Annotated in this window: 92 protein-coding genes and 3 tRNA genes; 66 read left to right on the top strand and 29 right to left on the bottom strand. The window is 49.0% G+C overall.

The features are described 5' to 3' along the window. The 3 genes from BUB94_RS10550 to BUB94_RS10540 all read left to right on the top strand — a co-directional run. On the top strand, positions 1–417 hold a 417-nt coding region (locus BUB94_RS10550; RefSeq protein ID WP_217653125.1), incomplete at its 5' end, for a fibrobacter succinogenes major paralogous domain-containing protein. 60 nt (positions 418–477) lie between these two features. Then, positions 478–576, top strand: a complete 99-nt coding sequence (locus BUB94_RS16225) for an LEPR-XLL domain-containing protein (RefSeq protein WP_175549720.1) — start codon at positions 478–480, stop codon at positions 574–576. Between the two features lie 612 nt (positions 577–1,188). Then, on the top strand, positions 1,189–2,349 hold the full coding sequence (locus tag BUB94_RS10540; protein ID WP_083538227.1) for an FISUMP domain-containing protein: 1,161 nt from the start codon (positions 1,189–1,191) through the stop codon (positions 2,347–2,349). Positions 2,350–2,755: 406 nt separating this feature from the next. On the opposite strand, the gene thrH is transcribed toward BUB94_RS10540, so the two are convergent. The 4 genes from thrH to sufB all read right to left on the bottom strand — a co-directional run bounded on the left by thrH (position 2,756) and on the right by sufB (position 6,801). After that, positions 2,756–3,373 (bottom strand): bifunctional phosphoserine phosphatase/homoserine phosphotransferase ThrH, encoded by a 618-nt coding sequence (thrH, locus tag BUB94_RS10535; protein ID WP_073159879.1) that lies wholly within the window; start codon positions 3,371–3,373, stop codon positions 2,756–2,758. 20 nt (positions 3,374–3,393) lie between these two features. Next, positions 3,394–4,275, bottom strand: coding sequence for an Hsp33 family molecular chaperone HslO (locus BUB94_RS10530; protein WP_073159882.1), 882 nt, complete (start codon positions 4,273–4,275; stop codon positions 3,394–3,396). A gap of 101 nt (positions 4,276–4,376) precedes the next feature. Next, the gene (locus tag BUB94_RS10525; RefSeq protein ID WP_073236826.1) at positions 4,377–4,940 is read right to left on the bottom strand and encodes a DJ-1 family glyoxalase III; all 564 of its coding nucleotides are present in this window, start codon (positions 4,938–4,940) and stop codon (positions 4,377–4,379) included. Positions 4,941–5,385: 445 nt separating this feature from the next. Beyond that, entirely contained in the window at positions 5,386–6,801 is a 1,416-nt protein-coding gene (sufB, locus tag BUB94_RS10520; RefSeq protein ID WP_073160045.1) for a Fe-S cluster assembly protein SufB, read from the bottom strand. 98 nt (positions 6,802–6,899) lie between these two features. On the opposite strand from sufB, the gene BUB94_RS10515 reads away from it, so the two are divergent. The 3 genes from BUB94_RS10515 (at position 6,900) to BUB94_RS16845 (ending at position 9,691) form a co-directional block, all read left to right on the top strand. Next, positions 6,900–7,940 carry a histidine phosphatase family protein gene (locus tag BUB94_RS10515; RefSeq protein ID WP_139258384.1) on the top strand — a complete coding sequence of 347 codons (1,041 nt, stop codon included), beginning with the start codon at positions 6,900–6,902 and terminating at the stop codon, positions 7,938–7,940. Between the two features lie 21 nt (positions 7,941–7,961). After that, complete coding sequence (locus tag BUB94_RS10510; protein WP_073236810.1) at positions 7,962–9,371, top strand: sodium-dependent transporter; 1,410 nt, start codon at positions 7,962–7,964, stop codon at positions 9,369–9,371. Positions 9,372–9,523: 152 nt separating this feature from the next. Next, positions 9,524–9,691: a hypothetical protein gene (locus BUB94_RS16845; protein WP_158535448.1), complete on the top strand. Its 168-nt coding sequence runs from the start codon at positions 9,524–9,526 to the stop codon at positions 9,689–9,691. Positions 9,692–9,697: 6 nt separating this feature from the next. Here BUB94_RS16845 and BUB94_RS10505 read toward each other — a convergent pair whose 3' ends face one another. Both BUB94_RS10505 and BUB94_RS10500 read right to left on the bottom strand, forming a co-directional pair. After that, positions 9,698–12,757, bottom strand: a complete 3,060-nt coding sequence (locus BUB94_RS10505; protein WP_073236807.1) for a type IA DNA topoisomerase — start codon at positions 12,755–12,757, stop codon at positions 9,698–9,700. A 33-nt stretch (positions 12,758–12,790) separates the two neighbouring features. Next, positions 12,791–13,255, bottom strand: a complete 465-nt coding sequence (locus BUB94_RS10500; RefSeq protein ID WP_073236804.1) for a hypothetical protein — start codon at positions 13,253–13,255, stop codon at positions 12,791–12,793. Positions 13,256–13,994: 739 nt separating this feature from the next. On the opposite strand from BUB94_RS10500, the gene leuA2 reads away from it, so the two are divergent. The 4 genes from leuA2 to BUB94_RS10480 all read left to right on the top strand — a co-directional run bounded on the left by leuA2 (position 13,995) and on the right by BUB94_RS10480 (position 19,073). After that, positions 13,995–15,566 (top strand): 2-isopropylmalate synthase LeuA2, encoded by a 1,572-nt coding sequence (leuA2, locus tag BUB94_RS10495; protein WP_249269331.1) that lies wholly within the window; start codon positions 13,995–13,997, stop codon positions 15,564–15,566. A gap of 66 nt (positions 15,567–15,632) precedes the next feature. Beyond that, positions 15,633–16,010, top strand: a complete 378-nt coding sequence (locus tag BUB94_RS10490; RefSeq protein WP_073159892.1) for a hypothetical protein — start codon at positions 15,633–15,635, stop codon at positions 16,008–16,010. Positions 16,011–16,022: 12 nt separating this feature from the next. Continuing rightward, entirely contained in the window at positions 16,023–17,696 is a 1,674-nt protein-coding gene (locus tag BUB94_RS10485; RefSeq protein ID WP_073236800.1) for an alpha-glucosidase, read from the top strand. A gap of 3 nt (positions 17,697–17,699) precedes the next feature. Further along, on the top strand, positions 17,700–19,073 hold the full coding sequence (locus BUB94_RS10480) for a pyridoxal phosphate-dependent aminotransferase (protein WP_073236797.1): 1,374 nt from the start codon (positions 17,700–17,702) through the stop codon (positions 19,071–19,073). Here the strand turns inward: BUB94_RS10480 and mqnE are convergent. The 8 genes from mqnE to BUB94_RS10440 form a co-directional block, all read right to left on the bottom strand. Beyond that, on the bottom strand, positions 19,070–20,110 hold the full coding sequence (mqnE, locus tag BUB94_RS10475) for an aminofutalosine synthase MqnE (RefSeq protein WP_073159896.1): 1,041 nt from the start codon (positions 20,108–20,110) through the stop codon (positions 19,070–19,072). The two genes, BUB94_RS10480 and mqnE, sit on opposite strands and share 4 nt — an antisense overlap. Beyond that, positions 20,098–21,849, bottom strand: coding sequence for an ATP-binding protein (locus BUB94_RS10470; RefSeq protein ID WP_073159898.1), 1,752 nt, complete (start codon positions 21,847–21,849; stop codon positions 20,098–20,100). The genes mqnE and BUB94_RS10470 overlap by 13 nt, the downstream gene beginning before the upstream one ends. Before the next feature lie 142 nt (positions 21,850–21,991). After that, positions 21,992–22,065: transfer RNA gene (locus BUB94_RS10465), tRNA-Met, on the bottom strand. Positions 22,066–22,165: 100 nt separating this feature from the next. Continuing rightward, positions 22,166–23,341 (bottom strand): CDP-diacylglycerol--glycerol-3-phosphate 3-phosphatidyltransferase, encoded by a 1,176-nt coding sequence (pgsA, locus tag BUB94_RS10460; RefSeq protein ID WP_073159900.1) that lies wholly within the window; start codon positions 23,339–23,341, stop codon positions 22,166–22,168. A gap of 31 nt (positions 23,342–23,372) precedes the next feature. Continuing rightward, the gene (gene recN / locus BUB94_RS10455) at positions 23,373–25,025 is read right to left on the bottom strand and encodes a DNA repair protein RecN (protein ID WP_073159902.1); all 1,653 of its coding nucleotides are present in this window, start codon (positions 25,023–25,025) and stop codon (positions 23,373–23,375) included. Between the two features lie 58 nt (positions 25,026–25,083). Further along, positions 25,084–25,845, bottom strand: coding sequence for a tRNA (guanosine(46)-N7)-methyltransferase TrmB (gene trmB, locus BUB94_RS10450; RefSeq protein ID WP_073160049.1), 762 nt, complete (start codon positions 25,843–25,845; stop codon positions 25,084–25,086). Between the two features lie 35 nt (positions 25,846–25,880). Beyond that, entirely contained in the window at positions 25,881–26,771 is an 891-nt protein-coding gene (locus tag BUB94_RS10445) for an MBL fold metallo-hydrolase (protein WP_073159904.1), read from the bottom strand. Between the two features lie 44 nt (positions 26,772–26,815). Further along, entirely contained in the window at positions 26,816–27,409 is a 594-nt protein-coding gene (locus tag BUB94_RS10440) for a hypothetical protein (RefSeq protein WP_073159906.1), read from the bottom strand. A gap of 229 nt (positions 27,410–27,638) precedes the next feature. On the opposite strand from BUB94_RS10440, the gene BUB94_RS10435 reads away from it, so the two are divergent. Beyond that, positions 27,639–28,445, top strand: coding sequence for an exodeoxyribonuclease III (locus BUB94_RS10435; protein ID WP_073159908.1), 807 nt, complete (start codon positions 27,639–27,641; stop codon positions 28,443–28,445). A gap of 2 nt (positions 28,446–28,447) precedes the next feature. Here the strand turns inward: BUB94_RS10435 and BUB94_RS10430 are convergent, their stop codons facing one another. Next, positions 28,448–29,515, bottom strand: coding sequence for a polyamine ABC transporter substrate-binding protein (locus BUB94_RS10430; RefSeq protein ID WP_073236794.1), 1,068 nt, complete (start codon positions 29,513–29,515; stop codon positions 28,448–28,450). Positions 29,516–29,775: 260 nt separating this feature from the next. Here BUB94_RS10430 and BUB94_RS10425 point away from each other — a divergent pair, with 260 nt between their 5' ends. The 6 genes from BUB94_RS10425 to BUB94_RS10400 all read left to right on the top strand — a co-directional run bounded on the left by BUB94_RS10425 (position 29,776) and on the right by BUB94_RS10400 (position 45,611). After that, a complete protein-coding gene (locus BUB94_RS10425; protein WP_073236791.1) occupies positions 29,776–37,671 on the top strand; it encodes a cadherin repeat domain-containing protein in 7,896 nt (2,631 codons plus the stop codon). A 104-nt stretch (positions 37,672–37,775) separates the two neighbouring features. Then, positions 37,776–38,102, top strand: a complete 327-nt coding sequence (locus BUB94_RS10420; RefSeq protein WP_073159914.1) for an SUI1 family translation initiation factor — start codon at positions 37,776–37,778, stop codon at positions 38,100–38,102. A gap of 118 nt (positions 38,103–38,220) precedes the next feature. Beyond that, positions 38,221–39,855 (top strand): FecR family protein, encoded by a 1,635-nt coding sequence (locus BUB94_RS10415; RefSeq protein WP_073236788.1) that lies wholly within the window; start codon positions 38,221–38,223, stop codon positions 39,853–39,855. Next, positions 39,855–42,956: a right-handed parallel beta-helix repeat-containing protein gene (locus BUB94_RS10410; protein WP_073236785.1), complete on the top strand. Its 3,102-nt coding sequence runs from the start codon at positions 39,855–39,857 to the stop codon at positions 42,954–42,956. Before BUB94_RS10415 ends, BUB94_RS10410 begins: the two co-directional genes overlap by 1 nt. A gap of 2 nt (positions 42,957–42,958) precedes the next feature. Continuing rightward, positions 42,959–43,792 carry a deoxyribonuclease IV gene (locus BUB94_RS10405; protein WP_073159920.1) on the top strand — a complete coding sequence of 278 codons (834 nt, stop codon included), beginning with the start codon at positions 42,959–42,961 and terminating at the stop codon, positions 43,790–43,792. A gap of 58 nt (positions 43,793–43,850) precedes the next feature. Beyond that, the gene (locus BUB94_RS10400; protein WP_073236782.1) at positions 43,851–45,611 is read left to right on the top strand and encodes a glycoside hydrolase family 9 protein; all 1,761 of its coding nucleotides are present in this window, start codon (positions 43,851–43,853) and stop codon (positions 45,609–45,611) included. On the opposite strand, the gene BUB94_RS10395 is transcribed toward BUB94_RS10400, so the two are convergent. The 4 genes from BUB94_RS10395 to BUB94_RS10380 form a co-directional block, all read right to left on the bottom strand. Further along, the gene (locus BUB94_RS10395) at positions 45,591–46,412 is read right to left on the bottom strand and encodes an ElyC/SanA/YdcF family protein (RefSeq protein WP_073159924.1); all 822 of its coding nucleotides are present in this window, start codon (positions 46,410–46,412) and stop codon (positions 45,591–45,593) included. The genes BUB94_RS10400 and BUB94_RS10395 overlap by 21 nt on opposite strands. Positions 46,413–46,428: 16 nt before the next feature. Beyond that, on the bottom strand, positions 46,429–46,872 hold the full coding sequence (gene rimI / locus BUB94_RS10390) for a ribosomal protein S18-alanine N-acetyltransferase (protein WP_073159926.1): 444 nt from the start codon (positions 46,870–46,872) through the stop codon (positions 46,429–46,431). 18 nt (positions 46,873–46,890) lie between these two features. Further along, positions 46,891–47,538, bottom strand: a complete 648-nt coding sequence (gene tsaB / locus BUB94_RS10385) for a tRNA (adenosine(37)-N6)-threonylcarbamoyltransferase complex dimerization subunit type 1 TsaB (RefSeq protein WP_073236779.1) — start codon at positions 47,536–47,538, stop codon at positions 46,891–46,893. Positions 47,539–47,706: 168 nt separating this feature from the next. Beyond that, complete coding sequence (locus BUB94_RS10380) at positions 47,707–48,741, bottom strand: D-alanine--D-alanine ligase family protein (RefSeq protein ID WP_073159930.1); 1,035 nt, start codon at positions 48,739–48,741, stop codon at positions 47,707–47,709. A 264-nt stretch (positions 48,742–49,005) separates the two neighbouring features. Here BUB94_RS10380 and BUB94_RS10375 point away from each other — a divergent pair, with 264 nt between their 5' ends. Continuing rightward, positions 49,006–49,926 (top strand): NAD-dependent epimerase/dehydratase family protein, encoded by a 921-nt coding sequence (locus tag BUB94_RS10375; protein WP_073236776.1) that lies wholly within the window; start codon positions 49,006–49,008, stop codon positions 49,924–49,926. A gap of 117 nt (positions 49,927–50,043) precedes the next feature. Here BUB94_RS10375 and purF read toward each other — a convergent pair whose 3' ends face one another. Continuing rightward, positions 50,044–51,429: an amidophosphoribosyltransferase gene (gene purF / locus BUB94_RS10370; protein ID WP_073236773.1), complete on the bottom strand. Its 1,386-nt coding sequence runs from the start codon at positions 51,427–51,429 to the stop codon at positions 50,044–50,046. 244 nt (positions 51,430–51,673) lie between these two features. Continuing rightward, positions 51,674–52,582, bottom strand: a complete 909-nt coding sequence (locus tag BUB94_RS10365) for a geranylgeranylglycerol-phosphate geranylgeranyltransferase (protein ID WP_254793718.1) — start codon at positions 52,580–52,582, stop codon at positions 51,674–51,676. 107 nt (positions 52,583–52,689) lie between these two features. Between BUB94_RS10365 and BUB94_RS10360 the strand changes: the two genes are divergently transcribed. The 12 genes from BUB94_RS10360 (at position 52,690) to BUB94_RS10305 (ending at position 64,565) form a co-directional block, all read left to right on the top strand. Next, positions 52,690–53,067 (top strand): desulfoferrodoxin family protein, encoded by a 378-nt coding sequence (locus BUB94_RS10360; RefSeq protein ID WP_073236767.1) that lies wholly within the window; start codon positions 52,690–52,692, stop codon positions 53,065–53,067. 93 nt (positions 53,068–53,160) lie between these two features. Continuing rightward, complete coding sequence (locus tag BUB94_RS10355; protein WP_073159940.1) at positions 53,161–53,490, top strand: hypothetical protein; 330 nt, start codon at positions 53,161–53,163, stop codon at positions 53,488–53,490. Then, positions 53,480–54,745, top strand: a complete 1,266-nt coding sequence (gene rsgA, locus BUB94_RS10350) for a ribosome small subunit-dependent GTPase A (RefSeq protein WP_073236765.1) — start codon at positions 53,480–53,482, stop codon at positions 54,743–54,745. The genes BUB94_RS10355 and rsgA overlap by 11 nt, the downstream gene beginning before the upstream one ends. A 1-nt stretch (position 54,746) precedes the next feature. Beyond that, positions 54,747–55,154 carry a hypothetical protein gene (locus BUB94_RS10345; RefSeq protein WP_073236762.1) on the top strand — a complete coding sequence of 136 codons (408 nt, stop codon included), beginning with the start codon at positions 54,747–54,749 and terminating at the stop codon, positions 55,152–55,154. Further along, positions 55,151–55,780 (top strand): hypothetical protein, encoded by a 630-nt coding sequence (locus BUB94_RS10340; RefSeq protein ID WP_073159946.1) that lies wholly within the window; start codon positions 55,151–55,153, stop codon positions 55,778–55,780. Before BUB94_RS10345 ends, BUB94_RS10340 begins: the two co-directional genes overlap by 4 nt. Next, a complete protein-coding gene (locus tag BUB94_RS10335; RefSeq protein ID WP_073159948.1) occupies positions 55,770–56,411 on the top strand; it encodes a nicotinate-nicotinamide nucleotide adenylyltransferase in 642 nt (213 codons plus the stop codon). Before BUB94_RS10340 ends, BUB94_RS10335 begins: the two co-directional genes overlap by 11 nt. 211 nt (positions 56,412–56,622) lie before the next feature. Beyond that, positions 56,623–57,615, top strand: coding sequence for an RluA family pseudouridine synthase (locus BUB94_RS10330; protein ID WP_073236759.1), 993 nt, complete (start codon positions 56,623–56,625; stop codon positions 57,613–57,615). A 91-nt stretch (positions 57,616–57,706) separates the two neighbouring features. Beyond that, positions 57,707–57,779 (top strand) — tRNA-Asn (locus tag BUB94_RS10325). A gap of 84 nt (positions 57,780–57,863) precedes the next feature. Further along, positions 57,864–58,262: a hypothetical protein gene (locus BUB94_RS10320; RefSeq protein ID WP_073159952.1), complete on the top strand. Its 399-nt coding sequence runs from the start codon at positions 57,864–57,866 to the stop codon at positions 58,260–58,262. A 32-nt stretch (positions 58,263–58,294) separates the two neighbouring features. Then, on the top strand, positions 58,295–59,713 hold the full coding sequence (locus BUB94_RS10315; RefSeq protein WP_073236755.1) for an MBOAT family O-acyltransferase: 1,419 nt from the start codon (positions 58,295–58,297) through the stop codon (positions 59,711–59,713). Positions 59,714–59,771: 58 nt separating this feature from the next. Next, the gene (locus tag BUB94_RS10310) at positions 59,772–62,867 is read left to right on the top strand and encodes a hybrid sensor histidine kinase/response regulator (RefSeq protein WP_139259146.1); all 3,096 of its coding nucleotides are present in this window, start codon (positions 59,772–59,774) and stop codon (positions 62,865–62,867) included. After that, positions 62,868–64,565, top strand: a complete 1,698-nt coding sequence (locus BUB94_RS10305; RefSeq protein WP_073159958.1) for a Na+/H+ antiporter NhaC family protein — start codon at positions 62,868–62,870, stop codon at positions 64,563–64,565. Positions 64,566–64,652: 87 nt separating this feature from the next. Here the strand turns inward: BUB94_RS10305 and metK are convergent, their stop codons facing one another. Then, on the bottom strand, positions 64,653–65,849 hold the full coding sequence (gene metK / locus BUB94_RS10300; RefSeq protein ID WP_073236749.1) for a methionine adenosyltransferase: 1,197 nt from the start codon (positions 65,847–65,849) through the stop codon (positions 64,653–64,655). Between the two features lie 201 nt (positions 65,850–66,050). After that, a tRNA-Asn gene (locus BUB94_RS10295) sits at positions 66,051–66,123 on the bottom strand. 396 nt (positions 66,124–66,519) lie between these two features. Between BUB94_RS10295 and BUB94_RS10290 the strand changes: the two genes are divergently transcribed. From BUB94_RS10290 to ribD, 7 genes are all read left to right on the top strand, one after another. Beyond that, entirely contained in the window at positions 66,520–67,281 is a 762-nt protein-coding gene (locus BUB94_RS10290) for a Nif3-like dinuclear metal center hexameric protein (protein WP_073236746.1), read from the top strand. A gap of 267 nt (positions 67,282–67,548) precedes the next feature. Beyond that, positions 67,549–68,469, top strand: a complete 921-nt coding sequence (locus BUB94_RS10285; protein WP_073160051.1) for a M23 family metallopeptidase — start codon at positions 67,549–67,551, stop codon at positions 68,467–68,469. A gap of 84 nt (positions 68,470–68,553) precedes the next feature. Continuing rightward, positions 68,554–69,993: a hypothetical protein gene (locus BUB94_RS10280; protein ID WP_073236743.1), complete on the top strand. Its 1,440-nt coding sequence runs from the start codon at positions 68,554–68,556 to the stop codon at positions 69,991–69,993. 8 nt (positions 69,994–70,001) lie between these two features. Continuing rightward, the gene (locus tag BUB94_RS10275) at positions 70,002–70,715 is read left to right on the top strand and encodes a hypothetical protein (RefSeq protein WP_073236740.1); all 714 of its coding nucleotides are present in this window, start codon (positions 70,002–70,004) and stop codon (positions 70,713–70,715) included. Positions 70,716–70,736: 21 nt separating this feature from the next. Beyond that, positions 70,737–71,975 (top strand): PAS domain-containing protein, encoded by a 1,239-nt coding sequence (locus BUB94_RS10270; protein ID WP_073159967.1) that lies wholly within the window; start codon positions 70,737–70,739, stop codon positions 71,973–71,975. A gap of 13 nt (positions 71,976–71,988) precedes the next feature. Beyond that, entirely contained in the window at positions 71,989–72,432 is a 444-nt protein-coding gene (locus BUB94_RS10265) for a rhodanese-like domain-containing protein (RefSeq protein WP_073159969.1), read from the top strand. 43 nt (positions 72,433–72,475) lie between these two features. After that, entirely contained in the window at positions 72,476–73,843 is a 1,368-nt protein-coding gene (ribD, locus tag BUB94_RS10260) for a bifunctional diaminohydroxyphosphoribosylaminopyrimidine deaminase/5-amino-6-(5-phosphoribosylamino)uracil reductase RibD (RefSeq protein WP_073236737.1), read from the top strand. A gap of 26 nt (positions 73,844–73,869) precedes the next feature. Here ribD and BUB94_RS10255 read toward each other — a convergent pair whose 3' ends face one another. Both BUB94_RS10255 and BUB94_RS17505 read right to left on the bottom strand, forming a co-directional pair. Beyond that, on the bottom strand, positions 73,870–74,313 hold the full coding sequence (locus BUB94_RS10255; RefSeq protein WP_254793717.1) for an FISUMP domain-containing protein: 444 nt from the start codon (positions 74,311–74,313) through the stop codon (positions 73,870–73,872). A 247-nt stretch (positions 74,314–74,560) separates the two neighbouring features. After that, positions 74,561–74,761 carry an FISUMP domain-containing protein gene (locus BUB94_RS17505; RefSeq protein ID WP_073236731.1) on the bottom strand — a complete coding sequence of 67 codons (201 nt, stop codon included), beginning with the start codon at positions 74,759–74,761 and terminating at the stop codon, positions 74,561–74,563. A gap of 387 nt (positions 74,762–75,148) precedes the next feature. Between BUB94_RS17505 and BUB94_RS10245 the strand changes: the two genes are divergently transcribed. The 11 genes from BUB94_RS10245 to BUB94_RS10195 all read left to right on the top strand — a co-directional run bounded on the left by BUB94_RS10245 (position 75,149) and on the right by BUB94_RS10195 (position 88,679). Continuing rightward, on the top strand, positions 75,149–75,748 hold the full coding sequence (locus BUB94_RS10245) for a riboflavin synthase (RefSeq protein ID WP_073159982.1): 600 nt from the start codon (positions 75,149–75,151) through the stop codon (positions 75,746–75,748). Continuing rightward, positions 75,735–76,946 carry a bifunctional 3,4-dihydroxy-2-butanone-4-phosphate synthase/GTP cyclohydrolase II gene (locus BUB94_RS10240; protein WP_073159984.1) on the top strand — a complete coding sequence of 404 codons (1,212 nt, stop codon included), beginning with the start codon at positions 75,735–75,737 and terminating at the stop codon, positions 76,944–76,946. The genes BUB94_RS10245 and BUB94_RS10240 overlap by 14 nt, the downstream gene beginning before the upstream one ends. Positions 76,947–76,955: 9 nt before the next feature. Next, positions 76,956–77,417, top strand: a complete 462-nt coding sequence (ribH, locus tag BUB94_RS10235; protein ID WP_073159986.1) for a 6,7-dimethyl-8-ribityllumazine synthase — start codon at positions 76,956–76,958, stop codon at positions 77,415–77,417. A 47-nt stretch (positions 77,418–77,464) separates the two neighbouring features. Then, the gene (gene nusB / locus BUB94_RS10230) at positions 77,465–77,902 is read left to right on the top strand and encodes a transcription antitermination factor NusB (protein WP_073159988.1); all 438 of its coding nucleotides are present in this window, start codon (positions 77,465–77,467) and stop codon (positions 77,900–77,902) included. A 1-nt stretch (position 77,903) separates the two neighbouring features. Next, on the top strand, positions 77,904–80,990 hold the full coding sequence (locus BUB94_RS10225) for a glycosyltransferase family 117 protein (protein WP_139260199.1): 3,087 nt from the start codon (positions 77,904–77,906) through the stop codon (positions 80,988–80,990). Between the two features lie 36 nt (positions 80,991–81,026). Continuing rightward, the gene (locus tag BUB94_RS10220) at positions 81,027–81,950 is read left to right on the top strand and encodes a glycosyltransferase family 2 protein (protein WP_073159990.1); all 924 of its coding nucleotides are present in this window, start codon (positions 81,027–81,029) and stop codon (positions 81,948–81,950) included. Between the two features lie 55 nt (positions 81,951–82,005). Further along, positions 82,006–82,722, top strand: a complete 717-nt coding sequence (locus tag BUB94_RS10215; protein WP_073159991.1) for a polyprenol monophosphomannose synthase — start codon at positions 82,006–82,008, stop codon at positions 82,720–82,722. Positions 82,723–82,740: 18 nt separating this feature from the next. Beyond that, entirely contained in the window at positions 82,741–84,348 is a 1,608-nt protein-coding gene (locus tag BUB94_RS10210; protein WP_073159993.1) for a glycosyltransferase family 2 protein, read from the top strand. A 61-nt stretch (positions 84,349–84,409) separates the two neighbouring features. After that, on the top strand, positions 84,410–84,655 hold the full coding sequence (locus BUB94_RS10205; protein ID WP_073159995.1) for a Trm112 family protein: 246 nt from the start codon (positions 84,410–84,412) through the stop codon (positions 84,653–84,655). Positions 84,656–84,669: 14 nt separating this feature from the next. Beyond that, entirely contained in the window at positions 84,670–87,570 is a 2,901-nt protein-coding gene (locus BUB94_RS10200; protein ID WP_073236728.1) for a tetratricopeptide repeat protein, read from the top strand. After that, entirely contained in the window at positions 87,570–88,679 is a 1,110-nt protein-coding gene (locus BUB94_RS10195) for a type IV pilus twitching motility protein PilT (RefSeq protein ID WP_073159999.1), read from the top strand. Before BUB94_RS10200 ends, BUB94_RS10195 begins: the two co-directional genes overlap by 1 nt. 186 nt (positions 88,680–88,865) lie before the next feature. Here the strand turns inward: BUB94_RS10195 and BUB94_RS10190 are convergent, their stop codons facing one another. Beyond that, positions 88,866–91,025 carry a carbohydrate-binding domain-containing protein gene (locus BUB94_RS10190; RefSeq protein ID WP_083538224.1) on the bottom strand — a complete coding sequence of 720 codons (2,160 nt, stop codon included), beginning with the start codon at positions 91,023–91,025 and terminating at the stop codon, positions 88,866–88,868. A gap of 362 nt (positions 91,026–91,387) precedes the next feature. Between BUB94_RS10190 and BUB94_RS10185 the strand changes: the two genes are divergently transcribed. The 6 genes from BUB94_RS10185 to BUB94_RS10160 all read left to right on the top strand — a co-directional run bounded on the left by BUB94_RS10185 (position 91,388) and on the right by BUB94_RS10160 (position 98,505). Next, complete coding sequence (locus BUB94_RS10185; RefSeq protein ID WP_073236725.1) at positions 91,388–92,797, top strand: hypothetical protein; 1,410 nt, start codon at positions 91,388–91,390, stop codon at positions 92,795–92,797. A gap of 6 nt (positions 92,798–92,803) precedes the next feature. Beyond that, entirely contained in the window at positions 92,804–94,114 is a 1,311-nt protein-coding gene (locus BUB94_RS10180; RefSeq protein ID WP_073160004.1) for a U32 family peptidase, read from the top strand. Between the two features lie 22 nt (positions 94,115–94,136). After that, the gene (locus BUB94_RS10175) at positions 94,137–94,577 is read left to right on the top strand and encodes a hypothetical protein (RefSeq protein WP_073236721.1); all 441 of its coding nucleotides are present in this window, start codon (positions 94,137–94,139) and stop codon (positions 94,575–94,577) included. Positions 94,578–94,951: 374 nt separating this feature from the next. Beyond that, positions 94,952–96,418: a DnaA ATPase domain-containing protein gene (locus BUB94_RS10170; protein WP_073160008.1), complete on the top strand. Its 1,467-nt coding sequence runs from the start codon at positions 94,952–94,954 to the stop codon at positions 96,416–96,418. Between the two features lie 2 nt (positions 96,419–96,420). Then, entirely contained in the window at positions 96,421–97,299 is an 879-nt protein-coding gene (locus BUB94_RS10165) for an NAD-dependent epimerase/dehydratase family protein (RefSeq protein ID WP_073160010.1), read from the top strand. A gap of 51 nt (positions 97,300–97,350) precedes the next feature. Then, positions 97,351–98,505: a hypothetical protein gene (locus tag BUB94_RS10160; protein ID WP_073236718.1), complete on the top strand. Its 1,155-nt coding sequence runs from the start codon at positions 97,351–97,353 to the stop codon at positions 98,503–98,505. Between the two features lies 1 nt (position 98,506). On the opposite strand, the gene BUB94_RS10155 is transcribed toward BUB94_RS10160, so the two are convergent. Both BUB94_RS10155 and BUB94_RS10150 read right to left on the bottom strand, forming a co-directional pair. Further along, positions 98,507–100,819, bottom strand: coding sequence for a LysM peptidoglycan-binding domain-containing protein (locus BUB94_RS10155; protein WP_073236715.1), 2,313 nt, complete (start codon positions 100,817–100,819; stop codon positions 98,507–98,509). A gap of 5 nt (positions 100,820–100,824) precedes the next feature. Continuing rightward, positions 100,825–101,010, bottom strand: coding sequence for a hypothetical protein (locus BUB94_RS10150; RefSeq protein ID WP_139259148.1), 186 nt, complete (start codon positions 101,008–101,010; stop codon positions 100,825–100,827). Between the two features lie 75 nt (positions 101,011–101,085). Between BUB94_RS10150 and BUB94_RS10145 the strand changes: the two genes are divergently transcribed. Continuing rightward, positions 101,086–103,212: a thrombospondin type 3 repeat-containing protein gene (locus tag BUB94_RS10145; RefSeq protein ID WP_073236711.1), complete on the top strand. Its 2,127-nt coding sequence runs from the start codon at positions 101,086–101,088 to the stop codon at positions 103,210–103,212. A gap of 78 nt (positions 103,213–103,290) precedes the next feature. Beyond that, positions 103,291–103,890 (top strand): peptidylprolyl isomerase, encoded by a 600-nt coding sequence (gene slyD / locus BUB94_RS10140; RefSeq protein ID WP_073160026.1) that lies wholly within the window; start codon positions 103,291–103,293, stop codon positions 103,888–103,890. A gap of 74 nt (positions 103,891–103,964) precedes the next feature. Here the strand turns inward: slyD and BUB94_RS10135 are convergent, their stop codons facing one another. Further along, positions 103,965–104,741: a hypothetical protein gene (locus tag BUB94_RS10135; RefSeq protein WP_073236708.1), complete on the bottom strand. Its 777-nt coding sequence runs from the start codon at positions 104,739–104,741 to the stop codon at positions 103,965–103,967. A 114-nt stretch (positions 104,742–104,855) separates the two neighbouring features. Between BUB94_RS10135 and BUB94_RS10130 the strand changes: the two genes are divergently transcribed. From BUB94_RS10130 to BUB94_RS10090, 10 genes are all read left to right on the top strand, one after another. After that, positions 104,856–105,599, top strand: coding sequence for an ankyrin repeat domain-containing protein (locus tag BUB94_RS10130; protein WP_073160030.1), 744 nt, complete (start codon positions 104,856–104,858; stop codon positions 105,597–105,599). A gap of 198 nt (positions 105,600–105,797) precedes the next feature. Then, positions 105,798–106,592, top strand: a complete 795-nt coding sequence (locus tag BUB94_RS10125; RefSeq protein WP_073160032.1) for a DUF3450 family protein — start codon at positions 105,798–105,800, stop codon at positions 106,590–106,592. After that, complete coding sequence (locus BUB94_RS10120; protein WP_083538223.1) at positions 106,592–108,097, top strand: MotA/TolQ/ExbB proton channel family protein; 1,506 nt, start codon at positions 106,592–106,594, stop codon at positions 108,095–108,097. The genes BUB94_RS10125 and BUB94_RS10120 overlap by 1 nt, the downstream gene beginning before the upstream one ends. Positions 108,098–108,109: 12 nt before the next feature. Beyond that, positions 108,110–108,868, top strand: coding sequence for a MotA/TolQ/ExbB proton channel family protein (locus BUB94_RS10115; RefSeq protein WP_083538222.1), 759 nt, complete (start codon positions 108,110–108,112; stop codon positions 108,866–108,868). 2 nt (positions 108,869–108,870) lie between these two features. Beyond that, a complete protein-coding gene (locus BUB94_RS10110) occupies positions 108,871–109,275 on the top strand; it encodes an ExbD/TolR family protein (RefSeq protein ID WP_073160035.1) in 405 nt (134 codons plus the stop codon). 212 nt (positions 109,276–109,487) lie between these two features. Further along, complete coding sequence (locus BUB94_RS10105; protein WP_088658719.1) at positions 109,488–110,117, top strand: energy transducer TonB; 630 nt, start codon at positions 109,488–109,490, stop codon at positions 110,115–110,117. A 28-nt stretch (positions 110,118–110,145) separates the two neighbouring features. Then, entirely contained in the window at positions 110,146–111,117 is a 972-nt protein-coding gene (locus BUB94_RS10100; RefSeq protein ID WP_254793716.1) for a tetratricopeptide repeat protein, read from the top strand. Positions 111,118–111,249: 132 nt separating this feature from the next. Next, positions 111,250–112,413, top strand: coding sequence for a hypothetical protein (locus tag BUB94_RS10095; protein WP_073236704.1), 1,164 nt, complete (start codon positions 111,250–111,252; stop codon positions 112,411–112,413). Positions 112,414–112,424: 11 nt separating this feature from the next. Beyond that, entirely contained in the window at positions 112,425–112,586 is a 162-nt protein-coding gene (locus BUB94_RS16840) for a hypothetical protein (RefSeq protein WP_170932284.1), read from the top strand. Positions 112,587–113,083: 497 nt separating this feature from the next. Beyond that, on the top strand, positions 113,084–113,640 hold a 557-nt coding region (locus BUB94_RS10090; RefSeq protein ID WP_139260198.1), incomplete at its 3' end, for an Rpn family recombination-promoting nuclease/putative transposase.

The raw sequence follows: 113,640 nt of genomic DNA, 5'->3' as shown, positions 1-113,640 counted from the left end.
GCTTCGGAAAAATGTCCTAATAAGTTTGACTATAGCAATAAGAATGAAAAACTCGACGGATATATCAATTTTCTCCAGCATCAAGGCATTTGCCCAGACGGGTGGCATGTGATGAACGAGGATGTATGGACGCTTCTGTCTGAAATGAGCGGTAGTGATGTTGCCTATTACATGGGCTCAATGGTTACCGGATTCGGTAGCAAGAATTCTTACGGGTTATCGATACTGCCAGCCGGGTATTGGCAAGAAGAAAAATTCGAACACATTACTGAGTCTGTGGGCTATTATCTGCCGCAACAACATAAAAGTCAAGAGGATGTTGCTCAAGCGGCCTATGTTAACAAAAATTCTTTTAGTCGGAGTGGAGGGGCGCTTAAGACAAATGCTCTTTCCATCCGCTGTGTAAAAAACTACTAATTATAACAAGAATTTAAATAAATTAACGAAGCCTTTCCTTTGAAAGGCTATAGGGGTTATGTGTCTAAACTCAACAAGAAGAACAAAAAGTCCAAGAAAAACCGTAACAATTACAAGATCGAGTCTCTTGAACCGAGACTCTTGATGGACGCTGCGTAAAAATGATGCTCACATATAAATTTTTTAAAAAGCCGAAGAAGGCCTATTTTTTTTTGAAAACGTGGAATTTGCGGCAACCTTACGGGATGCCGCATTTTTTATGTCGTAATGTTGTAAGTTGTTTGTAATTTTGTGGTGTAAGATTTTTGTATTAAGTAATTTTTTTTGTTTCAATATAAAGTAAAGTTTTGGGATGATTTTGTATGACATCCGGCTTATTATTTACTAATTTTTGGGATGTATGTTTTTTGCCTATGAAGTTGTTTCACCTTTGAAAAAATTATGAGTTATGAGTTGTGAGCTATGAGTTGTGAGTTACGCGGCTTCGCTGCAGGAGAAGGCGATTGTGGGCATCGAGAGTCCCCTCAAGACTTAAGGTTCCTCAAGTTTTTTTCGCTTACACGGTTTTCCGCCGCTGATACGTTGTTCCGCAGCGAACCTCTAAACCCGCGGCGAAGCCGCCAAATTTCCTCTTATAATTCATAGTTCATAATTAAAACCCCGCGCCAACGGCGCCAAATTTTAACCTCGAAGCGAGCCCCGCGAGCGCGCTCATACCTCGAACCTCGTGCCTCATCAACAATTTCTATTTTCTTTCTTTGGAGTAAAAAAATGAATCGACTGTTACCTTTTGCCCTTGCCCTTGTTGCCGCTACCATGTGCTTTACCGCCTGCGGTGACGACGACAGCAGCAGCTTCGTTGAACCGGAAAAGGAATCCTCCGACAGCGGCGCTACCCTGAGTGGCGACAGCCATGAAGGCTCTAGCCCCTCGTCTTGCAGCAGCAAAGATGACAAATCCAGCAGCAGCGTTTCGTCTTCGACTACGAACAGCTCTTCCTCTGCGAAATCCAGCTCGTCCACGGACTCCATGAGCAGTTCTTCAAGTGATGATATGTTTTTGTTTAGTTCAAGTTCCTTTCCTAAAGAGTTGATGTGTTTTGTTGAGTGTACGGAAGATTGTGAAGGAGTGACCTATCATCATAAAGATGGTTTCCAGATGATTTGCCGTAGTGGACAATGGCTTAATCTTGATTCCATGGAAAATGCGAATACGTCTAGCAGTAGTTACTTTGATATGACAAACCAGTTCAACGAGAAGGTGTCTTACGGCGAGTTCACCGACCCTCGCGACGGACAGAAGTATCGGACGGTTAGCCTGAAGGATGGCATCTATTATACGGACACGCTTGTGTATTTCGCGGAAAATCTCAATTTTGGAAAGATGATTGCGGGCGGCACGCTACAGGGCGACTCGACCAAGTACTGCTACGATGACGACCCGTGGTACTGCGAGAACGGCTGGGGCGGACTCTATACCTGGAGCAACGCCATGAACCTTCCTTCGGTCTGTGATTCTGTCTCGCTGGGGTCAGAACAATGCAATTATTCTTTTGCTCGAGACAAAGATGGAAAATTGATTGACGGTGAAATCATTCACCAGGGGCTTTGCCCGGATGGCTGGCATATAGCGAATGATGGCGAATGGGCGAATCTTCAGACAAAAAGCAGCAACAGCGTCGCGTACTACATGGGCTCGAAGGTCGCCGGCTTCGGTAGCAACAACTACGGCCTGTCGATACTGCCTGCGGGGTATTGGCAGTTGGGAAAATTTGACCAAATTAAGTTGTCTGCAGGTTTTTATCTTCCTCAACAGCATAATAGTAATGAAATTGCTGGTCGTGCAGTATATGTGGAAAAGAATTTTTTTGAACGATCGGGGGGAGCTAGTAAGATTCACGCTCTTTCCATCCGCTGTGTAAAAAACTACTAACTATAACAAGATTTTAAACAAATTAACAAAGCCTTTCCTTTGAAAGGCTATAGGGGTTATGTGTCTAAACTCAACAAGAAGAACAAAAAGTCCAAGAAAAACCGTAACAATTACAAGATCGAGTCTCTCGAACCGAGGCTCTTGATGTGCTCGCTGCGTAAAAATGATGCTCACATATAAATTTTTTATTTTTGGCTATGTTCTTTCAAAGTGTAGACCTAATATAACTAAGTAAAATATCACACCCTTTTACTTACTGAGATTTACCTACCTAAAAACTGTATCTTAGATACTTGGTCTAACCTAATTTTTGTTGAGTTAGACCATTTTTTTTATTTAAAAGTATGCGGAAACAAAAATAAACGCCGCTTTGGAGCGGCGTTTATTAGCAGTAAAGCCCTAATAATTAAAGGGTGTCCTGGAACTTATGGAACTTTTCGAGGAGCTCTGCGTAAGTCTTGGTGGCTTCCAGCTGGGGGAACTGAGCGACGATGGAATCCGGGGCGCAGAAGAAGCAACCCTTGTCTGCCTGCTTCAGCATGCCTGTATCGTTGAAGGAGTCTCCGCTAGCAAATACCTTGAAGTTCAGGTCTTGCAGGGACTTGACCACCTTGGTCTTCTGGTCGTTCAGGCGCAGGTGGTAACCCTTGATCATGTCATTTTCTACAACAAGGTTGTGGCAGAAAATGCTGGGCATGCCCAGGTTCTTCATGATGGGATAGGCGAATTCCTGGAAGGTGTCGCTGAGGATGATCACCTGGGCTTCGTCGCGGAGTGTGTCCATGAAATCGCGGGCGCCTTCCAGCAGGCCCAGGTTGGCGATTACATTCTGGATGTCGCTGAGCTTGATGCCTTCGCGTTCCAAAATCTTGATACGGCCCTTCATCAGAACGTCGTAGTCGGGAATGTCGCGGGTGGTCAGGCGCAGGTCGGCGATGCCGGTCTTTTCTGCAACGGCAATCCAGATTTCCGGAGCGAGAACGCCTTCAAGGTCCAGGGTGACGACACATTGTTTGGTAAACATATTAATCCTTCGGATTGACGTTAATTCTTTTTACGGCTGGCGATGATTTCGCGCAGGTCGTTCAGGGTGATCTTATACTTGTTGCGGCAGAAGTCGCAGGTGACGTCCAGGTCTTCGCCGTCTTTTTCCAGATCTTCCAGGTCATTGAGGGGGAGGGTCGCTACGGTACCCACCATGCGTTCCTGGCTGCAGGGGCAGTAGGCCTTGGGTTCAATTTCCTTGACGATGTCGATTTCGTAGGGGCCGCGGAGCTGGTCCAGCAGTTCATCCAGGTCAAAGCCTTCGGCCTTGGTCATGTCCTTGAAGGTGGGCAGGTTCTGGATGATCACTTCAATCAGGTTGATGTCCTTGTCTTCAAGATCCGGAAAGGCTTCGATGTAGAAACCGGCGGCGTAGTCCAGTTTGCTGGGGTCTTCTTTATTGAAATTGGCTTCGATACCCACAGCGGAACGTACCTGTTCGGACTGCAAGAGGTAGCTGGCCAGATTCTGACCCATAGAAACGGAGGGGGCCTCGATAATGCTTTCGTGAACGCGCTTGCCCTGTTCGTTCAGCTTGACCACCTTGACGGTCTGGGGAACGAGTGCGGGTTCGTTGCCGCCGATGGCCTGCAGTTCGCTCTGCGGAATCATGGCGCGGATCAAACCCTGGGGAGTGGAGTCTGACTGGATGCAGGTGATCTCGCCACCAAAGCTGGTGGTGAAACTTACGGTGCCGGGGAACTTGAGGCCTGCGCTCAAAAAGAGGCTGGCGATGGAGTTCTCGGCCATGAGCTTGAGGGCGTAACCCTTGGCGTCATGCTGCTTGCCGATGGTGTTCATGGTCTTGGTCAGGTCAACCACAATCAGGCGGAAGGGAGTCTTCTTGCCTGTGGCGCGGATAATGCGATCTTGAAAATTCATAGGGCCAAATTTAGTAAAAAAGCCCCAAGGTTTCACCTTGGAGCTGTCGCAAACTGAGCCGTTTCAAAGGCCTGCGCTTCGGTGGAGCGCGCCCCGAAGTTTTAGCGGGCTACCACCTGCTTGCGGATCTTTTCGGAGGTTTCGCGGTTGGCTGCCTGGGCCAGGCATTCAAAGGCGAATTCTTCGGCGGTACCGGCGCCGCGGCTGGTAATGATGTTGCCATCGACGACTACGCGGTCGGTAAGGAACTGCTTGCAGTCCAGTTCCACTTCGCAGCCCGGGAAGCAAGTACACTTGCGGGTCTTGAGGAGACCTGCCTTGGAAAGAACCAGCGGGGCGGCGCAGATGGCGAAAATCCACTTGCCTTTGGAATCAAAGTCGCGCAGGACGTCGGCAACGGCTGGGTCAGCCTTCAGGTTCTGAACGCCGGGGCCGCCACCGGGGAGGCAGACTGCATCGAAGTCGGCGAGGCTAGCTGCGGCTCCTGCCATCACGTCTTTCAAGAGAACGTTTGCCTTGATGGCCAGACCATGGGCGCCTACAACTTCCAGGCTATCGCTGATGGAAGCCAAAGTCACATTCAGACCGCCACGCTGCCAGTAGTCAAAAGGAGTAACGAATTCGGTTTCTTCAAAACCGTTAGCCATCAAGAAAAGAACGTTCATAAATACCTCGTTGTTTGCGGGTTCCATCTAGAGGGGGCCGAAGACCATGCGTTTCTTAGGTTTGTAGGAGTGGAATCCAATTTTTTCACAATATAACAAGAAATGAATCTAATCGGAGTGAAAGTGATGCCTTTTCGGCAAAATGGGTTACTAAATATGTTTGAAGATGTGTTTTAGTAACCCCTTTTTTGAATAAATTAAACAAAAAGTGCTGGTGAAAGGAGCTTTTCCTGTGTGAGGCTCTTATTGTGGGTTACTAAAATTGATGTGTAAAGGACTTTAGTAACCTTTTAAAGAGAAAATGTTGTAGATAAACTAAATATTGGGTTACCAAAACGTTGAAATTGGTTTGTTTAGTAACCCCTTTTGTAAAAATACGCTCAAAGATGGGGGGCGGTTGTGTTTTCCGGTGACACGCGGAGGGGCGCTCAGGATGACACGCGAGTTACCCCACGCTGTGTTCCAGCTTCAATGTCAGAAGCTGGCGGGCTTCGGTGGCGAATTCGCCGGGGAGTTCCTTGAACACGTCCTTACAGAAACCGCCTACCATGGCCTGAATGGCGTCTTCGCGCTTGATGCCGCGACTCTCGAAATAGAACAGCTGGTCTTCGCTGATGCGGCTGGTGGTGGCTTCGTGTTCCGTCTGTGCGGTGGGGTTTGCCACCGTGATATACGGGAACGTATGGGCGGCGCTCTTGTCACCAACCAGCATGCTGTCGCACTGGGTGTAGTTGCGGGCGCCTGCGGCTCCCTTACGGATAGAAACCTCGCCGCGGTAGGCGTTGCTGGAGCAGTCGGCACTGATACCCTTAGAAATAATGGTGCTCCTGGTGTTCTTACCGATGTGGATCATCTTGGTGCCGGTATCGGCCTGCATGTGTCCGTTGGTAAGGGCAACGCTGTAGAATTCGCCTACGGAGTTGTCGCCAACCAGAACGCAGCTGGGGTACTTCCAGGTGATGGCGGAACCGGTCTCTACCTGGGTCCAGCTGATGCGGCTGTTCTTGCCGGCGCACTTGCCGCGCTTGGTCACGAAGTTGTAGACGCCACCTGCGCCAGTTTCGCGGTCGCCGGCGTACCAGTTCTGCACGGTGCTGTACTTAATCTTGGCGTTCTCGTTGGCTACCAGTTCTACGATAGCGGAATGGAGCTGCTTGCTAGAGAATTCAGGAGCGGTGCAGCCTTCCAGGTAGCTGACTTCGGCATTGTCGTCGGCGATAATCAGGGTGCGTTCGAACTGGCCTGCTTCCTTGTTGTTGATGCGGAAGTAGGTGGACAGGTCCATGGGGCACTTGACGCCTGCGGGAATGTAGACGAAACTTCCGTCGCCAAAGACGGCGCTGTTCAGGGCGGCAAAGTAGTTGTCGCCTGCAGGAACCACGCTACCCAGGTACTGTTCAATCAGTTCCGGATATTCCTTGATGGCGTCGGAAATACTGCAGAAGATAATGCCCATTTCCATGAGTTTCTTCTTGTGGCTTGTATAAATGCTGACGGAGTCGAACACGGCGTCCACGGCTACGTTGGCCAGGCGCTTCTGTTCGTCCAGGGGAATTCCCAGCTTTTCGAAGGTGGCCAGAAGTTCCGGGTCCACGTCTTCGATTTTTTCGTGGGATTTCTTGTTCTTGGGAGCGGAATAATAGACGATGTCCTGCAAATCTACAGGTTCAAAATTCAGTTCGCCCCACTTGGGCTGCTCCATGGTCAAGAGCTTTTCGTAGGCCTTCAGGCGGAAGTCCAGCATGAACTGAGGTTCGCCACGGAGAGCGCTGGCACGGCGGATGACATCTTCGTTAAGACCCTTTTCAAAAGCCTCGTTCTCGATATCAGTCACAAAACCATACTTGTAATTTTCGCTCATGATCAACCTACGTTCTTTATAAAATTAGCGGCTCAAATATACAAAAATTAAAAAAGTGGAAAATCTTGAAAAAGATCATCTTACTATATTGGAACATTATGATGAAGAAATTTTTATTGCCCATTTCTATAGCCGCCATGCTCTTTAGTGCATGTGGTAGTGATAGTTCCAATGATTCTGGTGTGGCCGTCAATCCGCCTGCCGATGATCCGCAGACTCCTCCCATAGAAACCCCGGTTAATCCGGCCAGCTCTGCCACGGTTGGTGATGATCCCAACTCGCAGCCCATCGAATCTTCTGCTTCGCTGGAAATTTCTTCTGCATCCGAGATGCCTCTGGACACTTCCTTTGTGCCCGAGGGCGATACCTCTTCTATCAGCGGCATTACCGGTAACGATATGCCCTTCGAAATCCTGACTGAAGAAATCGAAAAGGACCGTCAGTATGTCGCTGCTTCGGCCATTACCGATTACGAAACGGTTCAGTCTGTTTATGAAAGCCTGGAAGAGGGCGACAAGGTTGCCTTTGTCATTCGTCATGGACGTCGCGAAAGTGGTGTCGGTGTTGAATCCAAGCTGACCGAGGCCGGTATCGAACAGTCTCAGCGCCTGGGCGGTTTTTTGGCCAGTTCCGAAGCTTTCTCTTACGGTCATACCGATTTCGTGCGTACTCGCAGTACCGCAATCAACATTGCCTACGGTCGTGGTGAAGATACGACCAGCTTCCAGTCTGTCATTACCAATCGCCTGGTGGCCAGCACCTACATCAAGGACATGGAACTTTTTGAACAGTACAAGAAGGATTCTACCGCCAGTATTAATGAAGGTGAAGTATACTCCCAGTGGGCCTTCGATGGTTTGCTGACCTCTGCCTTCTATGACCTGGAAGCCCGTGCCGTTCAGACGATTGTGCAGGGAATCATTCCCAACATGTCTGAAACCAACCGTGTGAATATCTTTATTAGCCACGATATGTTCCTGATGCCCTTGATGATTTACGTCTCTGACCGTAAGATTGATCGTTTGCGCTACCATGTTTCCAAAAAGGGTGTGTACTACCTAGATGGCGTGGCCGTAGTTATCAAGGCTAACGGAGAACGTCGCTACCACGTTGTGAACGGCATTGAATTTGGAACCTAAGAAATCTGCGGGTTATTGAAAATGAATCAAAGAGAAAATTTTAAATCTCGTCTTGGCTTTATTTTGATTGCGGCGGGTTGCGCCATTGGTATCGGTAATGTTTGGCGTTTCCCCTTCATTACGGGCCAGTACGGTGGTGCCGCATTCATCCTGATCTACTTGTTCTTCCTGGTGATCTTGGGCTTGCCCGCCCTCATTGCCGAATTTGCTGTCGGTCGTGCCAGTAAGCGCGGTATCGGCCGATCTTTCGAAGAACTGGAACCTGCCGGTTCCAAGTGGCATATTGCCAAGTATCCCATGATCGTCGGTGACTACCTGCTGATGATGTTCTACACCACGGTGAGCGGCTGGATGATGTACTACTTCTACCACATGGCGGTGGAAGGGGATATTCATGGCCTGTCTCCTGAACAGGTGGGTGAACGATTCGGCACCATGTTGGGGAATCCCAGCGTGCAGGTGGGCTGGATGGCTATTGCTACCATTCTCGGTCTGGGAATCGTTTCTCTGGGCTTGCAGAAGGGCGTGGAACGTGTAACCAAGAGCATGATGTCTATGCTTTTCGTGATCATGATTATTCTTGCCATCCGCGCTGTGACCTTGCCCGGTGCTGAAGAAGGCCTCAAGTTCTACTTGCTCCCGGACTTTGCCCGTCTGCAGCAGCAGGGCGTTACCGAAGTAATCTTTGCCGCCATGGGACAGGCTTTCTTTACCTTGAGTATCGGTATCGGTTCCATGTCCATCTTCGGAAGCTACATCGGCAAGAAGCATACCCTAGCCAAGGAAGCGGTGAATATCTGCGTCCTGGATACGGTGGTGGCCTTGCTTGCCGGTTTGATCATTATTCCCAGCTGCTTCGCTTTCAATGTGGAACCGGGTGCTGGTCCTGGCCTTGTGTTCGTGACTCTGCCCAACATCTTTAGCCAGATGCCTGCGGGTCGCTGGTGCGGTGTGGCCTTCTTCCTGTTCATGAGCTTTGCCGCCCTGAGTACCTTGGTGGCCGTGTTCGAAAACATCATCTCTTTCTGGATGGACCTGAAGGGTTACGACCGCAAGAAGGTGGTGAAGTGGAACATTCTGGCGATTATCGTTCTTTCCTTGCCTTGTGCTTTGGGCTTTAACGTGCTTTCTGGCATTCAGCCCTTTGGTGCTGGCAGTGGCGTTCTCGACCTGGAAGACTTTATTGTTTCTAACACCTTGCTGCCTCTCGGTAGCTTGTTCTTCGTGGTGTTCTGCAACTTCCGTTACGGCTGGGGCCAGAAGAATTTCTACGATGAAGTCAATACCGGTAGCGGTATGAAGCTTCCCGTAAACGGGATTGTCCGTTTTTACATCAAGTGGATTCTGCCCTTGATCGTGCTGGTCATTTTCATTATGGGTTACATCCAGAAGTTCGCTCCGGATTTCTACAACCAGATTCTTGGTAAGTAGTTTTGCAGGCTGTTAAAGTCTAACTGATAAATGATCGACAAATAAGTCCGGCGGGTAAAACCGTCGGTCTTTTTTTTGCATATAAAATTGTCAGAAATTGACGCGAATGTAAACCTATATTTGTACACGTAAAAAAGAAAAAAGGATTAACTATGCACAATATTCTGAACATCCAGCGCAACAACACTCTCTTCGGTCTTCTTCTGGCAGCAGCTCCCGCCGTTTTCTGTGCAATGCTGGTGGGGGCCGGCAGTGTCGTGGCTGCAGCCGCTGTTACCGTAGCTTACCTGAGCGTTCTTGTGGGCGAACGGATCGATTAAGGTTTGCTATTTCTGCTTGATGACTTCAACAGTCAACTTGTTAAAGCCCAGCTTTCCGCCTTCGCGGATTTCTAGGGCGGCACGGAAGGTGGTGACGTCCTTCTTGAACGGTTCTAGCACCGGCGAGAACTTGTTCTTCAGCAGATTTTCCACTTCTTCGTCAGAGAATTTGCGCTGGTAGAACACTTGCGGAATGCCGTAACCGCATTGCATGCACTGGTAGCCGCCATCTACCTTGCGTAGGAAACCTCCGCAACCGGGGCAGGGGTATTCGCGACGGAGGAACTCAAATTCTACGCGGCCTACGGGGCTCATTTTCAGGAAGGCGTCAAAGTTTTCGCCCTTCTTGTTCTTGAATCCGCTAATCAGTTCCGTTTTTTCGCCGTTGAGCAAGGCCTTGATGTCGGCGGCACGGAGTTTCTTGCCGGCGACTGTTTTGAACAGTGTGAACTTGCAATCACAGGGATTGCCTTGTTCATCGCGGTCGGAACCTTTACCTGTGCAGAAGATGGCGTTCTTGTTTTCTTCTAGGGTGTGTTTGCAGATGGGGCACTTAAACTTGGTTTCGGTACCGTGGAAGTGTCCGTCATTTTCGAAGGCGAAGGTGGCCTTGTGATCGCTATCCCAGACCACCTTGGCGCTAAAGGCCTGGCCCTTCTTAGTGATAAAGTCGGTGATGACGTCGGTGGTGCCGTTGCTGAACAGCTCCGCCATTTCTTCGTCGCTCATGACGTGGCCGGCGATAGTCTTATAGAAAACGAAATCGCAAGGCTCTTCGCAAATGAGACGGTTGCCTAAACTTTTTAGTTTCTTTTGGCACTTGGGGCAGGTATAGTCTGTGGGGGCTGCGTCCTGGGGTTCGTCGCTAAATTCAAATCCGATGTTGCCGTCTTCGCCAAGAACCAGGTTGGCGCTGAAGGTGGTTCCCTTCTTGCTCTTGAAGCCGCTGAGCAAGTCAGATTTGCCGGTGGCCAGAAGCTTGCCCATTTCGGCGTGGCTAAGGGTGCGGCCTGCAATGGTGTGGCCTGCCTTGAAACCGCATTCGCCATTCTTGCAGACGTATCCCCAGGGGGCGATTTCCATGGGCTGGCTGCACTTGGGGCAGGGGAGAGCTTCTGTTACGGTTTCTCGTTCAAACTGGCTGCCGTATTTTTCGTGAAGCTGAACAAAAAGTTCCTTCACATATTCCACGATGCCGTCGCGGAATTCCTTGGGATCCAGGTTGCCCTTTTCTACTTGGGAAAGCTTGTATTCCCATTCGCCGGTCATTTCGGGGGACTTGACTTTTTCGTCCATGAGGGCGATGACTTCGCGGCCGCGGGCGGTACTGACCAGATTGTTTTTCTGGGCTTCGATGAATCCGCGCTTTTTCAAGGTCTCGATGATGCCTGCCTGAGTGGCTGGAGTTCCAAGACCGCGGTCCTTCATGGCTTCGGCCAGTTCTTCGTTGTCGATCTGCTTGCCTGCAGTCTTCATGGCGGCAAGGAGGGTGGCTTCGGTATAATACTTGGGCTTGGACTTCTTTTTCTTCTGAAGTTCCAGGGCGTCGAAGGGGGCCTTGTCGCCGATTTTCCAGTCGGGAAAGGATTCTACGATATTGGTGATGTCGTCAGAATTGCCGCTGTCGTCGCCGGATTTTCCGTCGGCTGCGGCGGAGTCGGCGCCTGCGTCGCCCTTCTTCTTGGATTTGGCCTTCTTCTCTTCTTTGACCAATGCGCGGAAACCTAAGTCCTCGTTCTGCTTCAGCTTAAGGCGGAAGGTTTCTGCGTCACTGCCCGCAGGGGCGGTCAGTGTCACTTCCATTTCATTCCAAACATAGGGTTTCAGCCATGCCTGGACAAAACGTTCCTTGGCCAGATTGTAGATGTTCTCTTCCATTTCAGGGAGACCGTTGGGCAGTTCCCCTGTAGGAATGATGGCAAAGTGGTCCGTGACCTTGCTGGAATTGATGAAGACGAAATTTTCCGATTCCGGACGCATGATCCCTTGCTGCTGGGGCGTTGCCAGGCGTTGTGCCAGGGCGTAAGCTTCCTGCTTCATGGTGTCGGGCAGGTAGGCGGAGTCGGTACGGGGATAGGTAAGCAACTTCTTTTCGTAAAGATTCTGGGCGCAATCCAGCACTTGCTGGGCGCTGTACTTAAAACGCTTGTTGCCTTCTTTCTGCAGTTCCGTCAGGTCGAAAGGTTTTTGGGGGAACTGCTTTTTCTGCTGGACGTCAATGCCTGCGATGACCGCATCTTCGGGCGGGGCGCATTTGTCCACTACGGCCTGGGCCGGTTCCTCTTTTTCAAAGACCGCCACTTTCAGGGCAGGGCCTTCTGCGCTGTCCTTGCCAGAATCCTTGGCGTCGCGGTCGGGGCGCAGCAACTGTGCCTGGAATCCTTTCCAGGTTCCCACTACGCTGTAGTAATACAGTTCCTTGAACTGTTCCACCAGGGCGTCTCGTTCTACAATCAAGTTTAAAGTGGGTGTCTGCACGCGGCCCACAGAAATCATCTTGCCGCGGCCAGCCGTAAGCGTATAGGCTCGAGTGGCGTTAAGGCCTACCATCCAGTCGGCGCGCTGACGCAGGCGAGCGGCATAACTCAAGTTTAATCGCTGGGTGGCATCTTCCAGATTTTTCCAGGCCTTGTCCAGATCCTTGGCCACATAGCTGTTCACCCAAAGACGCTTGATCTGCTTTTGCTTAAAGGCGGGGGTAAAATCAAGGACCAGGTCAAAAATCAGATTACCTTCGCGGCCGGCATCGGCGCCGTTCACGAGGACATCCGCCTTACTCATCATTTCTCGCACAACAGTTAGCTGTTTTCTTGTGCTTTCAATCTCCATAAGGCGGAACTTTTCAGGGAGCAAAGGCAAGTTGCCCAACTTCCAGCCCCCTTCGAAACCGGGGTAGGCATCAAGGGGGGCCAGGGTAATCAAGTGACCCACACACCAGGTAATGCAATGGTTCTGCCCAATCAGGCAACCATCTCCCTGTGTGAATTTTTCGCCCTCCAGGCGTTCCAGCATAGGTTTGTAATGTTGGTTTGCAACGGAAGGTTTTTCGGCCACTAATAGAATCATGGGGGCAAAGATAATAAAGTTCGAACTTTTTTATTACAGGATGGGGTCCAAGTTCTGCAAAGCCTTGGCGGCGGCTCCCTGGGCGAATTTCTGTTCCAGATCCGTGAACTTCTCGTTCCAGAATTTTGTTTTTTCGCAGGAGAGGCGCGCTCCCCGTTCGTAAATCCACAGGTAACAATCCTCGTCGACGACTTCGTAATCGGATCCGCCGTTGAACACATTGGCTACACCGTAAACTTCGTGGTCCTTGCTCAGGATGACCTTGCAACCCAGAAGCATGGAGAGATTTTGACAAGCCTGTTCCAGGGCGGCATTGTCCAGGTCCTCGCTCTTCATCGAGAATCGGGAAACGTTCCGCTCGTCGATTTTCAAACCCAGGGATTCGAAGTCCTGTTCGACCCAACTCATCTTGTTGATAAACTTGCGAAGCGAAGAAATGTCCTGAACCTGGTCCGGTTCCGGAAAAATTCGCCCTCTGACAGTATACTCGTGTTCCATAAAAAGAAAAGTAGAAAAAACGCAGCGCGATTATAAAACTAGTATCTCCCCGCTTTGTCGCCTTTTACGAAGAAATCCACCTACGTTTCCAAAGCTCGAATACGAGCGGAATGGTCTGCGATATCCGCCTGCTGTTTTATCCATGGGGGCGAGGAACGCATTTCCCGTAGTGCGAAATAAATTCGCGGGCGATTGTCTGGCGATATACAAAAAAGTCGGTGTTTCCGACGGAAAGAATATATGAAATTCAAGAGTCATGTCTGACATCTATGTTTAAGGAAGATATGACCGTTAATAGTGCGTTCTTGTCGGTGAGCATACCGTGGAACTGGAAAAGCCGGCCATGTCTGGTATCTATGTCCTTCGTGTCTCGGCAGGAAATTCAAGTCGGAACATGCTGATTAAATTCTAGCAGTCTGGTCTTGTTGAACAGCTACTAAAAAATAAGGAGTTTCCCTTGCCGTGGGGGAAACTTCTTTGTATATTCATCAGCATGAAAATGATCCTAGACCTACAACTTCTACTTTGCACCGCTCTGTGTAATACCGAGGCGAGGTTTTAGGGTATTGAATCAATAAGACTTTTTTTATTGAAATTGAACACTAAAAAGGCTTGCTTCCTCGGGAAAGCGGGCCTTTGTTTTTTGGTCAGAGGGATAAAAAAAGCTATCTTTGAGATTGAAAATTAAATGACTTTGCGTTCCCGGTGAAAATCGAGGGAAGCGGCAAGGAGATGAAAAATGAAGTGCATGATGGATTGTGCCGATCAGGCAAGAAAACCGTTTTTTTACGACGTCACTCTGCGTGACGGTAACCAGGCTCTGCCCAAGCCCTGGAATAACGCCCAGAAGAAGGACGTTTACCTCCAGTTGTTGAAGCTGGGTGTGCAGGGGGCCGAAGTGGGTTTCCCGGCTTCTAGCGAAATGGATTTTGAATCTTGTAAGGAACTGGCCCAGCTCACCGCAAAGATGGCTGAAGAAGGTGATGAAGTCGCCCAGAAGATCGTGGTGGCTGGTCTTGCCCGTTGCGTCCCCAGCGACATTCAGCGCTGCTGGGAAGCGGTCCAGTATGCTCCCAATCCTCGTATCCACACCTTCTTGGCAACTAGCCCCCTCTCCATGGAACACGTGCTGCACATGACTCCGGAACAGGTGAAGGCCAAGGCCGTGGAATGCGTGAAGTTGGCAAAGTCTCTGGTGGGTGACCGCGGTACCGTGGAATTCAGCTGCGAACATTTCGGTGACTGCCTGGAAAACATGGACTTTGTCATTGAAGTTTTGAAGGCCGTGGTGGAAGCGGGGGCAACTACCTTGAACTTGCCCAACACCGTGGAACGTTATCGCCCCATGCTGTACATCTCCCAGATCAAGCAGGTGTACGATGCTCTGCCCAAGAACGTGACTATTTCTGTTCACTGCCATAACGACCTGGGCATGGCAACTGCCGCTACCCTGGAAAGTTTCTTCGTGGGTGCAACCCAGATGGAAGTGGCCTTGAACGGTCTGGGTGAACGTTGCGGTAACACCAACTTCTACGAAGTGGCTGTGGGCCTGCACAACTCCGGTGTAGACACTGGCCTGCATCTGGAAAGAATTTACGAAACCGCCATCCTGATTTCTCAGTGGTCCGGTATCAACATCTACAATCGTGCTCCGTTGATCGGTGCCGAAGCTATCGTCCATCGTAGCGGTATCCACCAGGATGGCGCCAGCAAGACCAAGGACATGAAGAAGGGTGCATACCGCCCCATCGACTACTCCATCATCGGCCGTAACCAGAACGATTCCCTCAGCTTCACCAGCCAGAGTGGTCGTACCGCCGTGTACGAAATCATCACCAAGTTCGGTTACAAGATGAGTCTGGCCGAAGCCGCCGAACTGCAGCCCATCTTGAAGGCTTGCAGCGAAAAGGAAGGCGAACTGAGCGCCGAACGGGTTCTGGATGTTTTCCGCGAACAGCGCGTTAACGTGAACGGCCGTTTGGTGTTCAACAACATCGAAGTTGTTCCCGATGAAAACCGTTTCGTGTTCCACTTCAAGAAGGACAAGGAGCCCATAATCAAGTCCATCACTGCCGAAGGTCCCATTGAAGCTGGCCTTATGCTCATGCGTGAAATCGGCATGCCGGTGGAACTGGTGAAGTATCGCCAGGTGGTGGTTCCTGAAAAGGATTCCATGTGGGCTGGTCGCGGTCTCAGCCGTATTGTGCTGAAGGCCAATGGCAAGGAAGTGGAAGGCCGCGGTGTTTCTAGCGATACTCTGAAGGCTAACATGCGCGCCCTGTTCGGCGGTGTGAACCTGCTGTACAGGTAGGCTGTAAGTGTCATTCCGAGCGTAGCCACGAAGTGGCGAAGTCGAGGAATCTAGAGTAGAGGAATTATGGATTTAACTGGTAGACTGACACGTCCGTTCAAGAAACGCTACGCCATGTACGCCGACAAGGTCGGTGGTTTTGTGGTGCCGATAAAGGATGCCGTGGCAGGTCTGCTGGGCCACTTTCCCGATGTAAAGGCTTTTGCCGGTTCCGAGGATCTGGCTGATTCCGATGAGGCTTCTGCCGGTGCCGAGGGTGCCGCAAATGGTGCCGCTCCGGCAGGGAAGGTGGGCCTGCTGGATCGCATTAAGAACTTCAAGAAATCCCTGAAGGAAATGAGCGACTTCCAGAAGCTGATCCTTTTGACCATCGCCGTTGTTCTGCCTGCCGGAATTTTGGTGGCCACGATTCTAGTGGGCCTGATCAAGAAGCACAAGAAATAGTTTTGACGTCGTATGCAGCGCTGGAAACATACCATTGCCTACGAAATTTATCCCAGCAGTTTCCAGGACTCCAACGGAGATGGAATCGGGGACCTGAACGGCATTACCAGCCGGCTGGATTATCTGAAGTCTTTGAACGTGGGGGCGATCTGGCTTACGCCGGTGTATGCGTCTCCCATGGTGGATAACGGCTACGACGTTTCCAATTTTTACGAAATCAATCCCCTGTATGGAACCATGGCCGACATGGACAACTTGATTGCCCAGGCCCATAAGCGTGGCATCAAGATTGTGATGGACCTGGTGTTCAACCACATGTCCGATCAGTGTGAATGGTTCAAGGAATCCAAGTCCAGCCGCCACAATCCCAAGAGCGATTGGTTCATCTGGAAAGATGGCGTTGCTGGCGAACCGGGAACGCGACCGGCTCCTCCCAACAACTGGCGCGGTATCTTTGGCGGCTCCGTGTGGGAATGGAATGAAGAACGTCAGCAGTACTACATGCACACCTTCGCCACCCAGCAGCCCGACCTGAACTGGGAAAATCCCGACGTGCGCCAGGCCCTTTTCGACATTGCCAACTTCTGGATTAAAAAGGGCGTGGGCGGTTTTAGAATTGACGCCATTCCCTACATCAAGAAACCGAACGGCTTTGAAAGCGGAATCCCTGATGCAAGCGATGGCCTGGTCAGCGTTCACACCATGACCGTAAATACCCCGGGTGTCCTGGATTTCTTGCAGGAGTTCAAGAAGAACGTGACTCAGGGCAAGGACGTGTTCACCGTGGCCGAGGCAAACGGCGTGGGACCCGACGACTTGAAATATTGGGTAGGGGAGAACGGCGCCTTCGATATGCTCTTCGAGTTTGGCCACCTGCACGATGTTGAAATCTGGTGCAAGCCGTCGCCCTACGGCATCATGGATTTTAAGAAGGCTCTGCTGGCAAGCCAGGAGGCCACTGCGAAGAACGGCTGGTATCCTGCCTTTTTCGAAAATCACGACAAGCCCCGCTGCGTGAACAATTACTTTAGCGAACGGGTGGCTGCCGATCCCAAGCTGCGCGTGTTGGCGGCTAAGGCCATGGCTACGCTGCTCTTGACCTTGCGAGGGACTCCCTTCCTTTACGAGGGTCAGGAAATCGGCATGACCAACGTGCAGTGGAACGACCTGGAAAAGTACGACGAAATCAATACCAAGGCCCAGTACAAGATGGCCCTGCAGGAAGGCTTTTCCCACGAGCAGGCCATGGCCTTCGTAAACCGTTTTAGTCGCGATAATTCCCGCACGCCCATGCAGTGGAACGCCGACGCCAACGCCGGATTCACCACGGGCAAACCCTGGCTCTCCGTGAACGACAACTATGTCGAAATCAACGTGGCGGCCCAGGAATCGGACCCAAACTCCGTGCTGAATTTTTACCGTCGACTGATCGCCTTGCGCTCTTCCAATGCCAATCTGGACGGGGGCCCCTTTACGGCGCTGCTCCCCGAACACGAACAAATGATGGCCTATAGGCGAGGTGACGGCATTGTGGTGCTGGTTAACCTTGGCGAGACGGAAGTTGAATATGATGGACGCCTGGTAGAGAACCGCAAACTATTAATAGGCAATTACGAAGGTCCGTTTGAATCGTCGGGCGTAACAAGAGTTTTAAGACCGCTAGAAGCTGTAATCTATGGGATGTAATAAATGAACCGTTTGAATGTTAGACTTTCTGAAAGGCTTCCCAATGATTTGACTCCCAGCCCCTTTTTCGAAGAGTTGGAAAAAGCGAAAAAGGAAAGCGCTCCGTTTATCGACATGACCGTCAGTTCGCCGGTTCGCGTGGGACTGCCTGTGGAATTGGACTCCGCGGTAGACGAAGCCCGCAAACAGTTCGGCCATTGGTCTCCCGATGCCTCGGGCTGGCGTGAGGCCCGAGAAGCCGTTGCCGCTTACTATCGTGAAAGAGGTGGTCGCTTTACTGCAAACCAGGTCATCATTACCGCAAGTACCAGCGAAGCTTACTCTGTACTCTTTAAGACATTCTGCAATCCAGGCGATGCCATCTTGACGCCGATGCCCGGCTATCCGCTGCTGGATACGCTGGCCCAGTTGGAACATCTGGAATGCGCTCCCTATTTTTTGAAACTGATCCGCGAAAAGAAAACTGGGCTAAAGACCGTTCGCTCTTTACGTCAGGAACTTTCCGCGCATCATGCTGAGCAAAGCCCGCAGGGCGGAGTCGATGCATCTTGCCTTCCTGAATCTTCCGCTCCCCAGTTCCGCTTCGTGCTGGATACAGACAGCCTGCTGGCCGCTCCCGAAAACGCCCGCATCCTTCTGCTGGTTTCGCCCCATAATCCCACAGGCCATATTGTGGGCCTCGCCGAGTGGAATGAAATTGTTCGCTTCTGCGAAGAGAACACCTTGATTCTCGTGGTAGATGAAGTCTTCGGCGATTATGGCTTCAGCGACGAAGTCAAACGCAGTTGGCTGTATTTGCGCGGCGGAAACCGCAATGGTCTTGGTGACGGAAACATTAACGCCGACTTCTTTGACTGCGGTGGAAACGACATTGTCTTTGCTCCTGTAAACGGCCCCAAGTGTCCCATTTTCTGGCTCAATGGTTTGAGCAAGGCTGTTGGCGCTCCGCAATTAAAATTCGGCTGGATGGCCTTCTATGCCCCCCGTGAAAATTTCGAAGAAATCCGTGCCGCCCTTGAATTCGTTGAAGACGCTTACTTGAGTGCTTCTTCTTGCGCCCAGTCTCTGGCGGCACCGCTTTTGGCTCGCTCCGCCGATTACGAAGCCCAAGTTCGTGAGCGTCTGCAAAACAATTGGGAAACCCTTCGTGCCGCATTCCCCGGCAAGTATTGCCCCAAGGTTCTTGGGGGCTGGTATGCCGTGTTGCATCTGGGCGACGATGACGAGGAATTGACTCTTCGCCTACTTCGCGAAAAGCGTGTGCTGGTACAGCCGGGATTCTTCTTCGATTTCGAAGATGACGGCTGGGTTGTAATTAGCTTGTTGCAAGAGCCTGCGTTGTTCGCCGAAGCGGTCGAACGCATGGTTGAGCTTTAAGAGAATCGTTCGTAAAGAGCGTCGCGTTCCACCGGTTCCAAACCTTCGTTCAAAATCAGCTGACGCATACGTTCCGGACTCATGCCCACGGGAACCTTGGCTCCTGCGGCGTGGGTAATCTTTTCTTCGATGATAGTTCCATCCAAATCGCTGGCACCGGAGTGCAATGCCTTCATGGCGGTCTCGATTCCCATCTGGATCCAGTAAGCCTTGATGTGGGGGAAGTTATCCAGGAACAGTCGTGCCACCGCCACCGTACGCAGAATATCTTCCTGACTGGTCATGTTGGGAACGATGCTGTGAAGGGCGTTGTGTTCCGGATGGTACACCAGAGGAATAAATGCGAAAAAGCCGGGGGCTTCATCTTGCAGGTCGCGGAGCATCTTCATGTGAGCGATGCGATGTTCCGGAGTTTCGATATGGCCGAACAGCATGGTGGCGTTGGTAGGAATGCCAATCTTGTGTGCCGCACGGTGTACATCCAACCATTCTTCGCCAGTTTCCTTACCCGGGCAAATCTGGTCGCGAACACTCTGCACCAAAATTTCGGCACCGCCGCCGGGCAGTGCATCAAGACCTGCGCCCTTCAACGTTTCCATGATCTGCAGGGGAGTCTGCCCAGACAGTTTGGCGAAGTGGGCGATTTCTACTGCGGTAAAAGCCTTCAGGTTGACCTTGGGAAATTCTACGCGAAGCTTGCGCAACATTTCGATGTAATAATCGAAAGGGTGATCCGGATGGAGGCCGCCAACAATGTGCAGCTCTCTTGCACCGCCTTCAATGGCGAAAGCCGCCTTGTCGCGAATGGTGTCGTAATCCCAGTCGTAGGCGGTAACGCTATCTTTCTTGATCTTGCTGAAGGCACAGAACTTACAATGCAGAACGCATACGTTGGTGTAGTTGATCTGGCGGTTGTTCACCCAATAAACTGATTTGCCGTGGCGACGTTCCTTCTCTACATTTGCCCTGGCGCAAAGTTCTTCCAGGGGGGCGTTCAAAAATAAATCAAGAGCTTCGGATTCTGTTAGACGCGACATATAAGATTCTTCGGTAGATATTTCAGTACCATTTTTTCAAGCTGGTCGGCATGGATCGGCTTTGACAGGTAGTCTACAAAACCCTCACTCAGGTATTGTTCCCGTGCGCCTTCCAGTGCGTTGGCTGTCAACATGACAACAGGCGTATTAGGATTCATGTTGTCTAGAGACCGCATCAGACGGAAGGTTTCGACACCGTCCATCTTGGGCATCATGTGATCCAGGAAAATCAGGTCGTACTGTTTTTCGCGAACCATCTTCAAACATTCTTCGCCGCTGACGGCCGTATCGATTTGCATCTGGGTCTTCTTGAGAAGTCCCGAGAAAACCTTCAGGTTCATAGATACGTCGTCGACGACCAGGATGTGGGCGTTGGGGGCGTGGAACTCTTCGTGGTAAGTAGGTTCCTCTTCCTGAACAGAAACATTTATGTCGCCTACCGGCGTTGCAGAAACAATCTTTTGGGGAAGGCTAACCTTGAATGTGGATCCGCGTCCTGCAATGCTTTCGACTTGAATGGTTCCGTTCATCAGTTCGACCAACTGCTTGGTGATGGCCAGACCCAGACCGGTTCCTTCGATATTGCGGTGAAGCCTTTCATCAATTCGGCTAAAAGAATCAAACAGGTACTTCAGATTGTTTTCGGAAATGCCTACGCCAGTATCCTGGACTTCGATAATCAAGTTGATCCAGTCTTTTTCGCCAATGGTCGTATAAACGCGAAGCGTAACGGAACCGCTCTTGGTGTATTTGATGGCGTTGGTCAGCAGGTTGCTGCAAATCTGGCGGATACGGGGTTCATCGCCTAGCAGGACCGAGGGTGCAGCCTGTTCAACATCTGTTCGCAGTTCCAGTCCCTTGCTTTCTGCTCGGTTAGCAATCAGGTTGAAGGAATCCTTAACCAAAATTCCCAGGTTGTATTCTGTGGGAATGATGTTCAGTTTACCCGATTCGATCTTTGAAAAATCAAGAATGTCGTTAATAAGGGAAAGCAAGGCCTTGCTAGATGTCTTGATATTCTTTGCGTATTCCAGGGAATCAGGTTCCTGGGATTCTCTCAGGATCAGTTCGTCGTTTCCCAGAATGGCGTTAATGGGGGTGCGAATCTCGTGGCTCATGTTTGCGAGAAAATCGCTCTTTGCCTTGCTGGCCGCTTCTGCCTTTTCCTTGTATTGGATGTTCTGGCGGAGCAGGTGGTTCATGTATTTCTTGTTCAAGTTGATATTTCGCTTGAGCAAGATGGCTATGGCGACTTCAGCTGTGTAAATGAAGGGGAGGCGGACGCGTACAGATTCCTGGTACTGGTAGCAGTATTCAAAGACTGGAGTGAAAAAGGCTATGGCTAGGATGGCACCGATGAACAGAGGGAAGCCTACCGCTAACTTTGTGTGGAAACAGTAAAGGGCGATGACAGGGACTAGCACCACCCACATGACACCGAAACCTTCGTGACCGCCATTGATGATGTAGGTGATAATCAGGACGGTCAGCATCAGCATCGTGACGGGGGTTGCAACTTTTAGGGAATCGAAACGGATGATGGTGAAGTAGCTGAAGAACATGATGAACGCGATACCACCATTGATGGCGGCGATCAGGGGCTCTTTTTGCATGATGTTCACCGCGATGAACATGGTGCAGATTATGGCGAAAACCAATGTCACGATCCTCATTGCGGGAATGTACAGGATTTTATCGTCGTTAATCAGTCTTGAAAAATTGTCGTCTTTTTCCTTCATCGGTGGACAATTTAGAAAAATATGGATGTTTTTTAGAATACTATCAATTGGGTGTGAGGTTAATAACGTTGTTTTGGAAACAATGCTAACTAGGAGAAATGCAAAAAAGAAAAGAGATCTAAACTAGATCTCTTTTCTTTAGTAGCGGGGGCAGGACTTGAACGCTGCGACCTCCGGGTTATGAGCCCGACGAGCTACCAACTGCTCTACCCCGCGTCGATGTTGAGACCATATATAGAAAAAGCCTTGAACATTGTCAAGGCTTCTTGTGCATTTTTTTTGTCCGTCGGACGTACCGACTAGATCTGTATACTGATTAGACGAACTTCTTAAGGATATGCTTGCTAGAAACGAAGTAGTCTACGCCACTGAGTACAGTCACTGTGGTAATGACGCCCATGACAATCTGCGGGAAGTTTTCCCAGATGCTATCAAAGCCGGGAATCATCATGCGCACGGGGTCAATAGCGCCTAGGAGAATGGCTACAATGCCTGCGCCCTGGAGGGCTGTCTTCCATTTACCGCTGCGACGGGCCGGCATAATCAGACCTTCGCTTGCCGCCAGAGTGCGTAAGGTTTCAACGCTGGATTCGCGGAAGTAAATAATCGCGACCATCCAGACGGGTGCGTAACCTGTTGCGATAAAGCACATGAAAATGGTCATGTTGGAAATCTTATCGCTGAAGGGGTCCAGATATTTTCCGAGGGTGCTGACTTCACCCATTTTGCGGGCGAGATGTCCATCCAGAAAATCGGTCAGCATAAAGCCAAGAACCATCACTAAGGACAAAGTCTTAAAGACCAGGCTGTTGTTGCTGTAGTTCAGGTCGTTGTCGTAGAAGAATACCCACAGGAAGAAAGGCGTCAGAACAATGCGGCTCATGGTGAGCTGGCTAGCAATAGAAAGAGGCTTGCGGTGTGCGGGGTCGCGGTAGTACCAGTAAGCGTAAGCTGCTGTTGCTGCAAGAACCAGCAGGATGCTGGTGACCATGGCAATCTGCTGATAGTCTTCCAGGTTCAGCAGGTAGACACCCATAGTTACTGTAATAGAAATGTTTGAAAGCTTGCTCCAGCGGCGCTTACGGGGGAGTGTCTTTCCTTCGCGAAGAACTCCAAGAGAAAACAGAGTGTGCGCAATGGTTCTTGCCAGTAGAACTACGCAACCTACTGCCAGCAGCTTTTCCGCCTGGTCATTCTGCATCAAGTCGCGAATGAAAATGCTGGTCAGAACGGTAAAGGAGAGCATCCCGTCGATAAAGTTCAGCCACAACCTGTAATAGGGCTTTTCGATTTCCTGGGATCTGAGCTGGTAAAGATTGACCCAACCCATGATCAAGGCGATGCCGACAAATGCACAGGCCGTCTTGGCCATGCCAAGCCAGATGAAGGCGATGACCGCTAAAAAGACAACAGCGCGCATGGCGCTCCAGATACGAGTGCGTAGTCTTACTTCAGATTTTTTCTCTTCAGTTAAGATAGTTTCTTCAGTCATTTTTTTGTTCTCTACAAATTCCGTATAAAATCTACAAGTTTTCGTCCAACAATTGTTTTGCGTGTTCGCGAACTGTATCGGAATCACCCCCTAACATGCGGGATATCTCGGCGATACGCCCATCTCGGTCTAGTTCGACCACAGAAGTGAAGGTTCTGCCGTCAATTTCCTTCTTGCTGACGGCCAGCTGGTTCTCTGCGCGGCTGGCGACCTGGTGCAAGTGGGTGATGGTCAAAATCTGGTGGTGCTTGCCCAACTTGCGGAGTGCGTCTCCGATGCTGTTTCCCACTTCGCCGCTGATACCGGAGTCCACCTCGTCAAAAATCAGCAGGGGCACGCGGTCCAGTTCCGCCATAACGCTCTTGATGGCCAGAAGCATACGGGAAAGTTCACCGCCAGAAACGGCCTTCTGCAGGCTCTTGAATCCTTCGCCGGGGTTGGGGGCCAGCAGGAATTCAATGCGGTCGGCGCCGTTGGGCGTGAGGGCCTGTTCCTCGATGGAGGTCTTGAATTCAGCCTTGGGCATGCCCAAACTATGGAGAATTTCGCTGACGGCGCTGTCGTAACGTTCGGCGGCGTTCTTGCGGGCTTCGGTCAAAAGGCCTGCGATGCGGTTCAGTTCCGCCTGTTCCTTGTTTGCCTGGCGTTCCAGTTCCTCAAGGTCGGCGTCCAGATTTTCAAGACTGTCCAGTTCGGTGCGACGCTGCTCGGTCAGTTCCATAAGGCCTGCCACGTCGGTGCGGTACTTGCGCTTCAATTTCTGGATCTGGGCGATGCGGGCATTGGCGCGATCGATGTCTGCCGCACTTACCGCTGCAGACGGCGACAGTCTCATCAAGTCCTTGCAGATACTTTCAAAGGGGTCCGCCACTTCAACCAGGGCGTTCAAATCTTCGTCGTAGTCGGGAACCTTGGCGGCCAGGGTGCGCATCTTGGCCTGCAGCAACTGCACCTGGTCTAACAGTCCGTTTTCACCGCCGAGAATTCCCTGGACTTCATCCAGGTAACGGCGTTCCGCTTCCACCTTGGAGGCGCTGTTTACCTTTTCTTCAAGAGCTTCTTCTTCGCCTTCTTTCAGGTTGGCCTTAGAAAGTTCCTCGAACTGGAACTTTAAAAAGTCCTTCTGGGCCGCAAGATTCTTGGCCTTTTCTTCGGTTTCTACAATCTTGGACTTGATACCGTTCCATGCAGACCAGTGGCCTGCATATTCTGTCAGCAGGTTTCCGTTGCCGGCGTAGTCGTCCAGCATCTTGGCGTGGGTACGGGTGTCGCGGAGCAGCAGCTGTTCGCTCTGGCCGTGCATCTGGATCAGTTCTTCGCCCAGCTTCTGCAGGTCAGACAAGTTGACCACGGAACCGTTTACGCGGGCTCGGCCCTTGCCGTTTTCCAGGACTTCGCGGCGGATGATCAGTTCGTCATTTCCGTCGTCCAGTTCCAGTTCCTTGAGAACGTTCCTTACGTCATCTTCGCCAGAAATGTCGAAGGTGGCTTCCACAACGGCCTTGTCTGCGCCAGTACGAACAAAGCTCCCTTGAGCCTTGTCTCCGCAAACCACGCGAAGTGATTTCAGGAGAACGGACTTACCAGCACCGGTTTCGCCGGTGATTGCAGTGAATCCCTGACGGAAGGGAACTTCCGCTTCCGAGATCAGGGTGAAACCATTAATAGAAAGCTGCTTTAACATACCGCAAACAAACTAGAAAAAATAGCATGTCAAAAGATGACAAGGACAGGTTGCTTTTTTACTTCTCGAACTCGATGATGGAGCGGTAAATGGGGCGGCCTTCCTTGCGGTACTTCTTTTCGAAGCCGGTCATGATACCTTCGGTAGGCTCAGCTTCGTTGCGGACCAGCACCTTGCAGCCGGGGAAGTTGTCGAACACTTCAAGAGCCACTTCGTTGTATTCCTTGTGGTCGGTGCCCCAGTAGAAAATACGCTTGCCGGGCTTCATCACGCGGGCCACCTGTTCCAGGAAGTCGGGGCGGAGCAGGCGGTTCTTGTGGTGGCGTTCCTTGGGCCACGGATCCGGGAAGTACATGTGGAAGGCGTCTACGGTATTGTCCTTGACGCAATCGCGGAGGAAATAGAATACGTCGCCGCGGAGCATGCTGGCGTTGTTCAGAACGCCTGCCTTGTCCATCTTGCGCTGGGCGAATGCGGCCCAGGTGTAATCCCATTCGCTACCCATAATGAAATAGTCTGGGTGCTTGGCGGCATAGTCCGAAATAAAGCTGCCCTTGCCGGAACCGATTTCCACTTCGATGTGGTCGTTGTGGGTGGGGAACATGTCCTTCCAGTCAAAGTCCAGCTTGTGGGGGAGTCCGTCGGGGGTTGCAATGGGCTTGCGGTCACCGTTGGTGCGGAATACATAGTGCCAAAGGGCCTTGGCGTTTTCGTCTTCCTTCAGGTCGCGGAAAAATTCCGGAATGACCACTTCCTTTTCTGCGGCTGCGGCGGCGCCTTCAACCACTTCTTCAACTTCGTTTTTTGCTTCTTCGTTCATAATTTCTTTTTCCATTTTTATTCGGTTTGCACGCCTTATAGCAGAACCACAATTTTATCCTTGAATTCTTCGGGAATAGCCTTGGCTATTACATCGCGGATGTACTTGTCGGAGTACTTCATGGAGAAATGGCTCAGGATGATCTTTTCGCACTTGACACTGTCGCCCATTTCCTTGAGGGCGTGTACAATGTGGTTGATGTGGCTGTGTCCTTTCTTTACACTCATGGCCTCATCTTCTGGCGAAAGGAATGTGCATTCCGTAATCAAAATCTTGGACTGGAAAACGCGGTAGTTGTCCAGCAGGCTTTCTCCCAGGCAGTCTCCCATGAAGCTGACCAGGGGCTCGTAAACTTCGCGGGTGATTTCCACCTTGTTTTCGCGGAGGGCGATCAGCTCGGCAGGGGTTTTCTGCAGGAATTCTTCCTTCAACTTTTTTTTGTAATGGTATACGGTGCCGCCCATAGCCGGTATGGAATGCTTTACTTCAAAGGCTTCCAGGGCCAGGTCCTTACGGTACTCCAGGAACTGCAATTCGTTTGGGGCCACGGGGACAATGGTGGGCAGACGGAACTTGTTTTCGGCGACCCCTTCGAACAGGGCTTCTGCACGGATCCAGTCCTTGGCCCGTTCCGCGATGTTTTCGGGAATGTAATAGACGCTATCCCGTTCTACACCCATCATCTTGCGCAGGCTGTGATGACGCATCAGGCAGCGAGCATGGTCGCCATGGGCGTGAGTCAGAAATACATGATTGATGGAGGTGGCCGACAGGGGGCATTCGCCCAAATCAACGCAGAAATCCAGTTCGGGCATCTGCAAGTAGGTGGCCAGCCCCGAAATAGAGAAACCCGACACAGAAGTGGTCGGTGTTTCTACATGAACTTGCTTCAGGGCATTATGGATGTATTTATTTTCTGCAGCCATTAAAAACCAGTCAATTTTTATGGCGCAAATTTAGAAAAACCAATTTATTTGGTCTTTGCATTCTCTTCGATCAGACGATCAAAGTCGGCACAGCTCAGAGCTTCGATATGGTTACCCATGGCGACGCTACGAGTACGGGCGTTACCCTTCTTTTCGGGAATGCGGAAGCAGAAATTATAGATGTTACCCTGGTCGGTGGGGATGCCCATCTTGAAGACGCGGATACGTTCTGCACCCTTGTTGTAAATTTCGTGATAATCGTAAGTGTTCTTGATCTTCTGCAGGCGCTTTTCCTGGCTGAATTCCATTTCGTCGACGATAGGGCCGTCCAGATAGAGGGGGAGGGAGTTCTGGAAACGGAGCTCCAGCATGTTGCCGCTCTTGACGATGGAAGTTTCCTGAGGCTTGATCAGGTAGCGCTGCTGAGGAATGTTCTTATAGGCGCGGCTCTTGACCGTTCTTACACCGCACATTTCGCGCATATCGGGTTGTTCCACAAAGTCGATGTCTCGGCAGATGGGGGGCAGGTTTGTGGGAACTTCAAGATTCTCTCCGCTGGAAGAACCGGCGCAGCCAGTCAAAAGGGAGATTGCAGACGAAAATACGATGCCAGATAAGAACAGAACTTTAGATTTCATGGCTTTAAATATACGTTTATTATTTGGATTTGCGTTTTTTTTATTAAGATAATTAAAAAAGATTTAACGTTTTTATAAGCGTATTTTGTAAACTTAATTTAACAAAGTCGCTTTTTTGTGTGTTTTTGGGCATGAACCTCCCTAAGTGAAAAAACGAACACTTTTTTTGACATTGAATGACAGGCTAAAAAAGCTATCTTTGGCGCCGAAACTAAAGATTAGGTGTCGAATGAACATATATAGTTGGAACGTCAATGGCTTGAGATCTGCTGCCAAGAAAGGCTTTGCCGATTGGTTTAGCTCCACAAAGCCGGATATCCTCTGCCTGCAGGAAGTGCGCGCAGAAGAAGATCAGATTGACGAAGCTATTGCACATCCCGAGGGCTATTTTGCCTACTGGAACGCCTGTAAGCGCAAGAAAGGCTACAGCGGGGTGGGTGTCTTGTCTCAGATTGAACCTGATCGCGTGAATTACGGCTTCGATATCGAAGAATTTGACGACGAAGGCCGTGTTTTGCAGTTGGTCTTCCCGGACTGGGTGCTGAACTGCATCTATTTCCCCAATGGTGGCTCCGGCGACGACCGCCTCGACTACAAGCTCCGCTTCTACGATGCCTTCCTTGAAAACAGCAAGCGCTGGTTGGACGATGGCAAGCATGTGGTGACCGTTGGCGACTACAATACCTGCCACAAGGAAATCGATATTGCACGTCCCAAGGAAAACGCCGATGTCAGCGGCTTCCTGCCCATTGAACGCGCCTGGATGGATAAGTATGTGGAAAACGGCTTTGTGGATAGCTTCCGCAAGCTGCACCCCGATACCAAGGACGTCTATTCCTGGTGGAGCAACCGTTTTGGCGCCCGTGCCCGTAACGTGGGCTGGCGTATTGACTATGCCTTTGTAGATGCCGCCCTGGTTCCTAACATTGTCAGCGCCGAAATCCACACCGACGTAAAGGGTTCAGACCATTGCCCCATCAGCATCGAACTGGAACCGCCCTTTGCCCCTCTTCCGATCAAGAAGAACGAAGGCTAGTTTTATCTTCGTTTGATGTATTCCCAGGCCTGATCGTAGAATTCTACGGCTTCGCCCACATCTTTCAGGAACACCAGTCGAGAAATGTCGCCCCTGGTGGGGTTGACTACATTGTTTTTCTTGAAAACGCTGTCGATGATGTTCAATGAGGACTTGTTGGGGGTGGCGTAATTGATGTATTTGGCCAATTTAGCCCCGGTCTTGGTGTCGAGAATGTAATTCATGAAGGCATAGGCTCCCTCAGGGTTCGGGGCCTTGCTGCTCAGGAGCATGGCGTCTACCCACATGAAGGAACCCTCGATTGGAATGGCGAACTGTAAGGTCGGATCTTCTGTCATGGCGGCCATGGCTTCTCCGTTAAAGACCACTGCGGCCCAGTTTAGCCGAGAAAGGACCTTGTTTTTACCGCTGACAGAGCCGTCAAACCCTAGGAAGTTCTTCGATCTGGTAATGCCCTTGATGTACTCTGCGGCAGCTTTGATCTGTTCGGGATCGGTGGAGTTTGCGTCATACCCCTTGGCCATAAGGGCCATGCTGAGCATGGAACGGCTTTCGTCAAGGAGGCTAAAGGACCCTTTGTTCCTTTTTTCATCCAAAAGTGTGTTGTAGCTGACCTTAGATGGGCTTAGGGTTGTGTCGCGGTAAAGGATTCCCGTTGTACCCCACAGGTAAGGCACGGAATATTCGTCGGTGGTGTCATAAGGCGGGTTGAGGAACTGTTCTGCAATATTTCTTCGGTTGAACACCTGGTTCGTATCAATTTTTCCGATGAATCCCAGGCGGATCAGCTGCGGAATTACCACGTCGCTGGCGATGATGACGTCATATTGACTGTTGCCGGAGGTCTGTATCTTGCTGATCATCTCTTCCTGGGCTTCGTAAAGTTCCAGGTGGAGTTTGTAGCCGGTCTTCATCTGGAAGTCTGTCAGCATGGACGGGTCAAAGTATTCGCTGTAAATCATTACAGTTACTTTGTTTGGGTCTTGGTTCTTGTTCTGATCGCCTCTGCAGCCAGCCATGAAAACGGCCAGGAAGACGAAAGAAAACGTGATTAGAAAAAACTTTTTCATTTACAAGAGAAAAATAACAAGGAAATCGTAATGAAAAAAACACTTTTTGTGTAAAAAATGATGCCTTAGGTCACTGAATACCCGTTTTTTGACGATTTTAGCCCACTTTTGGGGGTGTTGTGTAGATATTCCTGTTGAAAAAAGATTGTAAAACTTTTATATTGACCTATTGTAACTAAAAAAGTTACGGACTAAGTTGTTCGTGGTTGGATTATCTTGGTCGGCATTGGTTTGGTTTTCATCTTAAAGGAGATGAACTAATGTGGTTTGGAAAGAATAAGTTTGCAAAATTTGCCATGGCTCTTGCTATGGCAGTCTCTGCTGTCAGTCTGACTTGGGCTGAAGAAAGCGTAGATATTCGAGATACGCTGTATCCCCTGTACTTCAAGAATGTTACCGAAGATCCGAAAGGGATGCGTGCTGAACAGCAACTTGAATGGAACTACTTGATGAAGTTCAAGATGTTCGGTGCCGAGGGCATTGAATTTGGAAACAGGGAAATCAAGATTCCTGATTCCGTTGGCTGGTTTGGTACTGCAACGGGTGACTTCAAATTGGGACAGAATGGTGATAGTAAGGTGGGTGGTCCCATCATGATTGGCGGTGACGTCATATTTGCCCAAGGTCCTGATACCATCTTGACTGGCCCCATGCGAGTCAATGGGAAAGTTCGTGTTTTGCAGGCGAATAACTTCAAGGATAAGGAGAACTACATGGTGGGTGTCCATTGTGTAGGGGGGGATTATGCTCCTGAGTATGCCAAGTTTGTTGGCGAGGGGCTTCTGCGGAAAATGGCCTCCTGCCCGGATTCCATTCCCGAAGTAAAAACGGATTTGAAAGTCCCTTCGTTTTTTTACGATGCTAAAATGATCGAGGCCGCCGATGGTGGAATGCGTCCGGCTCTGAATGTGAATGGTGCTGAATGTGCGAGTGGGTTGAAAGATGGTAATAACTTCTGCATTCACTACATCGATGTACCTTATGATGAGTATCGCGATAACCCTTATGATATCTATATCAAAAGTATTTCGATTTCCAACGGTGGTAAGATCGTTTTTAGAATGCAGCCGAAGGGCCGACTGACCCGCGTGTTTTTCCAGGATGGTTTGGATTTGAACCCTAGTTCCAAGATTCAGATTATGTACATGGACGAAGACGCTAAGTTTGACAAGGGCGTCTGGTCTGGAAATGGCTCCATTGTCGAGAATAAGAAATACAGCGGTGAGTTGTTGTTCTTTACTCAGAATGACATCATATTTAAAACATTTAATGCAGGTACTGATACATTACAGGGAACCTTTATCTCTGAAAGAACAATCAATGTGGCTCAGCATATGATTCTTGCTGGTCAGCTCCTTGCAAATAAGATTACCGTTGATACGGACTTTGATGGTACCGGCTTCCGTTATGTGCCTTACAACTCTCCCGAAGTCGACATTGAATTTAACAAGGCTGGAGAAGAGCTGTATCTCCTGGCAGAAGGTCATGATGTTGATACCGTTAAGATTCTGCTGGATAAAAAGGCGGAAACAAAGATCTCTCTAGAATATTGCTTTGCCTTTGGCGGTTCCGAAGCTGGCGTAAACTACGCTGTCGAAGACGATATTGACCTGGAAAAGGATCCGACATTCCCCATATGCGGAAAGTCTACGAAGCCGGTTTCTTTTGTTGTTGGTGAAAAGTATTTGGCTACCCCGATCTTGGTTTATATCAAGGATGATAAAGAAATTGAAGAAACTGAACGCATCACTTTCCGCGTCGTAAACTTGTCTGGCGCAAAACTGAAAAAGAATGGTGGCTCTAGTGGTGATTTCCCGCTAGAAATTGAAGATAACGATAAACAGTTAATCAGTATCGATGGTCTTGAAATCAACGTGATCGAAGATGAAAAGTTCATCTTTAGTCGTGATATTTTCCCCATATTTGAAATGGGCGGCGACCCCTGGGCAGGGGATTTCGGTATCTATGTCGTAACTCCCCCGAAGAAAGATAGCCTGAAGACAATGGTTAACTGGGGCGATGATAAGGGTTTGGAAGAAGCTGTTGACTATAATCGTAAGATTGGTGGTAAATATGTTGGCGTTCCCTCTGGAATTTTGGATGGTTCCATGGGTTGGAATCTGGTTTATAATCCGCCCGAGGATGCTTTTGGTGAAAAGTATGATTTCTTGAAGTTTAGGGTTTTGCGTGATGGACTTTTGTCTGATGATACCTATACTCTGTACATCAACATCATTCCTGTAAACGATCCTCCGGATGCTCACGACACTACCTATAATTTCCTCGAAATGGTAGACACTAAGAATGGTGCTGTTCCCGCCAAGGAAACTATTCGTGTCGAAGACAAGGATGATGTTGCTTTCACTTATTCCTTCAGTACAACGTATGAAGACAAATACACCGAAGCAGTTCATGATCGAATTCTTGAACTTTATGAACTGGATCCTACGACCGGTGTCCTTTCTGCCAAGAAGGGTGCTGTTCTTAACTATGAATCTTCTGACAGTGTGTTGGTTGCAAGAATTGTGGTTAGCGATGGTAATGGTCAGACCGATGACGATGACAATATCCTAAGAGATATCATTACTGCAACAATCCGAATTAACAATGATAACGACAAGCCTGTTGTTGTTCAGGGCCAGGTTTTCGTTGTTGATGAAAATGCGGGCAAGATTCCTAGTGTTAGCAGGGAAGCTGTTGCTGTGGATTCTGTGGTTCGTAAGGCTAACAACCAGGATCCGAAGAAGGTGCTGGCTGATGATGAAGACCTTGATAAGAATCCTCCTAAGGGTTGGGGTTACCTGACCTACTCTATCAAGGATGCTTCCGGTAATTTTGAAATCAATTCCAAGACCGGTGTGATTTCTGTTAAGACCGGCGCAGACATTGACTTTGAAGATGATTCCAAGAATTCCTTTAGCGTTACCGTCTACGTTGTTGATGGCGGTGGACTGAAGGATTCTGCCGAAGTGATTATCAATGTGACCGACGGTAATGATATCCCAGAATTTGTGAATGTCGAGGACCTCTATGATACCGATGAACATGTGGCTAAAGAAACCGTTCTTGGCTTGATTGAAATCAAGGATCCGGACGCTAGCGATGCTGAACCGTCTGACTTCAATGTTTCCTTGAAGGATAACAATCTGGCTTGCGGCGCCTCTTGCGCAGAACTCTTGTTCAGTACTAGCGTTATTAAGGATGAAGGCAAACTTTATGTTCAGCTCTTTGTTTTGGATAGCTCCCTGGTAAATTATGAAGATCTTCCCAATGATGTCTTCGATGTGACTCTCACTCTGAGCGACAATGACACCTCCGTTTCCGCAGTGACCAAAATTCAGGTCAATGACATCAATGAACGTCCCTTTGCAAGTAACTTCCTTGATTCCATCGTGGAAAAGTCTCCCAACGGTACTAAGGTGGGTTCCTTGGTGGCAGGTGATCCTGATACAAAGAACAAGTCTTTCAGCACTTTGACTTACACCATTGTTGAATCTGGAATCCCCTTTGAAATGAGTGGTAAGGACATCTTGGTCAAGGATAGCACTGCCTTGAACTATGAAGATGTTACGGACCATCAGTATGTATTCCACGTAACGGTTAGCGATGGTAAACTTGACTCCACCGTCTCCGTGACTGTCAATCTGATCGACAAGAATGAGAAACCGGACATTATAACAAAGTGTGATGAAAGTGATCCTGAATGCAATTCTTGCGATGCTACAATCAAGGATTGCGATAAGCCCACCACACCTCCGGATTCCACCTGTAAGGAAAATTGCGGTTATAAGGATCCTGCTTCCGATAAGATTTTCGTGAATGTGGCTGAAAATTCCAAGACCGGTATGGTCCTGTTCGAATACTTGATCGTTGACGAAGATGCCGGTGATATCGAAAAGGATATCGTATCCTTCGAGAATACCAATGGCTCAGGCGCCGATAGCCTCTTCAAGATTGAAAAGGTGAAGGATGGCGATACCTATAAGTTGGTCGTCACCGTGAAGGATGGCTCTAAGCTGGACTACGAAAAGGTTAAGGCAACTCATGAACTTGATCTGGTTGTGTCCGACCCGACTATCTTGACTCTTAGGGATACTGTTAAACGTACCATCAATGTTATCGACGTGAACGAAGCTCCTTCTGCGGAAGATTTCAAGGATTCTATTCCTGAAAATTCCCCCAAGGGCACTAAGGTTGGTACTTTGGTGGCCAGCGATCCCGATACAAAGAACACTGTCTTCGGTACTTTGACATACACCATTGTTGAATCCGGTGTTCCTTTCGAAATGAAGGGCAAGGACATCTTGGTCAAGGATAGCACTGCTCTGGACTATGAAACCGTTCCGGATCATAAGTTCGTCTTCCATGTGAAGGTGAGCGATATCGAATACGATACGACTGTTACTGTAACAATTTCACTGATTGACAAGAATGAAAAACCGGAAATCATTACAAAGTGTGATGAAAGTGATCCTGAGTGCAATTCCTGCGATGCTACGATCAAGGATTGCAATAAGCCCTCCACACCTCCGGATTCCACCTGTACTGAAGATTGTGGCTATAAGGATCCCAAGTCCGATAAGATTTTCGTGAATGTGGCTGAAAATTCCAAGACTGGTATGGTCCTGTTTGAATATGTCATCAAGGACCAGGATGCCGGCGACATTGAAAAGGATTCCGTATACTTCGTCAATGTCCAAAACAAGAAGACTGGCGCCGATTCTCTCTTCAAGGTTGAAAAGGTGAAGGTGGGCGATACCTATAAGTTGGTCGTCTCTGTCAAGGATGGCTCGAAACTGGACTACGAAAAGGTTGAGCCGGTTCATGAACTTGTTCTTACCGTATCTGATCCCAAGAAGTCCGACTTGAAGGATACCGTGATTCGTACCATCAACGTTATTGACGTGAACGAAGCTCCGGTTGCAGAAGACTTCAGCGAATCCATTTACGAAAATAGGCCTAAGGGTGCCAAGGTTGGTTCCTTGGTCGCTAGCGATCCTGATACGAAGAATACCGTATTTGGTACCTTGACTTATACCATTGTTGAATCTGGCGTACCTTTCGAAATGAAGGGCAAGGATATTTTGGTGAAGGATAGTGCCGCTCTGAATTATGAAACTGTACCTGATCATAAGTTCGTCTTCCATGTGAAGGTAAGCGATATTGAGTACGACACCACTGTTACCGTAACTATTACCTTGAAGGATTTGAACGAAGGTCCTAAGATTGTGACCGAGTGCGATCCTAGCGATCCCAAGTGCAAGGATCCGGGAACTTGCGATGCTGTGTTCAATGACTGCAGCAAGCCCACTACACCTCCGGATTCCAGCTGCACCGAAAATTGCGGTTATAAGAATCCTGTAAATGATAAGGTTGTTGTAAACGTTCGTGAAAATTCCAAGACCGGTCTTGTGGTCCTTGAATACATTATCGTGGATGAAGATGAAGGCAAGAATGGCATTGATGCCGATTCTGTATATTTCACCAACACCAACAAATCCGGTGCCGATTCTCTCTTCAAGATTGAAAAGGTGAAGGATGGCGATGTGTATAAGTTGGTGGTGACTGTCAAGGATAGTTCTAAACTTGATTATGAAAGCACCGAACATCTCCATGAGCTGACTCTTGTTGTTGTTGCTAAGAATGATCCGACCTTGGTTGATACGGTTATTCGTACCATCAACATTGTCGACGTAAATGAACCTCCCTTTATTAAGGACGGTAACTTCGAAATCAAGGAAAATCTGCCGAAGGGTACAACCGTAGGCCAGGTTGTATTTGGTGATGATAAGGACCTGAAGGGAGTCTCTAACCCGGCCTTCGTGAATAACGTGGTCACTGTCATCGGTGGTGATTCCGATAAGTTCAGTGTTAGCCAGGGTGGCATGATTTCCACCAAGACTGTCCTTGACTACGAAAATGACAAGCATGACTACATTCTGGTTGTTGAAGTCACTGACCGAAATGATCCTACGCTCTCTGCCGTGGATACTATTCGAATCAAGTTGATCGATGTTGTGGAACAATCCAATGTGGAAATCACAAAGGTGGTCACAAAGGATTCCACCTACAAGAATCCCGACACCGTCTATACCAATCAGCCTAATATCACGGCTCACTGGAGAGGTGGATATACTCTGCCGGATCAGAAGACTACCTGGACCGTTAATAACGACACTTCTACTACCTTGGTACCTGGCCGTAACGTGATCCGCGTTGAATATAAGGATCCCACAGCCAACACCTCCGTCGTGGATTCTGTTGTGATTTACTATAGCAACACTCTGCCTACGGTGACCATCAGTGCTAATGGCGATGCTGCAAATGCTCATAACATCTATACCATCGTCGAAACTCCGGATGTTTCTGATACTACGATTTACGTAAATCACGAATCCAACGATGTGGTTATTAAGATTCACGATCCCGCCAAGGAAATGCTGGGCGACAAAAAGTCTGCAGATACCGTTATCGTGATTTCTATGGAATTGGGTACGGCTAAGGTTGATTCCAAGACCTACACCAACCTGGACAAGGTTGTAAAGGAAACTGTGGCCCTGGATCTTGATGCTGCCGCCGATGCCAAGCGCAATGTCAAGGCCGATGGCAAAACCGATGTGTCTTACACCGAAAAGGTGGCTGGCATCCAGGTGACTATCAGCTACACTGAAGACAAGCATGGCGACGTGGTGAAGGTTCCTGTTGTTCAGGATAATGGCAAGGTGGAAAACATCGAAGTCATTAAGGTCAGCTATGTCACTAAGGACCAGAAGGGTAACGAAATCACGGTTTCTTACTATGCCGATGCTTACACTGGAGTGGCCCTCATGTCTGATGCTCAGGGCAACCTGATGACCAGCGGTGCCGCAAGTAAGCAGGAAGGTGCTTCTAGCAAGACTTCTACTGTGGGTATCTACAACGTATCTTACCTGCCTACTATGGAATCTAAGGACACCTTGCTTGTGTCTTACACAGTGGATCGTAAGGGTAACCTGATCAAGAATGCTAGTGGCGATATCGGTTACCATGTGTCTTACACTTATACCGATGCCTGCAACAACTCCATGACCAGTTCCGTATTCATTGTGCTGGATAAGGTTAAACCTGAAGTTGTGATTCTTTCTCCTGCAAACAGGGACATTATCTATTCTAACTTCACGGAAGTGATTTGGACCGTAGATGGTGTTAATCAGGATACGCTTACGACACAGGGATTGCAGCCTGGTGGTAATACCATCGTGCGCTTCTTCCGTGATAAGGCCGGAAATGAGGCTTCCGACACTGTATTCGTAATCATGAAGGACGGCAAGAATGTTGTGCTTTCTGTTGAAAATCCGGTGACCGAAGTTTCTAAGGAAAGGGTTGATAAGTACTACAGCAAGAATCCTCCCTCCGAGGGACAGACTTATGCTGTAACCGTGCAGAATCCCAAGACCGGTAAGGAAGTTGAAACCATTAAGGGTGGCAGCTTCGGTACCAAGAAGGGCAGCGGAAAGGAACCGTATCCGGGTCTTGATGAAGATGAAGGTCACCTCGGTCCCACCTTGGTCATGGAAGTCAAGCTCCCCGTTATCTCCGGTAAGGACGGCCTGGCAACCTTGGACGACATCTTGAGCAAGGATGGTCTGTATGTTCTTAAGGAAGGTATTGACGCCGCTTCTGGTGATATCAAGGGCGTTGATCCTCTGACTGGAGAGGTTCCGGATGACGGCAAGATTCTTATCGCCGACTACGTCAGGGAACATTGCGTTGATGAAGTCCAGAACAGCTACAAGCCTGGCGATGACCTGAGCAAGCTGAACCTGTATGACACCAAGGTGAACATCAAGCTCTGGATCTACACCACGATCGGCGGCTTTGTGGATTACTACACCTTCAGCCAGGATATGAACAATCCCGACTATACCGATGAAACTGGTATGTCGAAGCTGTTCTTTGAACTGAAGCCGGATATCAATGGTAATGTTCGTGCTGAAGATGGACGTCTGATTGCTACGGGCGCCTACCTCTACAAGGTTGAAGCTTCTGTCCGCGCCAAGGCTCGCTGCGACATTCCTTCTCTGACCAGTTCCAACGGTCGTAAGAAGAATGACGTGGTCAAGAACGATGATGACCTGCTGAAGAGCTTCGGTTACAAGCGCCCGACAGAGAAGTAACTCTAACTTTTTAAAAGCGAAGACGCCCGGACATAATCCGGGCGTTTTTGCTATTTCGTGCAAAACTTTTGCTAAAATTGTGAAAAAACAGAAAAGGGTTTAATATGGGTATTGAAGAACGTTCTACACTTGTCTATTCTACCGGAGTCGGCCGCATTAAGGAAGAAAAGCCTAAGGCTGAACGCCCTAAGGGCGATGGAGTCGTCCGTATCATGTTAAAACGTCTGGGTGGCGGCAAGATGGCTAGCGTGGTCACCGGTGTGCCCATGGACGAGGATGAACTGAAGGAACTGGGACGCCAGTTGAAGCAGAAATGCGGTGTTGGCGGTTCTGTGAAGGACTTTGCCATCGAAATTCAGGGTGATAAACGCAATATTTTGAAGGCTGAGCTGGAAAAACGCGGTTTTACCGTGAAATTAGCTGGCGGTTAGCTTGATTTGTATCACCTATTGTAAAGAATACTTGACGTTTCCCCTCAAAAAAGCATATTTTTAACATAAAAAGTGTACGAGGCGGTGCCAAAGTACGTTCTTTAAAAGTTGAGGGATTATGTTCGGTAAAATCCTTAATTCTCGAGTAAAGTTTGATTTTAGACTGGCTGTCGCTGTGGCCTTGCTTCCGGCGATGGCATTTTCTGCTCCTGCCGTGGGTAAGGTTCGTTCTGCCTTGGGTACTGTGGACCGTATCAAGATTAAGCAGAGTGAATGGTCCGCCCTTCGCGTGGGGGCCCACGTCTATCAGTCTGACCGCGTTCGTACTGGCGTGGAATCCGAAGTGATTTTTGGCCTTCCTGATGGAAGCTCCATTACTATTGCCGAAAATGCTGAAGTCGAAATGACTAACCTTCTTGAACCAAATAACGAAGGTGGCTTTGAAACCCGCCTCGATATTAAGAAGGGGCACCTTAACTTTGCTGTTCCCAAACTGCTGAAGGACAAGTCCAAGTTCATCTTCAAGACCGGAACTGCAACGGCATCTATCCGTGGTACTGAAGGTTATATTGGCGGCGAAGGCGTTTTCTTTGCTGGTCTGAAGACCGGTAAGCTGGAAATTTCTCCCAACGGTAGCGAACAGAGCGTGGCCATCGTTGCTGGCGAAACGACTTTCGGAACCGACTCCCTGGTGGTCTTGAAGTTGGCTTCTTCCGGTGAAGCTCGCTTTGCCAAGAAAATCGAGAAACTTCTGGCCGACAAGTCCAAGAATGTTGCCGACTTGATTCCCGAAATTCAGAAGGCTGACTCGACCTATCAGGAAGAACTGAAGGAAGAAGCTCGTAAGGCAGCCCAGTCCCTTCCCGAAAACGGTTTCTCTGTTTCTACGAATTCTCCGGTGGATGTCTGTGACCAGGGCCTGATGGTAGAAGGCTTCTACCGTACCAAGGACGAAGCGGCTACCCTTATTCTCAAGGTTGGCAATTCCTATCAGTCTGCAAACCTGATCCGTGTTGCCGATGGCGTATCTCATTCCTTTGCCCAGAAGGTTGTCCTGACCGATGCAAATGGTCTGTGGAATGTCAATAAGGCTACTCTAACCTTTATGAGTGCCGGTTCTGTTACTTCCAAGACAATCGATATCAATGTCAACAAGGCCTGTTCCGAGGTTAACACCAAGGCTCCCGTGGTGACTATTTCTGCCTACGATTCTCTGCGCTGCTCTGCAACTGCCTCGGTGAGCGAAATGCAGAATGATGCAGGCGATGTTTCTGTGGAAATGGAAGGATCTCCTATTTCTGGATTGTCCATTACCAAGAATGCTCAGCATCGTGTCAAGCTGATTCCTGGCAATCATGAATACTTTGTAAGAGTCAAGGATCAGGCCGGTAACGTTTCTACGATTTCCAAGTTTATGGGATGCTATCCCAAGAAGCGTTTCAGCGTAGATGTTATCGGTGGTAATCGACAGCTTCTGAATCCTCCGCCTCCTCCGCCGGGAATGGATAATCGTATCACCCAGACATTACAGTTTAGAATAAAGATGTCTGAAAATAATCCGACTTATCTGTATAAGGTTGTTGTAAAACAGAATGGAAAAACTATATTACAAGAAACCCAATCCCAGATCCAAGGCTTGGATTATCAGATTCCTGTGGAATTGAATCGTGAATCCGTCAACAAGTTCGATATTGAAGTCATTCACAAGAGCGGATATAGGGTAAAGGCTAAGAAGGTTTACGAGGTCCGTTAATGAATTTTAGAGTTCATGCTCTAATGACGATTTTTGCAGCAGCACTCCACGTGAGTGCTTTTGCTGTTGAAACGGAATTGGGGGGCGTTTTTTCGGGTTTCATAAAGAAGGAAGGTTCTCCTTACCTTGTTAAGGAGACGTTGATTGTTCCTGATGGCAAGTCCGTTTTGGTGGAACCTGGTGTTGTCGTGAAATTTGCTGAAGGGGCTGGCCTGGATATCCGGGGTGGTTCCTTGGCTGTCGTGGGCGACTTGAACAAGCCTGTAATTTTTACGTCTGAAGATGAATCGGGTACCTGGAACGGTATTTCCATTACGGGTGTCAAGAAATCTGAAGCGCAGTACCTGCAGGTGGTGAATGCTGAATTTGGCTTTGCTGTAGAAAGCGGTGTGCTGGAACTTCGTGACGTCACCATCGACAATCCGCAGCAGGCGGGTGTCTACGTGCGAAATGGCTCTGTGGAAATGCAGTGGAGCAAGATCCGTAATGGCGTCAATATTGGTGTCTGGGCAACTCAAAGTGCCGAGGTGACTCTTGATGGTTCTACCTTAGAGAATAACCGAGTGGCCTTGGTTTCTGCAGAAGGTTCTTCTGTGATGTTGCAGCGTTCCAAGTTGCTGAACAATAAGATTGCCGTTCTCGACTTTGGACACAACGACCTTAAACAGCGGAATTCCCTGATTCAAGGCAGCAAGATCGGATATTTGTCTAAGGATTTGCCGTCTGCAGACATTAAGCGTTCCTTGAATGACAACGAAACTGCTGTCGCCCAGAATGTGGATGGCGTTGCGGAAAATTTGGGTGATGAACCTCGCAATCCCTATGCTGACGGAACAAAATCGTATAACATGTTTAGCGGAATCGGAGAAGTGGATCCTTGGAAGGTTTCTGGAAACCTGGCTCTCGATGTTGGTTACCATAAGGTGTTGATGCGCCATAATCCTACAGGTGCAGACTACCTTGCTGGTCGTGATACGGTAAAGCCTGGTGACTATTATAAGAACTATTTCCAGGTTCCGGGCTTGTTTGCCAACTGGAATGCCAGCATGGTGATGGAATCTCCTTCGGGCCAGACCATCGAATTTAATGCAGACATTTCTAATGATTCCTGGGATAAGTTTAAGGTATATACTCTGCAGATGGTTTATACCGACCAGATGAATTCCTTTACTTTGGGTGATTTTTCTCTGAGTGCCGGAGACACGTACCTGGCAGGCATTAATGCCTTTGGCGCCATGTATCAGCTGAATCTCTTTAAGAACGCCGCAGGAGAACCTCTGTTTGTGGGTACTGCCTTTGCTGGTGAAGCTCAGGCTCCCAAGATTGTTGGCGAACGCAATTATGACTTGTACAACGAATATATTGAAGACGGCGAAGCCGAAGCTCAGAACATCGTGGTGGGTGGTCGCGTTCGCTGGAATATGCACCGTCGCTTCAATGGAACCTTGGGCTTTATCGGTAGCAAGGATTACCTGGAAGATCCGTTCTTTAGGGATGGTCAGCCTGGTGATGTAAATACCGTGGACCCGCTGGTAACGTCCCGTAATTTCTTCGCCGATGGTAACTGGCTGTTCTTCCCTGGTGATATCAAGTTAAATGGCCAGATTGCTGTTGGTGCCGCAGATACGGCAAACGCGGCGAAGATTCGTGCGATTAACCAGGTGTTTCTGGGCGCCGGTCTGGATGCCTCTAACTTGGGCTTGCTCAATAAGCTGATGAAGAATCCCCAAGAGGTGAATGGCCTGTCTCGCGACCAGTTGGCATCTATTTTTGGCGAAAGCAGCATGCTTACTCCTTCCGAGATGCGTGAAGAATTGCGCAAACTTCTTGACAAGGCTTCTAGAGTCGCAAAGAATACCGTGGTTCAGGATCTTGACCCTACCAGCGGAGAATTGTGGGATCACAACCATGTGGCCTTGGCTGGATCATATGAATGGTCTAACGAGAATACGTTTGTTGAAGGCTTCATGCGTTATGTGGGCAAGGAATACTACAGCGCCGGTTCTCCGGACTTGCAGCAGAATTCCCGAATGGTCGGTGGTAATTTGCGACAGAAAATCTTTGACTTCTGGCGATTCTCCTTTGGCTACGTCATGAATGTTGAAAATGCTGCCGGCGAAGGCTCCAGCTATAACATCATGGGCATGGGCGAAGGTACCAAGTGGGGTATGTTCTCTGGTGCAGAAAAGGATTGGCTGGAGGAACATGAACAGGACGAAAATAGAACGCTCTACACTCATGACGCCTATGTAGGAAACCAGTTTAGGCTGAACAAGAATATTGACCTTTCTCTTCGCTATGCCGTGAACTATAGGACTCGCAGTACCGCCCAGAGACTGTACGCCAACTACAGTGTCAATTCCGGTATTTATAACGATGACTGGTTTAAGGCAAGGGATGGCCGTCCTACAGTGGATGTGATTAACGGAAATGACACTTTGAAGATTGACTCTGCCCACTGGGCCCATTACTATGGCTTGTCTAAGTACGAATATCTGGCTACGCAGTTTGATGAAAAGATCTTAAGACATCATGCCCAGATCGGTTTGACATTTAAGTTGCCGATGAACGTTTTGAAGGTTGGCGCCTCCCTTATGGTTCGCAAGGATTATTCGGAATTTGTTCAGGATAAGTTGCTGAACGGTCTGGACTTGTCTGATGAATCTTTCGGTATTCTCGGATATCAATTCCATGGCAGTGAATTCTTTGAACAGCGCTATCCTATTTCTCTGGCAACGACTGTTGGCGGATTCAAGAATGTGCTGTCTGTGACTCCCCGTTACAAGATTTTCAATCGCAACAACATGACTGAATTTGAATGGATCCTGGATGAAAATATGACGTTCCCCATGGCAAACCAGTTCCTGGAACTGACCTTGAATGGTGGCGTTCGTCAGAATTTCCTGGACTACGAAGTCAGAAAGCAGAAAATGGATGAAATGGAATTGGATCTGAATGGTTCTGTAGCTCTGCGCGTAAATCATTCCGATAAACTTTATACGGTTTGGACTCTTGGTACGGTCATGAATTACAGACCCGACAATCTGGCTGACGAATATAAGGACCTTTATATTATTGCATCCCTGAATTACTCATTCTAGTTATGTTGCATATCGGTTGTCATCTTTCTTCTTCGAGCGGTTTCCTTGCAATGGGGCAGACCGCTCTTTCTATTGGTGCAGATACATTCCAGTTTTTTACCAGGAATCCTCGTGGCGGTGCGGCCAAGCCTTTTGACAAGGCGGATGCTTTAAAACTGGTTGAATTGCTGGAAGCGAATCAGTTTGCCCCCATTTTGGCCCATGCTCCCTATACGTTGAACGCCTGTGCTGCAGATGAAGGCTTGCGTCAGTACGCAGAAGATGTAATGGCCGATGATATTTTCCGTATGGATCATTTTCCTGGAGCGATGTACAACTTCCATCCCGGAAGTCATGTGAAGCAGGGGGCTGAAGTCGGTATCGAATTTATTTCGGCTATGCTGAACCGTCTGCTGAAACCGTCCCAGAAGACAACTGTCCTGCTGGAGACCATGGCTGGAAAGGGCTCTGAAGTGGGTCGAACCTTTGAGGAATTGAAGGCTATTCTCGATAGGGTAGAACTTTCTAGCAAGATGGGTGTCTGCATGGATACCTGCCATGTCTTTGATGGTGGTTACGATATTGTGGATCATCTGGACGATGTGCTGGAGCTGTTTGACAGGGTGATTGGTCTGGACAAGCTGAAGGCGATACATCTGAACGATAGCAAGAATCCCATGGGTAGCCATAAGGATCGTCACGAGGTTATTGGTGGCGGTTTTATTGGCTTGGAAGCTTTAACCCGTGTGGTAAATCATCCTTCCTTAAAAAATTTGCCGTTCTATCTTGAAACCCCCAATGAATTGCCAGGCTACGCAGCCGAAATCGCCTTGATGCGGAGTCGGTTCCAAGAGTAAACGTTATTTTCAAATAAAGGAGTCCATTTGTCGGGCTCCTTTAATATATTCTTAGGGTATGGACGCCCAAGAACAGTTAAACATGCCGATTCGATATAACCATATAGGTTATTTGCCTAATGGTCCCAAGGTTTTCTTTTTGAATCCCCGCTGCCTAGATGTGGAGGAGTCTCAATGGCCGATGCTGTATTACCGTATTGTCGGTGCGTCGGGTTTTGCTGATTACAAGGGCTGTTTTGAAAAGGGCTCTTTCAAAAATGACGGCGTCTGCGGTTATACGGGGGAATCCCTCTGGAGCGGAACTTTTTCCAATGTTCACGAAACGGGCTCCTATCGTATTCTGATTTTCTTGGGTAGAAATTCCGGTAATGACCGTCTGCTTTTTGAGTCGCCTGCATTTGAAATTTCTGATGACTGGGTTCTTAGACAGCTGAAGGCCAACATCAAATCTTTTTATTTCCAGCGTAGCGGTGTTGAGCTGACCCGTGAATTTGCAGGACCGTGGGCAAGGCCTGCAGCCCATTTTGACGACTGCATCAAGTTTCATGCCTCCATGAACCGCGAAGGCGTGTGGAATGCCCATGGTGGCTGGTATGATGCCGGTGATTATGGCAAGTACATTGTGAATGGTGGCGTTTCTGTAGGAACCCTTTTGCTTGCCTGCGAACTGTGTGATGAACGTTTGCGCCAAAAGAAGGCTAAGGGATCTCTTGCCGAAGATGTGATCAACGAAGGTGGAACCTTCAATTTGCCTTTTAGTCTGAAAGATGAAATTCGTTTTGAACTGGATTTCTTCTTGAAAATGCAGGATGAAGATGGGGGCGTTTTTTTCAAGGTGACTCCCGAACGTTGGGATGGCTTTGTGACTCCGACGGTTTCTGATTCCACGCGGAAGCGTTTGATTCTTGGTAAGTCAACTACATCGACCTTGAATTTTGCTGGGTGTATGGCTGCGGCCAGCCGCGTCTATCGTGGTTCCGACCGAGCTTTTTCCAATCGGTGTCTGGGGGCTTCTATTCGGGCCTATCAGTGGGCTTGCAGGAATCCTGAGGCGGATTGGCCTCATAATACAGAAGGCAGTGGCGGCTATGGAGACTCCTGTTATACGGATGAGTTTTTCTGGGTCCGCAGCATGCTTTATCGTGAGTTGCAAGGCGTGAAGAGTTTCCCGAAAAAGTCCATGGATAGTTTGCGTTCAATCCTCTTGAAGGATATGGATAAGAACAAGATCAAGCTGGGACTGGACTGGCGCGATACCCAGAATTTTGGGTGGATTGCTCTGGCCTTGCAGGACTTTGACGTGGAACTTCGAGATCGAGCCCGTAAGACTCTAGAGGGTGCCGCCGCCGAGATAATTCGCTTACAGCAGGCGGATCCTTATGGATTGTCGATACGGAGTTTTATCTGGGGTAGCAATGGTGAAATTTCTAACCATGCGCTAACCTTGATGGTTGTAAACACCTGGCGGAAAACCGTAGAGGGGCAATCCTTGATTAAGTGGAGCCAGGAACAGTTGAATTTTGTCTATGGACGTAATCCGTTGAATGTTAGCTTTGTGACGGGATCTGCCTGGAGTTCGCCTAAACGCCCTCATCATCGTTTGAGCCATTCAGACAAGGTGGTGGACCCTATTCCGGGGTTGCTTGTGGGGGGAATCAATGCGGATCGTCAGGACTTGCATCGTTTTCCGACATATCCTAATGAATTGCCCGGATACTCTTACACCGATGAACAGTGTTCCTTTGCCAGTAATGAAACAGCCATCAACTGGAACGCTCCGTTGACGGCTGTATTGGCTTTACTCGTTGCTTATAACTGAGTCTGTTGTTTCTTTAGCAGGCTCGGGAATGGTATCCACGGCCTTGCTTTTTTCTGAAACCTTTGGAATCAAGGACTGCAAATCTACAACAGGATTTTTCTGTTCTTCAAATTCCTTGAGGGACTGAATCCTTTTGTAGAAGGCGGAATCATTGGGTGTTAGAATTCCTGCCGGCCAGAGTTCAAATGTGGCCATAGCCAAGGCTGCCCATTCTCTAATCCAGGTCTTGCGGGATTCGCGATTGGTGTACCAGGAATCGGCGTTGTACTGATAATGGTGGATGTCTACGGTCTTGTATACAGGTTTTTCTCCAGAAAGGGTCGAGAATATTTTCTTGACTCGGTGGGAGGCGGCTGCGGAAGTCAGCAGCAAGACCGTGTCGGCATTGTGTTTCTTTAGCCAGGGGATAATGGTGAAGGCTTCGCCGATGGTGGAGGCATCGTCGTGAGGGGCGAGGAAGACCGCGTTGCTGTCGAAACTTCCTAATCTCATAAATTCTTCGACGTAGAATTCCGCGTTGCTGCGGTTGCGTAGGCAACGTCTGCCTAAAATCAGGACGGAGTCGGCCTGGCCGTTAGCGACAAGGTCTGCTGCGTAGTCAATACGTTCCAGGTCTGCTGATTGTCCGTCGAGAACGGCAACCCAGGTAACGTGGTTTATTTCGTCATCGTCAACCAGCCAATGGCCGCTTTCTGTGATGACCAGATAGAAAAGGATGATGACAATGACTGCTGCCGCTGCGATGAGGCTTGCAATAATGCGGCGTGCGCGGATCTGCTTTTTGCTGAGAGACTTTGCCAATTGAAACTCCTAATATTTAGGAACCTGTCTTGTAGAGTACAGCATCCTCTCCATCGGAATAGTACTTCTTGCGGGTGCCATAAATTTTGAAACCGTTCTTCTCGTAGAATCGTCTTGCCTTTTCGTTACCGACTCGGACTTCCAGAAAGCAACAGTCTCCTTCCGCGAAATTTAGCTGGCTGAATCCTGCGTCCAGAAGTTGCTGACCGATTCCCTTTTGCTGTTGATGGCCTTGGGTGGCGATACTTAACAATTCGGAGTCGGGGCCTAGGATATGGAAAATTGCGTAGCCGAGAATAGCTGGTTGCGGTTCGTTGTCGGATTCGTACACCAGACAGCTGGCGTAATTTGCGCGGATCTCGCTGGCGAACTGTTTTTCGTTCCATTCCTGAAACTGCAGTTCTTCCTGTATGGCAAGAACTGCTGGAATGTCTGCAATTTCCATTTTGCGGATTGACATCGATTCTCGGGTAAAACTCTATTTGAGTTTTTCGAAGTAAGATGGCTGGATGTAGTTGGCTTCCTGAATCAGACTGGGCGGAACCTTGGTAAATAGGGACGTCCACATGTTCAGAGGCTTGCCGGTGTCAAGAACGGCGGCTGCCGCGATTTCTGCAAACAGTGCGCTCAAGGTTTCATCGGCGGAGGCCGCTTCATCCACAACGACGGTCTTTACGGGATGTGCCTTAAGGCGTTCTACTACTTCGGTGGTCTCGATAAAGCTTTCTTCGGCCTTGCCATCAACTGTCTGACGTAAGTACCAGTAACCAGGGCGTGCACGGATTACCACGGCGACTTCGGCTGAATTGTCGTTATCGCCAAAGCATTCCAGAGCCTGCAAGGTACTGACTCCACAAAGTTCACGTTTGCCGCTAAAGCAAAGTCCCTGGCAGAAAGCGACTCCCGTACGGAGACCGCTAAAGGATCCCGGTCCCACAGTGACTAGCACTCGCTTGATGTCGTCTAGCTTTGCGCCTACGCGGGCAAGCAGATCGTCTAGAATAGCGGATGCGGTTTCGCCACGGGCAGAAGCATCTACAGTCTCCTGGTACAATCCAGACGTGCTGTCGGATAATCCCATGGAAATCCCCTTACGGGAAGTATCAACAAAAAGATCAAGTTTCATTTGCTCTCATTTACAAAGTATGAATTATGAAGTACGAGACTAAATAATCGCGGCCTTGCCGCCTTACTTGATCTAATAATTCATAATTCGTAAGGCTAGTGTAAAGCGGAAAGGATAAAGCGTAAAGAAGAATCTATATCCTTTAACCTTTAACCTTTATTTATCCTCTTACCTCTTAATGTACAGGCTCTTTTCGATAATCATGTCGATGAGCTGGCTGTAGGTAATACCGTTGCAGGCGGCCTGCTGGGGCAAGAGGCTTGTGGGGGTCATGCCGGGCAGGGTGTTGGTTTCGATAGCGAACAGTTCACCGTCCTTGGTAATGCGGACGTCGGTACGGCTATAGCCGGCACCACCCAGAGCGTAGTGAGCGTTCTTCACCAGTTCCTGGATGCGTGCGGTCAGTTCCGGAGCAAATTCAGCCGGGGTCACTTCCTTACATTCGCCGTTGTACTTGGCTTCGTAGTCGAAGTATTCGCGGGTGGTCATGCGCATTTCGGTAGGCGGCAGGGGCTTTTCACCTTCGATGTAGCCGCAGCTAGCTTCGCCACCGGCAATGAACTTTTCGCAGAGGAGGCGGTTGGAATCCTTGAACAGGTCCTGGGCAATCTTGCCGGCTTCGTCAAGATCCTTGGCGATGCCGATACCGATGGAGGAGCCGCCCAGCGGGTCCTTGATGACCAGGGGGAAGCCCAGTTCGTCAGCAACACTTACCAGGGTGTCGCCAGTAAAGTCGTGCTTGAATATCACGCGGTAGGGCGGAGTGGGAATGCCGTTGGCGCGATAGATTTCCTTGGACTTGATCTTATCCATGGCCAGAGCGGAAGCCAAAAGACCGCAACCGGTGTAGGGGATACCCCAGTTTTCAAGAAGAGCCTGCACATGGCCGTCTTCGCCCCACTTGCCGTGGAGTGCCAGGAAGGCGATGTCGGCGTCGGGAAGTTCAGAAAGGGCGGGGTTCTTCTTGGTGTTGGCGGCAGTGCCTTCCAGACCGCGGAAGTAGTTCACGGAGAAGTTGTCTTTCTGGTAGGGGGAAAGTTCGCGGGAAGACCAGTGCCAGGTACCATCCTTGTCGATAAGGACCGGGTGGATGTTGTATTTGTCGGGATTCATGGCGCGGACCACACCGGTACCGCTAACTACAGAAACATCATGTTCGGTGGACGGACCACCCATCAAAACGAGAACGCGCATACGTGCCATATAAAACCTCTTGAAAATCTTACCTTGACAATGTAGTAAATATACAGTGGTTAGTGATTAGTGGTTAGTGATTAGTGATTAGTGGTTAGTGGTTAGTGACCTGCATCCCGAAGCCCAAACCTCTAGGAGCGAAGCTCCGACCTCATACCTCAAGCGAAGCGTTCCTCAAATGTCCCAATGTGTTTACGGGGGAAAACTTTTTTGCGTCCAGTTTTTTTTGTTTCTGGGTTTTGCTATGTATATTTCTAAAAAAAGAGGTAAAATATGAAGGTCTTTGTTACCGGTGGAACTGGTTTTATTGGTCACTATGTAGTCCGTGCCTTGCTTGCCAAGGGGCATGAAGTGGTTATCGCCACGCGTCATCCTAATAAGGTTCCTTCTTTACAGAAAATTCCCCAGGTTAGCTTTGTTGAATGTGCTTTAACCGACTTTGAAAAGATGGCTCAGGGCTTGGTGGGCTGCGATGCCTGTATCCATGTGGCTCTGGGGTGGGGTGAGACTCCCTCTACCATGCTGATGAACGATACCCGTGCGACCGTTAATTTGTTGGAAAGTGCGGCGGCAGCGGGGTGCAAGAAGTTTATTTATACCAGCAGTACCGCAGCCATGGGACGTATACGTCCTGTAATGCGGGAAGTAACCTGCAATCTGCCCATGGATCTCTATGGGGCTACCAAGGCCGCAGGCGAAGCTTTTGTGCTGGGATTTTCCCATGGTTACGGGGATCAGTTCCCCAAGGTGGAAATGGCTCGCAATATTATCCGCCCGGGGTATACTTTCGGTAATCCCGCTTACCCTGATGGTTGCTGCCAGCCGGACCGTCGCTTCTTCGATATCGTAAAGGCCGTCAAGGAAAACCGCGACATCAATATTATCAAGAATGATGGTACCCAGTTTATTTTTGCTGGTCATCAGGCTGAACTTTATGTGAATCTTCTGGAATCCGACTTGAATGAGGAAATCTTCCTCGGTATGTCTGAATGCTGGGTGAGCTGGAAGGAAATTGCCCAGATGGCTCTTTCTTTGAAGCCGGATTCCACTTCTAAAATTGTGGAGAAGGATTTGGGTTGGGGCGATGATCCGATTCTGTTCGATGTCAGCAAGATTAAGGATCGTTTTGGCCTAGCTTTTGATCCCCATGAACAGCTGATGGAACATGTGAAGTGGAATTTTGAACAGGTCTAGTAAAAAAAGGCTTTCCATTGGAAAGCCTTTTTAGCGTAAAGCGTTAATTAGCGTAAAGCGGAAAGGTTAAAGCGTAAAGGAATATCTTTAATCTTTCTCCTTTCACCTATATCCTAGCTAGCCGCAGCGGAACTTGTCGGCGTCAATACCGATATAGTCGGGATAGTCGTTGTTGAAGCAGGCGGCGCAGTAATTTTCGCCTTCGCCGGTGCATTCCTTCATACCTTCTACGCTGAGGTAACCCAGGCTTTCTACGCCCAGCATCTTTGCGATTTCGTCGGGAGTCATGGAACTGGCTGCAAGTTCGCCCTGGCTGGGGAAATCCATGCCGAAGAAACAGGGGTGTGCTACCGGAGGTGATGCAATACGGATGTGGACTTCGAGAGCGCCTGCGTCACGGAGCATCTTGGAAAGGATCTTCAGGGTGGTGCCGCGGACGATGGAGTCTTCCACCACGCAGACGCGCTTGTTCTTGAGGACGCCTTCGATGGGGTTGAACTTCAGTTTTACCTTCTGTTCACGGACGTTCTGGGTGGGGTCGATGAAGGTACGGCCCACATAATGGTTACGGAGCAAGCCAATTTCAAAGCGGATGCCGCTGGCCTGTGCGTAGCCCAGGGCTGCGGTAGTGGCACTGTCCGGAACGGAAATGACGATGTCTGCGTCTACGGGACATTCCTTGGCCAGCTGCTTGCCCATCTTGCGGCGGACCTTGTCGCAGGACTGCTCGAAGATCTTGGAGTCCGGACGGCTGAAGTATATGTACTCGAAAATACAGTGGGCCAGACGGTCCTTCTGGGTGAAACGTTCGGAATGGAGGCCGTTATTGGTAATGGTCAGGAATTCGCCGGGCTGGATATCGCGAACGTAGTTGGCTCCCAGCAAATCGAAAGCGCAGGTTTCGGAGGCCACGCACCAGGATTTTCCCATGCGGGCGATGCTTAGGGGGCGGAAGCCGAAACCGTCGCGGGCCACGTACATGGTGTCCTTGCTGATGAATATCAGACAAAAACAGCCGGTGAATTTGGTAATAGCTTTCTTGATTGCTTGTCCCAAGTCATCGGCTTCTGTGCGTGCGATTTCATGAAGAAGAATTTCTGAGTCTGAGGTGGTCTGGAAGATGTGACCTTCGTTTTCCATTTCCTGACGCAGTTCGGTGGCGTTGGTGATGTTACCGTTGTGAACTACTGCCAGCTGGCCCCACTTGCAGCTCACCAAAATGGGCTGGGCGTTTGCCAGGGTGCTTGCGCCAGTGGTGCTGTAACGAACGTGGCCGATGCAGGTGTTACCCGGGCATTCGTCTACGTTGTGTTCTTGCAGGAGGGTGGAAACCAGACCCATGGACTTACGGACGCGAATCTTGTCGCCGTCGGTCACTGCAAAGCCTGCGGATTCCTGACCGCGGTGCTGCAGAGCATACAGACCCATGGTAACATTGCGGACTACGTTCTCGCCATTGAAAATGCCGATGACGCCGCATTCTTCATGAATTTCTTCGAGCATAACGCCTCTTTGGAAATGAAATTCCCTCTGCCTCAGGGGCCGTAGCTCACCGCATTTGGTGCAAGCAAGGGAATCAAGCGGCAAAAAAGTTAAACTCTGCCGAAAAGGACGTTAAGGGTCTTTTTTTGTTATTTTTTGACGAATTTTGCCTAAAAAAGCGGTTTTCTTTACAGACTATGTAAAAACGAACCTTTTTTCAAGTTTGCTTTTACATTTTCTGTCACCCATATTTTGGGCTTTCGGTCTATATTGCCGTGCTGATCACCAGGGCGATTAGGCCAACAAACATGGATATCTTGACTAGTTTCTGGGATTTGCGGTAGTTCTGTTTTTGTGTCTGGATAAGAATTGTCGCAAATGTGGGGGTCAGGGTCGCCAGGGTTAGAATCAGAAAAATGGTGGAATAATATCCTTGGATCGTGGGAAGGGGGAGGAGCATCCAGGTAAAGACAAGGATGGCGCCTGCAAGGCGTCGGGCTGTAGGGGCGCCTGCGGCAATGGGGAAGGTGATGATGCCTGCCATCAGGTCGCCAGATTCGTCTTCAAGGTCCTTGTAGATTTCGCGGACGGTTGTAAGCAGGAATGCAAACATCATGGCGGGGTACAGAAATCCGAATTTCGCACTCAGGCTCATGGGTTCAATGTCGGTTTCTCTGGGGATAATCGGGTAGATGAGAGTGAGGATTAGCGGGGTCGTGCATAGGAATGCCACGGTCATGTTCTTCAGCAGGGGAATGTGCTTGAGCTTCTTGTTGTAGGCGATAAGCAAAAGGACAAGAGCCGCAAAGAACAGGGAGGGCGTCGCATAGGCTCCGGATAAAATGCCGTCGGCAAGTCCGCACGCAACGGTAAGAATTGCCATGACGATCCATGCTGTTTTTGCCGCGCTAACGCTGATTCGGCCACTGGGGAGAGGACGGTTCGGTCGATTCTTCTTGTCGCTTTCAAAATCAAGAACGTCGTTTTGAATATTGCCAAATCCGATGGCGCACGCAAAGCCCAAAATTTGGAGACTCAGGGTTGTAAAGCTGATGCCGCGAACGGTAACTCCCTCATCAACTCCGGGAAAAATTCCCAGTAAAAAATACCCAACTACCAAGGTAACCGAGGCTATGGCAATGTTGACAGGACGAGTCATTTTGATTAAGGTCATGAGCATATTTGAAAGATAGAAAGATGAAAAAATGAAAATTTTCATTTATGGTCTAAAAAATGACTATTTGGTATATTATTATCGCCTTTATCCTAAGGAGGTAGAATATGGAAATGGCATTTTATCGTTGCAACGAAAGTGGCAATATTATCATCGACGTGAAAAGGAACGAGGCTCCCTCGGAATGTTTCCTGAACATGGAAAAACTTGTTCCAAATACAGTTGATGCGGCCAAGGAAAAGCATGTTCCTGTTGTGGTTCTTACTGAAAACGCAGCAAAGGTTTCCGTAGGTTCTGTTGCACACCCCATGGCCGCTGGACATTATATTCAGTGGATTCTTCTGGAACTGAAGAATGGGTATCAAATTAGATACTTGAATCCGGGAGATGCTCCGGCCTGTGTATTCCCCATACAAAAGGGAGACGAGGTTATTGCTGTGTATGAATATTGCAACCTCCATGGCCTTTGGAAAACATCCGTCTAGTGAGTGAATTGTTAAACTTTAATTTGTTGGAGCCGCACCTAGGAAGTGCGACTCTTTTTTTGCAAGAAATACTTTTATATATTTGTTTCTTGTATGGCATTTTTCACGAAAAGCAAAATAGAAGACCTGAGAAGAGAGGCTGATCAGCTTTCGATTTGTATCGAACATTTTTTGTATGCTTCGGAAATCGTCCCCGAATGGGATTATAAGACTCGAGGCTTCTACGACAACTGTATCGAAAAATGTAATGGACGTCTTAAGGCCATCCACTTCATTATGGAATCCATTCGCAGGGGCCGCCCTGTGACGGAAGCGGAATTGGATGAAGCCCGCGAACGGGAAGATTCCGATGCGGGCCTGGCGGCCAAGAAACGTGTGGAAGAAAAGAAGAACTTGAAGAACGGAGTGGCCGATGAGAAATGACCTGGGTCGAAATGTCGACTTTGATCAGGATTTCGATGCTGAAGAAGAACTGCCTCTCCGTTCTGTGCGTCCGACTCGCCGCGACCATCGCAGCCGTCGTATTGACGTGATGAAGGAACTGGAAAGTGGTGTGGTGGATGAACGCCCTATCAAGGAGCGTTATAGCCGAGAATTCAAGAAAGCGAAAATCAAGAAGGTGAAAAATCCCATCGAGAATATCGGTGAGGAAAATTGCGTAGAGGGCTTGGTTCTTGAAGTCCACCGCCGCACCTGCGAAGTGCGATTAGAGACGAGAGACGAGAAATTTGAGACGAAAGACGAAAGTAGCTCGGAATCCCTTTCTCCTTTAAACTCTCCGCTTTCCGCTAATATCGTAACGGCCATGTACCGAGCCACTACATCCAAGACTTTGGGCGAATTCCCTGCTGTGGGTGACCGCGTGCTTCTTGGGCAGGTAAATGACGCCGAAGATGAAGGCGATGGTGTCGGCTCACAAAAGTATTGTGTGGTACGTGTCTTGCCCCGCAAGAGCGAACTGAAGCGCCCCGGTCCCCGTGATAGCTTTTACAAACAGCAGACCTTGGCTGCCAACATTGATCAGGTGGTCATTGTAGCAAGCGTTACCCAGCCGGAATTCAACTATGGTTTTATGGACCGCTTCCTGCTGGCAGCAAATTTGAATGACCTGCCTTTCGTGCTGGTTTTGACGAAGATGGACCTGCTTCCCAATGGCGAGGCCGACCTTTCTGATGATATCCGCGACTTTATGTCTATTGCCGACAAGGTGATTCCCGTAAGCGTAAGGAGCGGTGAAGGTCTTGAGGTCCTTCGTGCGGAACTGGATGGAAAGTCTTCTGTTTTCAGTGGTCAGAGCGGGGTAGGTAAGTCCACCTTGATCAACGCCTTGGTTCCTGAAGCTGAACTTCAGACTGGTGCCGTCCGTGAACGTGATGGCAAGGGCCGCCATACTACAACGTCTTCTAGTCTGTTTGACCTTCCCCTGGAAGATTTCCCAAAGGGTGGTGTGGTCATCGATACTCCGGGTATCCGCAGCATTGGCCTGATGGATATGGATGCTGAAACCCTGGCCAAAATTTTCCCGGGTTTCTTCGATGGAGACCTGTTTACCTGCAAGTACAGCAACTGTATTCATGTCAAGGAACCGGGCTGCTCCGTGTTGGCTTCCGTTGAAAATGGATCCCTATCCCGCGCTCGTTATGCAAGCTATCTCCGTATTTTGAATTCCAAGGATTGATATGGATTTTGTGGCTAAAATAACATTGGTTGCCGCGGTCGTTCTGCTGGGATATAATCTTTACCAGCTAATGACTGGTTATGAGGCTGTTTGTGACAAGGTTGAAGAATTTAAACGTCTGGCTAAGGAAAGCGAATCGGATGAGATTGCTGTTAAGCGATCTAATTTTGTGCTGACAGGCTTGATGTCCCTGACGTTTGTTTCGCTGGTCTTCTTTTCAAACTTTGCCTATTGGGTTATTGGTTTTGTTGCTGCAAAGATGATCTGTACCGTCATTCTTTCGCACATGGAAATTGTACAGATTTTTTCGCTTTCGAAAATTGACAGAAAATTTTTTATGTGGACCAAAGTTGACGCGGCTTCGAATGTGGCTGTGGGTCTTGCTGTGGCTGTGGTGTTAGTATCATGAAAAAAATTATTGCCATTGTTCTTTTTTGTATTTCGGTTGGGCTTGCCCAAGTTGCCGGTGCTACCGGTTATACGGGGGCTTCTGGGGCCGCTGGAACTTCTGGCGCTGCCGCTGGAGGGAATGCCGAAGGTTCTGCGTCTACCACGGGAATTAGGACTCCGTTTTTCGTGGGTGCAGCCTTAGGTTTTGGTTCCGGAACTGGTGTTGGTTCTGAACGCGGCCTGGGACTTCGCCAGATAGAACCGATGGTTGGTGTCTGGTATCCGGGATTTGGCTTTGTTCGCGTGGGCTACGGCTTTTTCGATTATGAAGAATCCCTAGACGGTAAGAATGACTATGAAATTGAGCACTCCGACTTTGATGTTGTGCTGGGTATTCATCTTTTGGGCGAACTTTACCTGATGGGAACCTATTCTCGTGTAAAGGAATTGAGCGATCTCGGAGACGTTGCCTGGAATGAATGGGGTGCCGGTTTTGGAACGATACTTAACATTTTTTCGAAGACGATGCTGGTTGCCGAAGTGGAATACCGCTGGGTCCTGGATCACTTCGATCCGTTTCTCGAAAAGAACGTGAACGGAAGTCGCTTGCAGTTTAATATTGGGTTTGCCGCTTATGTCTTCTAGCAATTTTGAAAAAAATGTAGCTGTTCTGGGCGGTGCGTTTGACCCTGTTCATAACGACCACATCCGAGTTGCGAAAATTTGTCTGGAACGAGGCTTCTGCGATGAGGTATGGTTCATGCCTAGTCCTGATCGTTGGGATAAGATTCTGAATGCTAGCGCTGAAGATCGTTTTGCCATGTTGGAACTGGCCTTTGCTGGTGACAATCGTCTGGTTCTTTCCGATCTTGAAATAGAGCAGGGCGATTATCGCGGGTCTTATGTGTTCCTTATGGGGCTCAAGGAAAAATTCCCGGAAATTAATTTCCGGTTGCTGACTGGAGCTGATACTTACGAAGGAATTCCTCATTGGCGTGATCCCATGAATTTCTTTGGCACGAACTACAATGGGCACCTGTTGTTGCGTGATATCGAGTTGATTGTGTTTGCCCGCAATGGGTATCCGCAACCTGATATGAAGAAGCATAAGGCTAATGGTTATGCAGATCTTCTATGGCTTGGGCCTGATGAAGGCTTTGAAGGGATTTATTCCAGTACGGCCATCCGCAAGGCTCTGTTGTGTAACGAAAAACCCGAAGGCCTGGATCCAAAGGTTTATCAGTATATCAAGGACCACAACCTGTACAGAGACTAGTTGGGAGCGAACAATTAACAATGAACGGTGAAGCGTGTGCGTGTCATTCCGAGCGGAACAACGTGGAGTCGAGGGATCTTGCAGTTTAATTATGAATTATCAATTACGAGATACAAATTAATAAGCAAGACGCCTCCGACGCGACAATACTAACTCATATCTACTACCAACTTCCTACTTCCTACTTCCTACTTCCTACTTCCTACTATCTATGCCCGTTCCTTCTGATATGTATTTTGAAAGCGTGGTTCAGCCGGAACATAACGGCTGGCTCTTGCTGGATTCCTTGTGCGCCCGTTTTACCTATCATAGCAGGACTGATTGGTCTGAAAAACTTTCCCGCGGTCTGGTAACGATTAATGGGGTTGTGGCTGACGAAAACTCTGTGGCTCATAAGAACGACAAGGTGGTGTACCATGTGGAAAATTACACCGAACCTGAAGTTCCTACGAACTATGACGTGGTTTTCGAAGATGACGAATTCATGGTAATCGCCAAGCCTGCCGGCGTTCCGGTTCATCATACAGGGCGTATTTTCTATAATACTTTTACCTCCATTGTTCGTCGAGGAACGGATTGCGAAACGGCGACTCCCATGCATCGACTTGATCGGGATACGGGAGGCTTGATGCTGTTTGCCAGGTATGCAGAAACCGCTGCCCGTTTTCAGAAAAATCTGGACCGAATCTTGCTGAAGAAGTTCTATATGGCGGTGGTCCGTGGGAATTTTCCTGAGGAAGCCGTTGACTGTCAGATGCCTTTACGCGAAGATCCCAATGACCACCTGCGCTTGCGCATGCACCATTTTGACGACGGAAAACCGTGTCATACGGTTTTCCGCAAGGTCGGGGCAGGGGTAGCCTCTGCCGGGAATTATTCCGTGGTTGAAGCGGAACTGATCACCGGACGAAAACATCAGATTCGCGCACACCTGTCGGAATTAGGATATCCGATTCTTGGGGACCGCCTATATAGTTTTGATGGCCGTTTTTATGAAAAAATGTCTGATGCCGTGGCAGAAGCCCGTGCCCGAGGTGAGCTGAGCAAGGAAGAGGCCTTGTCCGATGAAGATTATGCGATTCTCGGGGCTAGAACCCAAATGCTGTACGCCTATAAAGCTGAAATACAGTTGCCCTACTGGAAAGAACCGCGAACTTTTGAGTGCCGGAATTTCCCAGACGAAATGAAAGCCCTGGTTCCATAAAGATTTTTCACTTTTTTCGAGAGAAACCCTTGACAATAGTGCAGAATAATCTATCTTTGGCACCATCAATGAGGAAACTCACTGACCTGATTGCTTCATAGCTCAGTTGGTAGAGCCCGCGACTGTTAATCGCGTTGTCCTTGGTTCGAGTCCAAGTGAAGCAGCTTAAAAGACCCGTTCGAAAGAGCGGGTCTTTTAGTTTTTCTAAGGGGGATTTAGTTATATTTAGAGAAAAACTAAGGAGCTTTATGTTTAAGAAGTTTGCGCTTGTTCTTTTGGCTTTTGTTGCCTTTACTTTTGCCGATCCTATTTCTGTGGAAGGTCGTTTGACTGAAATTCCTGGTAAGATGCCGTCTAATGACCTGTACAGCTATGTGTATGTGTTCAAATATAAAGTTCTGGCTGTTACAGCCGGCAAATTGGATGCCAAGGAAATTCTGGTAGGTGTCTATAATCCCCTGATCGCCCGCGGTAAGGTTACCGACAAGATGGCTGACAAGGCCAAGGGGAATGTTGGCGAGTTCAAGGCCAAGGCCAAGCACAAGCTGAAGTTGATTCCTCTCGAGGGCAACTGGGATGGTGCCGTAGAAGATGAATACTTCGACGACGAAGCTCCCCGCTATCTCGCTGTAGAAGTTAACGAATAGTCCTTCGCCTCTCATACCTCATACCCTTTTTCATGGTCTTTTCTTCCCAGATATTCTTGTTCTATTTCCTGCCGACGTTCCTGGTCGGCTATTTTGTGTTGTTCAAGTTGGGTGCTAGACATTCCTACCTGAACTTTTTCATAACTGTCTTCAGTTACATCTTTTATGGTTGGCTGGAACCTTGGCTAGTGTTCTTGATGCTTGGTTCCACGCTGGTGGTGTACTATTCCGGAAAATTGATTTCTGCGGAAGGGGCTTCCCGTTTCCAGCGGAATTTTGGGCTTGGCCTTGCCATGGTGGTAAATATGGGGGCGCTGGCCTTCTTTAAATACTACATGTTCGGCATGGGAGCCATTAATACCGTTATAGAAAAGTTCGGGGGCGAACCTTTCCATGTGATGACAGTCCTGCTTCCGGTGGGTATTTCTTTCTATACCTTCCAGTCCATGAGCTACGCCATTGATATCTGGCGCGGTACTGCACCTCCTGTCAAGAACCTGGCGACCTTTGCCTGCTATGTGGCTCTGTTCCCCCAGCTGGTGGCTGGTCCTATTGTCCGCTATAATACGGTGGCCGAGGAACTGGATTCACGTACTCATACCTTGGAAAACTTTGTTCGTGGTATAATGTTCTTCTGCTTCGGTTTTGGCGAGAAAATTTTCCTGGCCAATAACGTAGGCATTATTGCAGACAGAGTATTTGCCGCCGATGCTCCGGGCGTGCTGAATAGCTGGTGGGGCGCTCTGGCCTACATGTTCCAGATTTACTTTGACTTTTCTGCCTATTCCAACATGGCCATCGGTCTTGGCTTGATGCTGGGTTTCCACTTTCCTAGGAACTTTAATGGCCCGTACAGAGCCAAGAGCATTACGGAATTCTGGAAATACTGGCATATTTCCCTAACCAGCTGGTTCCGTGACTACCTGTATATTGCCCTGGGTGGTAACCGCGTAAGCAAGGGCCGCTTGTATCTGAACCTGTTCCTGGTGATGTTCGCTAGTGGCGTGTGGCATGGCGCAAACTGGACTTTTGTCTGTTGGGGACTCTATCATGCGTTCTTCATGATTATTGAACGCGCCCATAATAAGGAAGCCTTGTATTCTCGCGCTCCGAAGCTTGTTCAGGTGATCCTGACTCAGGTGATTGTGTTGTTTGGCTGGGTACTGTTCCGTGCAGACAATATTGGCGAGGCTTTTAGGATGTGGAAATCCTTGCTTGGTCTTAATGCAGTCAGCGGAGCCGACCCGATTCTTGCTGCGGAGATATTTACACCGAGCTGCGTATTCTTTATGGGTGTGGCGGGGCTTTTGTCTTTCTGGCGTTTCCGCTCATATGATTGGTGCAGTGAGATTTCTACAAAACGAGTGATTCTCGCTCTTGTTGTTTTTGTTGTGGCGGTGCTGGCCTTGTTTACGCAAAGCTATAACCCTTTCTTGTACTTCCAGTTCTAGTTCTAGCGAATAGGCGAAATTTACTTTTTTGTTATCTTTCTTCATAAGGAGAAAGATTGTGAAGTTTCGTAGCGTATTGACATCTAGGAAAGGATCGCTTTTCGAGGAATTGCGACGTTTGTCTCGCATGAGCCTCATTGAATATGTCTTGACCTTGATTGCCATGATTTCAGTTTTGCTGGTCGTGGTTGTCTACATATTCAATTCCTTCTATAAGGTGGTGAAAGACCAGACTTTGAACGATGGGCTGACCAATGTGGGTATTGTGGCTGAACGTTTGGACAATACCATCGAAAGGGCAATTGATGCCGTCAATGTTAGCAGTTATTCCCTGGAATCCCTGGTTGAACCGTCTTATGGGAACCTGGAAAAATTCCTGGTGACCCAGAACAAGATTTATTGCGAAAGCGTAAGTAACAGCTTTAGTTCCATCTATGTGCGCTACGACAGCATTTTTGTCAGCGGTGATGGATGGATTCCGCCGGAAGGTTTTGACTTTAACTCCCGTCAGTGGTATAGCGAGGCTCGCAAGCATCCTGGCGAGGTGGCTATCATTACCCCCTATGTGGACGAAGATACCAGGAAGCAGGTGATTTCCATAAGCCGGACTTTTGCAGATGGTCATGGTGTGGTTTCTGTCGATATTCACATGGATGTTTTCTCCAAACTTCTTGAAAACGTTAATCAGGCCGGCTTGAAGAATAGCTTCATTGTTTCTAAGGATGGCTTTGTAATGGTCAGTGCCGATTCTTCTATTACAGGGAAGAATTTCCTGGAGATGGATTTCTGGCAGACCGAGAATGCAAATCTGGTTAAACTGTTGTTGCAGAATGACCGTGTCGAATCCCAGAAGGATACAGTCCTTACCAATAGGGTGCTGAAGACTCGTCTTCATGGGTCGAACAACGTCGTATTCTATCGCGTTGTATACGATTCCTTCTTTGTTGTCATGGTGGCCGATGAAAATGAACTTTATGATTCCGTGCAGCGAATCCTGATGCTTAGCATTATCCTTTCGTTGTTCGTGATTCTTGTGATTGGTGCGTTTGTGACGACCAGCTTTATCAATGGTGCTGTCGCTAGTCGAGCCGCACGTGACCAGCTGAAGATGAAGAAGGAACTCCAGAAGAACTTTGATATTATTAGCACCTTGGCTGGTACTTTTGATTCTGTTTGCTATGTGGACGTCTCTACCAAGTTGGTGTTCCCTTATTCTATGGGGGATACCTTCGCCGAAAAATTAGGGTCTGCCGGTTTTGTTGACTTGTCCTATGATCAGGCTTTGGTGCTCTTGCTTAGGTCTATTGTCCATCCGGATGATATGGAACTTGTTAGTAGGGAGTCTAGTTTCCAGAATGCGATTGAAAACCTGAGAGGAAAGAAATCCTTTGGTTTCCAGTGTCGAGCTCTTGAACATGGTGTATACCGTTTCCACAAGATTTCCTTTATCAAGTCTGATGCATCCGAAGAAGTGTCCTCCTTTGTCGTGGCCATTGCCGACGTAGATGATGAAATCCGTCGTCTTCAGAGTTACCAGCTTGAACTTGAAAATGCAAAGACCCGTGCAGAAGAAGCCAATGTGGCCAAGAGTAGTTTCCTGGCAAACATGAGCCATGAAATCCGTACGCCGATCAATGCAATCATGGGCATGAACGAGATGATTCTTCGTGAATCCAGTGAATCTCAAATTCATTCCTATTCTGAAGACATTAAGGGCGCGAGCCAGATGTTGCTTTCCATCATTAACGACATTCTTGACTTCTCCAAGATTGAAGCGGGTAAGATGGAAATTGTGGAGGTCCGTTACGATCTGGGATCTGTCTTAAATGATGTGTCTACTATGATCGGGGTAAAGGCCGAACAGAAGGGCCTTGAACTGAATGTCTATGTAGACGAAACGATTCCCAGTTTGCTGTTTGGCGATTCCGTTCGTATACAGCAGGTGATGCTGAATATCCTTAACAATGCCGTGAAGTACACTGAAGCGGGACATGTGGATTTCCGGATCAATATGGAAAATCGTAGGGTTGATCCTGAGTATGGAAACATGGCTGACCTTGTTATCCAGGTGGAAGATACGGGTATTGGTATCCGCGAACAGGATCAGTCCCGCCTGTTCAAGAGTTTCCAGCGTCTGGACCTGGTGCAAAATAGAACGATTGAGGGTTCTGGACTGGGCTTGGCCATTACGTCAAAACTGGTGGAATTCATGCATGGTTCTATCAGTGTGAATAGTGTATACGGCAAGGGTTCTACGTTTACCGTTGTAATCCCCCAGATGATTATCGGTAGCTCTCCCATTGGAAATTTGCAGAAACGTTATCTGGATTCCAAGAATCAGGATTCTGTTTCTCAGGATTGTATGACTGCGCCTGATGCCAAGGTACTTGTTGTGGATGATAACAACATGAACCTGCGTGTGGCTCAGCACTTGATGAAGCATACGCAAATTCAGGTGTCTACATGCAACAGCGGTATGGAATGCCTGGAACTTATGAAAAAGGAACATTTCGATGTCATCTTCCTGGATCATATGATGCCTGGTATGGATGGTATGGAAACCTTGAAACTTTCGAAGAAGTTGTTCGGAAATAAGTGCGCAGGTGTTCCCATTATTGCATTGACGGCTAATGCTATCGTTGGTGCCAAGGAAATGTACCTGGAGGCGGGTTTTGATGGCTATATAGGCAAGCCAATCAGAATCGAGGACCTGGAAAAGGCTCTCTTGAAATTCCTGCCTAAGGATTTGATTCGCTATTCGAAAAAATCATCTCCCGTAATAGAAAATGTTTCGGAAGTTGTTTCGGAACCGGAAGAACAGCTGATTGATGAAAGTGTCGGTATGAATTACTGTTCCGGCAACCGCGAATTTTATATGGAAGCGCTGGAAATGTATGAAGAAGCGTTTGCAGAAAATGAATTGCGTTTGAAGCGGAATTTTGAAAATAAGGATTGGCAGGATTATAGCATTGTCGCACACTCCATCAAGAGTAATTCCATGATGATCGGAGCCCTGAAATTTTCAGAGTTGGCCAAGAGTCAGGAATTTGCAGGAAGAGACTGTCAGGAAGCGCAGATTCTTTCGCAGTTTGAAACATTCCTTGCTGATTACAGGAAAGTATGCGAAGCCTGTAGAAAGATTAGGCAGGCTTAGATGAACTGGATCCGACGTCATAAATTTGTGGGAGCCATAAGCTTCTTTATCGTGCTTCATATTTGGCTGTTGCTGGTCTATGAAGAAGGAATGGTGGGGTCTGTCTGGTGCCTGTTGCCTGCTATAACCGCCATTTCCATGTGTGTTGTGACAAAGGAAGTTTTCTCGTCGCTGCTTTACGGGTGTTTTTCCGGGGCTATTCTGATGATGTCTACCAATGACCTTGCAGATATTCCTGGTAAGGCGCTCCTCTGTATGGTGGGCGGCGATGGAAGCAACGTGGGGCTTCTTGACATATTGGGCAATTCCAGCAACCTTGGAATTATTTTGTTCCTGGTTTCGGTGGGAATTGTTGTGGACCTAGTTAACAGAAGTGGAGGGCGTTTGGCCTTTACCCTTTGGCTTTCTTCCCATGTGAAGAATCGTCGCGGGGCCCTACTGTTTACCCTATTGCTTGGTGTTGTCTGCTTTATTGATGACTACTTCAACTGCCTTACCGTCGGGACTGTGGTCCGCCCGGTTACAGATTCCCATAAGATTAGCCGTGCGAAGTTGGCGTACCTTGTGGATTCTACTGCAGCCCCTGTTTGCATGATCGCTCCGCTATCTTCCTGGGTTGCTGCCGTTTCGGGTTATGTCGAAACCGATAAGATTAACGGCATTGACCTGTTCTTTATGCAGATTCCCTACAACTTTTACTGTCTGCTGACAATCCTGATGATTGTTTTCATTTCGCTGCTGAATATTGACTTTGGCCCGATGCTTCGTCACGAAGCCAATGCGCAGCTTAATGACGATGTCTATTCTACTCATGACCGCCCCTTTGAAGATGAAGAAAAGAAGGAATCTCTAGAACATGTAGGTTCCATGTGGGACTTTATCATACCTGTGGTGGCTTTGTGCGTGTGTAGCCTTGTGGGCATTCTCGCGACTGGCGGTCTTTTTGACGGGGTTGGCTTCCTGGATGCCTTTGCCAACAGCGATGCTTCCAAGGGACTTGCCGTAGGTGGTTTTGTAACGAACATTTTTGCCCATTTCTATTTTAGATTACGTCAGAGCGTTTCCTTTGCGGATTCCATGAAGTCTATACCCGACGGCATTAAACAGATGGTGGTGCCCATTGCCATTTTGACTTTGGCCTGGCTCTTTGGAAATATCGCTAGACAGGGGCTTGGAATCGGAATTTTCTTTACGACTTTCATTGGCGATTTTGGTGCCTATGTGAAGTTCCTTCCGGCGTTTATCTTTCTGCTGGCTTGCTTCATGGCGTTTGCGACGGGGACAAGCTGGGGAACGATTGCGATCTTGGCTCCGATTGTTGTTTCGATCCTTAACTACGCGCAAACTCCGTCAACCTGTGTGATTGGCCTGTCGGCGGTCTGTGCGGGAGCAGTCTGTGGAGACCATAGTTCTCCTATTTCTGATACGTCCATTATGGCTTCTACGGGCGCTCATTGTTCCCTGATGGACCACATTGTTACGCAGCTCCCCTATGTGGTTCTTGTAGTATGCATTTCCTTTATCGGCTTCTTGATGACAGGCTTTGTTCAGAATCAAGTTATCTGCCTGTTCATGACGGCGATTCTCTTGATGGCATCCCTCTTGGTGATTAAGGCGATTGTCATGGTTCGGCATGTGGGACTATTCGAAGAAATGGCCGATGCCAATGGTGATTTTAGCGATATAGATGAATACTAGGTCGCGGGCCTAGAACGCTAACTTTATAGAGAACATAAAAAAGAGGGCCGTTGAAAAACGGCCCTCTCTTTTCGTCTTAAACGGAAGTTACTTGAGCTTAGCGGCTGCGGTCTTTAATGCAGCTGCCTTGTCGGTCTTTTCCCAAGTGAAACGTGCGCCTTCACGACCGAAGTGGCCGAGGGCTGCAGTTGCCTGGTAGCCGGGCTTCTTCAGGTCCAGCATCTTTACGATGCCAGCGGGAGAAAGATCGAAGTTCTTAGCGACGATAGCTTCGATGTCGCGGTCGCTGATCTTGCCGGTGCCGAAGGTGTTCACCAGCACAGAAACCGGCTTGGAGTAGCCGATGGCGTATGCCAGCTGTACTTCGCAACGGTGGGCGAGGCCTGCAGCCACAATGTTCTTTGCAACGTAGCGGGCTGCATATGCGGCAGAACGGTCCACCTTGGAAGGATCCTTACCGGAGAATGCGCCACCACCATGACGACCCATGCCGCCGTAGGTGTCCACGATGATCTTACGACCGGTGAGGCCGCAGTCGCCGTGAGGTCCGCCAACCACGAACTTGCCGGTGGGGTTGATCAGGTAACGGGTGTTCTTGTCGAGAAGCTTGGCAGGAACAACCTTCTTGATGAGCTTTTCGATGATTTCCTTTTCGATAGTCTTGTGCTTCAGTTCCTTGCCGTTCACGAATTCATCGTGCTGGGTAGAAATGACCACTGTGTCTACGCGGACCGGCTTGTCGTTTTCGTCGTATTCCACGGTGACCTGGGACTTGGCATCCGGACGGAGCCACTTGATCTTGCCCTTTTCGCGGAGGTTCTGAATTTCTTCCATGAGCTTGTGAGCCAGGCTAATGGGCAGAGGCATCAGTTCCTTGGTTTCGTTCACGGCATAACCGAACATCATGCCCTGGTCGCCTGCGCCCTGCTTGTCGTCTTCCTTACCGTCGGCAGCCTTGGCGTCCACACCCTGAGCGATATCGGGGGACTGCTTGTCCATGGCGACGAGAACGGAGCAACCCTTGTAGTCGAAGGCCAGTTCCGGATTCACGTAGCCGATGCCCTTGATGGTCTTGCGGGCAATCTGCTGGTAGTCGATCACTGCCTTGGTGGTGATTTCACCGGAAATGACCACGAGGCCGGTGTTCACGAGAGTTTCGCAAGCGACGCGGCTGTTGGGGTCCTGTGCAAGGCAGGCATCCAGGATGGCGTCGGAAATCTGGTCGCAGACCTTATCCGGGTGACCCTTGGATACGGATTCAGAAGTAAAGAGATAATGTGCCATTATTGGCTCCTTATGTAACAGCACCGAAAAGAATGTCGCGTTTTTGACAATCCCAAGCGCTGAAAAACAACTATTTGTGTCGACCCACGAATTTAGCAAAATGCGTAAACATGGACCATGAAGCGAATCGTTAAATCTGTAAAAAAACGTCTAGTTTTTTGAAAAACTAAAAGACCCGTTCTTTCGAACGGGTCTTCTAAGCTGCTTCACTTGGACTCGAACCAAGGACAACGCGATTAACAGTCGCGGGCTCTACCAACTGAGCTATGAAGCAATCAGATCAGCGAGTTTCCTCATTGACGATGCCAAATATAGATAGTTTGCTTACTTTGTCAAGGGGTTATGACTAATTTTTGTTGAAATGTGTATGGAAATCTGGTCCAAAAGAGGGCTCAACCTAATTTTCAGAGAGGTTGAGTCGTTGCGAAATGGATTCAACCTGTTTTTGTTGAAAATGGGACGCCCCTAAAATAGACTCAATCTATTTGTTTATGAATATGATTTATGAAAAAACCTCTATTAAAAAATCAACAAGTCCATTTTTTAAAGATATAAAAACTATTATTCTTTAGAATAATCATATTTCTAAAGTTTTCTTGGATATTTATATATTAGTGCTAGATTATGTATCATAATTGTAGTGTTTGAACAGTTATGGGAGTAATGAATTATGGATATTAATTTTTTCTCTGCCTGGTTGAATGATTTGCTTGACCCGAAGTCCTTCAAGGATTATTGCGTTAATGGTCTTTGTGTCGAAGCGAATACTCGGGTGACTCGAGTGGTTACTGGGGTGAGTTTCCGGGACTGTCTGATTGATGCCGCAATTGAAGACGGCGCTGATTGCATTATCGTACATCATCCTAATGGATTTTGGAAAAATGAAGACCGTGTGCCAGTAGGCCGTTTTGGCGCTCGCATGCGCAAGCTTTTTAATAATGGCATAAATCTCTATGGTTACCACTTGCCTTTGGATGGCCATATGGAAGTGGGAAATAATGTTCAAATTGCCAAGGCGATGGGGCTTAGCAACATTTCGGGATTCTTGCAGGAAGGTGAAAAGACCATTGGCGTAGTTGGCGAGTGGGAAACTGCTGCGACTCAGACGGAATTTATGGAAAGCGTAGCCAATGCGTTCCCTTATGGATTGCAGAATGCCTTGATGTATGGTTCTGATACCATTAAAAGGGTGGCTATTTGCAGCGGCTCGGGCTCAAGCGCCATTGAAGAGGCTATGAAGTTGGACTGCGATGTCCTGGTAACAGGGGAAATTAAGGAACATGTTCCGATTGACTGTGAGGAATTGGGATTTAATTTGGTCAATTGTGGTCATCATCGAACAGAGGTCTTTGGCGTTCGTGCCTTGGCCGAAAAAATCCAGGAAGAATTGAATATTCCTGCAAAATTTGTTGATTTTGACAATCCGGTTTAACACTTGATTATCATTTTTTGAAAAAAATACTTTGTAAATTACACATTTCGCCCATTGGGGGCGAAATGAATTGTCTTGTTTTTCCCTATTTCGATTTTATATATGTAACTTGTTGATTCTCATGGAGTTAACAGTTTTACAAATCTTTTTTATGTAGAGAAATCTGACAAAAAATCCAGCTTTTTGTGTAAAAATTGTTCCCTCCATGTTCCATGTTGTGTGAATTTTTACGTTCGCTTGGTCATATTTTTTACTATCTTACCCGCCGTGAATTTTGTTAAGACCACCATACACTTCCAGAAGTCATCGAAATCGATGACCCTGCATGTGCCTGCCGTCCTGTTCAAGGCGTGGCCGGTGCTTCGTGTTTTTGTGGTTATTGGCGCCATCCTTTTTGCTGTGCAGATGGTGACCACCACCATTTACGAAGGTGTGTTGAACCACCAGCTGGATGAACGTCACCGCCTGGATAGCGAAATGTCCCAGATTCAGGGGACTCTGGATTATCTGGCTGGCACCACGTCTGACTTCCTCCGTGACGAAAATCGCCTTTATGCTCGATTCAGCCTGCCCACTCAGGATGAATCTTCCCGTGAAATGGGTACCGGTGGCGCCATTGGCGAGGATTCCCTGTTGCTGCGCACCACGTCTCCTGTTGTAGAACGAATGGCTCTGCTGGGCGAAACGGCCAAGCGTTTGCAGTCCAAGCTCCACAATAACGACGCTTCTTTCCACAACTTGGGCAAATATATGGACCAGAAACTTTCCATGTGGCGTTTCGTTCCGTCTATTTCTCCTACCCAGGGGCGTTTCGCTTCTTCTTTTGGTCCCCGTATTCACCCTGTCACGGGTGAAGTGGGCAAGATGCATCAGGGTGTCGATATTTCTAACGAACGCTGGACTCCGATTTTCGCCCCCGCCGACGGTGTGGTGGACGTTGCTCAGCTTAGTTCTTCTTTTGGTTACTTCGTGGCTATTGACCACGGGAATGGAATCAAGACTCGTCTGGGCCATATGCAGATGTATATTGTTCATCCGGGTCAGTTCGTTCATCGTTACCAAGTTATTGGATACATGGGAAATACAGGTCGATCTGTCGGACCCCATCTTCACTACGAAGTGTGGGTGAACAATTCTCCTGTAAATCCGCTTGCCTATATGTTGCCCAACGATCATTCTGTAGATTGATTTCTACCGATCGTAGGCAAACCGCCCGAGAAAATGGCGCCGGCTCGAACTGGCTAAAGGCGGCTCACCCCAAGGGGTGATTTCTTGAAAAATCAAGGATTCGGGGCTGCAGTTCTTGCAGTTCTCTGCTTTTTATGTTTTGGCTTGGGTTCCGCTCTTGCCTGCCCTCGTTTTGTGGAATTCTTTTCTGATCCCAAGGATGTTCCTGATCAGGAAGGAGAATTCGTCGAGATTCGTCTGGATGATTGTGGGGCGGAAAGCCTATGGGTGCAGATGGATGAAAAACCGGCTTTATCTTTTGCCTTGCCCAGAGGTAATTCCTGGGAGTCCGGTTCGACCTTCAAACGATTCGTCCTGGTTCATGATAGCCTGTATTGCCCTAAGGGGAATGGGGTGGCGTGTGGCTTATTGGGAAAGTTAAGTCTTCCGAATTCCAGGAGGTCTACGTGGCGTCTTTGGGCGGGTTCGTGTGTGGATTCCGTTGAAATTCCAGAGCCTAAGGCGGGAATGGCGTTACAGCGGGTGAAAGATTCTGACCGTTGGATTTTTGCGGAACCGACCATAGGGTGCGCTAACCCGCAATATGAAGTCGGAGTGGCTGACTGCGGCCTCGCTCCTGTTTTGCGGGACCATGACAAGTATACGGTTTTCTTGACGGGGTGTGATTCTGCCTGGCTACGGTTGGAGCGCATCCCCCTGGATGGAAGTGCAAGTGTGATTGACTCCTTGTGGGTGGTTGGGAATTTTAGCTGGGAATCTTCCCGGGATTTTTGGATTCGCGGGAATCTACCGCCCGATGAAGCTCCATATAACGATTCGCTAGACACCTTGCTATTTGCGCCAGGTGGGGGGCCGCTGGTGGTTTCGGAGGTGCATCATTGCCCCCAGGAGCCTGAACCGGAATGGGTGGAAGTGTACAATCGTAGTGCGGTAGCCGTCCCTCTCGAAAAATTTCGCTTTTGTGGCCGAGGTGGAAGCTGGGGTGTCGGGTTTATAGACCCTTATGAGACCATCGTGCTGACCAAGGATACCGCACAACTCAGGGAATATCTTGGCTATAGGGATGTGGGGCTGGTTCAGGTTGCGCTTGGTTATCTGAATAATTCGTCGGGATGCATTTCCATTTGCAGCGGGGAGGCTGTGGTGGATAGCGTTTGCTGGGATCGGCATATGGTGTCATGTCCGTCAGGCTTTAATCCCTTGACTATGGAATCGGAGAATACCCCAGGTTTTGTGCGGTCTAATGGGACGAACGAAAAAATCCAGTCTCCTTTTACATACAAGCTTTCTTCTAGGGTGGTTCGCCTAGGAGGTAATTCGTTAAGAGTTTATGTTGAAAGCGAATTTCAGGTATCTCTCCGTCTGCTGGATTCTGCTGGGCGGGAGCGTTGGAAGGCCGATGTGCCCCCTGGATTTAATGCCTGGCGTAAAGTGTCTCTTGATGGAATGGGCTTGGGGGTTGCTTACGTGTCTATCTCGACGGGCAAGTTTGAAAATGTTGTGGGAATTCTGATTCGTCCGTAGGGCTTCGTATGAATAAAATTGCGTTTTTGCTTCTGCTGGTTGGGTTCGCCTTTGGTAATGATATTTCCTGGCTTCTTTCTGATTATTCCTCGTCGCCGGCTCGTTTTGCGAATCCTGGATTCAGTATGGATTTTTACCGTTTGCCGGAAACGGATCAGTTGGCATCTTCTGTTTCTGGGGAATGGGGTGACTCCAGGTATCGAGGGGCTTTTATTGGTTCTTATGAATCAATGGATTCGTTATACAGAAAAATTTATACAGAATGGGGCATGTCTGTGAATGGCGATTGGCTTGCTGTTGGGGGCGCCTATGGATTTTCGATGGAGTGGACTCCCGGTGATGAATTGTGGACGTCCCATCGTTATAAGGCGGGCGCATCTATTGTGTATGGACGATTAATTTTGTGGACGTACCTGTGGAATTTTTTTCATGAACCATTAAAAAATATGCAGTACCTTTCTGGCGTTACCATAAAACCTGGCGATAGCCTAGATGCTTTTTTTCAATGGGATGGCCGTTCTGCTTATATGGGTTCTTCTCTAAATTTTAGGTTTGTCTCTTTGTCTACTTTTTACCGGTTTCCCGGTTTTTGTGTGGGGCTAGGCGTGAATTTTCATTTTGATTTGTGGAATGTTGGTGGTTCTATTGGAAAATCTGATCATTCTCTGGACTGGTTTGGTCTAAGTGTTAAAAAGAAAATTGGAAAAAAGACTATCTTGTAGATTGTAATTTGGACTGAATTTATGTTTATCTCGCTGAATATCATTGCGGCTTCACTTTTTGCCTTTTTCCTGGTTGGGGTGGCGTTGGTCATTTCGATCTTGCTGATTAGGGATTCCCGCGAAAAGCAGAAGGCCTATTCCAATTTTTCGGAATACCTGGGCGAATTTCAGGTGGTGCTTTCTATGGATGGCAACCTGATTGATGCCACGCCGCGATTCATTGCGGATCCTCTTTTTGAACGTATTTGCCAGGAACAGAACTTCAAGAAGATTCTTTCGGCTCAGGAATATGCACGTCTGAAGGATTATACCAAGGGGTTGGCTTCCTATCCGGATATTCCCTTTATCTTTAGTTACGATAGTGAATTAGGCTTGCGCTGGTACGAGTTGCGTGCTTTTATCCAGAAGAAGACGGGCGAAGATAACACCGTTCTTCTGATCAAGAATGTGACCTTGGATGTGGAGTCCAGAAACCAGCGCGATGAACTGAAACAGAATATCGATATGCTTCTGCAGAATACGGGGGACTTCCTGTGGTCTCTTGATGTGGATTCCCGTCGCTTCACCTTGCTTACGCCTCTTATCGATGAAGAAGGTCGTGTGGTTCCCCGCTCCGTGGGTGTTCAGAACCTTAAAAACATGATGCCGGCGAAAGACTGCGAAATTTTTGAAAAGATGCTGAATTCCCGAATTGTGGATTTCAGAGCGTCGGGTCATGATAGCGAGGATCGTCGAGGTATTTGCCTTCGTTTGCTGAGGTCTGACGGGGCTACGGACTGGTACACCTTTAATGGCCGTTTGACCATGGAAGAAGGTTCCAATATGGTGTTTAAGGGGGCTGCCCGCCGCATGGAACTGCTGCAGGATAATCCTGTGCTGGAGGATGGCGTCGATAGTAGCGATTTGCTGGCTTCTGCCTTGAGACTCCCGGATATTCGTGTGGTCTGGGTTGACAGAGATTATAAGATTGCCGGGTGCAATCAGGCTTTTTCCCTGGCCTTTGGAAGGGAATCTCCCAAACAGGTCGAAGGGGTTCGTTTGCTGGAAGTGGTGCGCCCGAAGTACTTCTCGCTTTTCCATAGATATTTGTCTGAGGTTTTTGAACGAGGACGCGCTGTTGCCTGGAAAGGTGTTTTTGGGGCTTCAGATTCTTTGCTTTGGATGAATGCCGTTCCGATTAAAAATCTAGACGGTGAAACGCACAAGATTTTGATGGTGTATATGCTGCTTGGCGTAAATGATTTTATTGAAAAAAAATAGTAGGAGTAATAAAATGAATAAGTTGATGATGTTTGCTTTTGCCGGAATGTTCCTGATGGCAGGCTGTAATGAACAGAAGGCTGCTGAAAAGGCTCCTGAAGCTGCTCCCGTGGCTCAGCCGGCTCCGGCTCCTGCCCAGCCTGCAGCTCCCAGAAACATTGTTGATGAAGTGAAGAACATTGACTGGAATAAGGCCATGGAAATGAACGCCTCGGGTGCAATGTACCTGGACGTTCGTAATCCGGACGAACTGAATGATGGTTATGCTCCCCATGCCGTGAATATTCCTCTCAGTGAATTGAAGTACCGTCTGGCTGAAGTGCCCAAGGATAAGGACGTCCTGGTTTACTGCCGCTCTGGTCGCCGCAGTGAAGCTGCTACCTTGATTTTGATGCGCAATGGTTATGACCGCGCTTACAATGTTCTTGGCGGTTTCTTGGCTTATCCCAAGAAGTAGTGGTTAGTTCGATAGTACGTTTGACTAAAAAACGAAGCTGTAAATGAACTTTCTTAGGTTGGCTCTTGATGAGTCCGTCTTTTCTATTGGCGTGAGCCGCCCCAATCCGGCGGTGGGTGCCGTTGTGGTTAAAGATGGAATTATCGTGGGGAAGGGGCGTACGCAGCGCCCCGGAAGTGCCCATGCCGAAGTCATGGCGTTGCGTGACGCGGGCGAACTGGCTCGTGGTGCGTCTATCTACGTGACTTTGGAGCCCTGCTGCCATTACGGCCGCACGCCTCCCTGCACCAAGGCCGTCATTGACGCTGGAATTGCGAAAGTCTTTTACGCTCACGGGGACCCCAATCCTGTTGTCCGCGGGAACAGCCGTAAGATTTTGGAAGAAGCCGGAATCGAAGTTTTCGAAGGCGTGGACGCCTGCATCGCCGCTGAAGTGGATGATGGCTGGGACGATTGTGGATGCGGCGAATGCAACTGCCTGAGTGAACCTTCGCATGTCATGCTGAGCGAGTCCTCGGGTGTCATGCTGAGCGAAGCGAAGAATCTAGCAGGAATGTCTCGCGAGGCGGAAGCGGAAGGTCGTACCGTCTTCCACGACGTAGAACGTTACTTCGAAGCTTACGATTTCTACGTTCGCAACAAGCGTACTTTTGTAGAAGTAAAATGCGCCGTCTCCCAGGAAAATTTCATGGGCGTTGTTGGTTTGAATGGCGAACATTTGCCTGTCCGCATTACTGGTGATGGGGCCAACTGCTGGAATCATGAACTCCGCGCCATCAGCGATGCTGTTCTTGTTGGGGCAGGAACCGTTCTTGCTGATAATCCTAGCCTGAATGTCCGTAACGCTGCCGGAAACGATCCCGTAAAAATTGTGTGGGCGGGACATCATAAATTTTCCGCAGAAGAAGTTTCGAAGCTGAAAGTCTTCTCTCTGAATCAGGAAAAAAAGATTCTCGTTTTCTCCTGCGTCCCACAGCCTGCTTTTTCTGAACGCTCCCTCCCGTGTCATTCAGAGCGAAGTGCGGAGCGCGAAGTCGAAGAATCTAACGAAGTGCCTTGCGTCATTCTTTTGACTGGATCCACTTTCGCTGAAAATTGGACTTCCATGATCGACGATCTTTCTGCCCGTGGTATGCATCGTCTGATGGTGGAACCGGGCGCAGGTCTCGCCAATCAATTGTTTGCCGACGCCGTTTCTACTGGCGAAACCATTGTCGCTCCCAAACCTCTTTGGAACCGCCTGAATATCTGGCGCTCCACCGACTGCCGCATCGACGATGCCATCGCAGATCTCGCTGCCTCTGGCAACATCAAGGAAGGCCTGGAATTTCCGGAACTTCCCAAGAACATCGTGGCCAAGGAATCCTTCATGGCCGGCCCCGATGTGCTTACCGTCTATTATCCTGCATAAACGCAATAATCGGGTTTAGTAGTCCTTTAAGCAACGCACTGAAAATGCGTGGTATTACTAGATCCCCAGCCAGATTGGGCTTTAAGGATGTGTCCCGCAACTTTATTGCCTCCAAGCTTGTTCACCAGATCGTTCCATTCTGTCTGATTCGGCAAATGCCATCCTTCAGGGCATATTCCTTGTACTCGGTCTGGAATATTGCAGCTAGTTCCAAATCCACATTTCAGAGAACTGTTTTCCAGTTTGACGGAGTCAATGGCGGCAGCCCAGGTGTATAGACGTCCTGTTAGCAGGCAACGTTGGTCATTGTCGTCGTAGCACCAGCTACCATTTACGAGGCTTGGCGTTTTTATACTGTCTGCATACTTTAGATTTTCTGCCATCCACCATTGGTAACCAATCTTCGTGATTTTGTACACCTGCCCGTCGCGCTTGTCCGTGAGCGTGCCATAGTCAACTTGGGAATTCATATAGTCTTCTACGGAAAAGCCTTCTTGGATAACCTTGTTAAGTGTTGGCTGTTTGTTGCTTCCTGTAAAAGAAGTTGTATCTGTAGGATCTTTGTCTGAATCCATAAGGCAGCGAATGCTTAAAAACAGAGCCTTGCTTTCGTCGTACAACCAAGCTGTAGAACGTTCTACGTCCAATGAAACCATGTAAGCGCCGTAAGTTCCTTGTTCATCGGAACTCCACATGCCGGAATATTCTCCTAATCCGCTACCTGGGCCTATTCCCCCATGCTCCCGTGGGAATTGCCGAAAAGCCGTATATATCCTTGTGTGTTCCACTATTCCATCCTTTTGAGGATTTGAGATCGTTTCCGATTGCTGAAGACTTGACTCGGCCGTTGTTGATTGTGTTGCTGAAAAGGTCAAGCCATTCTTTAGCGGATGGAATATGCCATCCTGCAGGGCACACTCCCTGCGTTCTTTCTGGAGGATCACAGATTACTCCGTATTCTCCCTCAGTCAGGAGTTTCTGGTTTAGGTATTGTTTGTTACAGGATTACTTGACTCGTCGTCTCCATTGGCGACTAGTATAGACGCTGTGGTAAAGCCAATGAAGGCTGCCTTTATAGGGTGTTCAAAAATAATCATGATTCCTCCGTCCCAATGAGATAATTCCTGTGGGTAAATGTAGTATACCCCCCCTAGCCATTACCTATAGGAAATTACCGTTGTATAATATGGATGTTAGCTAAATCTAACTTGCAGTACTGGTCCGACCTCAAAATCAGCGTTATTCGCCTGTTTTCACTCTCGTCTCTCGTCTCTCGTCTCTCGTCTTTTTCTAAATTTGGCCCGTATGTTTACTGGTATTATTCAAAGTACGGGAACCATCCTTTCTCTGGAAACGAGAGGGGATGCGCTGACCATGCGCTTATCCGCACCCGGTTTCTTTAAGGGTTGCAATTTGGGCGATAGTGTCGCTAACGATGGTGTGTGCCTTTCCATTGAAAGCTGCACCGACGACGAGGCTACCTTCTGCCTGATGCACCAGACGGTGGAAAACACCTCTTTCAAGCAAGCTGAACCGGGAAAACTTGTGAATCTTGAAAAGGCCTGCAGGGCAGATTCCTTTATGGGCGGTCATTTTGTGATGGGCCATGTGGATACTTCCGTGAAGGTCTTGGCCGTTGCCAATCGCGAAACGGGCGTGGAAGTGGATTTGGAACTCCCTAAGGACTTGCGCCGCTATGTAATCCGTCGCGGTTCCGTGTCCTTGAACGGCATTAGCCTTACGGTGGCCGAAAAGTTCGAGGATTCCATCCGCGTATGCATTATTCCCGAAACGCTGGCCCGCACCAATTTGCGTAACTGGGTTCCCGGTACTATTGTGAATGTAGAAGTAGATATGCTTGGCAAATATATCGAAAATTATTTGAAGGAGCGTGACCTTGCTTAATACGATCGAAGAAGCCCTTGAAGACTTCAAGGCCGGTAAATTCCTCATTGTCGTCGATGACGAAGATCGTGAAAATGAAGGCGACTTTGTAATCGCCGCCGAAAAGATTACACCGGAAAAGGTGAATTTCATGCTCCACGAAGGCCGTGGCGTTCTTTGCTGCCCGCTGCCTATCAAGCGTTGCCACGAATTGAATCTGACCCGTCAGACCGCAGAAAACACATCCATTCTGGGTACCCCGTTCACTATCATGGTGGATAAGATCGAAGGTTGCTCCACTGGCGTTTCTGCCCATGACCGTGCCGCCACCATTCTGGCTCTTTCCGATCCTGCTTCCAAGCCCAGCGATTTCGGCCGCCCTGGCCACATTTCTCCGCTGTACGCCCAGGAAGAAGGCGTGCTCCGCCGCGCAGGCCACACGGAAGCTGCCGTGGACCTGGCAAAGCTGGCTGGACTTCGCCCGGCTGCCGCTCTCATCGAAATCATGAACGAAGACGGCACCATGGCCCGTATGCCTCAGTTGCAGGAAGTGGCCAAGAAGTTCGACATCAAGATTATCTCTATCCACGACTTGATCGCCTACCGCCTGAAGAACGAAAAGCTGGTGCAGCGTGTGGCTGCTCCCAACGTCCCTACCAAGTACGGCGAATTCAAGGCCTACGCCTACCGCAGCTCCACCGACGGTGTGGAACATGTGGCCTGGGTTGCTGGCAATCCGGATTTCAGCAAGCCGGTTTATGTTCGCGTCCATAGCGAATGCCTGACGGGCGATATTTTCGGCAGCATGCGCTGCGACTGCGGTGAGCAGTTGGAAGCCTCCATGAAGTTCATTGGTGAACATGGGGGAGTGCTCCTTTACCTCCGCGGCCAGGAAGGTCGTGGTATTGGCCTCTGCAACAAGCTCCGCGCTTATGAATTGCAGGAAAAGGGCCTGGACACCGTAGAAGCCAACATCAAGCTGGGCTTCAAGTCTGATTTACGCCAGTATGGTACCGGCGCACAGATCTTGGCTGACCTGGGTGTGAAGCAGATGCGTTTGCTCACCAATAACCCCAGCAAGATCAATGGTATTTCCGCTTACGGTCTTGAAATCGTGGAACGTGTTCCTATCGAAATCAAGCCCAATAACATTAACCGTTTCTATCTGCGAACCAAGAAAGAAAAGATGGGCCACGACCTGAAGTTGGACGAGGCTTAAGGGAGTATTATGAACGAACTGAAGAATTCTCTGAATGGAACTGGCCTGAAGGTGGCGATCGCCGTGGCCCGCTTTAATGAAATCGTGACGGATAAACTGCTGGATGGTGCACTCCGCCAGCTGCAGATCCTTGGCGTAGATGAAAAGGATATTACCGTGGCTCATGTTCCGGGCGCTTTTGAACTGCCGGGTATTTGCCGCCGCATGGCGGATTCCAACAAGTTTGATGCCGTTATGGCTCTAGGTGCAGTTATCCGTGGCGAAACTGGCCACTACGACGTGGTTGTGAACAATTCTACCAGCGGTATTGCCGGTATTGCCGCCGAAGGCAAGGTTCCCATGATTCTGGGGATCCTCACTACCGATACCGTAGACCAGGCTATGAACCGCGCAGGCCTTAAGGCTGGCAACCTGGGTTGCAGCTGGGCTTCTACCGCCGTCGAAATGGCAAACCTCTACAAGCAGATTTAATAAAAAAAGAAACGTAAACTGAGACTTATAAAAAACGAGAAAGTTTTATGGCACAAGTAAGTTTTAGACCCGCCCGCGTATTTGCAATGCAGTTGCTGTACGCCATGGAAATCACCGGACAGACTGTGGCTCAGGCTCTTCCTGGAGTTCTTGAAGCTCAGGAAATTCACGACAACCAGAAGAAGTATGGCATGAGACTGGTGGACCTGATTCAGGAACACCGCGCTGACCTTGACGAAAGCATCAAGGCTGCCGCCGCTCATTGGGAACTGGACCGTATGGCCAGCCTGGATCGTATTCTTCTGCGAATCGCCATGGTGGAACTGACTTACATTCCCGAAGTCCCCATGAAGGTGGCTATTTCCGAAGCGGTTCAGATTGCTGCCAAGTTCAGCACTGATTCTTCCTCGTCTTTTGTTAATGGTTTGCTGACCGGCTTCTTGCAGAGCCGCGGCATCGTGATTCCGGGTACTAAGGAGAAGTAACGTGTTCAATAAAGAAAAGTGGATGAAGCATATTTTTGCAGGTATCACCTGCTTGGTTGCCTTGGTTGTCTATGCCATGACCATGGCTCCCACCGTTTCCTTCTGGGACTGCGGTGAATTCGTGGCCTGTGCTAACACCCTCGGTATTCCCCATCCTCCTGGAACCCCCTTCTTCGTTTTCTTTGCCCGTGCAGTAATTGTTCTTCTGCCTTTTGTTGAAGAAATCGCAAAGCGCGTGAACTACATTTCTGTGGTTAGCTCCGCTGCGACTGTTTATGTTACCGCCCTTTTCGCCTGGGAACTTCTGGCAACCGTCCTTAAGACCGACGCCCTTGCTCAAAAGATCTCCGAAAAGGTTCGTTATATTGTTCTCGGTACCGCAGCCCTGGTGGCTGGTTTCTTGCTGACCTTCTCTGATACCTTCTGGTTCAACGCCGTGGAAGCTGAAGTTTACGGCATTGCCATGCTCATCTTGATGCTGGTGTCTTACCTGGGTCTGGTCTGGTACAACAAGCGTGACGATGAAGATTATGCAAACCGCATTCTGATTTTCATTTGCTACATCGCATTCCTTGGTGTTGGCGCTCACTTGTACACAATGCTTACCGTTCCTGCCGTGTTTGCCTTGCTGCTGGTGGCAGAACCTAAGAAGATTGTGGAACGCATTCCTGTGTGGATCACCGGTACTCTCCTGTGCTCCGTGATTTACATGGTGTCCGCCTTTATTGAAATTTCCCTGGGTTGCCTTGTGGTCTTGGCTATCCTCAGTGTTGCAAAGCCTTTCCGCCCGCGCATGAACAAGGCTGTACGCCTTTCTCTTGCCTTTGCTTTCTTTGCCCTGATTGGTTACAGCACTCATCTTTACATTCCCATCCGTTCTGAACTGAATCCGACCATCGACGAAAACAATCCGGAAATCAACATCCGCGATGATCAGGGCAACCTGCAGTTGGGTAACCTGTTCAAGGCTGAAAACTGGGATGCCTTTAACGCCTTTATCGAACGTAAGCAGTATGGCTCCGAAAGCATGATTAGCCGTGCCTTCTACCGCCGTGCCCGTACCGCCCATCAGTTCCTCAGCTTCCCTCATATGGGTTACGGTGGATACCAGATGGCCCAGTACCTGCCTTACAAGGTGGGCGAGGTGAACTATGCCAATGGCGTTTACACCTTTGATTCTGCAGACAATCAGCCTGTGGAACGCTTTGGTTTCAAGTTCCCCACTCAGATGAGCTTCATGGGCGATGCTGTCTTGCCGCAGCTCTTGATCTTCCTCATCTTTAACGGTCTTATCGTTATGGTTTGCGTCTTTATCTGGAGACGTAACAAGAAACTTGGCGTATTTACTTCTATTCTTTATGCCCTTTGCTCTCTCGGTTTGCTGTTCTACATCAACTTCGCCGATGGCGCTCGTATGGAACAGCGTGACCATGACTACTGGGTCAGCGTCATGACTCGTAATGTTCAGGATCTGAATTCTCGTGGTGTAGGCATTAACGCCCTGCCGGATCCCAACGAACTGATCGACATGCGTCAGAATATCGAACATACCAAGATCCGCATCGAAATGCTGAAGGGTCGCGAAAATACCCAGGGTCGTATTGCTGAATTGCAGAAGCAGCTGGAAACATACACCAACTCCTCTGTATGGCAGAACTGGACCAAGATCGAACAGGGCTTTGCCCAGGTGGGTAGCCGCGCACCGTTCCCCGAATCCGTTCATCTCGAAGTTCGCGAACGTGACTACTTCTATACTCCGGCCTTCATTTTCATGAGCCTCATCTTCGGTATCGGCGCTGGTATCCTGGTGTTCCTTTGCGCTACCGGAACTATGCCTACCTTGGCCGCTCCGCTGGCAGCCGCCCTGGTGCTTGTTTCCTTTGTAATTCCCTGTGCTTCCAACTACAAGGAACATGACCGTTCTGGCCTGTGGGTTCCCTGGGATTACGCATTCAACCTGCTGAACAGCTGCCGCCCCAACGCCATCCTCTTTACCAATGGCGATAACGACACCTTCCCGCTGTGGTTTGCACAGGAAGTGGCCGGAGTCCGTAAGGACGTGCGCGTGGTGAACCTGTCTCTGGGTAACACCGACTGGTACATCAAGCAGATGCTTGAAAACGAACCGATTCTTAAGCTGAGCTACACCAAGGAAACCATTGATAGCGATATGGTTCTTGATAATAGTTCCGCTAACAATCCCAACCACCAGACTTCTACCTGGGTCAAGAAGGCTCAGCGCCTGATGCCTCAGCTGAAGAGCCGCATCGACGCTATGGAAGGTCAGCAGCTGTCTGCCGCAGATTCTGTTAAGCTACTGCAGTTCAAGGTCCACTATCAGGTTTGGGATGCCTTTACTGAATGGGCTGCCCGTACTCGTAGTTCCATGATGCTGACACAGCATAAGCTGGTTGTCGATCTTGCTCTCCAGAATATGGATCGCCCCATTGAAATTTCTACCACCGTTGGAACCTCCAACTTCATGGGTCTTGAAAAGTACATGGTCCAGGAAGGTATGGTCTACAACCTGGTGAAGGGTGACCTGAATCCCAAGCGTAATGCATTTGACGCAGCCTATACCGCAAACCTTATTGATAATGTTTACAAGTATCGCGGACTTGGTGATGGTACCGCCTATATCAATGACGAAACCATCCGTCTTCTGTCCAGCTACATTTCTCTGTACCTGCAGATTTCCTTCGATGCTCGCGACAAGATCGAAAAGCTCCGCAACAGCCATCCCTTTACAGCCGACAAGAAGGCTCAGGTGGATAGCCTTGCTACAGCCTCCGCCAAGTATCTGGAAATGGGCATTAAGCAGTTCCCCGATGAATGGCGTAACTACTGGGCTGCCGCATTCGTCTACCAGGCTGCAGGTATGAAGCAGCAGGCTATCGAAGTGGCTAACCGCGGTCTCGAAGCCGTTCCGTCCTTCGAAGAAGGTGGCCGCGCCCGCTTGATGATGGCTATCCGTCAGGCAGAAACCCTTTCCGACGAACCTCTGAAGGTTGAAGAACCGGCTCCTGCCGCTGATTCTGCTGCCCCTGCCGATAGCGCAGCCTCTGCGGTTGTCGCTGCTGCAAACTAACTGTTGAAACTTGAAACTCGAAACTAGCGATTTTATATGGATTTAAGTCTTGTTATCCCGGTGAAGGAAGAAAGCGAAAATCTTCCGGATCTTCTTAAGGAAATCGTTGCCGCTATTGAACCCACTGGCTTTACCTACGAAGTCATTATCATTGATGATGGTAGCCGTGACAGCACTTGGGAAGTGGTGGAGTCCCTGTCGAAGGAATATTCCTTCCTGAAGGCTTTCCGCTTCCAGTTCAATTGCGGTAAGGCTGCTGGCTTGGCTTTCGGATTCTCCAAGGCTACCGGCAAGTATGTGGCGACCCTTGATGGCGATCTTCAGGACGATCCTCTTGAAATTCCCAAGATGATTAAGATCCTCGATGAGGGATATGATCTGGTTTCGGGTTGGAAGATCCGTCGCCTGGATCCCTGGCACAAGACTTGGCCTTCCAAGTTGTTCAACTTGACTGTGTCTGCAGTTTGCGGACAGCGCCTCCACGATTTTAACTGCGGCATCAAGGCTTACCGCAGTTCCGTGGTCCGCTTCATTCACCTGTATGGCGATTTCCATCGCTTTATTCCGGTGATGGCCAAGTGGCAGGGTTTCCGCATTACCGAAATGCCTGTGGCTCATCGAGCACGCGTTCATGGCGTTTCCAAGTATGGCGTTTCCCGTCTGGTTTCTGGATTCCTGGATTTGCTTTCTCTCATGTTCCTGCGCAGCTTTGCCGCAAAGCCCTTGCATTTCTTTGGCTTGCTTGGCTTGATCTTTATGCTGGCCGGTTTTGGCATTTGTGGCTACTTCGGCTATGAATGGATTAAGCTGGGCGCCCTGCATGTTCGCCCCCTCTTGCTGGCTGGCGGTTTCTCCCTGGTCATGGGCGTGCAATTCTTTAGTCTTGGGCTTCTTGGTGAAATGATGAATGGAAACAAGAAACAGACTTATCCTGTGGCGGAATCCATTAACGACAAGTAATGTTTGTTATTTTAACTGTTGATTTTTGATTAGAAACGTTTTGGAGTACAAAAGCATGTCTTATCCTAAGAGTTTGGTAATTGTTCCCACCTACAACGAGAAGGAAAATATCCTGCTGATCATGTCTGCTATCTTGAAGCAGAACGAATGCCTGGAAATCCTGGTGGTGGACGATGGATCTCCCGATGGTACCGGAGACATGGTTGAAGCGGAAGCTGCAAAGAATCCCCGCATCCATCTTCTTCGCCGTCCCGGCAAGATGGGCCTGGGTTCTGCTTATGTGACTGGCTTCAAGTGGGCTCTTGAACGTGACTTCGAACGCGTCTTTGAAATGGATGCCGACTTTAGCCACAATCCTGCCGACTTGAACCGCTTCCTGGAAGCTGCAGAAAATGGTGCTGACCTTGTGCTGGGTAGCCGTTATCTGGATCGTAAGATTAGCGTGGTCAACTGGGATCTGAAGCGTTTGATTCTTAGCTATGGCGCTAATGTCTACACCCGTATTGCAACTGGTCTTCCCATTAGCGATGCTACCGGTGGATTCAAGTGCTACTGTCGTAGCGCCCTGCAGGCTCTGAACCTGGACAAGATGAAGAGCGATGGCTACTGCTTCCAGATTGAAACTACCTTCAAGATTTGGAAGAAGGGACTTACCGTCAAGGAAATTCCCATCGTGTTTACCGACCGTACCCGCGGCACTTCCAAGATGAGCGGTGGCATTATTTCTGAAGCTTTCTTCCTGGTCCTTAAGCTGCGTCTGGGTTTGGCATAATCTAAACAAGGGTGTTCCATGGCTGTAGATTATTCCTGCTCCGTTATTATTGTCGCCTACAATTCCTGTGACTTTATTCCTGCCTGTCTAAAGTCCGTCCGTGACGCAAGTGAAGGCTTGGATACCCAGGTCATTGTGTTGGACAATGGTTCGCCTGAACCCATATCTGCAGAAATCAAGGCGTTCTTCCCTGAAGTCCTGTGGATTGATTCCAAGGAAAATCTGGGCTTTGGTAAGGGATGTAATCTTGCTGTAAAGTCGGCTACCAACCCCTATCTGTTCTTTATCAATCCGGATACTCTCGTTTCCAAGGATTCCTTCCGCAAGATGCTGGAATTCGTGCAGGAACATCCGGAAACGGGTCTTGCCGGCAGCCGAATCCTTAACGAAGACGGATCCCTGCAGCTGGCCTGCCGCCGTTCTTTCCCCACTACGTTCTCTGCCATTGCAAAGACCGTGGGCCTGGCCGCATTGTTCCCCAAGAGCAAGTTGTTCGCCTCTTACAATATGACTTACGCTGACCCGGAACAGGTCACCGAAGTGGATGCCATCAGTGGTTCCTTCTTCTGCATGCGTAGCGATCTGTACAGGGAATTGAATGGCTTTGACGAAGATTTCTTCATGTACGGTGAAGACCTGGATCTTTGCTTTAGGGCGAAGGTGGCTGGCTTCAAGAACTATTACACACCTGCGACCAACATCCTTCATTTTAAAGGTCAGAGCTGTAAGACTCGCCGTTGGAAATCCTATGTGGATTTCTACAAGGCCATGATTATCTTTGTAAGAAAGCACAAGGACTTGTACTTTGTGCCGTCATTGTTTGTGACCTTGGGTATTCTGTTTGCTGCCTTTATCGGCATGTTCTCCCGTTTGATTCCAAAGTTCTGGAAAATCTTCCTGGATGTGGTGACGATTTTTTGGGTTTGGATTGTCGCGTGCGTTGTTGAAAACAATGAATTCGACGGCTATGTGAATGCAAACGTATTTTTAAATACAATCCTGGTCGTCAATATTTTGTATTTGGCTTTGTGCGGAGAGTATAGTACCGCATCCTTGAATGGACGTAAATTCATCACACGGTTGATTCCTTTGAATTTAATTGCCGTTCTAGGTGTTTTAGCTTATGTTGTTTGCTTAAGCGGCAGGGCTTGCAATTGTGAAATCGCCGATGCCTCGGAATTGTTTGGATATTCCATCGTGATTCTAGGAATCCCCCTGGCCCTCAAGGCCTGGCGTCGTGTGGCTTTCTGGATAAACTATTTCTACCGCATTTTTGCCAAGAAACGTCATCGTTCCATTTTGCTGGGCGGCTCCCAGGATTCTCTGGACAACTGGTTTGACCGTTACAACGTGATTCCCGGTATCGAAATTCTGGGTTGCGTATCCAATGACCCTAAGGCGGTTTCCGAAAGCAATCGTCAGCACCTGTTGGGCCCCCTTTCCAGTATGGAGTCTGTTTGCAATCGAACTGGCTGCCGCGAACTTCTGGTGGTGTCCAATTTCTCTGGATATTGTGAGCCCTACGACGTAAATTGGCTTGAAAAGTTGGGTTTACGTGTGTTTTTGCTCATAGGAAACGGAAAAGATGGCGATTATGCCCTTGTAAACCTTAAATACCTCCATTAGGTCTACAACGTTTTCGCGAAATGATATTATTTTTGTGTAAGTAATTGGTAATAAAGGTCTTATGTTAGATTCTAAGCTTTTGGATATTATTTGCTGCCCCGAAACTCGTGCAGCCCTCAAGTTGGCAGATAGCGAACGTCTTTCTGCCTTGAATAGTGCTATTTCTGCCGGAACCCTCAAGAATGTGGGGGGTGAAACAATTACTGAATCCTTGACCGAGGCTTTGATTACTGCTGACGGTTCTAGGGTTTACCCTGTCCGTGAAGGAATTCCTGTCCTTTTGTCTGACGAAGCAATTTTGCTCTAATTGTAGAGGTGTTTATGGCGGTGACGTTGGAATCTCTAAAAAAGTCTGTAGGCAAGAAAAACAGTAAGTCCAAGATTTTTGCCTGGCTTGCCGATATGGAACTTGCTGCAGGTGATTTGGACACTGCTCTTCAGAGAGTCAACGGTGGTTTGACCCTTTATCCTGGTGATATTGCGGCTAGACTTGTTCGTTCCAAGATTCTCTTTCAGAAAGAAGAATTTGAAGATTGCGTACAGGAATGCACCAACATTCTTGTGATGGATCCGTTTAACCTGGCTGCCCAAAAGATTATGGGCGACGCTTATGATCGCCTGGGAAATGTCGCCGAACGTAACCGCTGCTACCGTCGCTACCATGACATGGATCCCCTGAACAAGTTCTGGAAGGATGAATACGATGTCATTCCTGAGGCTGCAGTCGTGGCCGAAGCCGCTGCTGTTGCTGGCGCCGCTACCGAAGAAGTTTCTGGTGGCTTTGACGTTCCGTCTGATGGTGACGATTCTCTGAACTTCAATCTTTCTGATGCCCTGTCATCCGGAAATGATGATGAATCCTCCGATGGTGGTCTTTTCGAAAAATCCAATTCTAATACTGGACTCTTTAGCGGTCCTGATGATTCTGCTGACGATGAATCTCTTGGGGGAGGCTTGTTTGAAAAGTCTAACTCCGGTGGCCGCTCCTTTGAAAAGGCCTTTGGTGAAGCTTTCGGCGAAACCTCTGACGATGATGTTGCTTCTGAAAGCATGGGTTCGTCAGGTTTGTTCAGCTCCGGTATGCAGGAGGATGACGCTCCTGCAGAACAGTCTTCCTCTTTTGGTTTTGGCTTTGCTTCAGAGAGCAGTTCGTCTAACGATGATGATCCGTTTGCTGCTCTTGCCGCCATGCTTCCGAACAGCGATTCCGGTGATGATGCCGCAATCGATGAACTGACTGCTTCGCTTGATTCTGTTATGGATTCCATTAGGGCTGACGATGATATCGATAAGCCCATTGAAGAATTCCCTGCAGATGACAATGTTTCCGGCAACGATGTTAATGCCGCCCTGTCGGATATGTTCGGCCTAGATGATGATCTTGAAGCCGAAGAAATGCCTGCTCCCAAGGCTGCTGATTTCTCTGCATCTGTTGTGGATGAAGCTGCCGAAGCAAATGCATCCAAGATTTTTGAAAGCCAGTCTACAGCTTCTGCTGACAAGCCCCTGAGTGTAGATGACGCCTTCGATTCTATTTTCGGTGAAGATGAACTTCCTGAAGAATTCGGTTCCGCACCTGCAGCCTCTGCTGCAGCTCCTGTCGCTCCGGCACCCGTAGAACCGGCTGCCGAAGAATCTTCCTTGTTTGAAAAGTCATCTTCTTTTGCCGATGATTCCTTCTCTTCTTCGACTTCCTTCGAAGAACCCGCTGCACCTGCAGCTCTGGAAGAACCTGCCGCTCCGGCTGCACCTGCTCCTGCCGCAGACAAGCCCTTGAGCGTGGACGATGCCTTTGATTCTATTTTCGGCGAAGATGAACTTCCTGATGAATTTGGTTCTGCACCTGCCGCTCCGGCTGCACCTGTTGAAGCCGCAGCACCTGTAGAAACAATTGCTCCTGCTGCCGAACTTGCTGACGAGCCGGCTGGTTTCTCGATGTTTGAAAAGTCCGCCGATGCAGACTTTAGCACTACATCTCTGGATTCCATGTCAGACGAACCTCTGTCTGAATCTATTTCCGCTTTGTCTGATATTCCTGCCGTACCGGAGGCTCCGGTCGCAGCCGCTCCCGCTGCCGATAAGCCTGTGAGCGTGGATGACGCCTTTGGATCTATTTTCGGTGAAGATGAACTTCCCGAAGAAAATCTCTTTGAAAAGTCCAGCGAATTATCTGAACTGTCTCTTGGCGGTGATGACAATCTCTCCTTCGACGCTCCGGTTGACATGCTTGCCGAAGGTCAGGCTGAACAAGCTGCAGAAGAAACATTTGAAGTTCCTGCCCTAGAAACTACCGAAGAACCGAAGTTTGTATCGGAAGTGGATGTTCCTTCCGATCCGCAGATCGCTTCTCCCATGTCGTTCATGGATGACGATTCTGAAGTTGGTTCTGCTTTCAATTCCATCTTTGGCGCGGATGATGATCTGCCCGAGGAAAAGGCTGAAAATACACTTGTTGAACAAGTTAATTTGGCTGAATCGGAATTGACTATGCCCGAAGCCCCTGTTTCCGAAAAACAGGAATCTACTGATATTGCTCAGGAAATGGGCGGTGCATTTGCATCCATGTTTGGTGATGACGATGATTTGGATTTGCCTGGCATGAATTCAGAAACCGAATCGTCTGACTTGAATTTTGAATCCGCACAGCAGCTCACGACTGCCGCTGTAGAAGAATCTCTGCAGAATCCTGCATCGGGTAATTTGGAAACGGATTTGAATAAGTCCTTCGACAGTCTTTTTGGTGGCGATGATGATTTTGTCGCCCCTGAGGTTGGTTCCGCGGCTCCTTCTGAAGTTGCTCCTGAGGCAGACGTTTCTTTCGTCGAAAAGCCCGTTGCCGGAAATCCGGACCTGGCTTCTCTGGAAAGTGAAGTTTCCGGTGCCTTTAAGGGTCTGTTCGACATGGAAGATGATGCGCTGACCGAAACACCCAAGACTACTGGCAGCGGCATGGATTTCTTGATGTCAGGTGACTCTGACGATGAAATCACTGCTGGCCTTGTAAAGAATCCGGATGCTCCTATCGAAAGGGGCGCACTGAATCTTGATGATAGCATGGGAACTAGAACCTTGGCAGAAATCTATTTTGACCAGGGACTTTATGCCGACGCTCTCAAGATGTACCAGGAACTGGTTCAGCGTGAACCTGGTGATCGGGAACTTGCGGCCCGTAAGGATGAAATTGAAAAGATTTTCCGTGACAAGTTTGGAGGTAACACCTAATGGCAGAACAGGCTCAGCTTCGTATTGAACAGCTCTTGCGCGAAATGGTGAATCGCAAGGCTTCTGATATGCACATTCGCGTGGGTGTACCTCCGGTCTACCGTATTAACGGTGCCCTGACTAAACCTTTCGACATCCGCGTCGATGGCGGTATGATGGATTCCTTCCTGGATGATATCATGAATCGTGACCAAAAACTGCGTTTTGAACAGAATAAGGAATGCGACTTTGCTGTGGGCGCCCGCGATATGGGTCGTTTCCGTGTGAACGTGTTCCGTCAGCGCGGTTCCATCGCTATCGTTATCCGTCATATTAAGGCAAAGATTCCTCCCTTCGAAGAACTGCACTTGCCTGAAATCATCAAGAAGTTGGCTTTGACCAAGCGCGGCCTTATTCTGGTGACGGGTACGACGGGTTCTGGTAAGTCTACCACCTTGGCTTCTATGCTGGATTACATTAACCAGAGCGAAGCGGTGAACATCATTACCGTTGAAGATCCTATCGAATACCTCTATAAGGATAACGTCGCCATTATTTCTCAGCGTGAAATTGGCGTAGATACCCTTTCTTATGCGAATGCCCTTCGTGCCGCTCTTCGTCAGGACCCTGACGTTTTGCTGGTGGGCGAAATTCGTGACCTGGAAACCATGCAGATTGCCATGACCGCTGCTGATACCGGTCATATGGTGTTCGCTACGATTCATACCACCAACGCAACTGAAACTATTCACCGTGTGCTTTCTATGTACCCGCCGCACCAGCATGATGAAATCCGTCTGCTTCTGGGTGAAGTTCTGGCGGGCATTATTTCTCTGCGCTTGCTGCCCACCAAGGATGGCAAGGGTCGAGTTCCCGCAGCAGAAATTCTGGTGAACACCGGTGCCGTTCGCGAGTACATCCAGGACAAGGATAAGAACGATCTTATTGAAGAAGCTATCGCTGATGGTCATATGCAGTACCAGAGCCAGACCTTTGACCAGGCCTTGCTGGAACTGTATCAGACCGAACAGATTACCCTTGAAACTGCAATGAATGCCGCTACCAACCGTGATGACTTCGATCTTAAGATCCGCGGTATTTCCGGCACTTCTGATCGCGGCTGGATGTAATCGTTCTAGACCTTGCGAATATTTCCGCAAATTTTGCAAAGAACACCGGTTAAAAGCCGGTGTTTTTTTTGTTTTCCTCAGGGGTAAACTGCGCGGAATTTGATTGCTGGGGGAGGTGTGCGCTGCTTTTGGAAAAGGACCCTCCGACGAATCGGAAGGTCCTTTGGGGGTTAGGAGGGTAATTTCTTAGTTGTAGTAGACGGTGCTTCCGTTGGGGAAGGTGACGTTCTTGCTATAACTGTTGATGTTGCTTATGGTAGAAACCTGGCTGGTGCCTTGGATGTAGCTGCCGGAAGTAGTGGGCTTGAAAGCGATGCTGGAGTTACCGTAGTAGCCGTTGGTGTTGAAGCTTACGTTGTAGCTGGTGCCCGCCTCGGACTTGCTTTTGCTGAAGCCGAGAAGTGTCTTTGTGGTGAGTGTTGCTGTGCCGTCAGAGTCGAAGGAACCGCCCATGCCACCGCTAATCTGGCATTCTACCACCACGACGCCGCCGGAAATGGTCAGTTCGCCGTTGGAGTCGATGCCGTCGGTATCACCGGAACCTGTCTTTACGTAGTGTACGCCACCGGTTACAGTAAGGTGTCCGCTGGAACTGCCCATGCCGCCCATGCCTCCGCCGAATCCACCGGGACGATTGCCCCAGTTGTTGCCGCCAGTCTGCGTGCTGTTGCCGGAACCGTCATTGCCACCAGCTGCATTCCAGCCGTCATCGGAACCGTAAACGTCAGTAACGCCTCCGCTGATGGTGATGTACCAGGCTTCAAGGCCTTCGTAGGAATCCTTTACATAGACGGTACCGTTTGTGATGCGTAGAGTGGAGTCTGCATGGACACCGTCATTTCCCTTTGCGGTAATCGTTGTAAATCCGCCGTTGAAGTCGATATTCAGATTGCTGTGTACTCCGTCGTCGCCGGAAGTTATCGTGTTTTCGCCGCCGTTGATGTAGACGTGGTTCTCGGAAACGATGCCTTTGCCCGTGGAATTCACCTTGATGGAAGGAACCGAGACACTATCGGAAATCATCACATAGTTGAAGGCCTGAATGCCGTCATCACCGGCCTTGATAATGTTGATGGAGCCGCCCTTGATGCTTACGATGCCCTTGCCTTCGGTAATAGTGGTATCGCTTCCGTTGACGGTGCATTCGTCACTCTTGATGCCGTCGCCGGAAGTGGCTGTGATGGTGATGTTGCCTTTTTCAACATCTACGAGGCCCTTGCCCTTGATGCCGTTGTTCTTGGCGGTGACATTGATGATGGTTTCGCCGCGGAAGCGGAGATCGTTGGAGCTCTGGATGCCGTTATTGTAGTTGCCGGTGACGTTCAAGGTGCCGGTTCCCTTGAAGGTCATATCGTCCTTGGAGTAGATGGCTGCGTTTGTAGTGTCTGTTTTGGTAACGCCGCTGTTATTGACGTAAGTGTGTGCCTTAGTGCGGGTGCTTCCGTCGCTCAGAGTGTTTACGGTTTCACTTTTTGCAACCACGAAAGTCTTGCTGGCCTGTTGCACGTAAATGGGAGCGTCTGCGGTGTTTTCGAGTGTGAGACCGCGAAGGTTCAGGTAGACTCCGGAATCTGCCTTGGGGGAGTTGACGCGGATCTGGGCGTCGGCTCCCTTGTAGCTACCGCTAAATTCATATTCGCCGGCGCAGGTGATTTCTACTTCGCCTCCGTTTACAGTAACGCAGCCGTTGTCATTTGTGAGGGTTGCGCCAGATGTAGCGTAGGTAATGGTGGGGGAGTTCCCGTTGGAGGCGGATTCGTAGCTGCCGCTAGAAACGGCTATGCCTGTAGAAGAGGAGCTGGCGGCCCCAACCGGATTTTCTGCGACGCTTGTGCTGGAAGCGGGAGTGTCCGTACCCTCAATGGGGTTCGTGTCGGTAGAAGGGGTGCCGGCCGTGGGTTGGGTCAAGATAATCTTGTTGCAGTTGGCGTCGTACATGTAGGTGCTGCCATCTGCGCTAGAAATGACAGTGTTGATGGCGACGGTTCCGTCAACGGGATCGACGCATACATTGGTCGCCGGAATATCGGGACTGGGATTTTCAATGGACGGATCGCCAGAAGGAGTGGTTTGTGTTGCATCTCCGATGGTGGCGTTGGTGGTGTTTCCTGCGGCGTCTACAAAATATTGCAGCTGGTTGTTTGCATCGAAGCAATAGGTCGTGTTGCTGGTTTCATCAAACAGAGAAATCAAATCACCGCACAGGCTCTGTGTGCCGGCTTCGATTCCGCCCTGACCCAGTACTTCTGCAGTGTTTGCATCGACGGAACTGTCTGAACAGCCGCCCATTAGACCGAAAGAGAGGCTTGCGAAAGCCGAAATACCCAAAAACTTCCTTGATGTCATAATAGCCCTTTGAATTGAGTTTTCCTTACACTGCCTTGAAAGATATGTTTTGATTGAATTGTCTAGATGAAATAAAATGATGAATTTTATGGTAAGCCTACTATTAAATGGGATGAATAGTTCCAGGTGGAACAAAAATGACCGAAATCGTGTTAACGTACTGGTCCCCTAGAAAAGCAGGACGAAAAAAACTAAATTTATGGTCCACGATTCTTGAAAAATCAACATCTATGAAACATTATTTCTTGAAACCCATTTGTCTTTGGGCCATTTGTTGTAGCCTAGTTGTTTCAGCTTTTGCTGCATCTCCTGTCGTAGCTCCTGAAAACGTTCGCAATTTGCGGTTGCTAGAAAATTCACCCATGCTGTTTGAATTGCATCAGGTGACAACAGGGGAGGGGCGTCAGTTCTTCTCTTACCCGCGTCGCGATACCACCTTCCGCAAGAATTTCCTGAAGACCGAAGGCAATGCTCTTCTGGGTTATGATAACGTCCACGGCGGATCCATTTTAGGAAAGGGACGTAGTGCTGATCGTGCCCAACCGAGAATTGCCTTGGCCGTTTCACTGGTGGGTGGCCTGGATTATCGCGGTGGTGAGGCCTTGGGTGATACCGTTTGGCCCAGCATTGATGGTGGAATCTATCTGCGGGGTTTTGCGGATTCTGTTGATTTTGTTCTTGATGCCCGCATTTATGATGAAGGCCATTCTGCATCCAATCCGAAATCTTTTGACGGCGAATTCCTGGAAGTTCAGAAAGAGGAGAACAACTCCGGTATCGAATATACAAGCTATGCCCGCTACAGAACACACTTCGCCTTTAATCATGACTGGTTCAGGTTGGATTTAGGTCGAGATGTCTTGCACTGGGGCCCCGGCTATTACAATAACTTGTCCTTAAATCAGTTTGCGCTCCCGTACAACATGTTGACCATGGATTTGACCTTTGGTCCGTTGCGTGTTGTTTCTTTCTATGCCGATCTTCGTATCTACTCCAGTATGAGTATGAAGAATAAGGATGAAAGCCGCAACCTGTTTGGACATCGTTACGAACTTGCTGTAGGGAACGGCACTTTCGGCATCAGTGAACTGCAGATGCTGTACGATAATATGAAGCCTTGGCTCTTTGTTCCTACGGCTCCGCTGTTCATGGAAAAGGGCAACTACTCCGAAGACAGCAATAATGGTTCCTTGTCCTTTGATTTCAACTATCGTCTCTTTAGGTCAGTCCGTCTGTATACGGAATTCTTCCTGGATGATATGGAAAGCCCGGTAAGCCTGGTCAAGAACGACAATATCGAGGCCAAGTGGGCTTGGATGGCAGGCCTTCAGGGTGCTCATGACTTTGTTATAAAGGGACATCTTCTGGAAGCTGGTACCATTGCGGAATACGCCCGCATCGAACCTTACGTCTATTCTCATTTCCACAAGAACACGGCCCAGTTAGCTCATCTTGGTCGCCCCATTGGCAATCAGAACGGCCCTAACAGTCAGACTATTGACTGGACTGTTTATGGTCGATTGGACCACCGCATTTTCGCTTCCCTCCGTAATACCTGGTATTGGAAGGGAACGGACTATGGTAGTGCTTTGAATGATACCACGCCTCGTGTGGACCATATGAAAATTCACAAGGATTTCCTGAATGGTGCCAAGATGGAATATTCCCTGACGCCGTCTGTAAGCTACGAAGGCGAACGCCTGTTCTATCTGGCCGAAATAACTTTGTTCAACGATGAAAAAGTCTACCTCCGCGGTGGATTTAAGTGGTAAACTCCTATGATCAAGCCTGAACTCCTTGCCCCTGCCGGGGACCTGACCCGAATGAAGTATGCCTTTGCCTATGGTGCCGACGCCGTATACGCTGGGCAGCCCGCTTTCTCTCTGCGTGCTCGTGAAAATGGTTTTAAGAATCTGGATGATCTGGCAGAAGGTATTGAATACGCTCATAAGCTGGGCAAGAAATTCTACCTGACCAGTAACGTTATTGCCCGCAATACCAAGGTGGAGGCTTTCCAGAACGCTCTTCTGGCCGCAATCGACAAGGGCCCCGATGCGCTTATCGTTGCCGATGCCGGTATTATCGGTTGGCTTCGCCAGGTGCGCCCCAACGTAGAAGTTCATGTGTCTGTACAGGCCAACACCACGAACTACATTACGGCAAAATTTTGGCATGATTTGGGTTGTACCCGCGTGATTCTGAGCCGCGAACTTCGCCTGCCCGAAGTCCTTGAAATCAAGGAAAAGAATCCGGGGCTTGAACTGGAAGTGTTCGTGCATGGTGCTGTATGCATGTCCATGTCTGGCCGTTGCATGCTGTCTAACTGGGTGACTCATCGTGACGCTAATCAGGGTGCCTGTGACAACTCCTGCCGCATGCCTTACCGCCTATATGCCAATGAAGGTCCTCAGGTGGAAGATTACCGCGAACATGAAGGCAATTTCACCTTGCAGCGTACAGACCGCCCGGAACTGGATCCCATCGCTCTGGATGAGGATACCTGGGGTACCTATTTCATGAGCAGCCGTGATCTTTGCGCCATGGATGTGATTCCCGAATTGATGAAGAACAATCTGGAATCTTTCAAGATTGAGGGCCGAACCAAGTCTGTCTATTATCTGAGTCAGGTGGTTCGCGCCTACCGTCTTGCCATTGACGCCTGCTATGCCCAGGCCCAGGCCGGTCAGGAAATGAGTATTCCCGATGTGGCTCGCGAGGCGATTTCCTTCCTGGACGGTCGTGGTTTTATGACGGGTTTCATGAAGGGACCGCTGCCCCAGAACTATGAATCGACCCATCTGGACGCCGATGCCGGTTGTGTGGCTGCCCAGGTTCTTGATTATGATCCTGATACCCGTTCCTGCCGCGTCAATGTGAAAAATCCGTTTACGATGGATGATTCCCTGTTGTTGATGACCCCCTCTGAAATGGCCCCCTGTGAAGTGGTTTCCATGAATGATTTTAGGGGAGGCGCTGCCGACCGTCTGAATCCGGGAACTGAGGGAAGAATCTTCTTACCGGAAGGTGTAAAAATTTCTTCTGAAAATGCTAAATTCTGCTTTTTTGTGAAGAAATTCCCCAATAAATAGGAATATTTGATAAATTTAAAGCATGGCCGTAGACGAAGCTACCAAAAAACAGGACGAGCTAGAGCTTTATCAAATTGATGATAAGGCTATTGTTCCGTTTTTTGCCAGCCACCTGGATGAACTGAAAAAATTCATCCAGGAACATAAGGATCAGCATCTTTCCCTGCTGGAACTACTAAAGCAGTTCATCAGGACTTATAAGCTTCCCTTTAATATGCAGCGTTATATGGCCGTGCAGACCACCTATATCAGGCAGACTCTGCAAGAGAAAATGCTTGACCGTCAGGTTGCCGTAAGCCATTGGATTCAGGAACATGCCGGCAAGCACCGCAATCGTATGATTCAGCTCCAGTGCCTGTATCTGGATCGCATTAAGGACCGCCTTCTGCCTGAAATCGAGGCCATGCTGGAACACCGGATCGAGACTCTTCAGTCTAAAATGGACCGCCACGAAGAACAATAGTTCTAACTCGTTGAGTTTCAAGGAATTCCGTAAAAAATGGCGAAATCTGCTTAAAAAGGGCAGGTTATTTTTTTATATGCTTTAAGATTAGATGTTTTTTGCTCCCTTGGAAAGGGCGTTTTTTTTGTCAAGAGATAGTTCAAAATTTTTCTGTTGATAAGTTGTGTTTTTTAGTGTGGTGCAGTTTTGATTGATGCGTGATTAATTGAGTGCGTAAATTGGATAGAACGGTGGATTTTGAGGTAAAAATTTTTTTTTGCCTTTTTTGATTGAAAAAACGCGTTTTATAAGAAAAATTTATGGTAAGGGCTCAATCCTGGAGCCCTTTACTTAACTTTAGACCACGTTTGTAGTTTTTCTTACTTTGGTTTTGCGTGTCGAATACTGTTTCTATTTTTGATGTTGTTGAGTCGCCCTGGAAGTCTGTGCTGGACTTGGTGCGTCAAGAATGCAACGACTATTTTGGGCTTACTATTCTCGATGCAGTCGGGTTTGATGGGGTGCGCGATGGCTATGCACTTCTGACCGTTCCTGACGAACTGCGCGAAAACTGGATCAATACCCATTACGGCGACATTCTTCGTAAGGCTTTCAGGTCTGTATTCGGCACAGAATTTGTTGATTACCGTATTCGTCAGGTGGCACCCACGGCTCCCGTTCCCGAAATGAGTTTTTCGGCCCCGGTGCCTCCGCGTCCTGTTATTGCCCGCCCCAAAAAGGTTGTAAAACGTAGACCTAAGCTAAATCTTTATGCGGCCTATACCTTTGAGAATTTTATTGAAGGTGAAAGTAATTCGACCGCCTATAAGGCTTGCAAATCTGTTTCCGAGAATCCTGGCGACCCTGCCTTGAATCCGCTGTTTGTATATGGCGATTCTGGCCTTGGTAAAACACATCTTTTGCAGTCCATTGCCGCAAGTATTCAGAAGAATCGTCCCGAGGCAAGGATTGTTTACTGCCACGCCTATGATTTCTTGCGTGATGCGACAGCAACGGCCAATGCTCTGAAAAAGAAAACGGGAAACGTGCGTGAGCTGGCCGAAGCCTTTCAGGATAAGTACGAAAATTGCGATATCCTCCTGCTGGATGATGTCCAGCTACTTGAAAGGGGTATTCGGTCCCAGGAACGCCTTGCGATCCTGATTCGTCATCTTCGTGCAGTGGGTAAGCAGGTTGTCCTTTCCTGCGATTGCCATCCGTCAAAGTTTACCATCGCAGATACCAAGGAAGATGCAAAGAAATGCGTTTCCTCGGGAATCCGCTGTATATCCACTAAGCTTTTGGCTCCCATTGAATCTTGTGTCGCCGTAGGAATTGATGAACCTGATCTGCAGACAAGAATGCGACTTATCCAGAAGATGGGTGTTTCTGTTCCCTTTGCAGATCGAGACAGGGAAGAAATCTATAGATTCCTCTCTATTCCGCGTCGTCAGAATGTTCGTGTACTTGAAGGTATGCTTCATTGGCTTGGCGCCATGAACCGTTTCTGTCAGGAAAATCTGGATTTGAATGCGGTACGTCGCTTGACTGCACCTAACGATTCCTCTGCTCGTGAGGCGTTGACCTTGAAGAGCATTGCCGAAACGGTGGCTTTTGAATTTGAAACGGACTTGATTTCCTTGGGGAGCAAGCGCCAGGATGCTGGCATTGCCTTGCCCCGTAAGGTGGCCATGTTCCTTTGCCGTGAAATGACGACGGAATCTCTCCAGAATATTGGGGCAACTTTCAACCGTGACTACGCCACAGTTATCGCCGCCATCCAGTCTTTGAAAAAGCAGATGGGTATCGATGAAAACCTTGCCCGCAAGGTTCAAGATATCCGGTATTTGCTGGAAGCCTAGCAATGCTTGCTTTGGTGACGGGGGGTGCTGGCGTCGTAGGGAAGGCGCTATGTCGGGAACTCATGGCACAGAATGTGTGTGTGCGTGTCTTGACTCTTCCGGGCGATACTTTGGCTAGTTCGTTGCCGAAGGAAGTTGAAGTTTTTTATGGGGATGTTACTAAACCCGAAACCATGAGAGCAGCCTTTGATGGGGTAGACGTGGTTTACCACCTGGCGGCAATACTTCTTTCTACAAAAGCGGGTGCCTTTGACTTTGTGAATTTTCAGGGGACCAAGAACGTTGTTGACGCGGCTCTTGAAGCAAAGGTTAAACGTTTTCTGTATGTTTCCAGTATATCCGTTACTTATCCTATACTGACTGCTTATGGACAAAGTAAATTAAAAGGGGAGTCCTATGTAAAGGCCGCAGGGGAACACGGCTTGCGTTGGACCATTGTGCGTCCTACCCTTGTAATCGGAGATGGTGGCGGAATTGAATACAATATGTTTGCCGCCTATGTAAAACGTTTCCCTGTTTATTTTTTACCGGGGGGCGGAAAGTCCTTGAAGCGTCCGGTCCGGAGCGTTGACCTTGTAAAGGGTATCGTGGCGGCTGGTCTTTCGGAATATACTCGTGGCAAGACTTACGCTTTGGCTGGCTCCACTCCCATATCCATGGCTCAAATGGCTAAAAAAATATTGGCTGCCGCTGGCAAGCGACATTTGATGATTCCCATTCCCTGGTGGATTGCCCGAAAGGTGGCTGTACTGAAAAGCTGGATTGGGGGCCGTCCCGTAACGGCAGAACAGGCTCTGGCTGGCTTTCTTTATGATGCTGTTCCCGAAATTGACTCCGCACGCCGCGATTTGGGGTATAATCCGGGAAACCCCTTTGCATAATGTAAATTTTTAGTTTATATTCTTTGTTGAAAAGAAAATTGAGGTTTTTCAATGAAGAAATTATCCGTCTTTGCTGCTGCAGCAGCCATGTCTCTTGCCTTTACTGCCTGTGGCGGTGATAGCAGCTCTTCCAATGTTGAACGTGAAGAAGATTCCTCCAGCAGCGTCGAAGAATCTTCCTCCTCTGTAGCAGAAGAATCCTCCTCTTCCGCAAAGGAAGAAAAGGGTGACCTGCCTAAGGGCGCACGTGTTGCCACTCTGGAAGACCTGGAAAAGAATTATTCTCTTCCCCTGTTTGGTACAGATCTTTACTTGGCTACAGGCTCCAAGCTGGGTGTGTTCTCCTTGTGGATTCCCGATACCGCATGGGTGGCTTTCCGCTCTGATTTCAAGGACGGTGTCCTGGAATTTTCTGAAGAAGGCAAGAACGGCAGCTTCCTGGGTGCTGATTTCGCCGTTGCCGATTCCCTGCAGAAATTGTTCAAGAAGGGTGCTACTATTAAGCTCATCGTGAACAGCGAAGACCAGCTTCAGTATTCCCTGAACGGTAGCAAGTATGCCGACCTGAAAACGGCTAAGGTTAAAATTTCTGAAAACGTGATTTCCGATGGTAGCAAGTTGAAAGGCTTGACCTTGGAATGCAAACAGGAAAAGTCAACTGTTAAGTATTCCTTCTACGAAGGCCGCTACGTTGCTGAATCCGGTGATGAATGGGAAGCTGGTTACTATGATATCCAGCGCAGCAAGTTGTTGATGCTTCCGACCTTTATCGAAAAGGATTCCTATTTGCCGCTGGTGACCATGACTGTGGGTACCGACTATACTATGGATGACGCCACTGGTGGTCAGCAGACTTGTAAGTCTTCCAGCAACAAGTATGAAGCTATTAATCACGAGAAGATTGCTGGCGAATGGGTTGCCGACAAGGACGGTTATGACTGGACCTTGACGTTGAAGGATTCCGGCAAGTACAGTGTCGACTCCAAGAAGGGCAACACCACCGTTCTTAACAATTCCGGTGTCTGGGATGTTTATGGCAATGTGCTTCTGATCAAGAATACCGCTTGTAGCGAACCTGAAAAATGCCTGACTGGCATTAAGGGGGTCGTTAGCGGTTTCGATGCCAAGAAGGGCTTCAACTTGGATCACTCCAATACTGAAGAACCGTCCATGCCGACTGTATGGACCATGCCTCAGTATGAGTAATCTAGCGCTTGATTTTTAAGCGGTCGCCTGCACGTACCTTGGTGTCGTTGAGGTTATTCCATTTGACGATATCTTCGATGGTAACCTTGTACTGGCGGGCGATGTCCCAAAGGCTTTCGCCTTTCTGAACTTCATGAATGCGGTCATCTTCTTCGGATGGCTGCATTTCTTTTTTGGGTGCCGCAGGAACCTTAAGCTTTTGTCCCACGTCGATAACCGTGTTGGCGCCCATGTCGTTGAGTTCCTGGATTCTTTGTACCGTGGTCGAGAACTTTCTGGAAATGGCGGTAAGGTTATCCCCAGGTCTGACTGTATAGACTGTCAGCTTTTCTGCGGAATTAGACTTTCGTTCGCTCTTGTATTCGGCGCTCTTGGCCTGCTTTGCCGGTTTGGAAGGCGTGTGCTTGAATTCGGGAATCACGATGGAATCGCCGACGGCAAGACGCTTCTTGAATCCGTTGTTGGCCTGCAGAAGCAAAAGCACGGGAACTTCGTAGGACTTGGCGATGGCGGCATAGGTGTCTCCCGACTTTGCCACGTACTTTTCACCCTTGGCCAGCTTCGGACGTTCAACAGGAGTGGTGGCAACTGCGGCGGTCGGTTTCAATTCGGGCTTCGAAACGAAAACAGTGTCGCCTGCATTTACGAAAGAGGCGGCGTCCATGGAATTCCAGGCGCGGAGGTTTTCCTGGGAGGTTCCGAACTTGCGGGCGATCGAGGCCAGATTGTCGCCGGGCTGGACCACGTAAGTGCGGACTTTTTCAGGCTTCTTTCTGGCAGAAGAGGCCGACTTGGGCTTCGGCGTAATCCTGATGGGAATGAGCAAGGACTGTCCCGCCCTGATGCGGGTGTTCTTCATGTCGTTGGCTTGCTGCAGTTCTGAAACCTTGATGCCGTACATCCTGGCGATAGAACCCAGATTCTCGCCTCGCTTAACCTTGTGGTGGTGCCAGCTGGAGAAGTTGTTTTTCTCCATCTTGTCATAGCCGTCAACGAAGGCCGCTCTTGTACCGACAGGCAGACGCAACAGGTAGGAGTCCTTGTTGGGGGGCGTGCACCATTTTACCAGTTCCATGTTAAGGCTGCGGAGGGTGTCTTCCTTGACCTTCAGAAGGTTTGCAACTTCTTCGAGAGGGAATGAATCGAAAACGGTTACCGTATCAAAGTCCGGCTGACGTTGCGGTTCCACGATCATATCGTACTGTTCGGGGAAGTGACCGACCACCATGGCTGCAAGAATACGGGGAACATAGCGCATGGTTTCCTTGGGAAGGTCCAACTCCCAGTAAGTGACGGCAAGGCTGGAATCTCTAGTGGAGTCTGCCTTCATTTCCTTGACCAGTCTGCGGACACGGCCTTCACCGCAGTTGTAGGCGGCCATGGCCAACAGCCAGTCGCCGAATTCATCGTGCAGTCGCTTAAGATATTTGAGGGCCGCCTTTGTCGCCTTTTCCGGGTTGCGGCGCATGTCTACCCAGTAGTCTACTTCAAGACCATAGCGCTTGCCGGTTTCGGGAATGAACTGCCACATGCCAGATGCCTTGGCGCGGCTGTAGGCTTTAACCTTGAATCCAGATTCCACCAGGGAAAGGTAGATCAAGTCCCGCGGCATTTGGGCTGCATCCAGCTGGGCGTAGATCAGGGAATCGTAGGCGGTCTTTCTGTTCAGGGAGCCGGACATGAAGGACCGGGCCTGGTTGGTCATGTAGTAGATTTCCTGCATGACGCGGTCGTTGAATTCCACCGGCAGGGAGAACTGTTTTAGGTCAACGGTATCCAAAAAACTTTCAATGACTTGCAGAGCGGCGCTGTCGGCCTGGTTTTCGTCAAGATCGTCAATGCCTTCAATTGAAACTTCGTTCCTTACGAAATTTTCGGCGCTTTCTCCCATTTCGGCAACGTTGGGGTACACTTCATCAAGTGCCGAGACGATGCGCTGTGGCATGGTGGCTCTATAGAGGGAGTCTTCCTGGAACGAAATATTCTTGTAGGTGGAATCGTACTTTTCAGAAACGAGCTGCCTAAGGGATTCGTCCAGGTAATGTCTTGCCAAAAGCCACTCCTGATTTTCCATAGCCTGCAATGCGTACTGGTAGTACGTCCATGAAGGCCTCGAGGCGATAGCGTCGGAAACTTTTTCCTTGAGAGCCTGTTCCGTATAGGAATCATTCGTGGTATCTGCCGTCGTTTGCGGAGTCGGTTCCACTATAGGAGTTACCGGTGCGGGCTTAGAGGCGCAGCCTGTGAGGGTAAGGACTGCTAATGCAGAAAGTGTGCTTGCTAAAGAAATCTTATGGCGAAAAAATTTTTTCATCTTGCTTAACGAAGTACACGGTCAACTCCGAACCAGATGACGCCTGCCATGACAAAGGCGGCTATGATTTGGAGGATGATGATAATTTTATTTACAAAATAGGCTTTTTGTGATTTGCGGTGCCAGGAAGGGTAGACATTCCGATCTTCACTTTCAATCTGTTCTTCGTTTTGTTTTTGAGTATCGTTCATTTCGGGGAGAAATATACTCATTTAAAAAGGAGGCCTCGTGAGCGTTTCCAAAAATTTTTAACTTCTAGGGGTCTTATGAGAAAACTCCTGCTCCTCATTGCAGTTTGCGTGTCCTGTGCACTGGCTCAGATTGGCTTGGCCCAGTCTGAAAGCGGTCTGCACGCCCCTTCTGCCATGACACTTGGCCAGGGATACCTTTTTGTCTCAGGCAGTTTTGAAATGGTCAGTAATGGTGAAACTGCCAGCATGGAAGGGTACTATACCGCAGACGGTAAACAGGTTGACCTTGGCAGGAATACTCCGTCAAACGACGAGAATTTGTTTGTTTCGTTTGGTGTCCTGGATAATCTGGATTTGTCCTTTTCTGTACCGTTCCACTACGACGGGGACATTCCCGGTGATGATTTTAATGGACTTGGACTGGGTGACATTCAGGTTGCTGGCAAAATTTCGTTCCCTTTATCTGACTGGATTTATCTTGGCCTAGGGAGTGAAATCATCGCGCCTACCGGTATTGAAAATAAAGGCTTTAGACCGAGACATCGGTGGTATATAGAACGTGACGGTTCGTCTTATGCGTATACGGCGGGCAACTGGGTTGTGGGGGCGAATGCCTACTTGACGATTGTCGGTGGAGAGTTTGTTACCTTTAACAGCTATGCCGCTCTTTTAAAAGAAGTGGGTGCTGACGAAACGTTTGTCCTGTGGGGCGGCGGTTTCAATATTTTCCCAGAAAAAATGCTAACCTTGATTTTGGAAATGTCCGGCGAGAGCCCCATACGTTCTTCCCATGTGCATCGCAGTGTGCTGAACAGTCCGTTCCGCTTTACTCCTGCCCTCAAGTTGCATTTGCCTCATGACGCCTTCCTGACAGTATTCGCCGACGTAGGCCTCAATTACTTCCGTTCCGACGATCTTGATAATGGATTGCCAGTTCATCTTGAAAATTCTTCTTCGGATATAGACTTTACCATATCGGGTAGCCCTACGGTTTCAATGGGCATAACCTTGAGCAAGACTTTTGATTTTAGCTGGCATGATGACGATGGTGACGGGGTCATAGACCGTAAGGACCTGTGCCCTAATACAGGCCGTAATCAGGTTGTGAACGCTCGTGGTTGCCCTGTGGATGAAGACCGCGATGGTGTGCTGAACATCGTGGATATGTGCCCTGGAACGCCTCTCGGTGTAATCGTCGGTCGAGACGGTTGCCCTCTGGACTTTGACCACGACGGAGTGCCGGACTACTTGGATAAATGCCTTGGCACGAAAAAGGGATTTGCTGTGGATTCCACAGGATGTATGCTGGATACCGATGGCGATGGAATCGATGATAACAACGATAAATGCCCTAATACCATTCCCGGTGATCCTGTAGACAGTACAGGTTGTCCTTTGGATCAGGACCATGACGGCATTCCCAATGACGTTGATAAATGCCCTGACACACCCTCCGATGTTTCGATTGACTTGATGGGTTGCCCCTTGGATTTTGATCAGGATGGCGTGCCCGATGGATATGACCGCTGCCCTAATTCCCTGTCGGGTGAAATTGTAGACCAGTTCGGCTGCCCCAATGATGCTGATAAGGATGGTGTTCCCGATACGAGAGATTTATGCCCCGATACTCAGGAAGGTGTGGCTGTCAATAGCGATGGCTGCCGCGTGGATTCCGATGACGATGGCGTCTTTGACGAAGAAGACAAGTGCCCGAGAACTCCGGCTGGTGCACCAGTAGATTCGCTGGGTTGTGCCATCGATTCAGACCATGACGGCATCCCCGACTGGATGGACTATTGCCCGGGAACTCTTGCCAAGGTGGCGGTGGATATTGAAGGCTGTCCCATGAATGCCCGCTTGAACTTCAATTCCATGGCTCAGAGGATCAAGTTCAAACATGGGGACACGACGTTGGTCCACTCTAGCTACACAGCCCTGAGCGACGTGATTGCCGCAATGCGCAAGCATCCCATGATGCTAGAAATCCAGTGCAGTGCCAGCGATGTTAGCCCTGACCGTGCCCAGGAACTGTCCGAAGCTCGAGCCCGTTCCATATTCAATTTCCTTGAGATGAAGGGTATCAGTGAAGACCGTCTAACCTATAAGGGGTATGGAAGCAAGCTTCCGCCGACTCAGACGCAGAAGAATGGAAGTTCCGCCCTGATTCGGCTTGTTCCGGTCTTGATGAAGACTGAACCCTAAAAATTTTCTATATTAGGCCAAACGTACTAGAACAAGACGGGCTTGCGAGAATGCAGCTCGATTAAATAAAGGATTTTTATGAAGATTGCTGACAAGACCGTTGTCCTGATGCACTACACTCTTACTTCTGACGAAGGTCAGGTGATTGACTCTTCCGCTGGCCGCGACCCGCTGCAGTACATCCAGGGTGCCCATATGATCGTTGTTGGTCTCGAAAAGGCCATGGTCGGTCATGAAGTTGGCGACAAGTTCGACGTCAAGGTGATCCCCTCCGAAGGTTACGGCGAATATGACGAACGTATGACTCAGGAAGTTCCCGTTAGCGTTTTCCAGGGTGTCGACAAGGTTGAAGCCGGTATGCAGTTCTATGCCCAGACTCCGGCAGGTCCCATGCCCATTCGCGTCAAGTCCGTCAATGGCGACAAGGCTGTTATCGATGCTAACCACGAACTGGCCGGCAAGAACCTGAACTTCGCTATCGAAGTGGTCGAAGTCCGCGAAGCTACCGAAGAAGAACTGAAGCCTTTTGAACCGCATCAGTGCCATTGCGGTAAGGGTGAAAACTGCTGCCATGGCGAAGATCCTGACTGCGAATGCCACGGCGAAGGCCACAAGGAAAACTGTGATGGCAAGGGCGGTTGCGGCTGCAAGCATCACGATGAACATCATAACGGCTAATTTTTAAAGTTAGCGTTTAGAAAAAGGCGTCTGGTTTGAACCAGGCGCCTTTTCTGTCTGACTACCCCAAAAAATTAGAATAGGGTAATGCCAAAACTGAGGAACGGCTGGAAGTTTGAATTCAATTCCAGCTTGAATTCGTCACCGCTCTTGTCTTTGGAAGTCTTTCTTTCGAAGTTAGTGTGGAATGTTTCGTAGCTGTTCTTGAGACCGGTAGAGATGTAGGCCCCATGCCATGCGATTCGGAGGCCGGCGCCATAGGCGTAGCCGTAGAGTACCGGAGACAGGAACTGGGTATTGTCAGAGAAGAAGGTCTTACCGAATATACCTGCTCCAAATAGATAGGGCTTGAACATGAACTGGTAATTGTAGCTTGCGATAAGAGGGTAGGCCAGGTCAAATCCCAACTGGAAGAGGGCTGTGTGGATCTGATGTCGGCCGTCGATGTCGGACTTGCTGATGGGGGAGTCTCCGAAATAGTCTTCGTAAAGTGCCTCGAAATCCTTCATAACCTTGTCCCTGTTTGCAGGGTGGTGGCTGACGCCAAGGAACTGGTATCCTGCCATGACGTAGATGTCGAACCATCCGGTAATGGGGAGGGTTCCCGAAGCTCCGTATATGTATGAATTGTCTACTGAAATATTGTATTTCTGGTTGTGGACTTTGTAGGTGTAATCCACGTTGCCCATGCTGACGTTGCTGAATTCAATGTAAGGGCCGAATGATCCTCGGTCTTCATATTCATGGATATCGCTCCTTTCAGCCGCCGCCATGGAATTATCAATGACGATTCGGTCGGCAAAGGCAAGGGTAAGGGAACAAAGGCTCAACGTTATAATCTTTCTAAACATGAAACAAAAATTAATTTTTTTCGTGTAAATTGAAATTTTTCGTGAATTATTTGTGAAAAAAGTGTATTTTTTCGGTCATAAAAAGCAAAAACCTCTATTTGGAGCTGTAATATTATGAACAAGAAGATTTTGGGTGCCCTTTGCGCTGCCAGTTTGATGTTTTCTTTGACGGCTTGTGACGATAAGATGGATCCTAACGATCCGGCTTCCGTCCGTAAGTATCTGACTAAGCAGCAGATTGCCTTTACCCCGAACCAGTTTGTCTCCTTCGCTGTTAATGGCGATACCGCTAAGATGACCTTGTTCCTCCAGGCATCTTTCGAAATCGACCAGCCCGCCGACAACGGCAACAACGCTGTTGCTATCGCTGCCAACAAGGGTAACATGGTTGTTCTGGACTACCTCTTTGCCCATGGTGCAAAGGCTGACGTCCGCAACGGTAACGGCGAAGCTGTTATCGACAACGCTGTCATGATGGGCAACAAGGAAGTTGTTTCCCGCCTCCTCACTCAGCTGAAGGCCGAAGGCGCTGATCCCCAGACTCTGGGTACCGCAGTTCTCCTGGCCGCTAAGGCTGGTAAGGTCGACATGCTGGAAATCCTCGCCAACGCCGGTGCTTCCCTGGAAACCCGTAGCGCCGATGGTTATATGCCCATCCACTGGACTGTCAAGAACGGTCAGTATGACGCTATGATGTTCCTCATTGGTAAGGGTGTTGACGTGAACGCCAAGTGCGGTCAGGGCTACTCTGTTCTGGACTGGGCAACCAACGAAGGTTACACCCGTCTGATCAAGGCTCTGAAGAAGGCTGGCGCCAAGAATACTCCGCAGTACTTCAAGGATTCCAAGGGCAAGTAAGATTTGAGGGGTGAATTCCCCTGGAATAGTCGAAAATTCGAAAAAATCCGCAGTTTTTCTGCGGATTTTTTTGCGTTTAGGGGAGTAGACCGCCTGATTTTCTGCCTATCGGGGTGAAGTTTGTTCTTAATTGCTTATAATTCCGTTTTTTTTGAGAATTTCTGCATTTTACGCAATGGTTCTTTGTATTTTTAGGTTATGAAGTTCTCTTTACTGACCAAGTTGTGTCTATGCTTGTGCTTGACTGGCGTTTTTGCCGGTGCCCAAGAAACGGTTGAAAGCGTCCGTCGTCAGATTAAGGCGGTGGAAGCAGAAACTGCCCGCGAAAAATCCATGCACGATGCCGAAAAGAAGCGCCACGCCGAATTTGTGGAAGTTGGTCGCAAGAAAGTTCAGGCTCTTGCTACCCAGAATAAGACCTTGAAGGCCGAAATCGATTCCCTCAAGGCCGAAATCAAGAATTTGGCTGAAGCACGCCAGAAGACCGCCGGTACCATCAAGTACTTTGAAAACCGCAAGGCCAAATACAATGAATCCCTGGCTAAGGTTATCGATTCACTGGTTCCCGTGTTTGAGTCCGATTTCCCGTACCGCAACGAGGAAACGGTCACCAGCATTAAGGAAATCGCCAATCAGCTTCATAAGAGCCTGATCGAGGCTGACGATGGCCTCAACCGCACCCTGGAAGTTTTCTATGACCGAATCCGCCTTGGGTACACCACCGAAGTGTGGAACGGGTTCCTGCAGGTGGATGCACGCAACGTTGCCGGCAAGTTCATGCGTTATGGTGCCGTGGCTGCCATCTTTGTGAGCAACGACGGTAACGACGTTCTTTGGTTGACCCGCACCGATAAGGGTGCCTATAAGTGGAAGAATGTTTCTGACGACCTGGCCATGCGTACCGTCCTGAAGGACGTGATGAAGGTGGCCGAGGGCAAGACTGCTCCCCGTCTGGTTACAATCCCTGTATTTATTCCCGCGGAGGCTAAGTAATGAAGTTCTTTAACCTTCGTAAGTTGATTGCCCCTGTGGCTGTTGCCGCTGTTCTCTGTGCCGCTCCCGCAATGGCTCAGAAGGGCGGAGAATCCATTGATGCTGTAAAGCAGCGTGCTGAACTGAACAGCGCCAAGGCTGACTTGGAAGAAGCCCGCAAGAAACGCGACATGGCCGTGGCCGCCCGTTGGAAGGACCGCGAAACCGCCAATCAGGAACGTGAACTTTTTAACGAGAAGTATCAGGAAAACAAGGAAAAGGTTGACGCTCTCATGAGCGAACGCGCCCGTCTTTTCGAAGATGTCCGCGTTGCCCGTGAAGACTTGGCTCAGGTAAAGCTCCAGGCTGAAAAGGCACGCGCCGAATACCTTTCTCTGGCTGCTGGTCCCGAACGTCTTGAGACGTTGGCTAAGTTCCAGGAACAGGGAATTCCCTTCAAGATTGCTGAACGCGTAGAAGTCCAGAACAAGGTGAAGAAGGAAATGGGTCTGTATCGCGATGATCCTCTCCGTATTGCCAAGTCTATCTTGAATGTGGCCAAGAACGAGATGGCCTTTACCCGCGAAGTGCAGGTGGAACAGGCCGAACTGGTGTTCGGTACCGCTGTGGCCCAGGGTTACCGCATGCGTCTGGGTGGCTTGTTTGCCATGCAGAAGTCTACTGCGGTCATGGATTCCGCCGGCAATAGCGCCTCTGCCTTGATGCTCCCTGTGGCTGGCGAAAAGAAACGCTCCTTCAGCTGGCAAGAAAATCTGACTCCCGAAACAAAGACTCAAGTTACAACTGCTTTTGGCAGTTACAAGGATTCCGCCCATGTTATGGTGCCGGTGGACGTGCTCCTGAGTACAGAACTGAGCAGTGAACTGGCTAACCACCAGGAAACCACCTGGAAGGATGAACTGAAGACTTTCTTCAAGAACGGTGGCATTTTGATGTACCCCATCGTGGCCATCTTCGGTCTGGGTCTGTTGATTGTGGCCTGGCGCCTGCTGTGGCTCTTGATCTTTGGCTTTGGCGGTCTTGGCGTTCGCCGAACCTTGAAAGCTTTGGATAAGGGAGACATCGAAGGGGCCCGCAAACATGTAAAGAAGGCCCATGGGGAAGTCGGAAAGGTACTGAAAACCGTTCTTAACAAGGAATATGGTGGCCGCGCTGCTGCAGAAAAGGCCTTGGAAGGCGTATTCTCCGCAGACGTTCCCAAGATTGAATCTGGACTTACCTGGGTTTCCGTGTTTGCGGCGACGGCTCCGCTCCTTGGTTTGTTGGGTACCGTGATGGGTATGATCGAATTGTTTGATGTCATTACCATGCATGGCACTTCCGACCCCAAGCTTTTGGCTGGCGGTATTTCCATTGCCCTTGTGACGACGGAAGCTGGCCTTATTGTGGCTATTCCGCTGCAGCTTCTGCATACCTTCCTGGCTAACCGAGCCGACGCTCTTCGTGGTCGTATGGAAAAGGCTGGCTTGGCTGTATTGAATGCCCTTTGGATTAAAGAAAAGTAATTCGCGGTTGTTATGGATCCCATAGTGATTGCTGGCGTAGATCAGAATTCCGTCTTGGAAGCGGCTTTCGGCATCCTCTTTAGAGGGGGCTGGGTCCTGGCACCGATTTTTGTGCTGGGATGGTTTGGCTGGTTTCTGATGCTGGAACGCTATGGCTACTATTTTATGCTCCGCGGAAAGTCCCAGTCTTCTTTCTGGCGGTTGCTGAAGAAGAAGGGGGAGGACGCCGCCTTTGCGAAACTCCGCAAGCGCCCCTACGGTTACTTTTTGGCCTTGGCCGAAGACGTACGCAACCATCATCATGAAGGTCCTGTGGCGGTACGTAATGCTATGGAAGCTACTCGCCATCGCATTTCGCTGAACTTGGCGAAGTCTTTGAAGACCATTTCTACCTGCGCCGCTATTGCGCCTATGCTTGGCCTGTTGGGTACGGTTAGCGGCATGGTCCATACTTTTGAAACCATCCAGCTTTTTGGTTTTGGAAATCCGGTGCTTCTGGCTGACGGCATTTCCGAAGCCCTGCTTACGACCCAGGCCGGGCTCCTGGTGGCTTTCCCCCTGATGCTTGCCTACAACTACTTGGCAAGCCGAGTAGAAAAAGTGGAAGATGAAGCCTGGAGCGAAGCCCTGAAATTTGAAGCTTATGTGTTTGATTCCGAACGTGGTCTTGATGCTTCTTTAGTGTGTCATCCTGACTCCTCTTCAGAGAGCCAGCCTGTGTCCCCTTCAGAGAGTCATTCTGAGCGTAGCGAAGAATCCAGTGAGGTATAAAAATGAGTTTTATTCGTAAACGTAATCGCGACGCTGGCGGCATCGATGTCTCTCCCATGCTGGACATGGTGTTCATCTTGTTGATCTTCTTTATTGTGACTTCCACTTTTACCCGCGAAACCGGTGTGGACGTTACCAAGCCCAAGGCCAGTTCCGCCAAGGATCTTGCCAAGGAAAGTATTCTTGTGGGCGTTACCCGCCAGGGAACCATTCACATTAACGAAACCCAGGTGAATCTTTCTACCCTGCAGACCGTGCTCCGTCAGATGATGGCCGAGGCTCCGGATCGTCCGGTGATTATCGTTAGCGACCGTGACGCACCCAATGGCGTGGTGGTGGATATTTTGGATGAATGTAATATTGCCAAGGTCCGCAAAGTCTCCATTTCAGCAAATAAGGAAGAGTGAGCGATTGGCAATTAACAGTGAACAGTGAATAGTGAAGGGGGCTGCGAGAGAGGTGTCATTCTGAGCGAAACGAAGAATCTGGAAGCTTAGATATGAATTATGAGACATGATTGAGTGTGTCATTCTGAGCGAAACGAAGTGGAGTCGAAGAATCTAACAATTTGGAGTCTAAAAGTAGAATTTATATGAAAAACTTTTCGTTCACAGATTTTATGGTCAAGTATTTCCGCTTTCCGGCGGCATTCGTGCTTTCCTTTGTGGTGAGTGCGGTGTTCTTCTTGGCTGTTCCTGTGATCAACGCATTGTTCTTCGATAAGGGCGTTAAGGCCGAAAAGGAACTGGAAGCCGTTACCGAGGTGGAAGTCCTTGTTAGCGAAAAGAAGCCCGAAGTTCAGAAAAAGGTTTTACGTACTGTTGTGAATCCCAACCCCTTCAAGATCTCTTCCAATATGGGAATGGCCCGCAGTCAGAACTTCTCTATGGATTTGTCCCTGGCTCGTGGTGCTGCAGGCGATGGTGTTGCCGTTGGTACTGGCGGCATGGAAAATGTTGTTTATGAAGCTGGCGAAGTGGACGAACAGGCCAGTGTATTGCGTGAAGTGCAGCCTAAGTTCCCTGCAAAGGCCAAGCGCATGGGTGTTTCGGGTTACGTGAAGGTCTTGATTGTGATTGACGTTTACGGCGATGTAGCTCAGGCTCAGGTGTTGACCCAGGAACCTGCAGGTTATGGCTTTGATGTGGAAGCCTTGAATGCTGTTCGTCAGTGGAAGTTCAGTCCCGCTCAGTTAGGCGGATATCCCGTGGCCCAGAAGGCTACAAAGGAGTTCCGCTTTGTTAACTAGAGTGTGTCATTCTGAGTCAAAGAATCTAGTGCTTTCGCTCTTTGTCTGCATTCTTTTCTTGCTTTCTTCAACGGCATTTGCTGCCGACGATTACTTTTTCAAGGCAAACGAACTTTACGACCAGGGCAAGTACAAGGAATCTGTTCCACTGTATCGTGCAGCCATTGATGATGGCAAGTACGAACCTTTTGCCTGGTTCAATTTGGGTAACGCACTTGTTCAGCTGGGGCGCAAGGAAGTGGCCTTGGTGGCTTACCGCCGTACTGTGGAACTGCTGCCCAATTTCGAGAAAGCCTGGATGCTCATGGGCGACATCTATTACCTGGCTGGGGATGCGGGAGAGGCCATTGCTGCCTATAACCGCGCAGTGGAACTGGGTGTAGAATCGGACCATGTCCATTTTGCCTTGGCTGAATGTTATTTGAAGGGCCGCGATTGGACTCTTGCCCAGAAAAATTTTGAACGGGCTCTCCAGCTGAATCCGGATCGTATGGATGCCTGGTATGGCTTGGCCGAAGTCTATGAAAAGTTAGGCGATTATGAATACGCAATCAAGACTTTGCAGAATGCCTTACAGATGACCGCCACCGCTGGCGCAGATGTCCACTTTACCATGGCTTACTACTATCGTAGCATGGATTCCACCAAGAAGTCCTTGAACGAAATGGAAAACGGACTGCTGATGGATCCGGAAAATGTTTCTGCCCGCCGTTACCTGGCTCAGATGTACGTGAAGCAGGAATCCCCCTGGATGGCCATCTTTACCTTGGAAGAAGGTTTGCGCCATAAGAAAGGCGTCGCCGATTTGAATCTTGATCTAGGTCAGATTTACTTCAATCAGAAACGCTACGACGAAGCCTTCGAATGCTATATGAAGGCTTGGCTTGCAGGCAATTCCCAGGGACGCATCGGTGCCGAAAACGTGGGCCATGTGTTCTCTAACGAAGGCGATACTGAAAAGGCCGAAAGCCTGTACAAGCGCATCCGCGAAAAGAAATAGCCCCGTTGCTGGCTATCGTTGCAAAACTGCCTAAAAACACAACAAAAACTTACGAAATCTTTACAAAAAACTTGTCCTTTGACAAGGGTTTTCTAAATTTTTCAAAAATTTTTATTTATCAGGGAATAAAAAATGAAAAAATTGTTTGGTTTGGCCCTCATCGGGCTGATGGCAACAGGTACGGTGTCTGCTAAGGATACTACCATTGTCAGAAAGAATGTTGAATCATCCGATTCTTATGGTGCAATCACCGTTAAGACTATTTCTAGCACAACTTTTACGTACACGTGTAATTCTTCTTTTATCTCTACAAGTTGTGAAAAAGATACAACCAAATGGTCTAAAAAAAGCGAAAGCCCTAATGGTAATGAAAATGTTGCAACGATTGATGGTGATGGTGAAACCCGCCTGGACGCGATCAAGATTCCCGAGGATATCGCTGTAGCTTCCATTACCTATGACCGAAAGTTCACTTTGTATTTTGACAATCCTAGATATTCCACTGTAGTTTTCCCTTTTAGTTTCAAGACTAGCTGCATTGATAAAACTGAATATGGACAAAATCAGATTCCATTTAAGTTTTATAAAATTGTTAGCTATAACGGTTCTTCTTTTGTTGCTGCGGAAGAGACCACCGAAATTGCTGCTCATCAACCTTATATTGCAAAGCCCGTTCTTTCTCAAGGTTACGAGAACGGAATTCATTATGCTTATATGAGTTTTGCCAATAGTAATGGCTGCTCCTACACACTTAAAAAGAACTATGATGCTGAAACAGATAAATTTGTAGAAAGCAAGTATAGCTTTGATGCCGGTTCTTTGAATGGTACTTGGAATTTCATGGGAACATATGAAAAAATTCAATTTACTGCAGATACTAAGGCTGGCGTTTATGGCTTTGCTTCTGCAGAAAAAAAGGATGATCAGGGAAAAGTTGTTGTCAAAGCAGGCTCTTTTGTGAAGGCTGGTGACAATGCTTCCGTTCCGCCCATGCGTGCTTACTTAGTTTACAACAAAAATGGCTTCAACAAGGAAGGCAAGCCTTCTCCGGATGGCGAAACATCCGTCGCTTCCATCTCTGACGAAGATCTGCCGGAAGTCATTACTGTCAAGTTCATCGATAAGGACGAAAATGGCAACGAAGAAATCACCGCCATCGCTCAGATGAACACCCGCACCGGTGTAATTTCTACCGATAAGAACCTCTGGTTTGATCTCAAGGGCCGCAAACTGAACAAGAAGCCCACCGTCAAGGGAACCTACTACAACAACGGCCAGAAGGTCATCATCAAGTAAGGTGTCAAAAAATGTTTAAGAAAGAATATGTCGCTCCCAAGATGGACGTTGTAGAAATGAAAATCGAGACCGTTCTCATGGAGTCCGGTGGCACCGATGGTGGCCCCGAAGCCACTGAATACGATGGCGAATTCGGCTGCCTCTACAATCCTGAAATGGATAAAAAGGCTTAATTTATTTACAAATAGCCTCCTCAGTCACCCCGGATCCACCCGGGGTCTTTTTTTTCGTACATCATGCCGAACTTGTTTCGGCATCGACATTCCCGAACCAGAGCCTTCACCGCGTAAGCGATGTCTCTGAGTCGGCATTCCCATATCCCTGAGCTATACGAAACTCGCCACATCAGTGGCCTAGTTGAGTTGTCCTCTTTGAGGAGGTGTCGAAGGGCACCTCGGCAGGCTCGGTGACCTTGCGAAAGCCTCCTGTAAAATGCGTAAAAGTAGCCGACAAATTGCAAAGCACCGTTTCACGCAGATGACAGCGCTTCCGCAAAATGCAAAGCTCCGATTCACGCGGATGACAATCGCAAAGGCCGGGATGACAGCGCGTCTTTGTTCGTACTAAAAAATTTTACAATCATTTTTCAAAAAATCGGGATCCATTTTCCGCAAAAAAGCGTGTATAGGATTGGTGGCGATTTTGCCTTCCCGCAAAGGCTCTTTTCGAGATGGCGTCAAGGACTAACAAGAACCTGGCCGACATCCTCGCCGAAGTGGACCTGGATACCCTTGAAGAAATTCCCGAAGCGTTCGACGAGGTGGGCGAGCGGGGCGAAGCGGATCTCGCCTTCAAGGTGAAGGCCCTCGCCGGTGGTGAAATGCGTTTTGGCCTACTGCTTGAACACAAGTCCTCGCCAAGCAACGGGATCATGTCGCAGATTGGCCGTTACGCCATCAACGTGATGGTGGACAAGGGTAATGCTAAATATCCTTGGCTGCCTACGAAGGCTATCGTTGTTTATAACGGAACTGACCCCTGGGACCCTCTCGCTCAGTACAGGAACATTCACGCCATGTACAACGGACGCGTTCCGCACTTTGAGTTCGCTTTCGTGAACCTGGCGGAACTTGACGATGAGATATGCCTTGCCCACGACAATGCCGAGGCTGCCATTGGTGCGATTACCATGAAGTATGCTTTCGACATGGCAAAGTACGAGTCCTTGCTGCCGGAAATCGAGAAAAAATTGCGTGTATTGCCCAGCAGCGAAAGTGCTTGCCTTGT

Origin of the sequence: Fibrobacter sp. UWH9, assembly GCF_900129715.1 — a bacterium.
Lineage (GTDB): Bacteria > Fibrobacterota > Fibrobacteria > Fibrobacterales > Fibrobacteraceae > Fibrobacter.
This window is presented reverse-complemented; position numbering and strand designations above follow the sequence as displayed.

Bases quoted from the DNA above. Each gene is read 5' to 3' on its own strand.
- BUB94_RS10180 (WP_073160004.1), top strand. From the start codon at position 92,804: ATGATCAAGCCTGAACTCCTTGCCCCTGCCGGGGACCTGACCCGAATG.
- tsaB (WP_073236779.1), bottom strand. From the start codon at position 47,538: ATGAAACTTGATCTTTTTGTTGATACTTCCCGTAAGGGGATTTCCATG.
- BUB94_RS10160 (WP_073236718.1), top strand. From the start codon at position 97,351: ATGAAGAAATTATCCGTCTTTGCTGCTGCAGCAGCCATGTCTCTTGCC.
- BUB94_RS10270 (WP_073159967.1), top strand. From the start codon at position 70,737: ATGTTTATCTCGCTGAATATCATTGCGGCTTCACTTTTTGCCTTTTTC.
- BUB94_RS10190 (WP_083538224.1), bottom strand. From the start codon at position 91,025: ATGACATCAAGGAAGTTTTTGGGTATTTCGGCTTTCGCAAGCCTCTCT.
- BUB94_RS10130 (WP_073160030.1), top strand. From the start codon at position 104,856: ATGAACAAGAAGATTTTGGGTGCCCTTTGCGCTGCCAGTTTGATGTTT.
- BUB94_RS10500 (WP_073236804.1), bottom strand. From the start codon at position 13,255: ATGGAACACGAGTATACTGTCAGAGGGCGAATTTTTCCGGAACCGGAC.
- BUB94_RS10540 (WP_083538227.1), top strand. From the start codon at position 1,189: ATGAATCGACTGTTACCTTTTGCCCTTGCCCTTGTTGCCGCTACCATG.
- BUB94_RS10400 (WP_073236782.1), top strand. From the start codon at position 43,851: ATGGACGCCCAAGAACAGTTAAACATGCCGATTCGATATAACCATATA.
- ribH (WP_073159986.1), top strand. From the start codon at position 76,956: ATGAACGAACTGAAGAATTCTCTGAATGGAACTGGCCTGAAGGTGGCG.
- BUB94_RS10405 (WP_073159920.1), top strand. From the start codon at position 42,959: ATGTTGCATATCGGTTGTCATCTTTCTTCTTCGAGCGGTTTCCTTGCA.
- BUB94_RS10330 (WP_073236759.1), top strand. From the start codon at position 56,623: ATGCCCGTTCCTTCTGATATGTATTTTGAAAGCGTGGTTCAGCCGGAA.
- BUB94_RS10430 (WP_073236794.1), bottom strand. From the start codon at position 29,515: ATGAAAAAGTTTTTTCTAATCACGTTTTCTTTCGTCTTCCTGGCCGTT.
- BUB94_RS10355 (WP_073159940.1), top strand. From the start codon at position 53,161: ATGGCATTTTTCACGAAAAGCAAAATAGAAGACCTGAGAAGAGAGGCT.
- BUB94_RS10340 (WP_073159946.1), top strand. From the start codon at position 55,151: ATGAAAAAAATTATTGCCATTGTTCTTTTTTGTATTTCGGTTGGGCTT.
- BUB94_RS10200 (WP_073236728.1), top strand. From the start codon at position 84,670: ATGGCGGTGACGTTGGAATCTCTAAAAAAGTCTGTAGGCAAGAAAAAC.
- BUB94_RS10410 (WP_073236785.1), top strand. From the start codon at position 39,855: ATGAATTTTAGAGTTCATGCTCTAATGACGATTTTTGCAGCAGCACTC.
- BUB94_RS10290 (WP_073236746.1), top strand. From the start codon at position 66,520: ATGGATATTAATTTTTTCTCTGCCTGGTTGAATGATTTGCTTGACCCG.
- BUB94_RS10215 (WP_073159991.1), top strand. From the start codon at position 82,006: ATGTCTTATCCTAAGAGTTTGGTAATTGTTCCCACCTACAACGAGAAG.
- BUB94_RS10505 (WP_073236807.1), bottom strand. From the start codon at position 12,757: ATGATTCTATTAGTGGCCGAAAAACCTTCCGTTGCAAACCAACATTAC.
- BUB94_RS10320 (WP_073159952.1), top strand. From the start codon at position 57,864: ATGTTTAAGAAGTTTGCGCTTGTTCTTTTGGCTTTTGTTGCCTTTACT.
- metK (WP_073236749.1), bottom strand. From the start codon at position 65,849: ATGGCACATTATCTCTTTACTTCTGAATCCGTATCCAAGGGTCACCCG.
- BUB94_RS10195 (WP_073159999.1), top strand. From the start codon at position 87,570: ATGGCAGAACAGGCTCAGCTTCGTATTGAACAGCTCTTGCGCGAAATG.
- BUB94_RS10485 (WP_073236800.1), top strand. From the start codon at position 16,023: ATGCAGCGCTGGAAACATACCATTGCCTACGAAATTTATCCCAGCAGT.
- BUB94_RS10510 (WP_073236810.1), top strand. From the start codon at position 7,962: ATGAATCAAAGAGAAAATTTTAAATCTCGTCTTGGCTTTATTTTGATT.
- BUB94_RS10305 (WP_073159958.1), top strand. From the start codon at position 62,868: ATGAACTGGATCCGACGTCATAAATTTGTGGGAGCCATAAGCTTCTTT.
- BUB94_RS10420 (WP_073159914.1), top strand. From the start codon at position 37,776: ATGGGTATTGAAGAACGTTCTACACTTGTCTATTCTACCGGAGTCGGC.
- BUB94_RS10205 (WP_073159995.1), top strand. From the start codon at position 84,410: ATGTTAGATTCTAAGCTTTTGGATATTATTTGCTGCCCCGAAACTCGT.
- thrH (WP_073159879.1), bottom strand. From the start codon at position 3,373: ATGTTTACCAAACAATGTGTCGTCACCCTGGACCTTGAAGGCGTTCTC.
- BUB94_RS10440 (WP_073159906.1), bottom strand. From the start codon at position 27,409: ATGAAATCTAAAGTTCTGTTCTTATCTGGCATCGTATTTTCGTCTGCA.
- BUB94_RS10345 (WP_073236762.1), top strand. From the start codon at position 54,747: ATGGATTTTGTGGCTAAAATAACATTGGTTGCCGCGGTCGTTCTGCTG.
- slyD (WP_073160026.1), top strand. From the start codon at position 103,291: ATGAAGATTGCTGACAAGACCGTTGTCCTGATGCACTACACTCTTACT.
- BUB94_RS10175 (WP_073236721.1), top strand. From the start codon at position 94,137: ATGGCCGTAGACGAAGCTACCAAAAAACAGGACGAGCTAGAGCTTTAT.
- ribD (WP_073236737.1), top strand. From the start codon at position 72,476: ATGAACTTTCTTAGGTTGGCTCTTGATGAGTCCGTCTTTTCTATTGGC.
- leuA2 (WP_249269331.1), top strand. From the start codon at position 13,995: ATGAAGTGCATGATGGATTGTGCCGATCAGGCAAGAAAACCGTTTTTT.
- BUB94_RS10515 (WP_139258384.1), top strand. From the start codon at position 6,900: ATGATGAAGAAATTTTTATTGCCCATTTCTATAGCCGCCATGCTCTTT.
- sufB (WP_073160045.1), bottom strand. From the start codon at position 6,801: ATGAGCGAAAATTACAAGTATGGTTTTGTGACTGATATCGAGAACGAG.
- purF (WP_073236773.1), bottom strand. From the start codon at position 51,429: ATGCTCGAAGAAATTCATGAAGAATGCGGCGTCATCGGCATTTTCAAT.
- nusB (WP_073159988.1), top strand. From the start codon at position 77,465: ATGGCACAAGTAAGTTTTAGACCCGCCCGCGTATTTGCAATGCAGTTG.
- BUB94_RS10115 (WP_083538222.1), top strand. From the start codon at position 108,110: ATGGATCCCATAGTGATTGCTGGCGTAGATCAGAATTCCGTCTTGGAA.
- BUB94_RS10095 (WP_073236704.1), top strand. From the start codon at position 111,250: ATGAAAAAATTGTTTGGTTTGGCCCTCATCGGGCTGATGGCAACAGGT.
- BUB94_RS10530 (WP_073159882.1), bottom strand. From the start codon at position 4,275: ATGAATTTTCAAGATCGCATTATCCGCGCCACAGGCAAGAAGACTCCC.
- BUB94_RS10380 (WP_073159930.1), bottom strand. From the start codon at position 48,741: ATGGCACGTATGCGCGTTCTCGTTTTGATGGGTGGTCCGTCCACCGAA.
- BUB94_RS10255 (WP_254793717.1), bottom strand. From the start codon at position 74,313: ATGAATTCCCAAGTTGACTATGGCACGCTCACGGACAAGCGCGACGGG.
- pgsA (WP_073159900.1), bottom strand. From the start codon at position 23,341: ATGACTGAAGAAACTATCTTAACTGAAGAGAAAAAATCTGAAGTAAGA.
- BUB94_RS10145 (WP_073236711.1), top strand. From the start codon at position 101,086: ATGAGAAAACTCCTGCTCCTCATTGCAGTTTGCGTGTCCTGTGCACTG.
- BUB94_RS10165 (WP_073160010.1), top strand. From the start codon at position 96,421: ATGCTTGCTTTGGTGACGGGGGGTGCTGGCGTCGTAGGGAAGGCGCTA.
- BUB94_RS10365 (WP_254793718.1), bottom strand. From the start codon at position 52,582: ATGACCTTAATCAAAATGACTCGTCCTGTCAACATTGCCATAGCCTCG.
- BUB94_RS10125 (WP_073160032.1), top strand. From the start codon at position 105,798: ATGAAGTTCTCTTTACTGACCAAGTTGTGTCTATGCTTGTGCTTGACT.
- BUB94_RS10415 (WP_073236788.1), top strand. From the start codon at position 38,221: ATGTTCGGTAAAATCCTTAATTCTCGAGTAAAGTTTGATTTTAGACTG.
- BUB94_RS10315 (WP_073236755.1), top strand. From the start codon at position 58,295: ATGGTCTTTTCTTCCCAGATATTCTTGTTCTATTTCCTGCCGACGTTC.
- BUB94_RS10490 (WP_073159892.1), top strand. From the start codon at position 15,633: ATGGATTTAACTGGTAGACTGACACGTCCGTTCAAGAAACGCTACGCC.
- BUB94_RS10445 (WP_073159904.1), bottom strand. From the start codon at position 26,771: ATGGCTGCAGAAAATAAATACATCCATAATGCCCTGAAGCAAGTTCAT.
- BUB94_RS16840 (WP_170932284.1), top strand. From the start codon at position 112,425: ATGTTTAAGAAAGAATATGTCGCTCCCAAGATGGACGTTGTAGAAATG.
- rimI (WP_073159926.1), bottom strand. From the start codon at position 46,872: ATGTCAATCCGCAAAATGGAAATTGCAGACATTCCAGCAGTTCTTGCC.
- mqnE (WP_073159896.1), bottom strand. From the start codon at position 20,110: ATGTCGCGTCTAACAGAATCCGAAGCTCTTGATTTATTTTTGAACGCC.
- recN (WP_073159902.1), bottom strand. From the start codon at position 25,025: ATGTTAAAGCAGCTTTCTATTAATGGTTTCACCCTGATCTCGGAAGCG.
- BUB94_RS10470 (WP_073159898.1), bottom strand. From the start codon at position 21,849: ATGAAGGAAAAAGACGACAATTTTTCAAGACTGATTAACGACGATAAA.
- BUB94_RS10110 (WP_073160035.1), top strand. From the start codon at position 108,871: ATGAGTTTTATTCGTAAACGTAATCGCGACGCTGGCGGCATCGATGTC.
- BUB94_RS10265 (WP_073159969.1), top strand. From the start codon at position 71,989: ATGAATAAGTTGATGATGTTTGCTTTTGCCGGAATGTTCCTGATGGCA.
- BUB94_RS10120 (WP_083538223.1), top strand. From the start codon at position 106,592: ATGAAGTTCTTTAACCTTCGTAAGTTGATTGCCCCTGTGGCTGTTGCC.
- BUB94_RS10425 (WP_073236791.1), top strand. From the start codon at position 29,776: ATGTGGTTTGGAAAGAATAAGTTTGCAAAATTTGCCATGGCTCTTGCT.
- BUB94_RS16845 (WP_158535448.1), top strand. From the start codon at position 9,524: ATGCACAATATTCTGAACATCCAGCGCAACAACACTCTCTTCGGTCTT.
- BUB94_RS10185 (WP_073236725.1), top strand. From the start codon at position 91,388: ATGCTGTTTGAATTGCATCAGGTGACAACAGGGGAGGGGCGTCAGTTC.
- rsgA (WP_073236765.1), top strand. From the start codon at position 53,480: ATGAGAAATGACCTGGGTCGAAATGTCGACTTTGATCAGGATTTCGAT.
- BUB94_RS10360 (WP_073236767.1), top strand. From the start codon at position 52,690: ATGGAAATGGCATTTTATCGTTGCAACGAAAGTGGCAATATTATCATC.
- BUB94_RS10525 (WP_073236826.1), bottom strand. From the start codon at position 4,940: ATGAACGTTCTTTTCTTGATGGCTAACGGTTTTGAAGAAACCGAATTC.
- BUB94_RS10335 (WP_073159948.1), top strand. From the start codon at position 55,770: ATGTCTTCTAGCAATTTTGAAAAAAATGTAGCTGTTCTGGGCGGTGCG.
- BUB94_RS10105 (WP_088658719.1), top strand. From the start codon at position 109,488: ATGGTCAAGTATTTCCGCTTTCCGGCGGCATTCGTGCTTTCCTTTGTG.
- BUB94_RS10210 (WP_073159993.1), top strand. From the start codon at position 82,741: ATGGCTGTAGATTATTCCTGCTCCGTTATTATTGTCGCCTACAATTCC.
- BUB94_RS10135 (WP_073236708.1), bottom strand. From the start codon at position 104,741: ATGTTTAGAAAGATTATAACGTTGAGCCTTTGTTCCCTTACCCTTGCC.
- BUB94_RS10275 (WP_073236740.1), top strand. From the start codon at position 70,002: ATGAATAAAATTGCGTTTTTGCTTCTGCTGGTTGGGTTCGCCTTTGGT.
- BUB94_RS10435 (WP_073159908.1), top strand. From the start codon at position 27,639: ATGAACATATATAGTTGGAACGTCAATGGCTTGAGATCTGCTGCCAAG.
- BUB94_RS10245 (WP_073159982.1), top strand. From the start codon at position 75,149: ATGTTTACTGGTATTATTCAAAGTACGGGAACCATCCTTTCTCTGGAA.
- BUB94_RS10150 (WP_139259148.1), bottom strand. From the start codon at position 101,010: ATGAACGATACTCAAAAACAAAACGAAGAACAGATTGAAAGTGAAGAT.
- BUB94_RS10480 (WP_073236797.1), top strand. From the start codon at position 17,700: ATGAACCGTTTGAATGTTAGACTTTCTGAAAGGCTTCCCAATGATTTG.
- BUB94_RS10155 (WP_073236715.1), bottom strand. From the start codon at position 100,819: ATGAAAAAATTTTTTCGCCATAAGATTTCTTTAGCAAGCACACTTTCT.
- trmB (WP_073160049.1), bottom strand. From the start codon at position 25,845: ATGAACGAAGAAGCAAAAAACGAAGTTGAAGAAGTGGTTGAAGGCGCC.
- BUB94_RS10375 (WP_073236776.1), top strand. From the start codon at position 49,006: ATGAAGGTCTTTGTTACCGGTGGAACTGGTTTTATTGGTCACTATGTA.
- BUB94_RS10220 (WP_073159990.1), top strand. From the start codon at position 81,027: ATGGATTTAAGTCTTGTTATCCCGGTGAAGGAAGAAAGCGAAAATCTT.